General features: G+C 41.4%; 67 protein-coding genes and 3 pseudogenes. 34 read left to right on the top strand and 36 right to left on the bottom strand.

The features are described 5' to 3' along the window. Positions 1-174 precede the first annotated feature (174 nt). Complete coding sequence (locus tag ACKTT2_RS27440) at positions 175-879, top strand: cadmium resistance transporter (RefSeq protein WP_407892548.1); 705 nt, start codon at positions 175-177, stop codon at positions 877-879. 13 nt (positions 880-892) lie between these two features. Beyond that, positions 893-1195, top strand: coding sequence for a hypothetical protein (locus ACKTT2_RS27435; protein WP_407892546.1), 303 nt, complete (start codon positions 893-895; stop codon positions 1193-1195). An 8-nt stretch (positions 1196-1203) separates the two neighbouring features. Here ACKTT2_RS27435 and ACKTT2_RS27430 read toward each other — a convergent pair whose 3' ends face one another. Next, on the bottom strand, positions 1204-3132 hold the full coding sequence (locus tag ACKTT2_RS27430; RefSeq protein ID WP_407892544.1) for an ABC-F family ATP-binding cassette domain-containing protein: 1929 nt from the start codon (positions 3130-3132) through the stop codon (positions 1204-1206). 451 nt (positions 3133-3583) lie between these two features. Continuing rightward, complete coding sequence (locus ACKTT2_RS27425) at positions 3584-4267, bottom strand: Uma2 family endonuclease (protein WP_407892542.1); 684 nt, start codon at positions 4265-4267, stop codon at positions 3584-3586. A gap of 7 nt (positions 4268-4274) precedes the next feature. On the opposite strand from ACKTT2_RS27425, the gene ACKTT2_RS27420 reads away from it, so the two are divergent. Continuing rightward, complete coding sequence (locus ACKTT2_RS27420; RefSeq protein ID WP_407892540.1) at positions 4275-4400, top strand: hypothetical protein; 126 nt, start codon at positions 4275-4277, stop codon at positions 4398-4400. Here ACKTT2_RS27420 and ACKTT2_RS27415 read toward each other — a convergent pair. Then, positions 4397-4477: pseudogene (locus ACKTT2_RS27415) on the bottom strand (DUF1824 family protein); the annotation flags it as partial. The gene ACKTT2_RS27420 and the pseudogene ACKTT2_RS27415 sit on opposite strands and share 4 nt — an antisense overlap. A gap of 402 nt (positions 4478-4879) precedes the next feature. Here ACKTT2_RS27415 and ACKTT2_RS27410 point away from each other — a divergent pair. After that, positions 4880-7096 carry a tetratricopeptide repeat protein gene (locus ACKTT2_RS27410; RefSeq protein ID WP_407892538.1) on the top strand — a complete coding sequence of 739 codons (2217 nt, stop codon included), beginning with the start codon at positions 4880-4882 and terminating at the stop codon, positions 7094-7096. A gap of 32 nt (positions 7097-7128) precedes the next feature. After that, the gene (locus ACKTT2_RS27405) at positions 7129-8877 is read left to right on the top strand and encodes a 2'-5' RNA ligase family protein (protein ID WP_407892535.1); all 1749 of its coding nucleotides are present in this window, start codon (positions 7129-7131) and stop codon (positions 8875-8877) included. A 28-nt stretch (positions 8878-8905) separates the two neighbouring features. Here the strand turns inward: ACKTT2_RS27405 and ACKTT2_RS27400 are convergent, their stop codons facing one another. The 4 genes from ACKTT2_RS27400 to ACKTT2_RS27385 all read right to left on the bottom strand — a co-directional run bounded on the left by ACKTT2_RS27400 (position 8906) and on the right by ACKTT2_RS27385 (position 13368). Beyond that, positions 8906-10135 (bottom strand): hypothetical protein, encoded by a 1230-nt coding sequence (locus ACKTT2_RS27400; protein WP_407892533.1) that lies wholly within the window; start codon positions 10133-10135, stop codon positions 8906-8908. A gap of 97 nt (positions 10136-10232) precedes the next feature. After that, positions 10233-11246, bottom strand: coding sequence for a diguanylate cyclase (locus tag ACKTT2_RS27395; RefSeq protein ID WP_407892531.1), 1014 nt, complete (start codon positions 11244-11246; stop codon positions 10233-10235). 755 nt (positions 11247-12001) lie between these two features. Further along, on the bottom strand, positions 12002-12418 hold the full coding sequence (locus ACKTT2_RS27390; RefSeq protein ID WP_407892529.1) for a DUF1824 family protein: 417 nt from the start codon (positions 12416-12418) through the stop codon (positions 12002-12004). A gap of 98 nt (positions 12419-12516) precedes the next feature. Then, positions 12517-13368, bottom strand: coding sequence for a prohibitin family protein (locus tag ACKTT2_RS27385; protein ID WP_407892527.1), 852 nt, complete (start codon positions 13366-13368; stop codon positions 12517-12519). 292 nt (positions 13369-13660) lie between these two features. Here ACKTT2_RS27385 and ACKTT2_RS27380 point away from each other — a divergent pair, with 292 nt between their 5' ends. Next, entirely contained in the window at positions 13661-15469 is a 1809-nt protein-coding gene (locus ACKTT2_RS27380; protein ID WP_407892525.1) for an ABC transporter ATP-binding protein, read from the top strand. 128 nt (positions 15470-15597) lie between these two features. After that, positions 15598-16026 carry a beta-carboxysome assembly chaperone CcmS gene (ccmS, locus tag ACKTT2_RS27375; RefSeq protein WP_407892523.1) on the top strand — a complete coding sequence of 143 codons (429 nt, stop codon included), beginning with the start codon at positions 15598-15600 and terminating at the stop codon, positions 16024-16026. Positions 16027-16084: 58 nt separating this feature from the next. Here the strand turns inward: ccmS and ACKTT2_RS27370 are convergent, their stop codons facing one another. Continuing rightward, complete coding sequence (locus ACKTT2_RS27370; RefSeq protein ID WP_407892521.1) at positions 16085-16354, bottom strand: GlsB/YeaQ/YmgE family stress response membrane protein; 270 nt, start codon at positions 16352-16354, stop codon at positions 16085-16087. A 368-nt stretch (positions 16355-16722) separates the two neighbouring features. Here ACKTT2_RS27370 and ACKTT2_RS27365 point away from each other — a divergent pair, with 368 nt between their 5' ends. Both ACKTT2_RS27365 and ACKTT2_RS27360 read left to right on the top strand, forming a co-directional pair. Then, positions 16723-17232 (top strand): hypothetical protein, encoded by a 510-nt coding sequence (locus ACKTT2_RS27365; protein ID WP_407892519.1) that lies wholly within the window; start codon positions 16723-16725, stop codon positions 17230-17232. A gap of 361 nt (positions 17233-17593) precedes the next feature. Further along, positions 17594-18115, top strand: a complete 522-nt coding sequence (locus ACKTT2_RS27360; protein WP_407892517.1) for a DUF4168 domain-containing protein — start codon at positions 17594-17596, stop codon at positions 18113-18115. Between the two features lie 132 nt (positions 18116-18247). Here the strand turns inward: ACKTT2_RS27360 and ACKTT2_RS27355 are convergent, their stop codons facing one another. Beyond that, positions 18248-18568, bottom strand: coding sequence for an MGMT family protein (locus ACKTT2_RS27355; RefSeq protein WP_407892515.1), 321 nt, complete (start codon positions 18566-18568; stop codon positions 18248-18250). 265 nt (positions 18569-18833) lie between these two features. On the opposite strand from ACKTT2_RS27355, the gene ACKTT2_RS27350 reads away from it, so the two are divergent. After that, complete coding sequence (locus tag ACKTT2_RS27350; protein WP_407892513.1) at positions 18834-19427, top strand: hypothetical protein; 594 nt, start codon at positions 18834-18836, stop codon at positions 19425-19427. Positions 19428-19713: 286 nt separating this feature from the next. Next, entirely contained in the window at positions 19714-20022 is a 309-nt protein-coding gene (locus ACKTT2_RS27345) for a DUF4278 domain-containing protein (RefSeq protein ID WP_407892511.1), read from the top strand. Between the two features lie 150 nt (positions 20023-20172). On the opposite strand, the gene gcvP is transcribed toward ACKTT2_RS27345, so the two are convergent. The 7 genes from gcvP to ACKTT2_RS27310 form a co-directional block, all read right to left on the bottom strand. Continuing rightward, complete coding sequence (gene gcvP, locus ACKTT2_RS27340) at positions 20173-23097, bottom strand: aminomethyl-transferring glycine dehydrogenase (RefSeq protein ID WP_407892556.1); 2925 nt, start codon at positions 23095-23097, stop codon at positions 20173-20175. A 267-nt stretch (positions 23098-23364) separates the two neighbouring features. After that, positions 23365-23751 (bottom strand): glycine cleavage system protein GcvH, encoded by a 387-nt coding sequence (gene gcvH / locus ACKTT2_RS27335; RefSeq protein ID WP_407892509.1) that lies wholly within the window; start codon positions 23749-23751, stop codon positions 23365-23367. Positions 23752-23942: 191 nt separating this feature from the next. Further along, positions 23943-25070 (bottom strand): glycine cleavage system aminomethyltransferase GcvT, encoded by a 1128-nt coding sequence (gene gcvT / locus ACKTT2_RS27330; RefSeq protein ID WP_407892507.1) that lies wholly within the window; start codon positions 25068-25070, stop codon positions 23943-23945. A gap of 242 nt (positions 25071-25312) precedes the next feature. Continuing rightward, positions 25313-25633 (bottom strand): hypothetical protein, encoded by a 321-nt coding sequence (locus ACKTT2_RS27325; protein ID WP_407892505.1) that lies wholly within the window; start codon positions 25631-25633, stop codon positions 25313-25315. 178 nt (positions 25634-25811) lie between these two features. Then, complete coding sequence (locus ACKTT2_RS27320) at positions 25812-25973, bottom strand: hypothetical protein (protein ID WP_407892503.1); 162 nt, start codon at positions 25971-25973, stop codon at positions 25812-25814. 17 nt (positions 25974-25990) lie between these two features. Continuing rightward, positions 25991-27268, bottom strand: a complete 1278-nt coding sequence (locus tag ACKTT2_RS27315) for a cell envelope integrity TolA family protein (RefSeq protein WP_407892501.1) — start codon at positions 27266-27268, stop codon at positions 25991-25993. Between the two features lie 277 nt (positions 27269-27545). Beyond that, positions 27546-27773 (bottom strand): hypothetical protein, encoded by a 228-nt coding sequence (locus ACKTT2_RS27310; RefSeq protein WP_407892499.1) that lies wholly within the window; start codon positions 27771-27773, stop codon positions 27546-27548. 251 nt (positions 27774-28024) lie between these two features. On the opposite strand from ACKTT2_RS27310, the gene ACKTT2_RS27305 reads away from it, so the two are divergent. Then, positions 28025-28522, top strand: coding sequence for a pentapeptide repeat-containing protein (locus tag ACKTT2_RS27305; protein WP_407892497.1), 498 nt, complete (start codon positions 28025-28027; stop codon positions 28520-28522). Between the two features lie 18 nt (positions 28523-28540). On the opposite strand, the gene ACKTT2_RS27300 is transcribed toward ACKTT2_RS27305, so the two are convergent. From ACKTT2_RS27300 to ACKTT2_RS27280, 5 genes are all read right to left on the bottom strand, one after another. Then, positions 28541-29449 carry a phosphodiester glycosidase family protein gene (locus ACKTT2_RS27300; RefSeq protein WP_407892495.1) on the bottom strand — a complete coding sequence of 303 codons (909 nt, stop codon included), beginning with the start codon at positions 29447-29449 and terminating at the stop codon, positions 28541-28543. 110 nt (positions 29450-29559) lie between these two features. Further along, positions 29560-29709: a hypothetical protein gene (locus tag ACKTT2_RS27295; protein WP_407892493.1), complete on the bottom strand. Its 150-nt coding sequence runs from the start codon at positions 29707-29709 to the stop codon at positions 29560-29562. After that, the gene (locus tag ACKTT2_RS27290) at positions 29699-29929 is read right to left on the bottom strand and encodes an addiction module protein (RefSeq protein ID WP_407892491.1); all 231 of its coding nucleotides are present in this window, start codon (positions 29927-29929) and stop codon (positions 29699-29701) included. Before ACKTT2_RS27290 ends, ACKTT2_RS27295 begins: the two co-directional genes overlap by 11 nt. A 103-nt stretch (positions 29930-30032) precedes the next feature. Next, entirely contained in the window at positions 30033-30512 is a 480-nt protein-coding gene (locus ACKTT2_RS27285; protein WP_407892489.1) for an HIT family protein, read from the bottom strand. A gap of 80 nt (positions 30513-30592) precedes the next feature. Continuing rightward, on the bottom strand, positions 30593-30928 hold the full coding sequence (locus ACKTT2_RS27280; RefSeq protein ID WP_407892487.1) for a hypothetical protein: 336 nt from the start codon (positions 30926-30928) through the stop codon (positions 30593-30595). A gap of 76 nt (positions 30929-31004) precedes the next feature. On the opposite strand from ACKTT2_RS27280, the gene ACKTT2_RS27275 reads away from it, so the two are divergent. From ACKTT2_RS27275 to ACKTT2_RS27250, 6 genes and pseudogenes are all read left to right on the top strand, one after another. Next, the gene (locus ACKTT2_RS27275) at positions 31005-32639 is read left to right on the top strand and encodes a phytoene desaturase family protein (RefSeq protein ID WP_407892485.1); all 1635 of its coding nucleotides are present in this window, start codon (positions 31005-31007) and stop codon (positions 32637-32639) included. Positions 32640-32681: 42 nt separating this feature from the next. Beyond that, positions 32682-33146, top strand: a pseudogene (locus ACKTT2_RS27270) (hypothetical protein); the annotation flags it as partial. Between the two features lie 282 nt (positions 33147-33428). Continuing rightward, a complete protein-coding gene (locus ACKTT2_RS27265; RefSeq protein WP_407892483.1) occupies positions 33429-34088 on the top strand; it encodes a BamA/TamA family outer membrane protein in 660 nt (219 codons plus the stop codon). Between the two features lie 197 nt (positions 34089-34285). Next, complete coding sequence (locus tag ACKTT2_RS27260; protein WP_407892481.1) at positions 34286-34525, top strand: histidine kinase dimerization/phospho-acceptor domain-containing protein; 240 nt, start codon at positions 34286-34288, stop codon at positions 34523-34525. 130 nt (positions 34526-34655) lie between these two features. Next, positions 34656-36095: a response regulator gene (locus ACKTT2_RS27255; protein WP_407892479.1), complete on the top strand. Its 1440-nt coding sequence runs from the start codon at positions 34656-34658 to the stop codon at positions 36093-36095. A gap of 47 nt (positions 36096-36142) precedes the next feature. Beyond that, positions 36143-36787, top strand: coding sequence for a response regulator transcription factor (locus ACKTT2_RS27250; RefSeq protein ID WP_407892477.1), 645 nt, complete (start codon positions 36143-36145; stop codon positions 36785-36787). A 524-nt stretch (positions 36788-37311) separates the two neighbouring features. On the opposite strand, the gene ACKTT2_RS27245 is transcribed toward ACKTT2_RS27250, so the two are convergent. The 5 genes from ACKTT2_RS27245 to acpP form a co-directional block, all read right to left on the bottom strand. Next, positions 37312-37602: a response regulator gene (locus ACKTT2_RS27245; RefSeq protein ID WP_407892475.1), complete on the bottom strand. Its 291-nt coding sequence runs from the start codon at positions 37600-37602 to the stop codon at positions 37312-37314. After that, positions 37514-40198 (bottom strand): response regulator, encoded by a 2685-nt coding sequence (locus tag ACKTT2_RS27240; RefSeq protein ID WP_407892554.1) that lies wholly within the window; start codon positions 40196-40198, stop codon positions 37514-37516. Before ACKTT2_RS27240 ends, ACKTT2_RS27245 begins: the two co-directional genes overlap by 89 nt. Positions 40199-40551: 353 nt before the next feature. Next, a complete protein-coding gene (tkt, locus tag ACKTT2_RS27235) occupies positions 40552-42567 on the bottom strand; it encodes a transketolase (RefSeq protein WP_407892473.1) in 2016 nt (671 codons plus the stop codon). Positions 42568-43006: 439 nt separating this feature from the next. Beyond that, positions 43007-44257, bottom strand: a complete 1251-nt coding sequence (fabF, locus tag ACKTT2_RS27230) for a beta-ketoacyl-ACP synthase II (protein WP_407892471.1) — start codon at positions 44255-44257, stop codon at positions 43007-43009. Positions 44258-44512: 255 nt separating this feature from the next. After that, positions 44513-44764 carry an acyl carrier protein gene (acpP, locus tag ACKTT2_RS27225; RefSeq protein WP_407892468.1) on the bottom strand — a complete coding sequence of 84 codons (252 nt, stop codon included), beginning with the start codon at positions 44762-44764 and terminating at the stop codon, positions 44513-44515. Between the two features lie 254 nt (positions 44765-45018). Between acpP and ACKTT2_RS27220 the strand changes: the two genes are divergently transcribed. From ACKTT2_RS27220 to ACKTT2_RS27210, 3 genes are all read left to right on the top strand, one after another. After that, positions 45019-45927, top strand: a complete 909-nt coding sequence (locus ACKTT2_RS27220; protein WP_407892466.1) for a CoB--CoM heterodisulfide reductase iron-sulfur subunit B family protein — start codon at positions 45019-45021, stop codon at positions 45925-45927. A 450-nt stretch (positions 45928-46377) separates the two neighbouring features. After that, a complete protein-coding gene (locus ACKTT2_RS27215; RefSeq protein WP_407892464.1) occupies positions 46378-46626 on the top strand; it encodes a type II toxin-antitoxin system Phd/YefM family antitoxin in 249 nt (82 codons plus the stop codon). Continuing rightward, positions 46623-46889, top strand: coding sequence for a Txe/YoeB family addiction module toxin (locus ACKTT2_RS27210; protein WP_407892460.1), 267 nt, complete (start codon positions 46623-46625; stop codon positions 46887-46889). The genes ACKTT2_RS27215 and ACKTT2_RS27210 overlap by 4 nt, the downstream gene beginning before the upstream one ends. A gap of 61 nt (positions 46890-46950) precedes the next feature. On the opposite strand, the gene ACKTT2_RS27205 is transcribed toward ACKTT2_RS27210, so the two are convergent. The 3 genes from ACKTT2_RS27205 to ACKTT2_RS27195 all read right to left on the bottom strand — a co-directional run bounded on the left by ACKTT2_RS27205 (position 46951) and on the right by ACKTT2_RS27195 (position 49266). Continuing rightward, on the bottom strand, positions 46951-47286 hold the full coding sequence (locus ACKTT2_RS27205) for a XisI protein (protein ID WP_407892458.1): 336 nt from the start codon (positions 47284-47286) through the stop codon (positions 46951-46953). Beyond that, a complete protein-coding gene (locus tag ACKTT2_RS27200; protein ID WP_407892456.1) occupies positions 47256-47390 on the bottom strand; it encodes a PDDEXK family nuclease in 135 nt (44 codons plus the stop codon). The genes ACKTT2_RS27205 and ACKTT2_RS27200 overlap by 31 nt, the downstream gene beginning before the upstream one ends. 313 nt (positions 47391-47703) lie before the next feature. After that, on the bottom strand, positions 47704-49266 hold the full coding sequence (locus tag ACKTT2_RS27195) for a TonB family protein (protein ID WP_407892454.1): 1563 nt from the start codon (positions 49264-49266) through the stop codon (positions 47704-47706). A gap of 292 nt (positions 49267-49558) precedes the next feature. Here ACKTT2_RS27195 and ACKTT2_RS27190 point away from each other — a divergent pair, with 292 nt between their 5' ends. The 3 genes from ACKTT2_RS27190 (at position 49559) to cpdA (ending at position 52101) form a co-directional block, all read left to right on the top strand. Continuing rightward, positions 49559-50212 (top strand): MotA/TolQ/ExbB proton channel family protein, encoded by a 654-nt coding sequence (locus ACKTT2_RS27190; RefSeq protein WP_407892451.1) that lies wholly within the window; start codon positions 49559-49561, stop codon positions 50210-50212. Beyond that, positions 50196-50597 (top strand): ExbD/TolR family protein, encoded by a 402-nt coding sequence (locus ACKTT2_RS27185; protein WP_407892449.1) that lies wholly within the window; start codon positions 50196-50198, stop codon positions 50595-50597. The genes ACKTT2_RS27190 and ACKTT2_RS27185 overlap by 17 nt, the downstream gene beginning before the upstream one ends. A 706-nt stretch (positions 50598-51303) precedes the next feature. Further along, complete coding sequence (cpdA, locus tag ACKTT2_RS27180) at positions 51304-52101, top strand: 3',5'-cyclic-AMP phosphodiesterase (protein ID WP_407892447.1); 798 nt, start codon at positions 51304-51306, stop codon at positions 52099-52101. A gap of 314 nt (positions 52102-52415) precedes the next feature. Here the strand turns inward: cpdA and ACKTT2_RS27175 are convergent, their stop codons facing one another. Continuing rightward, positions 52416-53006: a chromophore lyase CpcT/CpeT gene (locus ACKTT2_RS27175; RefSeq protein WP_407892445.1), complete on the bottom strand. Its 591-nt coding sequence runs from the start codon at positions 53004-53006 to the stop codon at positions 52416-52418. A 205-nt stretch (positions 53007-53211) separates the two neighbouring features. On the opposite strand from ACKTT2_RS27175, the gene ACKTT2_RS27170 reads away from it, so the two are divergent. Further along, a complete protein-coding gene (locus ACKTT2_RS27170; RefSeq protein WP_407892552.1) occupies positions 53212-54444 on the top strand; it encodes a tetratricopeptide repeat protein in 1233 nt (410 codons plus the stop codon). Between the two features lie 101 nt (positions 54445-54545). On the opposite strand, the gene ACKTT2_RS27165 is transcribed toward ACKTT2_RS27170, so the two are convergent. Then, on the bottom strand, positions 54546-55811 hold the full coding sequence (locus tag ACKTT2_RS27165) for a glycosyltransferase (protein WP_407892443.1): 1266 nt from the start codon (positions 55809-55811) through the stop codon (positions 54546-54548). Positions 55812-56546: 735 nt separating this feature from the next. On the opposite strand from ACKTT2_RS27165, the pseudogene ACKTT2_RS27160 reads away from it, so the two are divergent. Continuing rightward, positions 56547-57314: pseudogene (locus ACKTT2_RS27160) on the top strand (GMC oxidoreductase); the annotation flags it as partial. A gap of 79 nt (positions 57315-57393) precedes the next feature. On the opposite strand, the gene ACKTT2_RS27155 reads toward ACKTT2_RS27160, so the two are convergent. From ACKTT2_RS27155 to ACKTT2_RS27135, 5 genes are all read right to left on the bottom strand, one after another. Further along, positions 57394-58653 (bottom strand): glycosyltransferase family 2 protein, encoded by a 1260-nt coding sequence (locus tag ACKTT2_RS27155; protein WP_407892550.1) that lies wholly within the window; start codon positions 58651-58653, stop codon positions 57394-57396. 203 nt (positions 58654-58856) lie between these two features. Continuing rightward, positions 58857-59327 carry a DUF2141 domain-containing protein gene (locus ACKTT2_RS27150; protein ID WP_407892441.1) on the bottom strand — a complete coding sequence of 157 codons (471 nt, stop codon included), beginning with the start codon at positions 59325-59327 and terminating at the stop codon, positions 58857-58859. Between the two features lie 10 nt (positions 59328-59337). Next, positions 59338-60348, bottom strand: a complete 1011-nt coding sequence (locus ACKTT2_RS27145; RefSeq protein ID WP_407892439.1) for an NAD-dependent epimerase/dehydratase family protein — start codon at positions 60346-60348, stop codon at positions 59338-59340. A 107-nt stretch (positions 60349-60455) separates the two neighbouring features. Then, the gene (gene devC, locus ACKTT2_RS27140; protein WP_407892436.1) at positions 60456-61634 is read right to left on the bottom strand and encodes an ABC transporter permease DevC; all 1179 of its coding nucleotides are present in this window, start codon (positions 61632-61634) and stop codon (positions 60456-60458) included. Between the two features lie 125 nt (positions 61635-61759). Further along, positions 61760-62959 (bottom strand): ABC exporter membrane fusion protein, encoded by a 1200-nt coding sequence (locus ACKTT2_RS27135; protein ID WP_407892434.1) that lies wholly within the window; start codon positions 62957-62959, stop codon positions 61760-61762. Positions 62960-63764: 805 nt separating this feature from the next. On the opposite strand from ACKTT2_RS27135, the gene ACKTT2_RS27130 reads away from it, so the two are divergent. The 8 genes from ACKTT2_RS27130 (at position 63765) to ACKTT2_RS27095 (ending at position 82893) form a co-directional block, all read left to right on the top strand. Further along, positions 63765-65150, top strand: a complete 1386-nt coding sequence (locus ACKTT2_RS27130) for a ParB/RepB/Spo0J family partition protein (protein WP_407892432.1) — start codon at positions 63765-63767, stop codon at positions 65148-65150. Positions 65151-65941: 791 nt separating this feature from the next. Then, positions 65942-66214, top strand: a complete 273-nt coding sequence (locus ACKTT2_RS27125) for a hypothetical protein (protein ID WP_407892430.1) — start codon at positions 65942-65944, stop codon at positions 66212-66214. A gap of 222 nt (positions 66215-66436) precedes the next feature. Then, positions 66437-71926: a beta-ketoacyl synthase N-terminal-like domain-containing protein gene (locus ACKTT2_RS27120; RefSeq protein WP_407892428.1), complete on the top strand. Its 5490-nt coding sequence runs from the start codon at positions 66437-66439 to the stop codon at positions 71924-71926. A gap of 96 nt (positions 71927-72022) precedes the next feature. Beyond that, positions 72023-72502, top strand: coding sequence for a peptidase associated/transthyretin-like domain-containing protein (locus ACKTT2_RS27115; protein WP_407892426.1), 480 nt, complete (start codon positions 72023-72025; stop codon positions 72500-72502). 82 nt (positions 72503-72584) lie between these two features. Continuing rightward, complete coding sequence (locus tag ACKTT2_RS27110; RefSeq protein WP_407892424.1) at positions 72585-74324, top strand: SDR family NAD(P)-dependent oxidoreductase; 1740 nt, start codon at positions 72585-72587, stop codon at positions 74322-74324. 47 nt (positions 74325-74371) lie between these two features. Further along, entirely contained in the window at positions 74372-79249 is a 4878-nt protein-coding gene (locus ACKTT2_RS27105) for a PfaB family protein (protein ID WP_407892422.1), read from the top strand. Between the two features lie 215 nt (positions 79250-79464). Next, a complete protein-coding gene (locus tag ACKTT2_RS27100; protein ID WP_407892420.1) occupies positions 79465-81105 on the top strand; it encodes a PfaD family polyunsaturated fatty acid/polyketide biosynthesis protein in 1641 nt (546 codons plus the stop codon). Positions 81106-81375: 270 nt separating this feature from the next. Further along, positions 81376-82893 carry a thioester reductase domain-containing protein gene (locus ACKTT2_RS27095; protein WP_407892418.1) on the top strand — a complete coding sequence of 506 codons (1518 nt, stop codon included), beginning with the start codon at positions 81376-81378 and terminating at the stop codon, positions 82891-82893. Positions 82894-83193: the final 300 nt, after the last annotated feature.

Raw genomic sequence — 83193 nt, 5'->3', positions numbered from 1 at the left:
CCTTACGGCGGGAAACCCGCCTGCAGGACTGGTCTCACCGCCTCATGCGCGCTGGACTCACCAGTTCCCTGCGGAGGCGACTGGCGAACCCCGAAGGGGCGCTGCTCTGGGTCCCACAAGATGGATAATTTATTTCTTGGAAATCCCTAGCAAGAAGATTAAGGAGAAATAAAAATGCAGTCATTTGTTACAGCTATCCCTACTGGAATAGCAGCTTTTGCAGCGACTAACTTAGACGATCTAGTTATCCTGACGCTGTTATTTTCACAGGTTAATGCAACTTTCCGTCATCGACACATCGTCATCGGTCAATACTTGGGCTTTTGTACTCTAGTCATTGCTAGCTTAGTTGGTTTTTTTGGAGGTTTAGTATTACCATCCCAATGGATTGGTTTGCTAGGTTTAGTGCCGATTTCTATTGGGCTAAGTCGTCTGCTCAATCCAGAAAACGATTCAACATCTCAAACCGAGTCAGAAACCGAGTTATCTGTTTCTTCTACCTTTGCTGGTTTCCTTTCTCCCCAAACTTATAGTGTGGCAGCTATTACCATTGCTAATGGCAGTGACAATGTAAGCATTTATATGCCTTTGTTTGCTCACTCTTCTTTTGTGGAGCTGTTAGTCATTATTGCAGTCTTCTTATTGCTCGTTGGAGTTTGGTGTACTCTCACCTATAAACTAACTTGTAAACCAGCGATCGCCAATCTCTTAAACCGTTATGGTAATAGTCTTGTACCGTTTGTCTTAATAGGCTTAGGTGTGTTTATTATTCTAGATAGTGCCTCCCTAACTCCAATTACTTTAATAGCGATTTCCCTAAGTTTAATAGGGCTTATCAAAACTATTCAAAATACCAAATTTAAAACTCAAAGTTTATAATTCTTAAAAAATTATGAAACTTCTCCAAGTCCTTTTAGTCATCTTAGTGCTTGTGCTGAACCTAGTCACTGCGTTTCCCTCTTGGGCAAAAACTCCTTCCCTAGCTAACAATCCTGATGATTTTCAAGTGGGACAGAAAGTCATTTGGCTTTACAAAGCTCGTGCCGACTTTGAGGAAGTTCATAAAATTCCTGCTGAAGTCGTAAAACTAAGCGACAAGCAGGTACAAATTAAAGTCCGTAAAAACAACGAATTCATCAACCGTTGGGTAAGTCCTAACAAGCTAAAGAAGTTTCACCCTATTCAAGAGAAATGAAAAATTAACTAAGACTCCCTTTCAGCCAATTCCAACCATCGCTCAGTTGCTGTATCAATTGCTTGCTTCAGATTTTCTACCTGTTCGTAAAGTTTCTGCACTTGGCTGTAGTTACCAGGAGGAACTTTTGTCATCGCTTTTTCTGCTTCTGTTTTTTCAGCTTCTAACTGAGCAATTTTCCCTTCTAATTGTTCAAATTCGCGCTTCTCCCAATTGGATAATCCTCGCTTTTTCTTTGTTCCATTGTCTTGAGATTGAGATGTTGCATTTATTGTCTCATTTTTTACTTTTTCTTTGGTAGGAGTGCTTTGTTGCTGCTTTTCTTCTTCTGCTTTCTTATAATCTAAATAAACAGAGTAATTGCCTGGGTATTGTCGAATATTTCCACCTTCTTCAAAAGCAAATATAGTGTCTACAGTCCTATCTAGAAAGTAGCGATCGTGAGAAACAGCGATCGCACAACCGGAAAAATCCTCTAAATACTCCTCTAGCACTGCCAAAGTCTGAACGTCCAAGTCGTTTGTTGGTTCGTCTAATATTAAAACGTTAGGCGCACCCATCAAAATACGTAGTAGAAATAACCGACGTTTTTCTCCTCCCGAAAGTTTGTGAATGGGAGCATATTGTTGGTTACCTGGAAATAAAAAGCGCTCTAACATTTGAGAAGCAGTGATTCTCGTGCCATCAGCTATACTGATAAATTCTCCTTCTTCTTTGATATAGTCAATGACTCGCTGATTTTCGTTCAATGCTAATAGCAATTCTTCAGAGTGCTGATCGAAATAACCAATGTGAATGGTAGAACCAATATCTACAACCCCAGTATCTGGAGCCGTGCGTTCCGTCATGATATTTAACAAAGTGGATTTACCCGAACCATTCCCACCAATGATACCAATTCGGTCTTCCGGGCTAAATTCGTAGGTAAAATCTTTGATTAATGTTCTTTCATTATAAGCCTTAGATACATGACTAATTTCAATAACTTTTTTGCCAATACGACGACTCGCTGTCGCAATATCAACTTTACCTTGAACTTGTTTAAACTCTGTTTCTCTCATTGCTTGAATGCGATCGATTCTGGCTTTTTGTTTCGTACTCCGGGCTTTTGGTCCCCGTTTGAGCCATTCCAGTTCGCGCCGCAAGACTCCTTGGTGTTTTCTTTGACTGCTCACAGCAGATTCTTCTGCTAATGCTTTCTTTTCTAAGTAATAAGAGTAGTTACCAGCGTAGGTGTAAATGTCTCCTCGGTCAATCTCAATAATCCGATTGGTGACTTTATCCAAAAAGTAGCGATCGTGAGTTATTAATAAGAGTGCGCCACGATAACGATTTAAGTAACTTTGCAACCACTCTACAGAATTGGCATCCAAATGGTTTGTTGGTTCGTCCATGAGCAACAAATCGGGTTCTGATAGCAAAGCTGTAGCCAAAGCGATGCGTTTGCGATAACCACCAGATAAAGTGCCAACAAGAGCGTTAAAGTCTGTGATGCCTAATTTTGAAAGAATGATTTTGGCATTTGTTTCTAGTTCCCAAGCATTAATTGAGTCCATCCGTTGCATGACGGAGGATAAACGCGATAGCAACTGTTTATCTTCTGGTGCGTGGGCTAATTTGTCGGAAAGTTCTTCATACTCTCGCACTAAAGTCATTTGTTCGCCACTGTCAGCGAAAACTTGTTCTAAAACTGTGTGATTCTCATCGACTTCTGGCTGTTGGGGCAGATAGATAATTTTAGCTCCAGAATTGGTTATAATTTGACCGCTATCAATTGGTTCTAATCCCGCAATCATTTTTAGTAATGTGGATTTGCCAGAACCATTGGTTCCAATTAGTCCGACTTTATCGTTTGTATCTAGGCTAAAACTTGCTTCTTTTAGAATTTCTTTGATACCAAAATCTTTTTTTACTGATTGTAGGGTGATAATACTCATAATATTTGGTTAGTGTTTGTGGTTAGTAGGGGTGTGATGCTTTGCTCCCGATATTTAGTTTTAGGAACCGCACCCTGTAGCAGATGCACGCAGACGGTTGATTGCTCTTCCGAATGATTAATGTTATCAATACCTCTTTTTAGTTTGGTTAAGATTTATTGTATGTTTCTACAGATTTTTAGAGGCGGTGTTGAGAAAACTTCACTGGCAATTGAGGTGGCTTATCAGTGTATGGAGCAAAACTTTTTTGCTGCGATCGCATAAGTAAACTCATGAGAAGCAGTTGTTGCAGCTGCTAAGAAAGTTGAGAAATTTCAAAATTAGGCGTTAGCTCGCTCATGATTTGCCTTCCTTATCTGGAAGTTAGAATTTATTCAGATCTCACCACCAACTCAGGAAAGATCCGAGAGACAATCTGTTGGTTTGCCGCGATCTTTACATAGCATACATCTTACGATCGCCCTGCCAACTCCCGAACAAACGCTTGATGTTTCGGATCGCTAATCCCTGCTTGCAACACATTTAGGACGAACATCATATTGCCCTCTAATAATGCCGACACCGCTAGCCACAAACCTGGAAACACGCTACTGCAAATTATGCCATCAGCATCAGGTTCAACTGATACAAATTCCTCAGCTTGTAACCGAAACCAATTGAAGCGATTTTCAAAGGTTTGCCACACCAAATATTCCTGCACGCCATTGCGGCGGTAGACGTTTCGCTTGGTTCCTAAATCAATTGCTGCACTGCTAGTTGCAATTTCCGCGACTAATTCCGGTGGTCCTTCGATATAACCATCTTCACTGATTGTCGAGTTACCACCAATTTCAATCCGCAGTAGCGCATCTGGTTGTGGTTCATTGTCCAAATCCAGTCTGGTTGTGGCGTTATCCGATCCGCTTACACCTGGAGTAGCCGTACTGTATACTCCTAGCCAGGTAATTAAATTAAAATGAGGATTGCCATGAAAGACTCGTACAGGCGATGCCACGTAAACCACTCCTTCGATCAATTCCGCTTTGAATTTTTCTGGGGTTGCTTCATAGCGGCGCTCAAACTCAGCACGAGTTAAGCGATCGCCACTCTCTAAGGGTGGAATAGGGATAGAACGGGCAGGCTGCTGCAACACCATAATCAATATGAGCGAGAATGAAAGAGATAAAGTTATTTTAGCAATAGACCGTTACAAAAATTGGAAAAGCAGCTTGACACCGAAGTTACTGAGAACTTTACGCAAATACTTACATCCTTTAACCACTAACTAAACAAACAAATCTAAAGGTAAATACCCGAACATTTCATTAACTCCGCCCTAAGAATAAGATTGACAGCTAACAAGTACTCATTTAGGGTTTTAGGAACCGCACCCTGTAGCAGATGCACGCAGACGGGCGATTGCTCTTCTGAATGTTATGTGTTGTCGTGCCTCTTTTTAGTTTGGTTAAGATTTATTGTAGGTCGGGTTGCGGGAAGTGCGAAATCACGGAGTCTCTTCACTGATTTTGGTTATGAAATGGAGTATTTTTTGAATTAAACAGTATATTTTCTGACTAAGTACTTGCGGAAATCTATCCTAAGTTATAATATAGTGGACAATGGAAAACTACAACTAAATTACTTATAACTCCTTTTGAGAAATACAAAAGAGTTTTTATTATAGAAAAATTTTTTATTTAGTGAATGGCGGTAGAACAAGAAAAGATTTCTCATTGACTCTCTTATCAACTTTTCACAAATTCTATTTATGGAAAGAGAAGAAGAAATTCTAAAGATTCGCGGGTTGATCGCCGTACATCAGAAGAATCTTTATGCTATCGAGGAGATTCTTGCTACTTATGGAGTCGATAGACCCATTCACTTGTTGAATAGTTTGACTTTTGAACAAGAAGAAATTAAGAAATTACATTCAAGATTAAATGCGTTGGAACTTCCTGCCGAGCAGCAAAGATTGAATGGCAAAAAATGTTTGCAAAATCTACCCAGACGACCTTTTTTTGTTGGGCGAGAACAAGAAATTGAAACTATTCTTGGTTCTTTAGACCCTACAAGTCGTACTTTTATTGTTGCTATTGAGGGTTTGGGTGGGGTTGGGAAGACTTCCCTGGCAATTGAGGTGGCTTATCAATGTGTGGAGCGCGACCTTTTTGCTGCGATCGTTTGGGTAACAGCTAAAGAACTTATTCTGACACCTTCTGGTGTGGAGACGCAAACTCCTGATATTCAAGCATTAAAGGATATATTTTCTACTATTGGTGAGGTTCTGAATTATTCTACCATCAGAAATAATCCATTAGAAGAACAAAATAAAATTTCCTACAGCTTGTTAAGTAAACAAACAACGCTTTTATTAATTGATAATTTTGAAACTTTATCTTTATCAGAAAGAGAAGAAATTATTGCATTTTTAAGAAAAACACCTGTCACAGTTAAATCAATAATTACATCTCGTGAAAGAATTTCTGAAGGGCATCGCATTCAATTGAAAGGTCTTTTAAATGAGGAAAGTAAGACCTTATTGGAGTGGGTTGCTTCGCAACACGCTAATCGCCTAACAAATGAACAAATTGACAAAATTATTAAAGTGACTGGTGGTCTTCCACTTGCTATGCTCTGGGTTGAGGCACAAGTTTCTACTTCGGGAGCGTCAGTCAATCAAGTGATAGAGCGGTTGGAATTTGGCTCGGATTTACCCATATTACAATTTTGCTTTGAAAAAAGTTGGGGGCTACTAGAAACCAAAGCGCAGCAAATCCTAATTGCTCTGGCTTTACATATAGATCCTGCTACTAGGACTGCCTTGACTTACATTGTTAAAGTACGAGAATCCGATGAGTGCGACTCTGCTATTACTTCTATTTTGCAACTCTCTCTAGTTATTCATAATCAAGAATTAGACCGATTGTGTTTGCATCCTTTAACTCGCAGGTTTGTGCTGACAAAAGCAAAACAAAACAAAGCTTTTGTGAGAAAAGCAAATCAACAAATGGCTCAGTACTATCTTGATTTAGTTCAAAAGCAGGGTAAGTTTGAACTTTGGCGAGATTACGATCGCCTTTTACTAGACAGAGATAATATTCTCGCAGCTTCGCAACTGTGTTACAGAGCGATGAAGCAAAAAAACGCTAGAACTGCCAAGCTTCTGCCAGCACAAAGAAAACAAGCAGAGATGATGATTGCGTTTGCTCAAGCGTTTGGCAGTGTTCTTTGGCAATGTGGTTTCTGGCTCGATCGCTTATCCTTAACTCACGCAGCATTAGAAGCAGCACAACTGCTCGAAGATTGGAAATCCGTAGGAAATTTCTCTCGTAACATTACATGGATCTACTTTTACCAAGGCGACTATATACGAGCACAGCGTTGGGCAGAAGCATCCTTACAAGCAATGCTGCAAACAGGTGATGACATACAAATTGCCACCGCCAAACGAGCTTTGGGTACAGTTGTCACTCACTTAAGTGAGTTTGACAGGGCAAAGCAACTTCTTTTAGAAGCGATCGAAGTTTACGAACAGCATAACCACGACGATTATGCTCTCTACGGTTTGGGTTTTGCTCAGAATGATATGGGAGATTTAGCGTATGAAATGCATGACTATGATGAAGCAGCCAGATGGTATGAAACTGCGATTGAAACATGGCAATCGCCGGAGCGACAAGATCCCAATCGGCACATATCTATAGGTTTGAATGGTTTGGGATTTGTTGCTTTACGACAAGGGCAATTCAGTGAAGCAGAGCAATTCTTTCATCAAAGTATGGATGCAGCAGGAGAGTCTTCTATTCGTCAGGAGGAAAAAGCACGAGCTAAACTTGGGCTTGCAGAAATTGCTATAGAACAAAGTGCTATAGAGCAAGCAGTCATGCTTGCTCGAGAAGCGCTAGAAACATTCAAACAGGTAGGAATGCAACATGAAATCCATTTAGCACAACAATTGATCGAACGTTTTTCCCATACACAATAACTCGATATTCAGTAAGCATTGGAGGCTCCTTTGTGAAATCTTTAGATGATTTCAGAAAACCTTTTCAGATATTAAAACAAAAACTGACTGCGCTTACTATTCCTCTCCAATTTCAATCCCACCTAATAGATTTGATAGTGCAACTGCAAAACCAAGCAGAAAGATTTGCAACTCAAGATGAAGTCACCCATGCTTTGAATCGCCGTGGAGAAGAATGGTTTGTTCCTATCAATCAAATCCGTAGTGTAGCCAAAATAGACTTATATGATATGCGTCAAGCAAACAGAGTTTATGGTGTATCTGCGGTAGATAAAGAACTTCGCAGGCTATCTTACAGTCTGAAAACGTTATTCAAGTTCGATTTGGGTAACTACGTGCGGAGATCGGGTGGAAGTGATGAATTTATAGTGCTCTCAACTAACAAAACAGTCCCTCAACTTCATCGTATTCTGCATAAATTTCACTCTCAAGACAAATTTGAAGCTTTAATTCCTTGGGATTTTGGAGTCGGAATTTCAGAACAGGAAGCAGAACAAAAATTACAAAAAAGTCGGAAGAAACTTCGACCAATGGTTCTTCGACCAATCGTTATGGACAATCACTCTGAAATTCAACGCACGTATCAATACGACAGCGATGTACCATCATGGGAAGAATTTTATCGCTCCTACTGCGATCTCATTGTGTGTCTTCGCCAACTCAAATTACATTCTCATGTAGAACAAGAACTCTTTGAGAGTATAAATCTACTACAAACCCATGCCGAGTCTGAAATTACTATTGATAGAATGACTGGCGCATTAAATGCGATTGGTAGAAGATGGTACTTGACATCAAGCCAGAAATTCATTAAAAGTATAGCATTGACCGATATGCGGGACATGCATGGTGGTAATCTACGCTACGGATCGCAAGCAGTCGATCGCGACTTACAGAGGTTTGCATCAGTTCTTCTAGAAGAGTTTAAGCGTGAAGATGGCTTTTTTGTACTTCGCTCGGCAAAAGCGGGTGATGAATTTGAAGTCATATCTTGCAAAGTTGGTTTTGATGAGCTACAACAGCGGTTTATTAAACTGCACGAGCAAGACACAAAGCGTGGGTTACTCCCTTGGAACTACGGTATTGGTAAAGATGAAATAGAAGCCTATAACGACCTTTACAAAAACATTGTTCAGTATAAAATGAGTGTTCCCCCAGAATCACAACAGCCCACAATTTCAGGATCTGTAAATAATAATGACGTAAAACCCTCAACGTATTATTTGGTTGCTAAACCTGAAGAGCAAGAGTATTGCCAAATTTATAATCTCATCAAAAAGATTGCTGAAACTTGTGGTGGTTCGCCTATTGAGGATTTACATTTTACGATTCAATCAGTACGCGATGTTTCTGATATAACAGCTTTAATTAACTCCATCCAAGAATGCTGTAGTCAACTAAACTCTTTTGAGGTTAAATTTGCAGGCATGGCTCGCATGAGTGCTGCTTCTATTGACCGAATTTGGTTGTTAGTAGAAAACAACCCGCACATCACAGCACTTTATCAAAACATTGCTACTATGTCACAGAAGTTAAACTTAAAGAGTTATCCGTATCCTGTCAATGAATGGAAACCACACGTGAAAGCGGTGCTACTCCCTAATAATACTGCTCCTATTGAAGATAACACTCTCTTTAAAAGAGCAGAAAATTTGAATTTCCGATTGAAAAACTTGCAATTAACTCGTCAAGTTGATGAAAATAAATGGGAAACTGTCTGTAACTTCACAATTACTACCTGAAGTTGCAAAATGAGCGATAAATTACAGCTTACTCCATTGGAAAAATCCCTCTACTTCGTATTTCTTTAATATCAATTAACCGTGCAAATCCTTGAGAATCAAAAAATGGTCGCTCTAGTAGCGATGAAACTCTCTTAAACTGTTCCATCCCTCTCTTAAATGCTTCTTCAAAGGAATGATTTCTCGTCATTGTAGTTTCTAAAAACTCATATTGCTTGCTTCCTGGTGAAATTTCCCATCCTACAAATGCGTGACCTCTTGTAAGAACGATCGCTGGATTCATTGCTGCACGTTCCAATAAACTAGCATAAAGAACAGCACCATCAATACAGTTGGCTTGGCGATTGAGCAAACTATCTTTTGGTAAATTTACCCGTTGCTGAACTTCATCCGCTTGTTTGCCAAAGCTAATAGATGCACTAATATAGGTGATTTCTGCCTTTAACTTGAGCGCTTGAAAAATCGCTTCTACTTGCGATCGCACTCTTGAAGCTTTCTCTTCAACGTTACCTCCACCTTGGTATCCCCGCAATACTCCCGTAGGACTATAATCAGCAGCATACCTCAGCATTTCCACAACAGCGCGATCGTTAGGCGTTACCCAAGCTGCAATGTGGTAAGACAAATCCCGTACTGTATTTTCATCATCAACAATAGCCCAGGTGATGACATCACGAGCCAAAAACTGGACATCATAATCTTGAAGAGACAATAAAGACTCTTGCCCATTTTCAATACAGCTTACACGAGTATGTAAGATGGCTCTGCGAACTTCATATAGAGATGCAATTTCATCTTGTTTAAGAATAGGAAGCTGAGTCAAACTTTTGCTTTGTGCGGGTGCTATCTGAACGGTATCACTTCGGATATAAGAAAATTGCTCGATCCCCGAAGAAAGAACAACAGTTTTGGCTGTGTTGGTAGGATTAACAATATAAAATTTTACTATAGGCAAATCCTCCTGAGAATAGAGGTGTAAAATACCTGTAGGAAGAAACTTGTAAAGACTTTGAATATCTACCTCTATTTGTCTATCAGAGTCATTCCCTCTGTGCTGTTCTAATTCTTGGATTTTCTTTAAAATTTTGGTTCTCTCGGTTTCAATAAACTCTTGTTGATTTAATAAATGAATCGGTATCATATTGAATGCAAAACTTGCCATGTGAGTTTCTATCATGCGTAAGTTTTGCGTTTGTTGACGTAGAAGATTGCGTAAGTGATGTATTTGCTCGTCAATTTCTTGTGAAGTCTGAAACATTTCAAATCACTTCCTATGCAAAATCTGTTTGGTTACCCATACTTATTGTTGGAAAAAGAGCAAAACATTAAGTTCTGAGAACCAAACAGCTTGTTATTCACCTCTCAAATATAGCAATTGCTCGAGCTTTTTCATGATATGAGCAACCACTACAACCCACAACGTTATTACCTCCAGCTTTTTTCACCTCATACATATACTCATCAGCTCGCTTCAACAGGCTTTCTCCTTGAGGATCGTCTTCCGGGTGCAAACAAGTCACTCCTATGCTAAGAGTGAGTTTAACAGTTAAAACATCATCAGCGCGATCGACTAAGAAGAGTTCTTCCCCAATCTTGCTACGGAGATGACGCGCTACATCCAGTGTTGCTTCACAAGTTCGATTGCTCGCAATGATTATGAACTCATCCCCGCCATAACGATATATAGTCATACCGTCCGATTCTAGATGAGATCGTAGACGACAAGACAACTGTTGCAATACGCGATCGCCAACTGGATGCCCATAATTATCATTGACTTGTTTAAAGCGATCGAGTTCCAGCATAATGACGGATAAAGGAGTTCCGTCACAACGGCGGGCTATCTTAATTTGTTCGGGCAAATCTCTCTCCAATGCAGCACGGTTATCTAACTTTGTCAACCGATCTGTGTACGCTATAGTAAATAACGATCGCGTATATTCCGTCTTACTTACACCTCGATTGAATTCCTCAATCAGCAATTGTTTGGTATCTTCCTCTTTTGAAGTAGAACCTACTTCTTCAGTAAGATAATGCCAAAAAATATACGCATCAGCCCCTTGCTCTTTTGCTGCGAGTTCGGCAACAGTCATTTGTTGGGCGCTAAGAGCAAGTAATTCAGGGCGATCTTCCAGAATTATAACGTGTATCCAGAGTAAATCTGGATTATTTTTCAACCAACGACAGAGTTCCTCTCTTCCACTGAAACCAGCCTGTATAACTATAACATCAGGTGGTACTTTTTGAATACGTAGTGTTGCTTCATTCAAACTCTCAGTTCTATATATCCTATCGGAGGATGCACTAAGTATTTGCGGCGGAAGTGTACCAAAAAAGTCATAGCTTCCATAAACAATAACGCTACACATTAGACATTCGCACAATGATTAATAAAGCCCCTAGTACATTCTCAAAGATGTACGATGCATTCACTCTTAAGCCTCAGTAGTAAGACATATCTTTATTCATCTCACGGCTGAATCGTAAGTAGTCAGACATAATTCCTATCCCGTTCACGATTGAATCGTAAAAAATTAGGAAGAAAGTCACGGGTTGAGATAACTAAAGTTATGATTCTACTTCATCCAAAATTCACACATTGACAAAATCGAATCTCTGTATAATGAACACTTCATACCCTTTGCCCCCTATATCCTTCCACGACTACAGGCTTTCTTAGTTATCTGCCCATATCCAATATACTATCTTTGAAATTACTACCCTGCCACTATAAAATTGCAAACCTTCAACCTCTCTTGATTCTCTGTATTCTTTGTGACTCGTGGTTTTTAAAATTGAATATTTTTATTCTAAAAACAAAAAATAAAGACTGCTCACTCTACTATTTAAACAAACAAATCTAAGGGGAAATACCCAAATCTTTCGTTAACTCTGCCTTGGAAAAAATTAACTAAAATTCCTTAGAGAACGAGATATTTGTAATATGTGCTAAGGTGGGATTATGATGATTAAAAATGACCAACAGTTACACCATACAAAGGAATGGTTACATGAAGTAATGCTTGTTGCTCTAGCTCTACAGGTTTTTCCATTGTATTAAAAAGGTGAGCAATGCCCGTCTTTTTAATACGAGCACCACTAACAAAAGGTAACAAACTACTAACTAAATAAACAAATCCAAAGGTAAATGTCCAAACATTTCATTAACTCCGCCCTGAGAATAAGATTGACAGCTGACAAGTACTCCTCGGTGGTGTCCTGAATAAGAGTCGAGGTAGCACAAACCGTTTTTTCCATTTAATTTGATATAAACTGGACCATCCATCATAGGTAAATCGCTGGGTGCTTCATAACCAAAGGCATGGGAATAAGTTTTCATTGCTAACATTCCTTCTTCGGCAGTATCAGCACAGATCCCTAAAATTTGATAGTCAGAAAGACTAGTAAATAGAATTAACGCTTCACGAACTGCTTCCTTTTCTGATGACTTGATATTGGGAGCAATGTCTACACAGTTAAATTTAGTAAGGATTTTTTTAGCTTCTTGTATGCTCAAATCGTTTTGTTTTTGATTGGTCATATATGGTTTTATTATCCTTGGTTTGTTATTCGTCATTGGCGATTGAGAATTGGGGATTGGGGGTAGGTATTATTGGTCAGGTGGTCACTGGTCACTGTTCACTGTTCACTGTTTACTGCATTGCCTAAGTTGAAAAGAAATGGCACAGTACTCTTAGAATTGCTATCCATAACTAGAACTTTCGGCATTTGAGCGCCACCACTTTTCCAAGCTTCAATAGCTTCTTTCTGCAAAACTAACTGTCCTCCTTGAGCCTTTAAAGTTTCTGCTAAAAGTCTTTGAGCTTCTGCTTTCCCCTTAGCACGATTGATTTCTGCTTGCGCTTCTTGTTCGGCTTCTCGTGCCACATAAACTGCTCTTTGTGCTCTTTGTTCGGCAATTTGCTTTTCTTCTACTGCTCTGGCAAACTCTGGGGAAAACGTTAAGTCTACTACACTAGTATCTAATACTATTATTCCATATTTATCTAGCCGTTGCTCTAAGGCTGTGTCAAAGTCTTCTTTTAATTCGCTTCTTTTAGTAATGGCTTCTTCTACCGTTCTTCTGGCAGCTGCAATTTTGAAGGATTCTTGTGTTTGTGGGGCAATAATTTTGGCAACAATATTTTCGAGTGTTCCTTGTTTTCTTCTAATTTCCACAACCTGGATGGGGTCGATGCGAAAGTTAATTGCAAATCTTGCTGTTAAAGTTTGCAAATCCTTTGTCGAACTTTCTGCAGGAACTTCAAACTTTTGTACTGTTAAATCATACACATCTACTACTGATATAAATGGTGGGATGAGGTGAATGCCTTCTATTAAAGCACCATCTCTAGCTTTACCTAAAATACTCAGTACCCCTGCTTGTCCGGGATTGATGATAATGAAGGAATTTAGGCTTAAAGCAACAAGTATTGCTGCTGCAATTCCCAAAACTGCGCTCTGCCAATTTGCCAACTGCTGATTTTTCAATTGCTTCTCTCCTCCGATTTTAGATTCACCGATTTTGGATTGACTAGCTCAAAACTACTCCCTTTGCGCTCTAAAATTCCACTCACTTTGTAGGGTGGGCTATGCCGCACATTCGCCGTTGTAGGGCATAGCCCCACTACCTGTAATGGTAGTCTTCTGGCACCGAAGGGAGTAGTACAACCTTTTATTCTTCTGCTGCCCAATCCCCAATTCCCGATGCCCTCTGCCCATTGCCCAATTCCCAATCCCTGTTATCGTGCTACCATTCAGATCCACGCATCTACTTACGACAGTGGCTAAGGTACTTAAGTCTTATCAAAAATCGAGAAGGCGATCGCCTTCAACCCATCCCCTTAAGCGATTGCTGAATTACGGACACCGATATCGCAAACAAATTTGGCTGGCTACAGCTTGTTCAGTCCTCAATAAGCTTTTTGACTTGGCACCTCCCGGTTTAATTGGCATCGCGGTAGATGTGGTAGTGAAGCAGCAAGATTCTATCATTGCTCAATTGGGTGTAAAGGATATCTTTTGGCAATTCTTAATTCTTTCATTGTTGACTGTCATTATCTGGATACTGGAATCTATTTTTGAATACGCTTATGCCAGACTTTGGCGCAATTTAGCGCAAGATATCCAGCACGATCTTCGTCTAGATGCTTACAAACATTTGCAAGAGTTGGAACTGGCATATTTTGAAGAACGTAGTACAGGTGGTTTGATGTCCATACTTAGCGATGATATCAATCAACTGGAACGTTTTTTGGATGTGGGAGCAAATGATATTCTCCAAGTTGCTACTACCGTTGTAATTATTGGTGGTACTTTCTTTATTTTGGCTCCTAGTGTTGCTTGGATGTCAATGCTACCAATACCATTTATTCTCTGGGGTTCTTTTGCTTATCAGGATTTACTTGCTCCTCGTTATGCTGATATTCGGGAAAAGGTGGGGCTGCTGAATTCTCGTTTGGTAAACAATTTGGGTGGCATCACAACTATTAAGAGTTTTACGTCAGAAGATTACGAAGTTTCACGCTTGGCAGAGGAAAGCGAGGCATATCGTCGCAGTAATAATAAAGCCATTAAGTTATCGGCGGCATTTATTCCTTTGATTCGGATGCTGATTTTAGGTGGGTACACGGCATTGCTGTTGTTTGGCGGTATTGCTGCTGTTAATGGCAAAATGTCTGTTGGTACTTATAGCGTTCTCGTTTTCTTAATTCAACGCTTGCTTTGGCCTCTTACGAGATTGGGTGAAACTTTTGACCAATACCAACGTGCAATGGCTTCCACAAATCGAGTTATGGATTTGTTGGATACTCCTATAGCTATTCCTACAGGAGATATTGCGCTACCTATCGATAAAGTTCGTGGTGAGTTGGTATTAAAGGAGGTGACGTTTAGTTATAAGGATCGATTACCTGTTGTTAGGAATTTATCTTTACATATTCCGGCGGGTAAAACAATTGCTATTGTTGGTTCTACTGGTTCGGGTAAAAGTACTCTGATTAAACTTTTATTACGCTTGTATGAAGTCCAATCGGGACAAATTATCCTCGATGGCATTGATATCCAAGATTTAAATTTGCGGGATTTACGTCGTTGTATTGGTTTGGTTAGTCAGGATGTCTTCTTATTTCATGGCAGTGTTGCAGAAAATATATCTTACGGTAGATTTGATGCAAACAATTATGAAATCATTGAGGCAGCTAAGGTGGCTGAAGCACACGATTTTATTATGCAGTTACCTCAAGGCTACGAAACAATTGTTGGCGAACGGGGTCAAAAGTTATCTGGGGGACAACGACAGCGAATTGCGATCGCACGTGCTGTCTTAAAAAATCCGCCCATTCTGATTCTAGACGAGGCCACCTCAGCTGTCGATAATGAGACAGAAGCCGCAATTCAACGCTCCTTGGAACATATTACCGTCAACAGAACAACCATCGCGATCGCACACCGTCTTTCCACTATTCGCAACGCCGACCGCATTTATGTCATGGAATACGGACGATTTGTAGAATCTGGAACTCACGAACAACTCCTCAACCAAAACGGAGTTTATGCAAGTCTTTGGCGCGTACAATCCGGTCTAAAATAAGGATCGCGCACTTGTCACAAGTGCGCGATATTCTTCATTACGGACTTCCAAATAAAAAAATCTCCCAAAATTTTTTGTAGTGCGGGCGTCCCCCTAACTCCTTTATCCTAAATCCAAAATTTAAAATTATGTTCTTTGGTCATACCCAACCCGAATCGGCAGATAATAAGTGGCGGCATCAGCTAGATAGCTTTGTCAAAGCTCATAAACAAGAATTAGCAGCCCTATCCTGGGGTTTGTGGTTAGAAAATGGTAGCGACCAAGGCACTGTGGGCATAGATCTACAACCAAGACCTCATTTTGTTTACTGTCCCAAAGAAGCAGTAGACAAGCTTAACAGTAGCGTTGACAACAGACTTCAGGAAATTATAGGAATTGTAGAGCATTATAATCCTGAAGTTGAAGTTTTGATGATAGGAATTGGCAAAGAGCAAATTAAGTTAATTCATTTTCAACCAGAAACCTCACCACCTGTCTGCTACGAACAAGTGGGTAAAGATGTTAACACTTTGTTAGAACAGTTGGAAGAAGAATTAAGTAAACAATTAGTTATGTAGGGTAGGTATTGCCCACCACATTCACCTTTTGGTGAGCAATACCTACCCTACTTACAAATTAGAGCGCTCTGTGAGAAAAACGATAGTACAAGAAGATAGCAATAATCGCACCTAAAACAGCAACAAACAAACCAGGAATACTCAGAGTTGCAGAAGTCAGCGTGAAAGTTCCTGTTTGCAGTAAGTTAACTAATGTTCCGCCAACTAAAGCACCAATAATTCCTAAAACCAAAGTACCTAAAATCCCACCACCTTGGTAACCCGGATAAATAGCTTTTGCGATCGCACCTGCAAGAAGACCCAAAACAACCCAAGCAATAAGATTCATTTTTTCACTTCCTTTTCGTTCTGCACCGAATACTTTCTATTTAATATCATGTAGTCCTTTTATTCATCTTTCATCAGAAACAATTCTAACTTTTCTCAAGAAAGAGGTAATGGTGCTATGACTTACACTTGATTAAGTCTTGAGAAAGCATAGCTCGCTCTAAAGTTATAACTATTGTGGATTTTAGATGCGTGGATGCGTGGATTGAGTACTGTGGATAGTGCTCTACCGCACAAGAGTTTCATATGGTGGGCTTTAGCTCTACCTACACTACTCGCACCCACCAAAAATTTTGGAAATTTTTTAAAATTGGAAGTCACGAGTAACTGTTATTATCCTTTTTAGCAGTCAAGATATGTATTGTAAAAATGTATTTAGAAACTGAAAACTCCCAGGAAATTACTCAATTAAAAACAGAAGTGATAACCAAACGCAATCAAGGAGAAGTAGTATTTGAAATCAAAAAAATTGTACGCGATAACTTGAGCGAACGTTCTGTAACGTCTGGTTCTCTCGAACCTTCTTATGAGGTTCTAGAACTCATCGATTCATTTGTCACTCAACAAGGATATCACAATTTAGGCGATCGTTGGAGAGAAATTAGTCGAGAAGAAGCTGAAAAAATTATAAATTTCATTATGACGAAAGATTTAGCTTATTCTGCAGAGCTTATGTCTCCAGAAGAAGCACAGCAAATTTCCTCCAAGGTATCAACTCTGTTTGCAGGAGATTGCAAATACTTTACCAATGCATCGTTTGTGAATAATTTTTCGGGCATGAGTGAATGGAATTCAATTACAGAATCAACCTTTGACACGGGAGTGATTGTTGTTAGCGGCGATCGCATTGGTATGCTATGGGTGCAAGATGAAGATTAAAAATAGCGCTATCCGGACATTTTTCCCCGATGCTACTCCCGATAACAATAACCCCAAGTGCGTACAGTAATGGCTTCAACAATTGTAAAATCTTACAAACGGCTCTTAGCGGTTGTTACCAGTGCAGTCAAATTGTGAAGTGCCACTTTGCACAGTCAATATTAACTCTATTTCGTTAATATGTATGAAGCCGTACCACGATAGGGTATATCCGGAGTCGCGAGTTAGCTACAGCAGTCAATAGACCTGTTGCTGTCTGAGTGCTACCTATAAAATATGCCTGATACATCGATGGAACTTAACGAACCAGTCCAACACCTTCTCTATTATAGGGTAGGCGATCTCTAAGGAGGAACTCAACGTGTTCAAGCAACTTCTGACAGGTAGCTGTATTTTTCTTTTCTTGCTTGTCGGCAACCTGTCGGTTCAAGCACAACAAAAACCAGTCTCCCCAGCCCCATCCTCAGCCCCTCAATCTCAGCCTCCAGCATCCAATACTCCAACGAACACTCAAGTTAGTTCAGAAGAACTTCAAAAATTTGCACGCACAATCAAAAAGTTAATAGGCATTGAGCAGAATGCAAATCAGGAAATGACACAAACCATCAGCAAATCTGGTTTAAGTCAACAACGATTTATGGCTATTCATCAATCGCAGAAAACTCCTTCTGCCCAGCCAACACCAGCAGTAACCTCTCAAGAAAAGCAGCAATATGAGAAGGCATTTGCTAGTTTGAGGCAGATTCAACAACAAGCTGAGACTAAAATGAGACAGGTGTTGCAGACTGAGGGACTACAGCCTGACCGCTTTAATCAAATTGAAGCAGCCGTCAGACAAGATCCAGCACTTCAGAAAAAAGTGCGCGAGATGATTAAGGGATAATCTTTCAGAATTGTGTAATCGGTGCATTCTAACTTTCTCATACACCTTATACAATGGGGAATTGCTTTTGATTCTAAGCATTACAGAACAAAGGCAATTGTCCCTTTTTATGTATTATTTTATGTAATTTTACTATACTTCTCCTGTCTCCCAAAGATACTCTCGCAAATTAATTTTTCCATCAGAGGTAAATTTTATTCCCTCTTCTTCTAGTAGTAATTTTTGCCTGCAATCATTTCCATTTCGTAAAGGGGAATAAGATATTTCACCTTTAGCATTCACGACTCGATGCCAGGGAACATTTGATGAACTCATATCGATTCGGTAAAGAGCATATCCAACCAAACGGGCTTTACCGTATAAATGAGCTAAGTCTGCCACTTGACCGTAAGTAGCTACCCGACCTCTAGGAATCTGACGGACAATTGCGTAGATATTTTCGTAAGTAGGCACTGATTTTTCCTCTTCTTTGCACAAATCAAAAACCGAACATTCATTGTCAGTATATTTATGTAAGTATATTTCTAGATTTTTTAAGACAACTTGATAGAGAATTTTTACTTTAGTACTGAAACTTTACTATCATTTTATAAAATCTATGACAAACTTACGTCAGTATATACCAAACAGAAATTACGCCCACCAGATGGAACTTTCAGTGGGTATTTCCCACCCCTCTACCTCGTCAACTTAAAAAATGACATAAATAAGGAAAATAATGATGAAATTGCTGAAAAAACTTAACTCGTTAATAACAGGTTTTAATAGAAACTTCAAAACCGAAATACTGCAAACATCTTCATCAAAAGCTTTGACCATCAACTTTTCAGGTCGGTTAACGGGCTCTGGGATTTCCGTTTTCGGCGCTCGATTTTCTGGAAAATTACAATTACCTATAACTTTAGATGAACTTTATCAGCAAAGTCAATTCCATAGTATTCTAGAGACTACAAGTATAACGAGCGATCGCGGAATTATTCTACCAGTCGATATCAGACTATCCGTATTTAAGCTCAATTCCAATTATAGTTACAGTTTGTTTATTTCTAGTGGTTTGACTGGTATTTCTGCTTACTATGACATCAACCAAAAGAAAGATGTTATCAAGGATTTCAAAATTCCTTCTTGGGTAGTACAAGAACATCATTTTTTATGTTCTGGCTTTGATTCTGTCTCAGGAAACCTCCAAGAATCAGAAATTGACTTTCACAATGTCTTAATACAAGTTCAGAAAAAATCAACTGTACTAGTTTCCAAAAATTTCAAGATTCAAGACAATTCTGCTGATTCACGTATTGTTGCACGCACATAACAAGCGTTTTTGGTAAGTAGGTAGGTGAAAATAACAGACCTACGTTACAAAATGTAAACATACCAGAAACAAGCGCGATCGCTCCTTGTGAAGTACGATTTGCTTAAGCAGAGGGCAGTTTTGCAGTAGGCATTTACAAAATTTTTGCTCCTGCTCCGCCGCAAAATTCTTTTAAAAGTGCATAAGTTGATTTCAATTTACCCATTAAAGATATAGAAGACATTGAACTGCTGATAGAACGCACTTCAGTCTGCTAGAAACTATACATCTAATTGACGAGGTAAATATGAAACTTTACTATCGTGGCGTTAGCTATGAGTACAATCCTTCACAGGTAACAAGCAGAAAAACAGGACAACCATTTCAACCACCAGTGCGTGAGTCTAAAAAAGCCTATAACCTCATTTACCGTGGCAACGTTTATCGAGTCGATCCCAACGCTAAAAAAACTGAGGTTTCTACATCGCAAGCAACTTATCTATTAATTTACCGAGGAATTTCTTACTTGTTAAGTAAAACTTTACAAGGAAATGTAACTGTAGCTTCTCAATTAGTCAACATTACAGGCAAAGCACGTAGCACATGGGATTTTTGATTATGTGTGTAGAGAAGTTTGAAGTTGCACAAAAAGGCGGGCGAGGACGCCCCGCAGTCGCCTCAACGGGGGAAACCCCCGCACGGCGCTGCTCTCCACCCCACAAGAATTGAGTTTTGCTAAGACCGTGCAAGTTATAAAACAATCGGCTTAATAGACGTCCATTGGCAGACAAGAACAAACAAAATTCCTGTCACCAAAAGCAGCGTCAATGCGACCTACACTAGGCCAGAATTTGTGTTCGCGAGTCCAGGGTGCGGGGTAGGCAGCTTGTTCTCGCGAGTAGGGATGCTTCCATTCGTCAACAATCAAACTCTCTGCTGTATGAGGAGCATTTTTCAAGACATTATCTCGAATATCCATCTTGCCAGATTCAATTTCAGCAATTTCTTGACGAATAGCAATCAGTGCATCACAAAAACGATCTAACTCTTCTTTAGATTCGCTTTCTGTTGGTTCTACCATGATTGTGCCCGCTACAGGCCAAGAAACAGTGGGTGCGTGAAACCCGTAGTCCATCAAACGCTTGGCAATATCATCAATTTCTATGGAAGCAGATTTTTTGAGCGATCGCAAATCCAAAATGCACTCATGAGCAACTAGATTGTTCTTCCCTTTATAGAGAACAGGATAGTAACCTTCCAGCTTGCGAGCAATATAGTTAGCATTCAGAATTGCCACCTTAGTTGCTTCCGTCAAACCATCTGCACCCATCATAGCGATATACATCCAAGAAATAACCAGGATGCTAGCACTACCCCAAGGTGCAGCAGAAACAGCACCCAAGCGTTGGGAAATTTCCTTCTTATTCCCAATCCCCAATTCCCAATCCCCAGTCCCCAGCACAACGTGTCCCGGAAGAAAAGGCACTAAATGAGAAGCAACACCAATAGGTCCCATACCAGGACCGCCGCCGCCATGAGGAATACAGAAAGTTTTGTGTAAGTTGAGGTGACAAACATCCGCGCCAATATCTCCGGGACGGCAAAGTCCCACCTGGGCATTCATATTTGCCCCATCCATGTAAACTTGAGCGCCGTTAGCGTGAATCACAGCGCAAATTTCCTGGATTTGTTCCTCAAACACACCATGAGTTGAGGGATATGTCACCATCAAAGCAGAAAGTTCCTTACCGTGCTTTTCTGCTTTCGCTTTCAAATTATCTAGATCGATATTTCCTTCAGAGTCACAAGCAACACCAACCACTTTCATCCCGCACATGACAGCACTTGCCGGATTTGTACCATGTGCAGATTGGGGAATTAAACAGACATCCCGATGCCCTTCCCCACGACTTTCATGATAGCGACGGATCGCTAACAATCCCGCATACTCGCCTTGAGAACCAGCATTTGGTTGCAAAGAAATTCCTGCAAACCCAGTAATTTCAGCTAACCATTCCTCAAGCTGCTGAAACAGAATTTTATAACCTCTAGTTTGAGACTGAGGTGCAAAAGGATGTATCTTGGCAAATTCAGCCCACGACACAGGCATCAATTCAGATGTTGCATTGAGTTTCATCGTACACGAACCCAAAGGAATCATCGAAGTTGTCAAAGACAAGTCTTTAGTTTCCAGTCTGTGCAGGTAACGTAGCAACTCAGTTTCTGAGTGATAGTTGTTAAAGATGGGATGAGTGAGGTAGCTAGTAGTACGGATGAGGGGAAGAAAAGGGGAGGGGGAGAGGGGAGGCTGAGAAACTAATTCTTCAAGTGTGAAAGGTAAATCATTCTTACCTGAAAAAATTTTCCAGAGGTCAATTAAATCTTTTTCTGTGGTAGTTTCGTCTAAAGATATACCAATACTGCTTGAGTTAAAAATACGTATGTTAATACGTTGTGCTTCACAAGCGGCTTTAATCTCTTCTAAACTACGTTCTCCTAAATTGACGTGCAGAGTATCAAAGAAAGACTCGTTTAAAATGCTATAACCCAACTGCTTCAAACCTTCCGCCAGTCTCACAGTCATTTGATGGATGTTCTCAGCGATTTTTCGTAACCCACTCGAACCGTGATACACAGCATACATACCTGCCATGACTGCTAGCAACACTTGTGCCGTACAGATATTACTAGTTGCTTTTTCGCGACGGATGTGCTGTTCTCTAGTTTGTAAAGCAAGACGCAATGCGGGCTTACCCCGAACATCTTTTGATACACCAACAATTCTTCCTGGAACTTGCCGCTTGTATTCTTCCTTAGTAGCAAAGTAAGCAGCATGGGGTCCGCCATAGCCCAGAGGAATACCAAAGCGTTGGGTACTACCTATAGCAATATCAGCACCAAATTCGCCTGGGGGCGTCAGTAAAGTTAGGCTCAATGGATCTGCGGCTACCGTCACCAATGCTCCCTCAGCATGGGCTTTTTCTACAAAAGCACGGTAGTCATGGATTGTACCATCAGTTGCAGGATATTGAAGAATTGCTCCAAAGATGGGTTCAGAAAAATCAAAGGTTTGATGGTCTCCTACAACAATCTTGATTCCCAGAGGATTTGCCCGTGTTTGCAACACATCTATAGTTTGGGGATGGCAGTCCTGAGAAACAAAATAGCTATTTGCTTTACTTTTGCAAACACCATAGCTCATACTCATAGCTTCTGCTGCTGCCGTTGCTTCATCAAGCAATGAAGCATTAGCAATTTCCAAACCTGTTAGATCGATAATCATTGTTTGGAAATTCAGCAGTGCTTCTAACCGTCCTTGAGCAATTTCAGGTTGATAGGGAGTGTATGCAGTATACCAACCGGGATTTTCTAAGATATTGCGTTGAATGACCGGAGGTGTAATACAGTCATAGTACCCCATACCGATGAACGAACGGAAAACTTGATTTTTTGAGGCTATTTCTTTTAACGTAGCAAGGGCTGCATACTCAGTTTTTGCTTCTGGCAACTTTAACGAACCAGATAACCGGATTCCTTGTGGAACGGTTTTGTTAATTAGCTCGTCGAGGGTACTACAGCCCAAGAATTCAAGCATTTGCTGAATTTCATTGGATGACGGACCAATGTGTCTTGCTTGAAAGCTCAATTGCTCACTTTTGTTCTCCAACGGTTGTTGAAGAGTCAACTCAATACGAGACTCGGAGTTTATCACAAATTTCTCTCTATACGCGATACTTAATATTTTGCAACAAGTATATTTGAGGCGTCAGGTATATGTGATTAGTTTATCTAATTTATTTGGGGATTGGGGAACTCGGGGTCTGCTCTGGGGATAAGGGGCGATGGGGATTGGGGATTAAGTTATTCTTCCTTGTTTTCCTAGTCCCTAATCCCTAATCCTTAGTCCCCGAGCGGTCAGGTGGTCAGGTGGTCAGGTGGTCAGGTGGTCACTGACTTCCTACCCTTCCACTTGGGCGCTATATTCCTCTGCAGTCAATGCATCTTCAATATCTTCAGGATCGTCAGCACGGACTTTTAACAACCAACCATCTCCATAAGGGTCATCTGCCACTTGTTCGGGAGAATCAATTAAAGCGTCATTGCGTTCTACCACTGTACCAGTCACTGGTGAATTTAGGGATTCAACAGCTTTCACTGATTCGATTGAGCCAAAGCTTTCTCCTTTGGTCACAACATCACCAATTTCTGGGAGTTCTAAAAACACAACGTCACCTAATTGCTCAACAGCAAAGGCACTAATGCCAATGGTGGCAATGTCTCCATCGAGACGCACGTATTCATGGGTATCTAGGTATCTTAAATTATCGGGAAATTCCAAAGACATATCACTTCCTCATCCACATCAAAAAAATTAACACAGCTAGTAGCTAATTGCTAATTGCTAATTGCTAATAGTACTGTAGGTAGGGAAGACAGCGCACCATATAAGCTTTTGTGCGGCATAGCCCTACCTACAATACTTAAATTTTTTTCACAAATCAGATAGGATTGCTATAGTAAAGACACAATTAGCCATTAGCGATTTTTTCTCCGGTAAAAAGGTTTCTTAACGACGACTCCAGGGTAGGCTTTGCCTCGAATTTCTACTTCTAGTTGCTGACCCACTGTTGCAAGTTCAGTAGGAACATAGGCAAGAGCAATAGGATATCCAAGGGTAGGTGATAGTGTACCACTTGTAACTTCCCCAACGACTGTGCCTTGAGAGAGGACTTGATATCCGTGACGGGCTATATTGCGTCCTTGCATTTGCAAACCAACTAATCGGCGTTGCACTCCGCTAGCTTTTTGCTGTTCTAAAACTGAGCGACCAATAAAGTCTTCTTTTTTATCGAGATGTACCAACCATCCCAAACCAGCTTCTAAAGGGGTGGTAGTGTCATCAATATCTTGTCCGTAAAGTGCCATTGCAGCCTCAAGGCGAAGGGTGTCTCTCGCACCCAACCCGCAAGGAAGAACACCAGCATTCAGCAAACTGCGCCACAACTCTACTCCAGCATCTGGATCTACCATAATTTCAAATCCATCTTCCCCCGTGTATCCAGTACGGGCTAGAAATGCAGTTTTACCGAAGACTGTTGCCTCTAAGTGTCCAAATGCCTTAACCTGGGCAATATCTTTATCAACAAATGACTGTAGCAAACTTACAGCTTGCGGTCCTTGTAAAGCAATTAGGACTTTTTCGGGTGAAATGTCTTGAAAAACAAGCTCATCTGAGTTCAGGTGTTGCAAGAGCCATGTTTTATCTTTGTTAGCCGTGGCAGCATTGACAATAATAACTCCTCGCTGTCCGACCGTGGGCTCTTCTCCTTGGTAGTAAACAATAATGTCGTCGATGATACCGCCTTGAGGGTTTAGCAAGACGGTGTATTGTGCTTGACCGGGTTGTAATCGGTTTAAGTCTGAAGGAACTAAATACTGGAGTTGCGCGATAAGGTTTTTGCCTTGCAGGATAAACTTACCCATATGGGAAATGTCAAACATTCCTGCTACTTTTCTAACGGCTTCATGTTCTTTACTAATACCAGCAAACTGTACGGGCATTTCCCAACCACCAAAGCTAGTGAGTCGTGCTTTGAGTTCTTGGGCAATAACAAATAGAGGTGTTCTTGCTAAAGACAGGGCGATTTCTTCTTGATTAGCCACAGGTTGTTTCAGTAGAGTGAGTCAACATATATATCCTACTTGCCATAGCAAATCCTTTTAATTTTAGTATAGATTATTACTTAATTTTATGTATTGTACTCAATTGAAAACCGCTATAGCAATCCTATTTGATTTGCAAAATACAAGTAGGTAGGGCTTTAGCCCACCAAGAGCGAATGTGCGGCATAGCCCTACATACAGTACCTAAAATTGTTTATAAATGATTTAGGACTGCTATATAATTACAAGTGTTTTTTGAAATTTCGAGATAAATATTTAGCTCGACTCTTAGCAAATTTTGCTTGGCTTTTAGCAAACATATCTTTCACTTCAGCACCTCTATCTTGAGTCCATTTCCGCTCGTCTTCGCTCGCGGTATCGAAATTGTTCTCTATCAAATTATCTAGGTTACTGACTGCTATTGCTGTAACATCTACAACTTTTAGATTTAAGCCACTGCTTGATTTTTCAATGTCTAGCGCGGTTTCAACAGTACTCAATAATTCGTTCATTTTTTGCAATTGTACTTCTATTAAATACCAATTTCCCAAGTCTTCAGTCATGTTGGTACTATTACTCTATTAATACTGAGATTAGATAAAGTTAAATTTAACAAATTGTCACTTTATTTGTCTGTACAGTTACGTACATTGCTTCACATTGCTTTCAGAACTTATGTAACATCAACGGTATTTTGGGAATTTCATATGCTGTAGATCTCCCTGCACCTCAGACATTCAGTCATACAAGACGATGAAAGAAGTGCCAAATGTACCTACATTGAGAAATAACACCATTTTGGATTTTAGATTTTGGATTGAGTAGATTTGATTGAGTCAGCGTAGTAGAGTACCATTGCCACACCAAGATTGAATGGTGGGCAATGCCCACCCTACTGGTCACTGGTCACTGGTCACTGGTCACTGGTCACTGGTTTGTTGTGGCTTGGGCTTGGGCTTGGGCTTTGGTAAATCCTTTGGTTTTCCTTCAGAACTACCCTGTGGACTGCCTTGAGGTTTGCTCTGTGGAGTATCGTCAGGACTACCTTCGGGACTGCTCTGAGGTTTGCTCGGAAACTTCCCTTTGGGTTTGCCTTTGAAAGGTGGTTTTCCTTTTGGTGGGGCGGTATCTTTACCGGCTGCTTTCAGCGCTGCTCGTTTTTCTGCGATCGCTGTTGCTTTATCATCTTTACTAGCTTTAAGGAACTTCGGTGGTCTCTCCAAAGGTAATCCCAGTAATGAATCAAATTCAAAAGCGTCCCGATGGGGTACAAACCTTGCCTTAATTTGTACAAACACTGGCTTACCCTGCTCTTCTTTTGATGCTTTGGGATTAAACCTAAACGGTGGAACCAATGCGTCTCGCCAGAACAAAGGTAAGTGACTGGCTTTCATGTATTTTACTTTTTTGGATGGTTCAGATTGTTTAATATGCTCCAATCGTTCCTTAGTAAAATTCTTGAAAACAGAGATACAAGGTGTGCGACACACAGGAATAAACTGCCACAATCCGCAAAGTTTAAACTCCATGTCAGCGAGTTCTTCCGAAATCACCTCTTCATGACGTCCTTTGTCAAAGCCGACGAGTTGGAAGCCAACATTAGGCGCTACATCCCTACCGGGAAAATGAGTAAACCTTGGATAAACAACAACCCGTTGAGTAGATTCGCCAGATGATTCTACTTCTTTCTTGAGAGCATCAAAAGCTTTTTGTTTGCGAGGGGCATAGAAAAGCGGATATTCTTTGTTACCAATAGTAATGGTATTGTTGTTGGCTTCTCCAAATTTAACCTTGCCTGTAATGACGCCAACTGCTTGAAAAATGGCACCTGGCTCCTCTGGAGTGGGCTTTTGCTCTTCCTCTGGAGTGCGCTTCTGCTCTTCCTCTGAAGTTGGCTTTTGCTTTTCCTCTGGAGTTGGCTTTTGCGCTGCCTCTAGAGTTGGCTTTTGCGCTGCCTCTGGAGTTGGCTTTTGCTTTTCCTCTGAAGTTGGCTTTTGTGCTGCCTCTGGAGTTGGCTTCTGCTTTTTCTCTAGAGTTGGCTTTTGCTCTACTTCTGGAGTGGGCTTCTGCTCTTCCTCTGAGGCTTTTGAGGCTGTAGGTTTTTCAGGCGCGGGGTCTTGTGTTTGTTCGATGGTGGTTTCTGGTTCAGCAGAAGAATTTTCAACTTTTTTGTCGCTGTTAGCTTCTTTTGATGTCATAACTATAAGTAAGCACGTTTTTTTTAATGATAAACTTGGGATTGCTTCCCAAGTTTTGTTTTGCTTGTAAAAGTGTTTGAAGAAGTTGTATTGGTAGCATAAACGACTTACCAGTATCCCTGTAACACTAGGAGACTCAGACACAGAAGTCGTAGCGTGGGGATGCGATCGCTTACTGCCATCCAAAAATCACTCATACACTGCAAGCAGCGATCTGAATTATACATTGACAAAGCGTATTTGCTCGTTTTGTTACAGGACTCCGGTTATACCGTTGTCATACCGCACCTCTGCGGAGCATCTCAAAACCATATACATAAATATCCGCAAATTTATAACGTTGCTCCTTTTCACGCCATTCCGCAAGACCAATTTCGCTGAAAAAATCTGCGAAATCGTCAAATTCTAAAATATCATCCCCTGCGGATTCCTGCCATATAGTTTGCAATTCTTCTTTTGATAATAAAGCTGAGATATTTTTGGGAGAGTCAAAAAATCTACTCAAGTTAGGATATTCTTCTCTAATAGCATTACAGCGTTCTTCTGATGCCTTCTTGAGTCCAATTTCTAGAGATTTTCCAAGGAAGCACTTTTAATCAAGAGGAAGCTTTTCGGATTTTACCTAGAAGCAAGAGATTGCTAGTGTGCTAAAAAGAGTTTTGGGGATAAAACGACTGGCAAAAAATCCGGTTTTTTCAAAAATTTTGGCTCTTAATATAGTTTAATAGAGATGTTGCGATTTATGAAGTCAGCATTATGAGGTATTGGCAAGCACTAGCTGGGTTAGTCTTGGCTATGGTTCTTTTTTTATCTCCCCTATCAGCATATGCAGCAAGTTCTTCCAGTATCAGTCGTGCTGCAAGCAATCAGCTCAGTGGTAAAGATTTCTCAAACCAAAGCTTGATTGGGCAAGAGTATACTAGTCTCAAACTGGAAAATGCTAATTTTAGCAATGCCGATCTTCGTGGTGGAGTTTTTAATTCATCATTGTTGCGAGGCGCGAATCTCCACGGTGTTGATTTTACTGATGGCATATCTTATCTATCAGACTTTAAAGGTGCTGATTTAAGTGATGGAGTTTTTACAAACGCAATGATGTTGCGTTCAAGTTTTAATAATGTTGATGTCACAGGTGCTGATTTTAGTAATGCAGTTTTAGACCGTTTGGAAGTGAAGAAGCTTTGTGAGAATGCTACTGGTGTCAATTCTAAAACGGGTGTTTCCACTCGTGAATCTTTAGGTTGCGATTCTTGAACCCGTCCTAACTCCTCTCTACTTGGGAGAGGAGTTTTTTATCGGGAGGGCGTAGAATCCCAGGTGATTGGCAATTGGACGTTCGCGCATCGGTATTCTCGTATGAATGGGAGCGTTTAAAACTTTCGGTTTTCGCTCTTTTGCCATCACTAGTGTTGTTGAACCGCCCCCATCTATATTGAGTGCAGTGTAAGCACCTAAATCTAGAATAATCTTTGTTAGCTCCGCGATCGCAACCCCTTCGCTGTAGTATGGTTGTTTGCCATCAACAGCAATTAACCAAAGTTTAGTTCCTTCTCGATTCACAGCAACTGCAACTCGCGGATAAGGTTTATCATCTCCTAAGTCAGAAATAGCTGACCGACCGCGATCGACTAAAAGTTGATTGCCTGCAATACCTTGTTCTGTTCCTTCAGGACACTTTTCACTTTCCAAAATCTGAGCGCGGTTGGTAGGTGAGATGCACAACACAAACCAATTTTTTTCTGGTTGGGAATAACGGTATCCATTAGAAATAGTATCACCGATGGGATTCACAATATCTCCGCTATGTGGATAGTAATCCCAAGGAGTGTTTTCATAGAAATCTTGAAAGTAACTGGCATTAATTGCTAATTGCAGCTTAAACTGGTTGAGAAATTTTGAAGTTGTTTGTGCTCTATTTTCACCATCATTGACAGTTTTTACTCCGGGTGTGACAAGTGCTTTAATTCCCGGTTTTGTTAAGTCAATGGTGACGATGTGAGTCATGACTGGACGTGGTTTGTAACGAGCGATTCGTTTGTAAACTATTCCATCAAAAAGGGCTTGTTCTAAATCTGTCTGAGGTGGACGTTTAAGACACAACCAGACATAGACTATCAGTGGCAATAGTATTAGAAAACTCGTTCCTAGTAGTAAAAATCGTCGTAAGTAAACTAACACCATTTTGGATTTTAGGCGAATACCGAAATGCAAGAGAATTAAATTGAATTGCTATTCAAGTCTCTGCTGCCAAATTTCAGGGCTTCGACGAATGTGCAGAACTGCTATAACGGTTATACACCTATCACTAAATTAAATACGGTATCAACTACCTCTAGAAACTCTATAGCAAGCTCCCATTTCTGATTTGCATACCATTGAGCCGCTCGATCGATATCTTCTTCAACCCTTGAATCAAGTACTAGAGATAAGTTACTGCTCATGATACTTGTTCAACAGCCTTTGCTTAACTTCACTCCATGTCTTGAACTGTGCTGTGCCTTGTGAGGAAATGCGATTTTGCACAATTTCGAGATGCCAATCAGGCATAGAAACTTCATCAGGTGCAGCAACAATCAAGTTCCAAAGTTCCTGAACGTAATCAATTTGTTGCTCTTTACTTAATTGCTCAAATCCAGGTGGAAGAGTCAAGTGTTGAGGCATAAACAATGATACCACATAAATGAACTTTAGATTTTGTACTAAAGGTCTCTATTATATCACAGTAAATAAAAGGGCAGCATATCTTAGTATTTCTATTTACCTTTCAATTTACTCGCTCGTCTAATCGAGCAAGGAGATATTCTCTAATTTTTAATACTAATGGAGTCAAAACCTCACTGGGTAACGGATATTCTACCTGACTACCAAGACCGGAAAAAACTAGAGGTCCTCTAACAGTAGCAGACCATTCCGGTAAACAAGCAATGACATGAAAATGAACGTGGTTAAATCCTTCTCCTTCAGCAAACTGGGCTATATATTCTTTATCTGTATTAAGAATTTCGTGGAGTGCTTGGCATAAAAAAGTCATCAATTGGGAAAATTCTGTAAACTCATCTTGAGTGAGTTGGTGCAATGCATGGCAATGACGCTTCAAGACAACCACTAACCATCCTTTGATAGAAGTGGGATGAGTATGTTCGACAATCCAATAATTTGTCTCAACAATTCGAGGTGCGTTACTCAGAGAGATAAAACCTTGAATTGCTTGACAAGAAAGACAATTGCCATCAAATTTTTGCATGACTAAAAATTAACTAATCGCCAATCCCCAATCGCTAATCCCCAATATTTACAGGGTGGGCGAGTTGCCCGCCCCTTCAATTATCTTTTTGGTAGAGCATTTTCTGGAACGTGTTGAGTTCCACCTGAAACTGTTGCGTCATTTGTTCCCTTACCATCTGCCATTGCAGGGCGAACAGCATCATAAATCTCAGGGTATTTTGCCTGTAGTTGAGTATCATTCAGTTGTGCATCCAGTATGGTACCGTTTGAAGATCTCACTGTATATGCAAATCCATTAGGAGTACTATTGATGGTAATTTTGTGGTCGCGCAGAACCAAAGTGGTCAGGGGGAGCTTTTCAGAAGCCCGTGTTGTAGTAGCAAAAAATACGCCAAACCCCAGGATGAGGAGAAGAGTTACTGACAGTTTACGCACGAGCTGTCCTCAAAACAACTAGCAATAATTTAACCGTACTTAATGTAATTTTGCAAACTTTTTTAAGGTAACATTAATGACTAGCGATCGCGTGACGGATGTAATTGTTATTGGTAGCGGAATCGGGGGCTTAAGCTGTGCTGCTCTCCTGGCTAAGTACGGCTTTGATGTTGTGGTTTGTGAAAGCCACTCCATTCCCGGAGGAGCCGCACATAGTTTTGAACGAAATGGTTACAAGTTTGACTCAGGACCTTCTCTGTATTCCGGATTGTCTTACACCCCTTCATCCAACCCTCTCAGACAAGTACTGAACGCAATTGGTGAAAATTTAGATTTTGTAACATACGATACTTGGGGATGTTGCCTGCCAGAAGGAGATTTTGACACCTCGGTAGGAGGTGACCAATTTTGTGAAGTTTTATTAAGATTGCGTGGAGAGAAAGCTGTAGCTGAATGGCGGGAGTTACAGCGAGTCATGGCACCACTCGGACGTGCTGCGACTGCAATGTCACCAGCCGCCCTCCGCTTAGATATCGGTGCAGTGTTGACTGTAGGTTCCTTTGCTCCGTCTTTGTTTCAGCATATTGCTAGTTTCCCCAAGCTGATGGGAGCTTTTAGTCCGATTATGGACAGTGTTATTAAAGATTCCTTTACGCGCAATTGGCTAGATTTGCTTTGTTTTCTTCTCTCAGGACTGCCAGCTAGCGGTACCAGTGCAGCTGAGGTGGCATTTATGTTTGCTGATTGGTATCGACCGGGTGTCATGCTGGATTACCCAGTAGGTGGCAGTGGTGCTTTGGTGGATGCACTTGTCAGAGGACTGGAACGGCACGGGGGGCAGCTAATGTTAAACACTCATGTTGAGGAAATTCTTGTAGAGACGAGAGGTGGTGCGTTTTTGGGTACGTCCTCGCAACGTGCTGTAGGCGTGCGCTCGCGCTCAGCGCAAGCCGTACCCGGCTTATCGCGTGATGGTAAAAAGATTATGGCACGTCGGGCAGTGGTTTCAAATGCATCCATTTGGGATACACTCAAGTTGCTTCCCACCGGAGCAGTACCAAAACAGTTTCAGGAACAACGAGCAAGTACACCAGAATGTGAAAGCTTTATGCATCTGCACTTAGGTATAGATGCACGAGGATTGCGTTCTGACCTTGCCTGTCACTACTTATTTGTTAAAGATTGGAATCTTGGTGTCACTGCGCCTCAAAACGTTGTACTAATATCAATTCCATCAGTGTTAGACCCATCACTCGCACCACCAGGCAAGCACGTTATTCACGCTTATACTCCCGGTAGCGAACCCTATTCTGTTTGGCAGGGAATGGACAGAAGGAGTGAGGAATATGCCAAGCAAAAACAAGTACGTGCAGAAGTTATGTGGCAAGCATTGGAACGAGTTATTCCAGATGTGCGTTCGCGCTCAGCGCAAGCCGTACCCGGCTTATCGCGTCTTGAAGTGACACTTGTTGGTACGCCCATAACTCACGAACGCTATCTACGCCGTCACAAAGGTTCTTACGGTCCGGCAATTTCAGCAGGAAAAGGGTTCTTTCCCGGCTCGGGTACACCTCTTGCAGGATTACTGTGTTGTGGAGACTCCACCTTTCCCGGTATCGGTTTACCTGCAGTGGCTGCAAGTGGAGCGATCGCAGCCAATACTCTTGCTCCCGTACACAAGCATTTAGAAATGCTCAAAGAGATAGTATAACTGTAAAGGATGAAGGATAAACGATAAAGGATGACCGATTCAATGCGATCGCTACTAGTTGGAATAACTCTCAGCTTGGGAATATCTTCACTGGTGATTCCAGAATCTTCTTTTGCTCAAGCAAAGCAACAAGTATCCAATGCCCAAGTTGCGGCGATGGTGGAAGCCTTGAGACTTGCTGCACCTAAAACTGGCAGTACAAATGATGGATATTACAGTGATTGGCAAGTTAAACCAGACACCCTCAAAGGTTGGTCAAAAAATTGTCTGAAAAAAGAAGTCACGCCGACACAGTTTGAGAATGATGCCAAGCTAGCACGTCAAGTTGTCTCGTGTATTACAACTCGCGAACTGAACAAGCAATATTCCGCCACTGGCAATGAAACTGCTGCTGTGCGTGGCGTGGCCTGTTGGTGGATGACTGGTAACTATACGGGATGCAATAGTGGATTTACTGCTGATTACGTTAAAAAGGTGACAAGTTACTATCAGCAGCAACGCTCAAAATCAAGTTCTACCAACTCTAAACCACCAACTAATTCATCTTCATCATCTCCCAAAAAACCAACATCGCGATCGACTTCCACCACCCCCGCACCTACAGAAAGTGCATCTCCATTGCCAACAACATCGCCGAGTGCTACACCAACAAGCAGTCCATCTCCATCACCCACAACCTCCCCAACACCTTAGGTAAACAGGTTGATAAACCACAGATGCGAGAGGCGTAGTATTATATCATCCCCCAAACAATGGCAAAAATGTGGGCTCGAAGGGATTTGTTTTGGGTTGAGCCTCAACTTCCTCCTCACAACTACTCCAAGCTGGTGCGAAACTCCTTCAAAAGCTGCCCGAGATTTAGATATAAACCCAGAAATTATTAATAATAGCCCAGTTCTACAACGTTGGCAGCGTCAAGTCCCCAATGTGTTGGAGGAAATTAAAAACGATCCCAGTTTTCCCACTAGAATCAGGCTGGGCTTATCTTACTTTCCTTCCACAGAGGAAGCATTTGGGATAAATCTTGGTGTTGAAGATGCCTTGATTGGTAGCAGTCGCTTAACGGTGAGTGGAGAGTACCAAGCAATATTTAACGGTCAGCGAGAGACTTACGGAGGAGATTTACGTTACTACCTGCGTCCTTTAGGAAGCTATATCAATATTGCCACCGTTGCAGGTTACCGACACTTAGAAACAGATAGCTACTTAAGAAATGGCGTGAATTTAGGAGTCAAGCTGCTTTTCGTGTTATCTCGTGGTGGTGCAGCAGATATTTCTTTAACCCAAAGTTGGGTCGCCCCGCGCACAAGTGAAGAAGTTGGCTTAACAACTTTGTCAGTCAGTTACGCTGTGACTCGCGACATAAGGCTATCTACAGATATTCAGTTTCAAAATTCTAAAGAGGAGAAAGACAGCCGCGTCGGTGTTGTTTTGGAATGGCTACCGTAAGTAAAATACGTAAAATTTGTACCTAGCTTTAAGTTCAGGTTTGAACTGCCAAAAGAGCCAGCTCTGACCTAGCCAAAAGTGCATAAGCTCATGTTGCTTGCAACAACTTAAGATTAGGGGCTATGTCTTTTGACTGAGCTTCGCTGCGATCGCTGCGGAATTCATTTTAATGCATACAATCTGATTTTTGTCAATCGATGTCAACATTATTAATTCATCAAAATAAATTGGTAGGAATTATGTATTTAGAAAATAATTTCAGTATGCAAGCAACACAATGTACTTTGACACTACAGCAAGAAATTGTAGAATGCAGAGGTGCTGAGGAAGCAGCACAACCAGCAAACTTCACTAGAAGTACGTTTTTGGCAAATATGAGCCACGAATTGCGATCGCCACTCAACGCTATTCATCAAATGACAGTATTTTTCATATAAAGGAACCATAACCTTTATAAAGGGTAAATTTTTTACACCTCTATGACTAGGTTAGATTTAACAAAAAAATTCTGTAAAGTATCTAAATCAAAAATATGGAAATCATTTTTTTAAATATATGTATAAAATCATGAGCGGAATCGAAAAAAACTTAGTTAGAGGAACTATTTTAATCGTTGATGATACACCAGATAACTTAAACCTCTTAAGTAGTATTTTATTAAAAGCAGGATATAAAGTGCATCCAGCCCCGAGTAGTAAATTAGCTTTAAGGTTTATTCAATCGAATTTACCCGATCTAATTCTATTAGATATTATGATGTCTGGAATGGATGGATATGAAGTATGTAGACTAGTTAAATCATCTCTTAAAACTCAAGACATTCCCATTATTTTTATTAGTGCTTTACACGAAGTTTTGGACAAGGTAAAAGCTTTTTCTTTGGGTGGAGTCGATTATATTATTAAGCCTTTTGAATCTCAAGAAGTTTTAGCTAGGGTAGAAAATCAGTTACGACTTAGAAGGCTTTCTAAAGAACTTTTAGAGCAAAATTTAAGGTTAACAGCAGAACTTGAAGAACGTAAGCGTGTAGAAGAAGCTTTGCGGCAACAAAAAGAACTTTTACAAACTATTTTTGACCATATTCCTGTCATGTTAACTCTTTACGATAATGAAGGTCGAATTCATTTAGTGAATCGAGAGTTCAAACGTCTTTTAGGTATATATCGAGAAGAAATTCATCAAATTGACATATTAGAAGACCTCTTTCCCGACCCTAAAATTCGTGCTCTGGTTTTAGAGCACATGATAGCCGCGACTGGAAGGTGGCAAGACTTTAAAATTAGAACGGGACTGGGACATTATATCGATACTTCTTGGGCAAACATTCGATTAAATAATGATACGATTATAGGTATCGGGCAAGATATTACCGAGCGCAAACAAGCAGAAGAAGCATCTGTGCTTGAAGAACGTAACCGCATGGCAAGAGAAATACATGATACCCTGGCACAAGCTTTTACAGGTATTATCGTTCATTTGGGTGCAGCTTCACGAGTTATAGAGGAAGCTTCAGAGGATGCAAGAGAACATATTCAAATAGTCCGCGACCTTGCACGTAGAGGTTTGACAGAAGCACGTCGTTCAGTAGAGGCACTGCGTCCGCAGTTATTGGAGAATGGGGACTTATGTAGTGCTCTTAAGCGTCTAACAATGCAGATGCAATCTTATTCTCAGGCTCGGATTATTTGTGAAGTGACAGGTGAGGTTTACCCCCTAGGCTCAGACATAGAAACTAATTTGTTGCGAATTGGACAAGAAGCATTGACAAATGCTGTTAAATATGCTGATGCTAGTGAAATTCGAGTTGAAATGATATACGAACAAACACGGTGTCTTTTAAGAATTAAAGATGATGGACAGGGATTTGATGCAGAAAGCCCTTCTATCAGTAATGGTTATGGTCTTTTAGGAATAAGAGAACGAGCTCGACACATTGAGGCAGAACTAACCATAAGAACTCATCCGGGAGAGGGTACAGAAGTTGTGGTATTAATCAGTGACCAGTGACCAGTGACCAGTGACCAGTGACCAGTGACCAGTGACCACTAGTATAAATGAGTAACAGCGTAGTTCAATCAAATCTTATTCGCGTCCTAATTGCTGATGACCATCCTGTGGTACGTCAGGGTTTGGCAGCGATGATTGAGCGAGAGCCAGATATGATCGTGATAGCACAAGCTAGCGATGGGCGTTCTGCTATAGAAATGTTTCGCGAGTATCAACCTGACGTCACTCTTATGGATTTACGCATGCCGAAAATGGGTGGTGTTGGTGCTATTGATGCGATTTGTAGTGAGTTTGATGATGCCAGAATTATTGTACTGACAACTTTTGATGGCGATGAAGATATTTATCGCGGCTTGCAGGCGGGTGCAAAGGGTTATTTGCTTAAAGATGCTGAACCTGATGAACTTTTAACGGCTATTCGCACCGTTGCTAGCAACCAAAAGTACCTTCAGCCTACGGTGGGAGCTAAACTGGCAGAACGGATGAGTTATCCAAAACTGAGCGATCGCGAGAAGCAAGTCCTTCGCTTAATGGCAGTTGGTAAGAGCAATCAAGAGATCAGTTCTGCCTTGCGTATTTCCGAAAGTACTGTTAAATTCCACATTAATAATATTTTGAGCAAATTGGGTGTCCATGACAGAACCCAAGCCGTTCTTGTTGCTCTCAAACGCGGATTTGTGAGTCTTTCTTAAGATTAGGATTGAATTAAAAAGATAATCACTTTGATTTGCAGATTATAAATTATGTATGTAAGATTTTGCTCAGAGATTACTCCCTTTGGGCTCTAAAATTCCACTCACTTTGTAGGTGGGGCTATGCCCTACAATGGCGAATGTGCGGCATAGCCCTACCTACCTGTAATGGTAATCTTCTGGCACCGAAGGGAGTAATTCCAGATCTGAGTAACCTAAGTAATGCCTCAAATCCTTGTGTATTAAGAACACCTAGCCAAAAGTTCAGGTAACAACCCAACACTTAGTACAGGTAAAAACTCAACTGTAGGAGAGCGACATGGCAAGGCAAAGTGTCGTATATTATGGCTCTGTAAACAATACGCAGCCCGATAACATCCACTCACTATCCGGACTGGATGTCCTTCGGCGAGTGCTGTAGTTTACTGCTCTTTATCTGCCCATGTAAGAGAGGGAATCTTGGAGAGGTGGGAGATGAGGGAATGGCTTGCACGGGGCTATATTCCCTTGTCCCCCTTTATTTTTCAGCGATCGCTGACCAGGCTGGCGATCGCGGATGCTAGTTCTGTTGGGTCTATGGGCTTGGAAAGATGTTTCTGAAAACCCGCAGCAAGTGCTTTATCTCGATCTTCATCTTTCGCATATGCTGTTAGTGCAATCGCTGGAATTCTACCTCTTTGTTCTGGAGGAAGTTCTCTGATTTTACGAATTAAGGTGTACCCATCTTCACCTGGCATACCAATATCGCTCACCACTACATCTGGCTGAAATTGTTGCAGAGCTTCTAGAGCTTCTTGTGCTGATGCAGTTTCCATCGCGATCGCTCCATACGGTGCTGCCTACTATACGGATTGGCTGTCCGCTAGCATCTCTTGCAGCCACAATTCCGTGGTCTATTACATACTTATACTTGTTCTCTTTGTTACGAACTCGATATTCAGCAGTATAGCGATCGCTTTTTGCAAAGGCAATTTTTGCTTCTTCTTGTACCCTCTGCAAATCCTCTGGATGGACAAGTTCGCACCACCACTTAGCACTTGGTTCGGTTTCTCCTAGCGAATAACCCAAAATTCTGGTTAACCCCTCTGTCCTTTCAACAGTATCTCGCTCAATATCCCAGTCATAAATAAGACAGTTAACCGCCGCCGCCGCTAACTCAAATCGCTCGTTCGCTAATTCAATTTCTAAGCCTAATGTCTGCTCGCATTGAGCAACTTCTCGTCGCATTTGAGCCATCTTGAGGTTCGCCTCAACGCGAGCTAATAATTCGCGAGCCGAGAAGGGCTTAATGAGATAATCGTCTGCACCTGCTTCTAATCCTTCTACACTGGATTCTTTTCCTGCACGAGCAGATAGCAGAATGATGGGCAATGCTTTTGTGTCTGGGTTAGCCCGTAACTCGCGTAACAAACCAAAACCGTCTAGTTGCGGCATCATAACGTCTGTAATAACGAGATCGGGGAGTTGCTGACGAACAGCCGCTAAAGCAGCTACCCCATCTGCTACAGCTTGTACCTGATAATGTTGGCTCAACAAACGCTTCATGTAGTCTCGCATATCAGCGTTATCATCTACTAACAAGATCCGCGCCGCAAAGGATGGGGGGGTAGACTCTCTGTCTATCCCAATTTCCCAATCTCCCAATCTCCTACTCTCTTCCGGTAACCAGGGAAATACTGTTTCAACATAGGAAGCCGTTCCTATTGCTGTTGATGCTGAGGTTGATGCAGCTTTAATGCGTTCTTGCGGCAAGTGAGCGCATCCTGTAGGAATTGATACAATAAAGCTCGTTCCTTCATGAACAACGCTTCTCGCCTCAATCGTACCGCCATGCAGGTGTACGAGTTCTCGAACTAATGACAAACCAATACCCGAACCCTCATAAGTCCGTCCTCTAACTCCTTGCACTCGATGAAATCGCTCAAAGATTTTAGGGAGTTCTGCGGCGGGAATACCTATACCAGTGTCCCGCACGTCTAACTCAACGCGAGCGCTACAATAGCGTAGGGCAATGACAATTTTGCCCTCAAAAGTGAATTTGAAGGCATTGGAGAGCAAGTTAAATACAATCTTCTCCCACATTTCCCGGTCAACATACACTTTTTCAGGAAGGGGAGGGCAATTTACTAACAACTGCATTCCCGCGTTTTCAATGGCTGACCGGAAAACACCTGCCAAATCCGTAGTGAGTATTGCTAAATCGGTTGGTTCATAAACTGCTTCTATGCGCCCTGCTTCAATGCGAGAGAAATCTAGCAAGGTGTTAGCCAGTTTCAGCAAGCGCAGGGAATTTCGATGAGCAATTTCTAGTTTAGGGCGATCGCTAGGATTTGGTCCTGTTGGATTTGTTAAAGTTTCTTCTAAAGGACTCAGCATGAGTGTGAGTGGCGTGCGAAACTCATGGCTGATATTGCTGAAGAATACTGTCTTTGCTCGGTCTAACTCTGCCAATGCTTCGGCGCGTTTGCGTTCTGCTTCATAAGCATCGGCATTGGCAATTGCGGTAACAATATTACTGACAACTAAATCAAAAAATCCTTGGTACTCATCATCAAATGACCGTCGGGAACTAATACCTAACACTAGCAAGCCAGCTAGTTGTTGCTTTCCTGACTGAGCGATGGGCATTACGATTGCTTTGGATGAATCTTTTCCAAGAAGCCCACCAAATCGTTCTTTTAAATCATGAATAACTTTTACCGTATTTATACGGTTGACTTCTCTTAAATTCCATGTTTCTTCTTGAGTCAAGTCAACGCAATCGGGACTTGCGGGAGTTCCCGCCTCTATACCTATAGTTCTTACCAACCTTGCTTGTTTGCCTTCTGCTTCTACCTGATACAGCAAGGCAAAAGGAATATCAGCTGAATTTTTGCACAGCGTTTCTGCTGCGATATTGTAGGCGTCAATAACAGTCTTTGCTTGTGCTGCATTCGATGCTAGTTCTCGTAACGTTCGCAAACGACGCTCGCCGATAACTCGCGCTGTTGTTTCAATGACAGCACAAAAGACTCCGCCCACTCCACCACTTTCATCTCGAATTGGACTGTAGGAGAAGGTGAAATATGTTTCCTCTAAATAGCCATAGCGATCCATTAACAGCAGCAAATCGTCTGACCAAGTAGGTTCACCTGTGGTTAAAACACTCTCAGCTAACGGACCAATAACATCCCAGACTTCCGCCCAACAAGCTTTGGCAGAGTGTCCCAAAAATTGGGGGTGCTTGCTTGCACCAAGCATTGGACGGTAAGCATCGTTGTAGAGGTTAGCGTACTCTGCTCCCCACCAAATAAACATAGGGTAGCGAGAGTTTAATATAATACTGACAGCAGTTTTTAAACTTTGCGCCCACTGAGATAGTGGACCTAAAAGTGTTTGCGACCAATCAAGCGATCGCATCACTTGCCCCATTTCTCCACCGCCTGCAAAGATTTCCTCAGAAATAGTCAATTTCACTCTATTGCTGTGTCTTAACTCATATTAATAATTTCTGCTTTGTATGCCTATATGGGTAGGCGCATAGAATAAAGGTGGTAAATTCTACTTAATATTCTATCAATTTCCTCAGAGCCTTCTCTACCTAAAGATTTAATTTGGAACTGGTAGGGTGGGCAATGCCCACCCTACATAACCATATATCTTGTGGTGGGCAATGCCCACCCTACATAACCATATATATTAATGGTGGGCATTGCCCACCCTACATAAAAAAGGGCAGGCAATGCCCACCCTGGAAGAAATTGAGAAAATAACTCTGTTGCAAATTAACCCAACAATTCTTTTGCTTTAGCTAACACGTTATCAACTGTATAGCCAAACTTCTCCATAGCAACATTACCAGGAGCGGAAACACCAAAACGATCGACACTAACGATCGCGCCTTCACTACCATAGTAGCGCTGCCAACCAAAGCTAGAAGCTGCTTCTACAACTAACCGCTTGGTAACAGCTTTGGGTAGTACGGATTCGCGGTAATCGGCTGGTTGCTCTTCAAATATTTCCCAGGAAGGTAGGGAAACAACACGAACTTTTTTACCTGCTTCTCTCAGTTTCTGAGCCGCTTCGACACAAAGGTGTACTTCACTACCAGTAGCAATGAGGATAATATCGGGTGTTTCGTTCTCATCTCCATCAACGATGTAACCACCCTTTGCTGCTTTTTCAATACTGCTTCCTGGCAATTGAGGCAAGTTTTGCCGGGAGAAAGCCATTAGGGTGGGACGGTGTTGATTTGCTTGTTCAACTGCTACTTTGTAAGCACCGGAGGTTTCGTTTCCATCTGCAGGACGGTAAACGATCAGATTGGGAATTGCTCGCAAGGAAGCTAGGGTTTCTACTGGTTGGTGGGTAGGACCATCTTCTCCTAAAGCTAAGGAGTCGTGAGTCATAACGTAAATGACCCCAGCCTGTGACAGTGCTGACAAGCGAATTGCTGCTCGCATATAGTCGGCAAAGACGAGGAATGTCGCACAGTAAGGAATCAGTCCTGAACCGTGGAGGGCAATACCGTTACAAATCGAGCCCATACCATGCTCGCGCACTCCAAAACGGAGGTTGCGGTTGTGGTATTGACCTTTTTGGAAGTCACCGGATACTTTTAAATAGGTTAAGTTGGAGTGGGTGAGGTCAGCAGAACCACCAATTAATTCTGGTAAAGCGGGTGCAAGGGCATTGAGGGTAACTTCAGAAGTTTTACGGGTAGCGATTGCTTTATCTTCAGCTTTGTAGACAGGCAGTGTTTTTTCCCAACCTTCTGGAAGTTTGTTACTTAACAACCGCTCAAATTCGGCAGCGTCTTCAGCGTATTTGGCTTTATAGTCTGCCCAGATTTTGTTCCAATCTGTTTCTAGTTGAGCGCCACGCTCAACTGCTTTGCGGAAGTGCTTGAGGGCATCTTCTGGAACGACAAAGGGTTCGTTTTCCCAACCTAAGTTTTCACGGGTGAGTTTAACTTCGTCACCACCAAGGGCTGCACCATGGACGCCTGCTGTGTTTTGCTTGTTAGGCGAACCGTAACCGATGGTGGTGGTAACTTTAATGAAAGAGGGTTTATCGGTAACAGCTTTAGCTGCTTCAATTGCTTTGGCAATTGCTTCGAGGTCGCTGTTACCGTCTTGAACGTGCTGCACATGCCAACCGTAAGCTTCAAAGCGCTTACCTACATCTTCTGTAAAAGAAACGTCAGTTGAACCGTCGATGGAGATGTGATTGTCGTCGTACAGAGCAATCAACTTGCCCAATGCTAAGTGTCCGGCTAGGGAACAAGCTTCACCTGAAACTCCTTCCATGTTACAACCATCACCTAGAATTACATAGGTGTAGTGGTCAACAAGTGTGGTATCGGGTTTGTTGAATTTTCCGGCAAGATGTGCTTCGGCGATCGCCAATCCAACTGCATTGGCAATTCCCTGTCCCAAGGGTCCGGTGGTGACTTCCACCCCTTCTGTTTCAAAGTTTTCTGGGTGACCGGGAGTTTTAGAACCCCACTGGCGGAACTGTTTGATGTCGTCGATGGTTACGCTGTCGTAGCCGGTCAAATGGAGTAGGGCATACTGCAACATACAGCCGTGACCTGCCGATAGGACAAAGCGATCGCGATTAAACCATTTGGGATTTTTGGGATTAAACCGCATAAAGCGGTCCCACAGAACAAATGCCATTGGCGCTGCGCCCATTGGCAGCCCTGGGTGACCGGACTTTGCCTTTTCGACAGCATCAATTGCCAGAAAGCGGATTGAGTTAATACAAAGTTCTTCGAGGGTTTGGGTTGCAACAGCCATAATCTCTGGTTTTTACGACGGGTTAGCACTCTTTCAATCAGTGAGCAGTGACCAGTTACCAGTGACCCAACGGGAGAGCCAGTCGCCTACGGCGCTGGACTCACCAGCGATCGGTTACCAATGGAACTGGTCTCTATTGACTGGTAACTGTATCATCCCATTGGTGCTTGTTTAGGGACAAGCGTCAGATTTTGGGATTTTTGATATGGATTTTGAATTAATTTTACGGGGTATTCCCATTCTTATCGGTTGCTGAACCGACGAAATTAGGATTTTGAGTAGGGGGACAGGGCATCGGGCATTGGGATAAAATTAATTTCATGCCCGGTTAGCGAGCAAATGCTCGGAGAATTTTTGAATATGTTACCCTATTCTCAAAGTAAGTTACTATCGAGCTGTTTGCAGTATGACTTAACTCCCAAATTTCAAATTTCCCACTTTAGTGGTATTTTTTAAAGGCTAATGTCACATTATGACCGCCAAAACCAAAGGAATTGGAGAGTGCCACCTCGACATTTGCGGCGCGGCTTGTGTTGGGAACATAATCTAGATCGCATCCTTCGTCTGGATTTTCCAGATTGATTGTTGGTGGGATTCTGTTGTTAGCGATCGCCAAAACTGTTGCTACTGCTTCAATACCACCCGATCCACCCAATAGATGACCTGTCATTGACTTCGTAGAACTGACTGCTACTTTGTAGGCATGGTCGCCTAAAGCCCGTTTCATAGCGGCTGTTTCCGTTGGATCGTTCATTGGAGTGCTCGTACCATGAGCGTTGATATAGCTTACGAGTTCTGGGGTAAGCCCTCCATCCTTCAGTGCCAGTTGAATCGCTCTTGCAGCTCCTTCTCCACCAGGTACTGGAGAGGTCATATGATATGCGTCACAGGTCATGCCATAGCCAACCATTTCTGCGTAAATACGAGCGCCACGACTTAAAGCGTGGTGCAATTCTTCTAGTATCAGAATGCCCGCACCTTCGCCCATCACAAACCCATCGCGATCCTTATCAAAAGGACGGCTAGCGCGAGAGGGGTCGTCATTGCGCGTAGACAAAGTTCTTGCTGAGGTAAAACCCGCCATAGATAAGGGTGTAACAGCTGCTTCACATCCCCCACAAATCATGGCTTGGGCGTATCCCCCTTGAACCAAACGAAAAGCATCGCCAATAGCATTTGAGCCAGCCGCACAGGCTGTGACGGAACAGGAGTTAGGACCTTTAGCACCAGTGTGTATTGCTGTCAATCCTGCTGCCATATTAGCGATCATCATCGGCACCATAAATGGGCTACAGCGATCTGGTCCTCGGTTCAGGTAGATTGTTTGCTGCTCTTCCATTACTTTGATACCGCCAATGCCAGAACCGATGATGATGCCTACCTGTTCTGCATTCAAGTCATTAATTACAAATTTCGCATCGGCAAGAGCCTGTTTTGAAGCTGCTACACCCAATTGCGAAAAGCGCTCCATGCGCTTAGCTTCCTTACGATCCATGTAGTCATGGGGGTCAAAATTCTTGACCTCACCAGCAATGCGACAATCATGGCGAGATGCGTCAAACAGGGTAATTTCACCAATACCGTTACGTCCGGTTATTAATCCTTCCCAATATTCAGCTGGTGTATTACCAATCGGTGTAATCGCGCCAACACCAGTTACAACAACGCGCTTACGTAGAAAATCAGTCATGTCAGTAGTTAGATGGCTCTCGATGGGGACTAGGGATTGGGGAACTCGCGGTCCCCTCTGGGGATAAGGGGCAATGGGGAACTCGGGGCCCCCTCTGGGGATAAGGGGCAATGGGGAACTCGGGGCCCCCTCTGGGGATAAGGGGCAATGGGGATTGGAGATGAGGGATTAGGATTTTTAGTTGTTAGTCAGTTTTTTTCTAACAACTTCCCCCTATCAGCCTACCAATCGCCAGTCCCCAGTCCCCAATCACTCTTAGGCTGATGCAGCAACTTTGTTGTTGATGTATTCCACTGCCTCTTGAACGGTTGTAATCTTTTCGGCAGCTTCGTCTGGAATTTCGATATCGAACTCTTCTTCCAAAGCCATGACTAGTTCAACAGTATCAAGGGAATCAGCACCTAAATCGTTGGCAAAATTAGATTGTGGTGAAATGGTTTCGATTTCAACACTCAACTGATCCGCAACGATTTTCTTGACCTTTTCAAAAGTTTCCGTTTGACTCATAGATAAAATTCCTCAACCAAGTTGCTATAATCCAATCTTTTAGGGGATGTGATTTTGAGCATATTTATATTATCTGAAAGTGTGGGCGCATAGACCTCGTAAAAAACTCTGTTTTGTAATTCTTACAAAATCTTGTTGAAGTATGTGCATTTTTTTATCTATGTACGTAGAAATTTGCGACCAACACTAAAAGCGATGATAAAACAGTTATGGATTCTTGACGAGGGTAAATTCCTCTTTGTTACCAAGATACTATGCTAACCTATACTTTGAGATACGCTTACTACCCCGGATGTGTTGCCCAAGGCGCTTGCCGCGAGCTTCACCAGTCTACAGTTGCCCTTAGTAAAGCACTGGATATTGAACTTGTAGAACTAAAAAAAGCTTCCTGCTGTGGGTCTGGAACCTTTAAGGAAGATTCCCAATTACTCGAAGATACGGTAAATGCCCGAAATATTGCTCTTGCAGAAGAATTAAACTTACCACTATTAACCCATTGCAGCACTTGCCAGGGTGTCATCGGTCACGTAGACGAACGTTTGAAAGAACGCCAAGGAACAGATCCGGCATACGTAGAAAAAGTGAATGGCTTGCTTTGTAAAGAAGGCTGTTCCCCATACCGTGGTTCCACGGAAGTGAAACATCTCCTTTATGCCCTAATTAAAGATTACGGTTTAGAGGAAATTCAAAAACGAGTGACTCGCAAGTTAACAGGACTGAAGTGTGCTGCTTTTTATGGCTGTTACCTTCTCCGCGCTCAAAAGTCAATGCCCTACGATGACCCCTTCCAACCAGAGGGAATGGAAAATGTGTTCCGTGCGCTACAGGCTACGCCAGTATACTACAAAGGGCGAACTCAATGTTGCGGTTGGCCGCTTGCAAGTTATGCCACAGAACAATCTTTTAAAATGGCAGGGATGCACATCCAAGAAGCCATAGACGCTGGTGCTGATTGTATGGTGACACCTTGTCCTTTGTGTCACCTTAACTTGGATTCCCGTCAACCAGAAGTGGAAAAGGTCATTGGACAAAAGCTAGGTTTACCTGTTCTGCATTTGCCTCAGTTAATTGCTTTAGCTGTTGGGGTAAGTCCTAAAGAACTAGGTTTACAAAGACATATTGTTTCGACTAAACCCGTGTTGGAAAAGTTGGGAATTTCATAGAAGGCAGGGGACAAGAGGCAATACTGCAAGACAGGGCTAGGATGTCTAAGAAATAAATTATCCATCTTGTGGTACGGGATTGGCGCTCGTTCTTTATTAGTGACGGGCTAGAAGCTCCGCAGTCGCCTCAACTCTTGGAACCCCCGCACGGTGAGCCAGCGCCTTCGGAGGGTTTCCCTCCGAAGGCGACTGGCGAACCCCGAACGCGAGTGCGTCTCCGCGCTTGAGATAGGGGCGCTGCTCTCCGTACCACAAGAGAAAGGTGGTTATTTTTTTATTTGGAAGTGTTTTTTTGTGCCTTTCTACTTAATTTAAGAATTTCTTCAATTTATACGATTGCTATGGGATGACATTAGGAATCACTGGGCAAATTATTCTTGAATAGGGGCTACTTGCCATTATGTACGTAATTACGTACAATGGAATACGTTAGTTTTATTAACTGTGTCAATGAATGTCATCTCCGCCACGCAAGCCCGCTCGAACCTCTATAACCTCATTGACGAGGCGGCTACAGCTCATGAACCGATTCTGATTACTGGAAAGCGGAACAACGCGGTACTTGTGTCAGAGGAGGACTGGAACGCAATCCAAGAAACGCTCTTTCTTGTTTCAATTCCTGGAATGCGCTCCTCGATACTTGAAGGGGGGCTTGAACCAGTCGCAGAATGCACACCGCTTGAGGATATAGATTGGTGAGTACTTGGCAGATTGTACTTACAAAACAGGCAGAAAAAGACGCGCTTGAACTTGCCTCGGTTGGGTTAAAAGAAAAAGCTTTTACTCTTCTGTGCGTGCTTAAAAACAACCCATTTCAAACTCCTCCCCCTTACGAAAAACTAATTGGTGATTTACAAGGCTACTACTCGCGCAGAATTAATATTCAACACCGACTGGTGTACCAAGTCATTGAAGAAGAACAAACAGTGAAAGTTATTCGGATGTGGACACATTACGAGTAACTTTGGCTCGAAGTTTTTGATAGCGCTGAGCGCTAGATAACTGCTTAGCATGAGGTCATTATTACCCCACTGCGAATTCACCGTACTGTCGCATAAATGGGGCATGATATGCTAAGACAATGTCCTGTTTGGGTATTCCTTGTTCCACCAATTCATTCGCTACGCCTACTTCTGTACCGTCGTACTGAATCCAAATCTTATCTCCCTTTAAGTCAATGTGAATGAGGGAACCATACACGCGACGGCTTTTATTCCAACCAGAACGTACTACCTGATAGCGATCGCCTTCACTATCAAACACAGTATAGACTTCTACATCACCATAAACTAGTTGAATTTGACTGTGTTCTGTCAGTACCTGCTTGATTATTTGGCGGTACTGCTCAATTTTATCCATTGTGCGATCGCCTCCTGCTCTACATTATAAATTAATAGATTAAGCCGATGTTCTTGAGTCACTTCTTGTATAAACCGGAGTTCAGCGCCCAGATCGATCTGCATCTGCACGTCCCCATAATCTATTGGAAATAACTCATGAGTAATAGTCCATCCTGAATGAGCGCCGCCTTAACTAAATTGTGAAACCTATCCTTCGCTGACACCTATTCCTCCACCATAGCACAATAGATTTGTTGACCAAATCTAAGATTTATGGTATTAATCTCTACGATCTGATGCCAAGGCTTGTGAATGCAGACAGTCTCGTAAAGTTCGAGAAACGTCCCCGCCCGCTACTAAGACAAAACGGGCGAGGACGCCCGTTCCACAAGATGGATAAATTCCACAAGATGGATAATTGATTTTTTGGGAATCTCTAAGGTTGCTCTTGAGAACGACGCAAACTATCGCGTAGATCGTTCTCATTACCAGGTGTTGTTTGCTCCAAACTGCTTGGGCTTGGGCTAGCAGGAGATTGTTCTAGAGGCTGAGGTGTACTTTCAGGTTGTTGAGAGGGTAAAACAGGAGTTGTTGGTGTTACCGTATTTTCAGGCTTTTGAGAGGGTAAAACAGGAGTTGTTGGGGCGGCGGGAGAATCTGGTATCGTTCTTTGCCGCCTGCGTCCGGGAGTTACCTCAGCCTCATTTGCTGCTGTAGCTCCGGCTTCGCGTTTCTTCTCGGCTTCCGCTTGTTGTTGCCGTCTGCGTTCTGTTCTGTCTCTTTGACGCTGTAAGGCTTCTCGATTTTCCCGCGTTCCTGACTTTGTAAAATTAGCTACCAACTGTACGTTTTGTTTTCCAGCCGCAGCAGAATTTAATTTAAATTTTCTGGCTTGACTTACCAATGCTTCATCAAGTTCTTTGTGTCCGCTAGGACGGGTGAGGTTGATATTGATGACATTGCCATTGTTATCGACATCAAAAGTGATACCTGGTTTACCTTGTATACCTTGACGTTCTGCTCTTTCTGGATATTTCAGCTCGCATTTTAAACAATCTACAAAATCAAATTTTGTAACTGCTGGTCTTGGTCTTCTTGGGGCTGTCGCTACTTGTGTTTTACTGCCCGTCCCCGAACCAATACCACTGCCCGTCCCCGAACCAATACCACTGCCAGTTCCCGAACCAATACCACTACCAGTTCCCGAACCAATGCCACTACCAGTTCCCGAACCAATGCCACTGCCCGTCCCCGAACCAATGCCACTGCCCGTTCCTGTACCTCTACCAGTACCAGTACCACCACCACTACCAGTAGCTACCACACCGCTTCCCGAACCTGTGGCAATAGGGAGACCACCGCCACCGCCGCCCCCGCCACCGCCACCTTGTGTTGGTTTCACATTCCTCAACTCCCGCAATTTTTGTGTCAAATCGTCATCAGGTTGCTGAGTTGGAGCAAGGTTAGGTTGGTTTTGTGTATTTGTTGGTTCGATAACTTTTGGTTGCGGCTTTGGAATTGGCTTTTCCACTGGTGTGGTGACAGTTCGTGTAATCTTTTGAGGCTTTAGTTGTAGCTTTCGTGGTACGAGCGCAGTTTCTTTTTGCCGCAGTGGTTTGGGTTCTACAGGTTTGATTGGTTCAACCACTGGTTTGGGTTCTACAGGTTTAATTGGTTCAACTATTGGAGTTTTGATTGTCTTAACAACTTCTTGCTTTGGTGGTTGTGGAACTTTTGGTAACTGTTCTACACGAGGATTTACTGGTTTTATCGGCTCTGGGACAGGCTTGGTTTTTTCTATAGCTAGTGCTTTCTCAACAACTACAACCTCTATAGGTTCTTCTTTGATTTCAGGTACTCTTGCCAACAAATTGATTACACCAGAAGCTAACACACTGATGTGCAGCCCTAACGATCCAACTAGACTAAAAGTTAGAAAAGTCCTAAGAGCCTTTAATTCTCTTTCCCTGTGCTCTAGAGCCGTACCAGAAAAGCTCATAGTTATTGCCACCCGTTATCAGTAACTCTAGAAGATTAAGTTATTTAGAAACAAAAGTCAATCAAGAAATAAAGATAATGAGTTACGTTAAATAAAGCAAAATGTGTCTATAATCAAGTCCTTATAAGGCTTTTAACCAAAATCCTCGATAAAAAATTATGAATCCCATACTATATGACCAATTGTCGTTTGACATAAATTCTCGTTTCTTTTAATTTATATTGAGAACTTCTATCAGCTTTTTCCTCTAATCTGATAGTCTAACAAAATCTAGAGGCTTGAGAGATAGCACATGGGAATTCAAAATCTGTTTGCGGCTGGTGGTGTGGTGATGTGGCCCCTGCTAGCGTTTTCTGTGTTAGGAGTGGCTTTAATTATCGAGCGGGTACGATTTTGGGTAAAGGTCAATACCCGTCAAAACCGCGTGGTAAGGGAAGTTCTGAACCTTTACCGTCTTGATAATGTCGTTGGTGCAATCGATAAACTGCGGAAAAATGCAGATTTACCAATGTCACGCATTTTTCTAACTGCCTTGGAATTGGAGGAACCAACTCCTGAGGAATTTCGTTTGGCTCTAGAAAGTGAAGCACAAGCTGAAATTCCTTTACTTAAGCGCTTTCAGAATCTCTTTGATACTATCATCTCTCTGGCTCCTCTTTTGGGGCTTTTGGGAACTGTGTTGGGACTTATTGTTTCTTTTGCTTCTCTCAACATTGGTGATGTGGGAGGTTCAAAAACTGCAGGTGTAACGGCTGGTATTAGTGAAGCGTTGATTTCTACTGCATCAGGCTTGGTTGTTGCTATTTTCACGCTTCTGTTTGCCAATACTTTCCGAGGTCTTTACCAAAGAGAAATTGCACGAATTCAGGAGTACGGTGGAGAATTAGAACTACTTTATCGCCATCGTTACGAACGTGGAGGGAAGACTTATGCGTCTGCAAGATGAACCTGATATCCCGTCGCAAATTAATATCGTTCCTATGATAGATGTTATATTTGCGATTCTGACTTTCTTTATTATGTCAACACTGTTTTTAACCAGATCGGAGGGTTTACCTGTAAATCTACCTAAAGCAGCATCCGGACAAACAGATCGTCCCGCACAAGTGACAGTGACAATCAATAAAACGGGACAGATATTTTTCAATAAAAAGCCGATTGTTTTGGAACAGTTGGAAAATGAGGTACGCCAACAAGTCCAGCCACAACAGCAGGTTATGGTTGTGATTAATGCGGATGAAGGAGTCAATCACGGTCAAGTTGTAGGCGTGATGGATAAAGTCCGGCAAATCGAAGGAGCAAAATTAGCGATCGCAACTCAAAAACCATAGAAAATTCGTAATACCATTTTGGATGCGTGGATTTTAGATTTTGGATTGAGTAAAGTCCTCTATAGACTTAATGACCATCGACTATCTGTTGCGTTCTTTGTTCAAATTAGTATAATAAATAATTCGTAATTCGTAGTTTAATGAGTTACGAATTATTTATTATGAGAGCTTTACAACTGGAATTGTGTTAATAACCAAGCTAAAACTTGGCTCTGTTAGTTTGACGAGTGCGTCGAAAAGCTTCATTGAGGAGAGAAATTTCTAATTGTAGCTTTTTGCTTTTTCATGAGCGGAGTTTTCCAGAATTTGGATATATTCATCCCAAGTTGCTGCTACCCAAGTATTAGTTTCTATCTTTGCTTGCAAGCCACTCATAATGTTACTGAAGAAACTTTGTTTCTGGCTTTTACCTCTTGCATACAAAAATTATAAATGATTTATAGGAATTTTTAAGTACTGTAGTACTGTAGAGCTTTAGAAAGCTTTGTAATAAAATATAGTTTAATAAATATACACTTCCTGTGGAATTTACGGATAAAAAAAGACGACATCAGTGGCAAAAAACTTATAAAATAGTTAACGGATTGCTCTTTGGAGTATATAGTACATATGTATAATATCTCTATGAAGTGCAACTTTAGTTACAATTTGTTATCTTCGTAGAGATTTGAATATTAAAACGCTTAAATTGATATCGCTAGTAGAGATGAATCAAGTTTTTCCTTTGTCAATCGCACAAGTGTCAGATATGCACTTGTTTGCGGATGAGAACGCACAATTGCTTGGTGTGCCAACAAATATGTCTTTTCAAGCGACAGTTGAGCAGTTGAAAAAATTGCGTTCCGAGCTAGATTTATTATTGCTGACAGGAGATGTATCGGGTGATGGCAGCCTGGAATCATATGACATGGTGCAAAATCTGCTGCGCCCACTGAAAATACCCACTTACTGGTTGCCTGGAAATCACGATCGCGCGATCGCAATGGAACAAGTTCTCAATTTGAGACTAGTTTCTCGCCGGAAGTCTTTTGAACGTGGGGGCTGGCATTTTATATTACTTGACTCAACATTACCGGGATGCGTACACGGTCATCTTTCGGCAAAAACTTTGCATTGGTTAGATTTTCAGTTATCAATGGGAGGTAATAAGCCCACACTATTAGCCTTACATCATCCACCTTTTAAGATAGACTCGAAGTGGCTTGACAGCAGCACCCTTCAAAATTCACAAGATTTATTTACGATAATCGATCGCTATCCACAAGTCAAACTAGTTTTATTTGGTCACATACATCAGGAATTCCACCGTCAGCGTCACTCTGTGGATTATCTTGGTACCCCATCAACCTGCATACAGTTTGCGCCCCTGAGCTCCAACTTTTCTCTTGACCAAAAATCACCAGGATTTCGTTTGCTGAATCTTTATCCCAATGGAACTTGGGAGTCCTCGGTTGAAAGAGTTCCTTTTTCCTACACACTGGACTTAGCAGCAACAGGATATTGAATTATAAATTATGAATTATGAAAAGTTAAGTCTATATCATTACCTCTAGTATTTCTCGGTGAACGATAGAATAATAAGCAATTCTGGTATCAGCAACTCGAAGTACCTTACCCATTCGTTTCGCTTTGTCCGGCTTCGGCAATAGCGTCTTGAGAAACGCACCCACGAAATCCCTGCACAATCGCATCAACACTCTTGTCAGCAGCTAGTCGCTCAAGTACTAGGATATTTATTTTTTACCGCGAATAGAGTAGAGCGAGGCAAATTGAATGATGAATGAAGTCAAACGTTTCATCATTCATCATTCATCATTTCTATAGCTTGACTTCGTCTGCAAAACTAGCCCAGCGAACAAAATAAAATGGTCCAGCGACAGACCCCCAAACGTGCTCGTCAGTTTCTGGATCGCGTCCGCGATCGCGACTGATGAATTGATGTTCGTCTATTTCAAAATCACTATCAAGGTAAGTTTTTTGTCCTTTACGATAAACAAAGCAGCTTTTTCCCGGTTCTACTTTGCCTTGAAAACCTTTACCTGTCCATTCTACAATCATATTGCATCCGGGCAGTTTTTCTAAATCATCTGCTGTTAAGGTTTTAAGGCGTTCGAGATTGCGGGATGCTCCATAGAATTTTTGTTCTTCTTTAACACTGTAGTTCTCGATTTCAATGTGGTCTCCCGCTTGAATCAACTTTAACACCCGCAGGCGGTAAGGATCGTTGAGGAGATAATCGTAGGCTTGCTCGACAAAAAAACTAACTCCTGATAGTAAGGATAAAGGGAGAGGGCGCATACACACGCGAATATGAGCGAAAAAGGGAGGGTTTTCAAAAGCTTGTTCTTGGTTGCTGAAGTCAGCTGCCATCAAACGGGCTAAAGTGGCAATATCTGTAGAATTTGTCATTATGCGATCTTGGATTTTGGATTTGGGATTTTGGATTAGGAAAGCCGAAATCCTATAAAAATATTGTAAAACTTAGAGTTACTCGTTTTTCAGGATAATTTTTTGCTGTTTATCGTCAGATAGTCAAATGACCACCTGACCAGTGACCAGTGACCAAATCCAAAATCTAGAATCCACCCATCCCCTACTCAAAGGTAAAACAGTCATGTTTCCGCGATTATGTGTTACAATTATTACAAATACTACATTGTTACTTCTCTCTAGCTCGCTAACATTTGCGGCTACTAAAAAACCTCAACCGCCAGATAAATTCCCTCCTAATCCCTTGGAAATTACTGTACCAGATCCATTGAATCCGCGTTCGCCAAAAGATACTCGACCCTTAACTTCCGAAGAACGACAAACGTTGGAAGTTGCTCTTGAGGAATTGAACCAACAAGCAGCAGCTAAACTAGCAGCAGGAGACAAGATATCAGCTTTTGAAATCTGGAATCGTGAATTGCGCTTGCGTCGCTTTTTAGGACAATTGGCTGAGGTGCAAGCACTATCACGAGTAGGTGCGATCGCATGGAATGCAAATGACCGCCAAGAAGTTCAGTATATTACACAGCGCTTGCAAACTGTTCAAAAGCAGTCACAAACTCAAAAAACGGCAGATTTAGAATTTTTACAAGCTTTAGGTCAAGCCTACCAACAAGTCCGCTCTTCAAAATTAGCATTGGTAGTTTACGACCAAATTTTAGCATCAGTCCGACAGCAGGGAGATGCAGTTGCAGAAGTTAATACCTTAAAAACAATTGGATCGATTCATTTGGGCTGGTTTGATTATCCATCAGCCGCCGCAATCTATGAGAAATTACTCGCTATGGCTACTAGTCAAGGCGATCGCGCAAACGAGTTATTATATTTGCAACAGCTAGCATATATCTACGAGCAAGCAAAACAACCAGAAAACTCGCTAAAAGCACGCAATCAACTAGCGAAAATTTATCAAAATGAAAAGAATTTTACTCAGATACCAGATTTGAAGCAGGAAATTGCTACAGATTACGAAGCTTTAGCAAAAGAAAACCCCAGTTTACTCCAACAAGCATTCAGAAACTATCAAGCGGCTTATATGACTGCATGGGATTTGCAGCAGTATGTTCGTGCAGGAGAAATTTTGCGGAAATTAATTGCGCTTTATCGTTCTCAAGGACAAGTAGAAGAAGCTTTACAAGCAAGCCAAATTTTGCTGCAAGCCGAACAATTATCTTCTAATTCTTATGGTTTGATGACAGCTTACGACGAAATCGGGCAAATTTACATCCAACGTAAAGATTACCCACAAGCACTCCAAGCCTTTAAGAAGGGGTTAGAAATTGCTCAACAACTTCAGTATAATGAAGAGTACTTTACCCAGCAGATTCAAAAAGTCTCTGGGCAAAGTGTTAAGTAAGGGTTAGTTGTTGGTTGATAGTTGTTAGTTGTTACTAATAACTACTAACCACTCACAATGACAGGCGAGACACCTGTCCTACACCACTAATTACTAACCAATCACAATGACAGGCGAGATGCCTGTCCTACACCACTAACTACTTCATAAAGTTTTTTCTCGAATCTTTCCATACATACCGACCAGTCGAACTCTAGTATGGAGAGGCGAGCATTTTGTGACATTTGTTCTTTGAGAGTAGGATTTTCAAGAATTGTAATGACCTGATGTGCTAGATCCGTTGGGTTGTTTGCTTCAGCTAACAACCCATTATGACCGGGTATGATTTGCTCGGATGCGGAGGTGGCCATAGCCGCTACAACGGGAGTTCCAGAAGCGAGTGCTTCGTTGTTTGCAGTACAAAAGTTTTCGGTAATTGAGGGATTGACGTATACATCTGCACGGGCGTATAACCCTAAAAGTTCCTGACCGTGGGATTCTCCCCACACGGTGACACCAGATTTAAATTTTTCGGCTGAGGTGCGAAATTCTTCTTCTTGGGGTCCTCTACCTACAACAATTAAATGAACATCTGGAATTTTAGCAGCGATGAGCGGATATGCTTCTAGAAGTTGGAAAACGTTTTTTTCTGTAGTGATGCGTCCTACAAAAAGGATAATTGGTCGGCGGTCTTCGGGAATAGGGTCGTAACAAATGTTTGTTGGGTGAAATTTTTGGCAATCAATTCCTTGAAAGGAAAGGTATTCACTTCGTTGAGATTTGAAACTTTGATACTTTGCAAGCTGTTCGCGAGAAGGAAATAAATTGAGGTCGTACACTTCACTAAACTGCTTGACTAAGAAAGGTAGAATAGGACGAATCAAATTGAATCCGCGATCGCCTAAATAATACCGTATATAAGCAATAATATCAGTATGAAAAAGAGATACTAAGGGCGTACCTGTTCGTTTTGCATATTCAGATCCAACGGGGCGACCGTAACCTTGTATATAAAGTGAGTAGAAACCTCTCAATTGTGGGGCTTCTTCAACCACTATAATATCTGGCTGAAACTCTTCTAATAATTTTGTGTCGCTCCAATGACGATAGTGCAATGGTTGGGGAAGTGATTTGTAAAATATCAATGGTTGTGTTGGAAATGCATAAGACGAAAAATTGGGAAAAGGTTCTAACTCATCTAATCCCGGCATAGGGCGATTGCCAATATATTTGGGATACTTGTCGTTAATTTGAGGGTGGATGAGAAAAACTTTATGTCCTTGCTGTAATAACCAACGCACTCTTTGGTGTACTGCAATAGATACTCCTGTTAAGTATGGTGCATATAAACTTGTAAAAATCGCTATACGGAGAGGTTGGTTGTTCATAATTTATGTACTGTCTTGTATATTTCCTTTACTAAAAACAGGTCTTTTTTAGATAAGAAATACCTGTTATACCAATTTACGAAATGCATGATACATATACATTGGTCGTAGGGGCGCAATGCCTTGCGCCCCTACAGGGTATTTGTATCACCAAAAAAGTGAAATGGTATTAATGCTGATACATTTGAATGTCTTGTTATTTTATATTTCAAAGTCAAAGATAACTGAATCACTCGTAACTAAATGACTGTAGGAATCATATTACTTTTTTTCAATACACGTAGTAGGGTGGGCAATGCCCACCACATAATCTTAATTGGTGGGCATTGCCCACCCTACAGTGCTTAAAAATTTTTATAAATTATTTATGATTTTCATCAACTATAGTTACACGAAGAACTAACCGATAAACAAATAAATTTTAAAATAGTTTCACATTTACCAAAAATATTATTCAATTAAGTTACTCTTGCAATTAATTTCTAACTCCCTCCAGCACTGCAAGATTTGTAGAGATGTTTCATTCAATACGTCTTTATAAAAGTGCTATTTTGAACAGAAAAATGCTATCGACCAATACAGCGGTTTTCAATTGGATACAATACATAAAAAAGTTATGGAACCGCAGCCTGTAGCGGATGAACGCGGATAAATCTGTACTTCATTCAAGAGAAAACCGTTATACAAGCATTTGTTAGGAAATTAAGAAAATACAGGTAGGTATTTATGGACACAATAGCAGGTAAGACAGTTGTTTTGACTGGAGCCTCTGGTGCAGTTAACTCAGCAGCATTGTTATTGCGATCGCCTAATGACAGACATCCAAATGGTCTAGCCAACAGTTCTCGTCTTGTCGGACGTAATTATATGGCTCATAAATTTGCGATCGCTTTGGCTTTGTCTACAAAACAAAACACTACAGTTTATCAAAAGACACTTGCTAGCAACGATTTTTATTGGGGAGAGAAAGATTTTCCTTACCCGATGGGTAGCATACAATTGCTAGGTAATCTCAATAAAGATAGAATTGCGACTGATGCACCTCTTGTACCGGGTGTTTGATCGGAGGCTGTCGCGAATCATTCTGTTGCTTGGTTGCTCGTTACTGAAGACTTACCAAATCCTAACAATCGCGTGCGTATTGAGGGAGAGAAAATCTTTCTTGAGTATACAAAGAATAATGAACGAGCTTTCAATCGATTAATAAAACCCTGGAATCAATTTTTAAAATCAATTGGGAAAGACTGTCAATCGGGAGCCTTTTCATCGTATTTTTCTATGAAAATGTCACTGAAAGAAGTTACTCATCAGTGCAGTACTTGTCGTTTTGGAGAAGACCCTAAAACTTCAGTTCTCGATCTAAATTGCCGCACTCACGATATTAATAATCTTTATGTTGTTGATAGTAGCTTTTTTCCATCCAGTACCGCAGTGAATCCAACGCTAACGATTGTGGCAAATGCATCGCGTGTTGGAGAACATTTACTGACAAGACTGAATTGAGATGAGTATGAGTACGGGCGGGGACGCCCGTACCACAAGAGTATGGTGTGACTTTAGATCTTGAAAGCTGCTGTAATTCTCAAATTGAGACTTTACTATCATCCAATTTGTCGTGCAACTGATATGGGTGATATTCAAGTAAACGAATATTCCATGGTCCTTTGACATGATATGTCACGCCGCGCCAATTGACTCTTCGCATCCCAAAGGCGATGGCCATTGCTAATCCAGACACCCATTGTGTTAATGGAATAGCGACTAACATTTTTAGAACTGTAGCAGTAGATAACTCTGTTGTCACTGGATTGTAGTGGCGAAGAATTTGCTGTGCTTCTTTTTCTAATGCGATCGCAAGTAGTAATAATGTAACTGTATAGATACTAAAACTAGCAAGGCAAAAAGCAGCAGTACTCCATTGTTTCGTCAAAAATGCTGCAAAAAATATGACCAAGAGCGCATTAGGTACTAAGATGGTCGAAATGGAATCAGCAACGACAGCCCACCACCAAGGGTGATAGAGACGAGAAGCGAGTAACTGACGTTTCAGCCATCCAAATAATCTTGGTAAATCGCACTCTTCGCGATTAAGAATCAGCAAAGAGGGTACAAATTTAACCTGCTTTCCATGTTTAGCGAGGACTTTACGAATCATTGTATCCTCACCGTAGGCGTGACCCCATTTCTCCAACAGCCCAGTTTTATGAATCAGTTCTGTCTTTATAGCTAAACTTCCACCCCAAGCAATTCTATAAAGAGACATTTGCAGAACTGCAGAGATATTCCAAACGTAACGCACTAGTGACCCCCAGTATCTACCAGTAGGTACGTACCAGCGATTACCTGTTGTTGCACCAATTTTAGGATCGGACAAAGGACTCACTAATTGACGCAACCAGTTTGGATGAACAACTGCATCCGCATCTACAAAAGCAACGACTTTGTAAGAATCATTTAAATCCAAGACAGCTTGTATTAAAGAACTGCATTTAAGACTGCAATTGTGTCGTGGCACTCTTAAAGGGCTAATTTGAACTCTGTTTGCAGCTTGCAAGTAAATTGAATCGGTTACTATGTTCCAAGCTGGATCTTCCGGACTATCAATAACAATTTTTATGTCATAATGTGGATAGTTCTGGTTCAATAGCGCTTGCAAACAGTTTGGCAAAAAAGGATCGGCTCCGCGCAAGCAGAGAACTACTGCTGTTTTTGGTAGCTGTTCGTCTGGTAATGAATCTTTGCGGGATGAGCGGAGGTACGATATAAAGAGCAGTGTAAAAAACGTTTGAACAGCTGCCCAGCCCAGTAAATTTCTTGACAGTAAAATTGCCAGTTCTTTCATGTTTAGCCAATAAGGATTGGGGACTAGTGATTGGCGATTGGGGACTAGCGATTGGGGATTAGAACTTTGGTTAGTAGGGTGGGCAGTGCCCACCGTTTGCTGTTAGTGGGCGATGCCCACCCTACGTCTTTAGGTAATTAAATGGCACTCCCAGGGAGTAATTTCTCAGTCCCCAGTCCCCAGTCCCCAGTCCCCAATCCCTCTTAAGGATCGAGAGAATATTTCATTTTGATGTTGATAGTTGTGTTCTTACTTAATGGAAAACTGGCATCACTAAACTTTGGTGTACCCGTTAGGATTGAAACAGTTGGATTTTTAGAAATCCCAAAACCTTCTTTGGGAATACCTAAAAAGTCTTTGTTGAGTTTGTTGTCTCCATTTTGATCGTCAACTACAGCAACAGCATACTTTCCTGGTTTTAAACCAGAGAATTGTTTTTTAACAGATTTACCCTTAATCTGAGTACAACCACTTTGCACTTCACTAGTATTGTTAAAAGGAAACCCTCGTTCACCTGAGAAAATTCTTAGACAAACTTGACCTTTGTTGTGGCGTATTCCATCGATTACAACTGTGAGTGTGGCTGTGGACTCTGCTTTTACCATTCTCACTAGGGTTACACTGACTAAAGCCGCAAACAATAAAGAAGTGTATTTTGCTATTTTCACTTTCATCTTTTATCCTTCATACTTCTAAAGACTGTTTAACCAATTGTTGAATATCGGTTTTTTTCAACCACTCCTGAGTGCGGCGCATTCCTTCTTCTAAATTAATGATTGGCTTGTAACTTAATAACTTTTGTGCTTTGTCAATAGAATATGCATGAGGACGTGTCATAAAATCAACCGCTTCTGGAAGAATATCGGCTTGTTTGCGGAAAAGTTTTTGTCCTTGGTAGCGTAGTTTGAGAAACAATTTTAGTTCATCTTTTGGTAAAGAAAAGGGTGCAGGTAGTCCTGCAACATCAGCCAATTGAGTAAAATAGTCTTTCCATGAAGTCTCTTCTCCGTCTGTAACGTTAAAGATTTCTCCGTAGGTTTCTTTTTGTATAGCAAGAAAAATGGCATCAATTAAGTTATCAATATATACATGATTGATAACTCCTCGACCATCGTTCGCGTATGCAAATAATCTTTGACGCATCATCAAAAGTGGTCGAACTATCCAAGGTATACTTCCCGGTCCGTATACATCTCCCGGTCTAATTACGATGACTCCAAAATTCTCTGGCTCGTTAAGTTCTAAAAGCGCTTTTTCAGCTTCTATTTTGGTTTCACAATAGGGATTATTTTCTCCACAAAGCGGTCCATCTTCTGCTATGCGATCGGGATAGTTGAAACCATAAACCAAGACACTGGAGAGATGAATGAAAGTTTTTACACCTGCACTCTTAGCAGCTTTTGCCATGTTGATTGTTCCATCAACATTTATCTTACGAAATTGGTCTAATGCACCACCTTCTTTTGAGAGTTCGGCTGTGTGTAAAACTACATCTACTCCTTGGCAAGCAGTTTGGGCAATGGCTGGATCGGTTATATTACCATAAGTAACTTTAACGCCTAAATTTTGTGCCTTTTTGGTTTTATCAGAAGCATCTTGGAGACCACAGACTTTTATTCCTTGAGCTATGGCTAGTTCTGCAGCACGTAAGCCAATAAATCCACTGATTCCAGTAATGAGGAGAGTTTTGGTCATAGATAGTTGTTAGTTGTTGGTTGTTAGTTGTTGGTTGTTAGTTGTTAGTTGTTAGTTGTTAGTTGCTGACTACCACTAACCACTAACCACTAACCACTAACCATTAGCTAAAATATATCTGCTGGATCTGTAGAGCGTAGTTTGTTAATAGCTAATGCTCCAGAAATCATACACATCAATATATTTGATATTAAGACAAGCACTCCATTATGAAAGCTCATCATAATTGGTAATTTAGTCGCTTTCATGGCAAAATCATATAACCACCAAGAAAGAATACATCCGGGTAGATAACTAAGAACTGCTAAAATTAATGCTTGTTGAAAAACGACAATTAGTAAATAATTATTGGTATAACCTATAGCTTTTAAAGTTGCATAAGCTGTGAGTTGACTGGAAATATTACTGTAAAGAATTTGATAGACAATGACTATACCAACAACTGAAGCCATTGATAACATGAGGTTAAGTATAAAACCTATAGGTGTTCTATTAGCCCAGTATTCTTTTTCAAAGTCAATAAATCCTTGACGGGTGAATACTAAAACATCGTTTGGTAAATTTTTCTGTAAATCTTTCATTACTTTTTGCGGATTGGCTCCTGGCTTGAGAGCGATCGCGCCTATGTCTATCATTTCTGCCGGACGGCTGTTGGGAAATATCTTTAAGAAAGTTGAGTCACTGACAATTAAATTCCCATCTACGCCAAAGGAAGGACCTAAACTAAATAATCCTCTGACTCTTACTGTAGTACCGGCAATGGAATTGTAAGGATAAATTTCAACTATCTGTTCTGTTTTATCTTTGTTAAATCTTTCTGCAATATTTCCAAACTCCGCTCGGGAATTGCGATCGAAAAGGACAACGGTAGGAATTTTTATTTTATCTAAATTCTTTTCGATTTCCGGTAAGTTCAAAGCAGGCTTTCCAGGTTCAAAACCAATGACGTATATTGAATACTTTTGACCTGTATCTGGATTTTTAAACTTAGCAAATCCTATATACATGGGGCTAACTGATTCTACACCATCAAACCCCAAGGACTGGTATAAACGAGTCCGAAAAAAACTTTGATTGGCTGTTAAAGATTTATATTGAGAACTGATGAGAAATAAATCTCCTTTCAAATGATGATGGACTTGAGTTGCACTGGAATAAAGGGCATCTTGAAAACCAAGTTGCATGAACATTAAAATAACGATAAAGGCAATACCAGCAACAGCTACTAAGGAACGAATTTTATTTCGGGCAAGTTGTAGCCATGCCAAAGGAATTTTGACAATCATGGTTCAAGTTTTGAATATAGTTATTGGTTACTGGTCATTTGTCACTGGTCATTTGTCATTTGTTATTTGTCATTTGTCACTGGTCACTGTTCACTGGTCACTGGTCACTCGTCACTGGTCACTGGTCACTGAACTTTGATGGCAACATCTACTTGTAAGCCAGTTAGACCTGCTACTTTTTGGCTGTCTTTTGGATTATTGATACGGATTTTGACCAAAACGACTCTGCGGTCTGTTTCGGAGGCTGGATTGACGCTGAGAATATTTTGTCTGTCAACTTGCAAACCAATACTGCTGACAGTTCCTTGTATAACACCGGGAAAAGCTGTGCTGGTGATGGTAGCTTTTTGACCTACGCGCACTTTACTAATATCGGTCTGATAAACTTCTGCTTCCACGTACATTTGAGATGTTTTTCCAATCTCAACGATTCCGTCACTGCTGTTGACTTCTCCTGTTTTGGCATAAACTTTTAAAACTTGACCGTTTATTGGAGAGACAAGTTTTGTTAAATCTAGGTCTGCTTTTGATTGTAGAACGGTTGTACGCGCACTCTTGACTTGGGCTTCTGCTAGCTGAACGTCAACTCCACGCACTTCTTGAACGCTGTTCAACTTAGCTTTTGCCTCTTTGATTTGGTCTTTTAAGGTGTTGACAGTACTATCAAGGTTGGCTTTAGCTTCTCTGAGCTGTTGTTGTACTGTATCTTGCTGCAAGCGCTTGGTATCTGCTGTAGAAGCAGAAATTGCTCCTTCTTTATAAAGCTGTTGATAGCGATTATTCTCAGTTTCAGCATTGTCTAATTGCGCTTGCAAACGAGCAATAGTTGCTTGTTGTGAGGAAATATCTCCTTTTAATTGCGATTCTAGGCGCGTAACGGTTGCTTTTTGCGCTTCAATATCTCCTGTTTTAGCCCCGGCTTTGATTTGTGCTAGTTCGGCTTGAGCAACTTGCACTTTATCTAAAGATTGTTGTAAAGCTGCTTTTGCACGACCGAAGCCTTCTAGCAAGGCTACCACTTGTCCCGCTTGAACGCGATCGCTTTCCTCGACTAGCAGTTTTTCTACTCGAACACCACTGAGAGAACTTGGAGGAAACAATTTGGTGATTTTTCCTTGAGGCTGTAAACGTCCTAAAGCAGTTACCTCAATTTTAGGAGGAACAACCTTGACTGTTTTGGGTGCTTGAGTCGTCTGGGTATTCTCTCGCCGTGCAAAACTGTTATAGAATACTAATCCGGTGGCTGAAGCGACGAGAGCTGCTAGTATGAATCGCCAACGATATGGGGGTTTGGTGTACAATCGGCTTTCTTTATCTGCTGCCATATTTTTATCTCTAGGTACGCTGGTCTACATTCAGTCATTGGCGAACAGTTATCGTGACTTAATATTAATAAGTAGCTGTTCTTTATCAAATTCCATCAGTTATTACTTAACTGGAGCGACTGATAAAAATTGACCTATCACTGTAACTTGATAACTGTTGTATAAAATAGAAACCCGATCGCGAGTAACGACTCTCAAGCAAAACGAAGGGCTGCTGGAGATAAATTGCAAAAACTTGTTCACCATATTCTCAAAAAACTTTTCTTTTGTCAATCGAAATTATTTGGTTGTTGGTTGTTAGTGGTTGGTAGGGACACAATTTTATACTTATTTTTTCCATAAAGAAAATGTTTCCTAAACTACAGAAAGTTTTTCAAAACCCTTTATGACAGTAAATAACCATTTTTTTATCCTTTTACTTGCTAAATTGGGGAACTTTCTGGCGAGCAGTGTCTTCATTGACTCTAAGTCAACTGACGTTAAGAGCAGTGGATAGTATGAAGCATAAATCCTCAAAAATAAAGAGAGGCAAATTATACAGAACAAGTTCAAAATTTTAAATCTTTAAACTTGTATACTGATTTAATAGCTTCATTCTATGGTTTTCAAAGAATTTGTAAAGTTCATTTTGCACTTTACAATCTAAACTTCACATTGAGTCTGGCTCTTAGTACCGATCGCAATTCATAAGACATTTTCATCAGACTTATCACAAAATTCATGTTTCCAAACGTACTGATGAAATATATTAGGGATGTCTTATTGTTGGTACTTTCACTACTAACAATACTTAAGAACAGCGCTTATGCCTATAAAGTCAGTATCCATAGACAAGATCAAATATGGCTCTAACCGCCGTCCGGTAAATGACGAAAAAGTGAAGGAACTAAAGGATTCCATTCAAGCTAACGGTCTATTAAACCCAATCACAGTCGATAGCAAATTCAACTTAATTGCTGGGCTGCACCGTCTGACGGCGTGCAAGCAATTAGGGCTTGAGACAATCGAGTGTAATGTTGTGGATTACGATGATGTCGATCAAAGCCGCTTGGCGGAGATTGACGAGAATTTTATCCGTAATGAACTAGACATTCTAGAGCGTGCGGAACTGTTATTGGAGCGCGAACGTATTTTAGACCGACTGGGGTTAAGGGCTAAACCGGGCGACAATCAATACACTTACAAGGGACGCGAAACAGTTTCGCAAGTACCGAAAACAACTACAGATTTAGCAAGAGAAATTGGATACAGCGAACGGAGTTTGCAGCATGATAAGCAAATTGCGCGAGATATTCACTCCTGTGTTAAAGAACAAATTAAGGGAACGCCTCTTTCTAACATGAAGACAGAGTTACTCAAAATAGCTCGAACTGCAGGTCAAGAACGAGCCTTTGCAAAACAAGCCGAAGTTGCTTTAGAAGCTGCTAAAGCAAAGGGAGATGAAGAAGAAGCACTCCGACAAGCCAGAAATGCCGCTCACTGGCGGTCGAGGCAACAAGAGATACAAGTACAAGCCATGAAAAGCTCGATGGCAAAGGCAAAGAGAGAGGCTAAGTTAGCTCTCAAGGAGGATGTCGTTCAACCCGAACAGCAAATCCAGAAAGTCACAATGATGACTAACCAAGTTTCCGTCAAAGCTGGCGAGGAATGGAAATTAGGTCAGCATACTGTTTGTTGCAGTCATACATTTGACGAACAATTTACAAATTTACTTCCCGATCGCTCGGCTCTTGCGATCGCAACTCTTTCGCCCACTTGGAACCACGATTATCTAATCGATAAAGCTAGAATTGTTGCCGTATTGCGATCGGAAGGTTACGTTTATGAATTTTACCGTCGTCAGAGAATGCCTTTTCAATATGAATTAATTCTCGGTAACCTATACGTAGGTCTTTTCTCTCGCGAATCGATACCAAAACCACAAGCACCAATCAATATTGACGGAGTAGAGGGAATTGTCAACTATTTGTTGCATTTGTACACCAATCCAACTAACTCTGTCATCGCCCCTTTTATGGGACAAGGTGAAATTCTCATTACCTGTGAAAGAATGGGACGTATCTGTTTTATAGGAGATGAAAATCCTGAAATGGTGAGTCGTGGAATCATACGGTGGCAAGCATGGACTGGAAAACAAGCTCAAAAAACAGAATCAAAGAAAATAGAGTCGCGAAGTTACGTGCATAACTAATTGTAAAGACGCGCAATCGCACGTCTTTGCAAAAATTGGTGACGCATTTCTTGTTAGGCACAATATCACTTCCTCTCAATTCACATTGATTTTTATGAACTTATAGAAGTTTTCTAGAAAGTTATTGAATTTACAAAGTCAGCATTGATTTTTGAAATCAAGATTTTAGCGTTGTTTTTACCCCACCCTAACCCTCCCCTTGGAAAGGGGAGGGAACTAGAAATCCCATCTCCCCCCTTTCGCAAAAAGAACTAGAAATCCCATCTCCCCCCTTTCGCAAAAAGAACTAGAAATCCCATCTCCCCCCCTTTCGCAAAAAGAACTAGAAATCCCATCTCCCCCCTTTCCAAGGGGGGACTAAGGGGGGTAATTCTTTTTCAAAGGTTGCAGGAATTGATATATAACAAAATTGATTAATAAACTGTCAATAATAATATTATTCAATTTATAATAATCGTAATAGACGATACTTTTACAAATTTACAAAAAGTTCATATCTGCAACAAATATATTTTTTATAAAAACATTTAAAAAAAACTATGCAATCTCTGCTGATTGTGCTAGTGTTTTTAGTAATTATCACGTTTCTAGCCAATTGGGTATTTTTTTTAGTTTATAGAGAGCGAAAAACTAAAATCAACCGAAATTGCTGAGACTCAGTAAGACTTCAATCAATGGTTTGAGTTATTTACTTGTGTGGAGAGAGAGGAGTGCGATTTGTGTAACGAGTTTGTCAAATATAATTTGTACAAATTCCATAGAATATGTTGTCTTAAACGTCTAAATCGTCTATGGCATTTATCAAAATACAAAACGTAATCATTAACACTAACTATGTGGTCGCTGTCAGGTTAAATAATCAAACTAGCATTGGAGAAAACAGCATTTCTGTTCTAATAAGTACTCCAAGGTTTTCGCTCTTGAGTCCGGAAACACTTGCTCAAGATTGTCAGGATTTGTGTCTAGACGAATGGGTTGAATTTACCGGAAAAGCTGCGATCGCACTACATGATTATTTTACGAGCTTTAACAATGTTATTGACCTGATGCCAAATTATGAATGATGAAACATTCCATTCATAATTCATAATTTAAAGTTCTCAGAGAACAGTCTTATAGTTATCTTGTCTTCATGTAAAAATCAAAATTCTCCTATGAATTCCCTAACTTAAGTTATGGGTATTACTGAATTGCGATCGCTATTAACTGTTAACTGTTAACTATTCATCCCGAACGAGAGAACGAGCAATCAATGACCCACGCTATCAACCATTACAATTCTTCCTATGTCTGCTCATTCAATTGATAATGCCTTGGCGGAGTTAGCAGCCGAAATAAGTCAGTTTGAAAAGGTTGTCAACAGGTGTATTGAGGAAAAAAAAATGATGCCAGAACAATCTATGTCAATCGATAAAATTAACAGAAAATTACAAAATAGCCCTATAGCCATCGTGGGTATGGCTTCTCTGTTTGCGAAATCCAGAAACCTACAAGAATACTGGCAAAACATTCTTAACAAACAAGACTGTATTACTGATGTTCCATCAACACATTGGAATATTGACGAGTACTACGATCCAAACCCTAGAACACCAGAAGAAAAAACATACTGTAAGCGAGGCGGGTTTATTCCTTACGTTGATTTCGATCCAATGGAGTTTGGAATACCACCCAGCATTTTAGAAGTCACTGACGTTGCACAACTTTTAAGTTTGGTTGTTGCAAAAGAAGCAATGGAAGATGCAGGCTACGATGCGTCGCGCGAGTTTAATCGTGAAACTGTCGGAGTCGTCTTAGGTGTAGCAGGAAGCCAATTGGGGTTACCACTTGCAGCACGTTTAGAGTATCCGGTTTGGGAAAAGGTTCTGAAGAGTAGCGGTTTATCTGATGAGGATACCCAAAAAATCATCAAGAAAATCAAAAGCGCTTACGTTAACTGGGATGAAAACGCCTTCCCTGGAATGCTAGGTAACGTAGTTGCAGGTAGAATTGCTAACCGTTTGAACTTAGGCGGTATCAATTGCGTTGTTGATGCGGCTTGTGCGAGTTCCTTTGGCGCTTTAAAAATGGCGATTAGCGAACTCATCGAACACCGTTGTGACATGATGCTGACGGGTGGAGTGGACACTGACAACACCATCATGGCGTATATGTGTTTCAGTAAAACACCAGCTGTTTCCCCTAGCGATAATGTCAAACCCTTTGATGCCAAATCAGATGGAATGATGCTGGGTGAAGGTGTTGGTATGGTTCTTCTCAAGCGTCTGGATGATGCAGTGCGAGACAGTGACAAAATTTATGCAGTCGTTAAAGGTATTGGCACTTCCAGTGATGGACGCTTTAAGAGTATTTACGCACCCCGACAAGAAGGACAAGTCAAAGCATTGCAGCGTGCTTATGAAGATGCTGGCTTTGCACCCGAGACTGTTTCCTTGATTGAAGCACACGGTACGGGAACTTTAGCTGGAGATCCTACCGAGTTTGCATCCATCAACCAGTTCTTCGGAGAAAAAACTTCTAAAAAGCAGTACATCGCACTCGGTACAGTTAAGTCTCAAATTGGTCATACCAAAGCTGCTGCTGGTGCTGCAAGTTTGATTAAGACTGCTTTAGCACTGCATCATAAAATCTTACCTCCTACAATCAACGTCACTCAACCCAACCCTAAACTCAACATTACAAACTCGCCCTTCTATTTAAATACAGAAACTAGACCTTGGATTCGCACCGAAGGAGAAGCGCCGAGACGTGCGGGTATCAGTTCTTTTGGCTTTGGCGGTACTAACTATCACGTTGTATTGGAAGAATACGAAGCACCACAAGAACAGACACGCCGAGTTCATAGCACTCCCAACGAGATTTTGTTGTTTGCTCAAACTCCCACACATTTATTAGCTAGCTGTGAAGAAATGCTTGCTAAACTGCAATCGGAAGCTGGGGCAAAAAATTATGCAGAACTTGTAGAGGTATCTAAATCCCAAGAAATTCCTCTCAGTGCGGCTAGAATTGGGTTTGTTGCAGAATCTTATGCTGAGGCTTGTAAGTTATTACAAATTGGTGTTGACTTAATTAAGAGTAAAGCTTCTGCTGCATCATGGGAACATCCTCAAGGTATATTTTACCGTCAAACAGGTATGGACCTTGGAGGGAAGGTTGTTGCTTTGTTCTCCGGTCAAGGTTCCCAGTACTTGAACATGGGTCGGGAATTAGTCATGAATTTCCCTGAAAGTCAACGTCTGTTTGGCTACATGGATAGCCTTTTGCTCAAAGATAATTTGCGAACCCTGTCGAGCATAGTTTTTCCCCATCCTGTCTTTGAAGAATCCGAAAAGAACGCTCAAGTCGCTATTTTACAAAGAACAGAATATGCTCAACCAGCAATTGGAATGCTGAGTGCTAGTCTGTACAAAATATTACAAAAATCTGGTTTTACAGCAGATTTTGCTGCAGGGCATAGCTTTGGTGAACTGACAGCTTTGTGGGCTGCGGGAGTCTTAAGCGAAGAAGATTACTGCTTCCTGGTGAAAGCTAGAGGACAAGCAATGGCAGCACCTCAAGACCCGGATTATGATGCAGGGGCGATGTTGGCTGTGAAGGAAGAAGTTGGCAAAATCGAAGGTCTGTTAAAACAGTATCCAAAGGTATCTATTGCCAATCTGAATTCTCCCCGTCAAGTTGTATTAGCAGGTCCGGCTGCAGAAATTGCCAAAGTACGTCTGGTGTTACAAGAACAAGGATTAACTGCTGTTCCTCTACCCGTGTCTGCAGCTTTCCACACTCCTTCAATCGCTTTTGCTCAAAAAGCTTTTGCGAATGCGATTAAGTCTGTTAAGTTCCAAAACGCCAAAATACCTGTTTACACTAACGTCACCGCCAAGCAATATCCTCAAGAAGCACAGGCTATTCAAACAATCCTCGAAAACCACCTGAGCAATCCAGTGCTGTTTAAGCAGGAAATAGAACATATTTATGCAGCAGGCGGTTATTGCTTTGTGGAATTTGGTCCGAGGAAAATACTCACAGGATTAGTGCAAGAAATTTTAGGCGATCGCCCTCATATTACCATAGCCTTAAATCCTAGCGCTCAAAAGAATAGCGATCGCTCCCTGAGAGAAGCAGTTGTGCAATTGCGCGTCGCTGGTATGCCATTACACAACCTTGACCCCCATCAATTGCCACCCACCGTACCTATAGCCAAGAAAACTAAAGGATTGACAGTACGTTTAAATGGCATTAACTACATGTCAGAAAAAACAAAGATGGCATTTCAAGAAGCTTTGCAAGACGGACATAAAGTTACACTACCTGCAAGCAAAGAAGTCATTGCCACCGAATCCAAGCAAATCACACCTCCTGCAACTTCACCAAAGTTAGAAAAGTTAGAGAAACAGCCATCTCTACCAACTTCAACAGAATCCAAACAAAGCACCCCACCCGTAACGGTACCCCAAGAAAGTCACGACAACACAGATTGTACAGATCGTAAAGAACAACTCGTCACAGATTTTATGGCAAAATTAGCCGAGAAAAAATCTGTCACTCCCCCTGTCTCCCCATCTCCCACTCTCCCCCTCCCCCCATCTCCCCATCTCCCCGTCTCCCCCTCTCTTCCTTCACCTCAACCAGTCCAAGAGGCGAAAATGCAAACCAACTCCAATCAACTCGTGAATCACCAACAAGTTTTAACAAGCTTAGAGTACGTCCTGACACAATTCCAGCAAAATCAGAGAGAGAATCTGCAAGTCCACGGACAATATCTCAACCATCAAGCGGAATACATCAAAACATTTTTCCAACTCATGCAGCAACAAAACAGTTTGTTAGCTAGCAACCCTTCTTCAACAGAAACAGCAAAGCTCAAGCCCTCTTTAATAGGGAGTTTAGAGCGTAGTATGATGCAATTCCACGACCAACAAGGCGATACTCTACGCATTCACGATCGATATCTTAAAGCACAAGTAGAAGTAACTCAAAACTTTTTCCAACTTCTACAGCAAGAGTATTCACAGTTGATTGGTGGTAAATTAGCAATTACTCAACCTGTCGTTCCTTCCGAGGTCACAAAACCTGTTGTCAATCAGGAACAGCAAAGCGAGATTGTTGTAGAGACAGCACCGAAAGAAGAAAACGTCAGCTTACCTACAACCACCGCACAAGTCCTTAAAGTCGAGCCACAGCCTACTGTTAAAATAGATGCCAAATTGCATTCAGTTGCAGAAACTTTCACTGTAGAGACAGTAGAAAAAGTTGCAGTGGCAACAGATATTGAAGCAGAGGCTGTCAAGGATAAGTTAGTTGTCAGTCTCACGCCCGAACCGTCTGCTATATCCGTTACTAACGTTGCTATAGTCGCTAACAACAATCTAGCTAACTTAGATAAGGAGTTGTTAGCAATTACAAGTGAAAAAACGGGCTATCCAGTCGAAATGCTCGATCTAGACATGGATATGGAGGCAGATTTGGGGATTGACTCCATCAAACGAGTGGAAATCTTGGGAGGACTGCAAGAACTCTACCCCGATTTACCTCAGCCTAACCTAGAAGAACTTGCAGAAAAACGCACCATTGGTCAAATTGTCGAGTATTTGCGATCCAATGCTTCTCAATCAACTCCTGCAACAATTGTATTGAGCGTAGATACAGGTACAAATACGGTGACTGCTTTAGTACCAGCAGAAATTACAACAGCGATTGTAGCGGAAGTTGTAGCAGATGATATAATCGTCAGACCCACAGAGAACTTAGTTGTTGCTGAGGGAACAGAATTGGGTGAAACTTTACTAGCAATTACTAGCGAAAAAACAGGTTACCCTGTTGAGATGCTCGATTTGGATATGGACATGGAGGCTGATTTGGGAATTGACTCCATCAAACGAGTGGAAATTTTAGGGGCGATGCAAGAAATGTATCCCAATTTGCCCCAACCTAATGTAGAAGAACTCGGAGAACTACGTACTATAGGTCAAATTGTCAGCTATCTGCAAACTCTGGTAGGTGACGAAAAAAAAAAGTCTCTGAATCCGTCTTATAACCAACCCCCTAGCTTAAACAGCAATCCTCTCCGACGTCAAGTCAAACTCAGAACACTCCCTCAACCAGATTTTTTGGATTTCACAATACCACAAGGGCATGTTTGTTTGCTAACACATGATGGTACCCTTACTACTTCCAAATTAGCTGACTCTCTTTTAGAGCGTGGTTGGAAAGTTGTTGTTCTGAGTTTTCCTCCATCACTCGTCTCGCAACCAATGCCTTTACCATCAAAAGCCCACTGCATCCAATTAGCAGATTTGAGCGAGGAACACCTGCAACAACAGTTGGCACATATCTCTACTCACTACGGACCAATTGGCAGTTTTATCCATCTCAATCCTCTTGTTGAGGTTGCTTACAATGGCAAGATGCCTTATCTCGACGAAGAAAAAGCGATCGTCAAGTATGTTTTCTTGATGGCAAAACACCTCAAAAAGTTCCTGAATGAAGCAGCAGAATACGGACGTAGTAGTTTTATAACTGTTGCTCGCTTAAATGGGGCTTTTGGCTTGGGACAGAATGTTAATTTTGGACCGATTGCAGCTGGTTTATTTGGATTGACCAAAACTCTTAATTGGGAATGGCAGAAGGTATTTTGCCGAGCTATAGATATCATTCCTCAGATAGATGACGAAAATTCGGCAAATTACATTATTGCTGAACTGCACGACCCAAATCTTTACATTACTGAAGTTGGTTACGGTTGCGAAGGGCGAGTCACTTTGATTAGTACCCCTGATTAAAGGGGACTGGGGATTGGCGATTAGGGACAAGGAAGAAAAATTTTTTTCCAATCCCCCCCCCAATCCCCAATCCCTAATCCCCAATCCCTACCCCATATGGCAAAAGTTACTTACATTGGTCGCATAGTAGATAGGGAGAAACATGCTCCTATCAGTGGCGCTAAAATCTCAATTGGTCTGCCCGGTAAAGAACTTATTGTTTACACTGATTTGGAAGGAATTTATAAATTTCCTCTTGATTTTGGTAATTACAGCGTGCTTGAGGGGGAAATTAAAGTAGAAGCAAAAAATTATAAAAACTCTAGCGCTTTTTTAAGGCTTTCTCCTCAGAACAAAGACCTTGGTGATATTCGACTCGTTTATCCCCATTATCAAGGAAGCGATCGCAATTTACAAACTTCTGTCAACTCGTCGGTTAGTTCAGAACATAACATTGCACTCCCGCTTGTGGCAGTTATTATGATCGTTTTTGCTCTTTTAGTGGCGGCAATGACTTTACCTTCTTCTCAAGATAATCAGCCTCAAGAAATTCCTGAGAATACTATTAATCTTCAAGCTCCTTTAAATATTGCTTGAATTTCGGCTTTTGAAGGTTATTTTGCTTAGTGTTAGCTTTCTTTTTGTGATTTACATGAAATTGAAACAATCGGAAGAATCTATGAACGTAGTTAGTACAATTCAGCCATCTTCAGTTTTTCTTGTTAGTGGTGGTGCAAAAGGCATCACAGCTAAATGTGTTGTTAAATTGGCACAAGAATATTCTTGTAAATTTATTCTTTTAGGTCGTTCGGAATTATTGGAAATTGAACCTGATTATGCTCGCGGTTGTTTTGAAGAACCGGTTTTAAAAAAGCGAATCATGGAGTATCTTCTCTCGCAAGGTGAGAAACCTACACCTATGAGTGTTCAGAAACTCTACAATCGAATTTCATCTAGCCGAGAAATCCAACAGACTTTGGAAACTATTAAACAAGCTGGAGGATATGCAGAATATGTGAGTGCTGATGTTACTGATAACCAGACACTTAAAGAAACACTCTTAGGCGTTACTGAAAAATTTGGTTCAATTAATGGAATCATTCATGGTGCGGGTAATTTAGCGGATAAATTGATTGAAAAGAAAACAGAACAGGATTTTGAAAAGGTTTATACAGCTAAAGTTAAAGGATTAGAAAATCTTTTATCTTGTGTCAAGGCTGACAAACTGGAATATTTGGTTTTATTTTCTTCTGTCACTGGTTTTTACGGTAATATAGGTCAAACTGATTATGCGATCGCAAATGAAATCTTGAATAAATCAGCCCATATTGTCAAGAAACGCTATCCTGACTGTCATGTAATTGCTATTAATTGGGGTGGTTGGGATAGCGGGATGGTGACACCAGAGTTAAAGAAAGAGTTTGCTCGTCGAGGTATTGATATCTTATCTGTTGAAGAAGGAACAGCAATGCTCGTTAACGAACTCCATCCGGCAAATCACGACACTGCACAAGTCGTTATCGGTAGCCCCTTAATTCCACCTCCCATCCCATTAAAACCCGAACTGCAAACACACAGACTCCGCCGCAAACTATCACTCGAAAACAATACCTTTTTACTCGATCACGTTATTGCAGGTAAAGCAGTTTTGCCAGCGACTTGTGCGGTATCGTGGATGGTGGACTCTTGCGAACAGCTATATCCGGGTTATAGATTTTTTAGTAACACTGATTTCAAAGTTTACAAAGGAATCACTTTTAATGAAACTTTAGCAAATGAATACATTTTAGATTTGCAAGAAATTTCTAAAATCGAATCTCAAGAAATTATTCTGCAAGCCAAAATTTGGAGCCAATCTCCTAATGGAAAACCTATCTATCATTTCAGTATAGATCGCGTTCAACTTGTGCGAGAACTACCTACCCGTCCTACATATGAATCTTTAAATCTCACAGAAGATAACATCATTACCATGACGGGTAAGGATTTCTATCAAGCAAAAACAGCATCTTTCTTCCCACTCTTTCATGGAGAGTCTTTCCAAGAACTGAGAAAAGTTTTAAATATTAGCCCTGAAAAAATTATAACCGAGTGTATTTGGCGCGAAATTTCACTAAAACAACAAGGACAATTTCCAGTAGGTTGGGTTAATCCTTTTTCTATCGATCTAAGCACTCATCCACTATGGATTTGGATGCAACATTTTCATCAAGAAATTTGCTTACCTGCTAGTCAGCAAAGGTATGAGCAATACACTCGAATTCCATGTAACGTACCTTTTTACGTATCTTGTGAAGTCACATCCAAGACAGCGACTAGTGTAGTTGCCAATTTTATCGTACATGATGAGCAAGGAAATATTTGCTCGCGTCTTTTAGGTGGTAAAGGGACTATTATTCCTACTCAGTCTTTACAGTGACCAGTGACCAGTGACCAGTGACCAGTGACCAATCCCCAATCTAAATTATGGAAAAAATAGCAATTGTTGGATTTTCATGCCTTTTTCCTGATGCTAAAAACCCTGAAGAGTTTTGGCAAAATCTTATTCAACAGAAAGATTCAACATCATTTGTTAGTACTCAAGAACTCGGAGTCGATCCTCAAGTTTTTTACGATCCTGCCAAAGGTCAACCTGATAAATTTTATTCTCTGCAAGGAGGATTCATTCGTAATTTTCAGTTTGACTCAACTGGATACAAACTACCTGGAGAATTTCTGCAAAGTTTGGATAATACTTTCAAGTGGTCTCTCGATACTGCAAAACAAGCTTTGCAACATAGCGGTTATCTGGGAAATGAAGCAGTTTTGGCAAAATGTGGGGTTATATTAGGCACACTTTCTTTGCCTACTCAATTCTCCAATAAAATATTTGCTCCTATATATCAGCAGGTATTATCACCTGCTATTAAAGAACTTTTGCAGTGTCAGGATTTTGATTTCACTTCTCCAAATGCTTCTGTACAAGTTCCTGCTCATAATGCAATGATATCTGGTTTGCCAGCTGCAATTATTGCTCGGGCTTTGGCTTTATCAAATATTCATTTGTGTATTGATGCTGCTTGTTCTTCACCGTTATATGCTGCTAAGCTAGCATCTCATTATTTGCAGACGCATAAAGCAGATTTGATGTTAGCGGGAGGTATCAGTTGTTCTGACCCTCTGTTTATTCGGATGTTGTTCTCTGGTATCCAGGGATATCCTGAAGACAATGACCTCAGCCGTCCTTTGGATAAGTCATCGCGAGGGCTGATTACTGCAGATGGCGTTGGGATGGTTGTCCTGAAACGATACAGCGATGCAGTTAGAGATGGCGATCGCATTTACGCTACTATCAGTGGTACGGGGCTTTCTAATGATGGTAGGGGCAAGCACTTACTTAGCCCTAATTCCAAAGGACAAATTCTCTCTTTTGAACGGGCTTACGAGGAAGCACAAATCAGCCCCAAAGATATCGACTATATGGAGTGCCATGCTACTGGTACGTTATTGGGAGATACTACCGAGTTTAATTCAGTAGAAACTTTCTTCGGTCAATATAGCGCAACTCCTCTAGTAGGTTCTGTCAAAGGAAATGTAGGGCATTTGCTAGTTGCGGCTGGTGCGGTTAGCTTGATTAAAGCCCTTTTAAGTATGTCCAAGGGTGTCATTCCACCTACGATTAACATCAGCGACCCCATAGGAACAGAGAACAACGTCATCGCACCTCCGAGAATTGTTACTAATACCACTGAGTGGCCTAACAAAACACCAGTTAAACGCGCAGCTATTAGTGCTTTTGGTTTTGGTGGAACCAACGCACATATGATTTTGGAACAAGGAGAAAATCCTCCCTTGTCTACCGTGGCTACCTTGTCCCCTTCCTCCTCAAAGCCACCAACTAAAGTCGCTATTGTGGGTATGGATGCGTTTTTCGGTTCATGCAATGGATTAGATGCTTTTGACCGTAGCATTTATGATGGAACACAAAATTTTATTCCGCTTCCCTCCAACAGATGGCACGGTATAGAAGATCGACAAGACCTACTTCAGCAGTACGGATTGCCAGAAGGTAAAGCACCTGTAGGGGCTTACATCCAAGATTTAGAAATAGATACCCTATCGTATAAAATCCCACCCAATGAGCTAGCAAAGCTTAACCCACAGCAATTGTTACTTTTGAAAGTTGCCGATCGCGCCCTAAAAGATGCAGGATTAAAACAGGGTGGAAATGTCGCCGTTTTGATTGCGGCGGAGACAGAATTCTCGGCACACCAGTTACAACAAAGGTGGAATTTGTCTTGGCAAATCAAAGAGGGATTGGCGAATAGTGGAGTTTCTTTACCGGAAGACAAACTTGCCGAACTTGAAAAGATTACCAAAGATGCTATACACCACCCTGTAGAGATTGGCGAATATCTCAGCTATATCTCTAACATCATGGCAAGTCGCATTTCCTCTCTTTGGGATTTTTCAGGTCCTGCTTTCACGATTACTGCAGGAGAAAACTCCACTTTCAAAGTCTTAGAGATAGCACAAATGCTACTCTCAGCCGGAGAAGTCGATGCGGTGTTAGTCGGTGCTGTTGATTTGGCTGGTGGTTTGGAAAATGTCTTGTTACGAAGCCAACTTGTACCAATAAATACAGGTACAAATACTTTAAGTTTCGACTCCAAAGCAAATGGTTGGATTGTTGGCGAAGGTGCGGGGGCTGTTGTTCTGAAGCGTCACGACACAGCGAAAAAAGATAATGACCGTATATACGCCGTTGTTGATGCTGTTGGTTTTGGAACCGCAGATGCACAGCAAAGCACGCAGATAGAAGAAAACAACATCAGCGTCCATCAGCTACAGGGTGCGGTTAAAATAACATCAATCAATGGAGAGACAGTTAGCCAAGCTTGTCAAGAAGCTTTCCAAGTGGCTGGTGTTAAACCCACAGACGTAGAATATTTAGAAGTTTACGGGAGTGGAATTTCCCAAGAAGATGAAGCCGAAATTGAGGGTTTAATCCAAGCATATCCCGCAAGTGAAAATAACTTAAGCTGTGCTATTGGTAGCGTCAAAGCCAATATCGGTCATACCTATGTTGCTTCGGGAATTGCTAGCTTGATAAAAACTGCACTGTGTCTCTATCATAGGTATATTCCTGCAACTCCTAAATGGTCGGGTGTAAAAAACCAAGAAGTTTGGCAAGGAAACCCTTTTTATGTGAGTACAGAATCCAGACCTTGGTTTTTAGGTAAGGAAGCGAAAAAGAGAGTCGCTGCAATTAACAGTATGGGAATGGATGGCACTTGCGCTCATGTCATTCTATCAGACGAACCGGAACAGCAACAGCATAACAGCAGGTATTTGCAGCAAATGCCTTATTATCTGTTTCCAATAGTGGGTCGCGATCGCACTGACTTACTCGAACAGGTGAAGGTTCTCCAAACAACCATAGATAATTGTGATTCTTTAGCAGCTGTAGCACGCCAAAGTTTTGTAGAATTCCAAAAACGTTCTCAAGCTAACTACACCCTCGCTATTCTGGGACGGAATAAAAATGAGTTAGCTAGAGAAATAGAATCTGCTTTCAAAGGAGTCAATAAGGCATTTGAGAGTGGGGAAGATTGGCAAACACCAGCAGGCAGTTATTTTACAGCAAAACCACTTGGTAAAAAGGGAGAAATTGCTTACGTCTATCCGGCTGCTGTCAATTCTTATCTTGGTATCGGTCGTATACTGTTCCGCTTGTTCCCACGAGTGTACGATGATGCAGTTATCAAGAGTCTTTTCAGCTTGTTTGCGGAAGTTTCTCAACTCGTCTTTCCTAGAAGCTTAGACAAATTATCAACCAAGCAGTTGGAAAGTCTCGAAAAGCAGTTACTGAATAATGCCCTGGCAATCTTTGAAACAGACATGGCATTTGCCAGACTCATTACAACGATTGTACGAGATGATTTCCGAGTTAAGCCAAAATACGTCTTTGGCTACAGCTTGGGCGAGACAAGCATGATGACTGCTATGGGAGTGTGGAGTAACTTTAGCGAAGGAATTAATGCCTTTCACTCTTCTTCCCTGTTTGCAGACAGAATCGCCGGACCCAAAAACGCCGTGCGCGAACATTGGGTATTGCCAAAAACGCGATCGTCGGACGATGATTTTTGGAGTACTTACCTTTTGATGGCAAACCCATCTCAAGTTCAAGAATACCTCAAGCACGAACATCGCGTTTACTTAACTCAAATCAACACGCCGGAAGAAGTCCTCATTGCAGGTGATTCCGAAGGTTGTCAGAGAGTTATTAAAGCTTTAGGTTGCAACGCTTTTCGCGCCCCCTTCAACCACGCCATCCATTGCGAACCAATGCGGTCTGAGTATGAAGAAGTTGTAAGAGTCAACACCTTACCCGCACGGGATATACCTGGAATCTCCTTTTACTCCTCAGCAGAATACCAACCAGTCTTACTTGAAAGTCATGCGATCGCACGTAGTTTAGCAAAAGGTTTGTGTCAACCGCTAGATTTCCCCCGACTCGTTAACCGAGTTTACAACGATGGGGCAAAAATCTTTATTGAAGCAGGGTCTGGTAACGTTTGTTCGCGATGGATAGATAAAATCCTAGAAAACAAAGAACACATTACCGTACCCCTCAATAGAAGAGGTATTGATGACCATGCTTCCATTATAAGAGCACTAGGAAAACTCCTCAGCCATCAAGTAGCTGTAGACTTATCACCCCTGTACAGTGAGATAACAGAAGCATCAAGCCAACGCAAACCAACAGTCAAAACACTGACCCTAGGACAAGCAACTTCAGTTGAAGAAACCTCACAGGAAAAACTTCCTCAAGGAAACCGAATTGTTGCCAGCATTGTGACAGACGAAAACCGAAAGCTTTTCCAAAATGCAGTCCGCAAACTACCCCCTCGCATTGATACCAAGCAACAACAAAATAAACCACAATCTACCGAATCAGAAACTCAAAATTCACCCAAAGTTACCATTTCCAAACAACCACCCGCAAGCAACATTCACAACATTATTACACCATCAATACTCCAGCTAGAGAAATTAAACATGAAAAATGCCCCTAATAACAGTTTTGAACCTAAAGAACGAGTAGAATCTGGTGAGCAAAAAACAACTCAAGAAATTGTTTCCTCCAGAACTTTGTCAACACCAAACGCCAACCAACAATTTAGTAACATCACCACCCACTTATACCCAAGCAAAAACCAATATGAAAAGTTAATCACTAACAATTTAATTGTTCATCAGACCCATGCTAACTTCTTAAAATCGAGACACAAATTTAGCCACCAAATGAGTGAAATCATTCATTTGCAATTAGCTTGTGTTGAGAATTTGCTGAATAGTTAGTGGTTAGTAATTATATTATGTCCGGTAACATATCCATAATAAAATTTTCCTAATTTCCTAGCGTCTTTGCGCCTTTGCGCCTTTGCGTGAGTTTTATTCAGGGTATATAAACGGACATGATATTAGTAGCTACCAACAAACAACAACTAACTACCGATCGCTGTACGGGCGCGGCGGCCTTGCGTCCATACCAACCAACAACTAACAAATAACCAATGACAGTTTTAACTAATTACGATAACGGTCTCAAATTCCACACCAATACATTCCATCAGAATCAAGTTTGGAAAGGCGCATTAGATTGCGTAGCCTTTGAACACTCAGCAATCAAAGAGAAATTACTGCAATTAGATAAACCATGCTACATCATTAGAGTCGCCGGACAAATTGGCGTTACCAACGACGGTTATCTCTCACCCGCAGACAATGGAAAAACAGGACAAGCCGAACTATTAGTTGCAACCCCACCCGTATCAACAGCAAATTTAGGAGACCCTAGTTTTTTATCATTTCACGACGTGAAATGTGCTTATTCTACTGGTGCAATGGCTGGTGGTATAGCTTCTGAAGAAATGGTTATTGCGCTAGGGAAAGAAAAACTCCTAGGTTCCTTCGGTGCGGGTGGATTGAGTCCGGATCGACTTAAAACAGCGATTCACCGAATTCAAGAAGCATTACCTCAAGGTCCCTATGCCTTTAATTTGATTCACAGCCCTAATGAACCATCGATTGAACGTCGTGCTGTAGATTTGTACCTCAAGTATGGGGTCAGAACCATAGAAGCATCTGCATTTTTAGATTTAACTCCTAATATTATTTATTATCGTGCAGCAGGGTTAGGCGTTAATGCAGCAAACCAAATTGAAATAAAAAACAAAGTCCTTGCCAAAATTTCTCGGCGAGAAGTGGCTAGCAAATTTCTCCAACCAGCACCACTGAAAATTTTAAAAGAACTCGTTCAACAAGGACTAATTACTGAACAACAGGCTAATTTAGCAGCACAATTACCCATAGCCGATGACATTACTGTAGAAGCAGATTCAGGCGGTCATACAGACAATCGCCCTCTAGTGTGTCTGTTACCTTCAATTCTAGCTTTAAAAAATGAAATTCAGGACAAATATCATTACTCAACACCCATTCGAGTTGGAGTTGCAGGAGGAATCGGTACGCCAGAATCAGCCTTAGCAGGATTTATGATGGGTGCTGCTTATGTAGTGACAGGATCGATCAATCAATCTTGTGTAGAAGCAGGAACAAGCGAATACACCAAGCAATTACTAGCGCAAGCCGATATGGCAGATGTTATGATGGCTCCGGCTGCAGATATGTTTGAAATGGGAGTCAAACTTCAAGTTCTCAAGAAAGGAACTATGTTTGCTTTAAGAGCGCAAAAATTATATGAGTTATACAGAACCTATAACTCAATTGATGATATTCCTATTGTAGAACGAGAGAAGTTAGAAAAACAGATTTTCCGCAAGACTTTAAACCAAGTTTGGGAAGAAACTGTCACTTATTTATCCCAGAGAAACCCAGAAAAACTCAACAAAGCATTAAGCAATCCCAAAATCAAAATGGCAGCCATTTTTAAATGGTATTTAGGATTATCTTCTCGTTGGTCTAGTGCTGGAGAAAAGGGAAGAGAAGTAGATTATCAAATTTGGTGCGGTCCCGCTATAGGAAGCTTTAATAACTGGGTTAATAGTTCTTATCTTGCCGAACCAAAGAATCGCAAAGTTGTTGATGTTGCTCATCATATTATGACTGGTACCGCATATTTACACCGCATTCAAAGTTTGAAAATTCAAGGTTTGTACGTGACTGATTACTATAGTCAATATCTCCCAATGTAGGGGATTTACCCCCCTTAATCCCCCCTTGTAAAGGGGGGAGATTAGAGCCTAGTCCCCTCCCCTTTATCTCGTTCCTAGGCTCTGCCTAGGAATGCATTACTTGAGGCTCTGCCTTAATAATAAAACAATGGAGGCTCCGCCTCCTACTATTCATTCCCAGGCTCAGCCTGGGAACGAGGAAATACCTAATCTCCAATCCCCATTGCCCCTCAACAAGGAGGGGGCCCCGAGTTCCCCAATCCCTAATTCCCAATTCCCAAAGAGGTAAACATGGTTTCCAATCAATCTCGCAATGCAGAAGAAATTCAAGCTTGGTTAGTCTCTAATCTTGCAAACGCATTAAAGATTTCACCACATGAAATCAATGTGAGAGAGCCTTTAGACAGTTACGGTTTGGATTCAGCCCAAGCTATGGTACTGATTAGCAATACAGAAAAGATGCTTGGATTTGAAGTTTCTCCAATGCTGTTATGGCATTATCCCAATATTGAGGCTCTTTCAGAACGTTTAGCTGAAGAATCGCAAGAGAAAAATTCGGGTGTTTCAAACGCTAAGAATGGATCTACAGGAAATTCTTCAACGAAAACTGCAACTCTAGATTTGAGTGCTGAAGTTGTTTTAGATCCGAGTATTCGTCCTGCAACTTCTTTTCAATTCACTTCTGAACTCAATAATGTCTTCTTGACAGGAGGAACGGGTTATTTAGGTGCTTTTATTATTTACGAACTTCTCCAATCAACCAATGCAGATATTTATTGCTTGGTGCGTGCATCTAATTCTCAAGAAGGCAAGCGCAAGCTGAAGCAAAACTTGCAACAGTACGCCATTTGGGAAGAAAAGTTTAGTTCTAGAATCATTGCTGTTCCTGGAGATTTGTCTCAGCCCCTTCTTGGTTTGAGCAAGGAAGGCTTTGATATGCTAGCAGCTAATCTTGATGCCGTTTATCACAGCGCTGCTATGTTGAATTACGTGTATCCTTACTCTGCACTTAAGACTGCTAATGTTTTAGGCACTCAAGAAGTGATTCGCTTGGCGTGCGATATCAAAACCAAGCCCCTGCATTACGTTTCTAGCGTGGCAATTTTTGAATCCCCTGTTTATGCGGGTCAAGTTGTCAGAGAACAAGATAGTTTTGACCATTGGGAAGGTATTTATTTAGGATACTCTCAAACAAAATGGGTTGCTGAAAAGCTAGTTAAATTAGCAGGGTCACGCGGACTACCCATTACAATCCACAGACCTCCATTAATTGGCGGACACAGCGAAACAGGGGTTTCCAATACGAATGACTTTATCTGCATGATGATAAAAGGCTGTTTGGAGATGGGATATTTTCCAGATGTAGATTACATGATGGATATGTCTCCTGTGGATTATGTGAGCAAAGCAGTTGTTTATTTATCACAGCAAAAAGAATCGATTGGAAAAGCATTCCACTTACAACATCCTCAACCCGTACCCTTGAAGGCGCTAGTAGATTGGATGCGTTCTTTTGGTTATCCTATCCAACTAATGCCTTATGACGCTTGGCAATCAGAATTGATGAAGAGTTTATCCTCTGGAGACAATTCTTTGCATACGCTACGACCTTTCTTGCTTGAAAAGTGGTCTCAAGAAGGGCTAACTATTCCAGATTTGTACCTGCAAGCAAAACGACCCATTATTAGCTGTCGGGAAACTCTTGATGCCCTAGCAGGAGGTTCTATTGTTTGCCCTCCGATTGATTCTAGGCTGTTTATGACTTACTCTGCTTATCTCATTGAAAGTGGTTTCTTGAACGTCGCGTAGTCGTCATCCCTCGTTCCTGGGCTTCAGCCTGGGAATGCCTTCCACGAGGCTCAGCCTCAAGTCACTTGGAAGTAACACGTCAAAAAGTTATGGAACCGCAGATGCACAGCAAAGCACGCAGATGAAGTTATAGCGCCACAGTTTATCGTTCCATTTTTTTAACTACAAAATCTCTGACTTTTTAATAAAGTCGGAGATTTGACTCTTTCTTATACCAATTTGGAAAAAGAAGTAGGTTGGGTTGAGGAACGAAACCCAACATTGAACCCTTATTGTTGGTTGAGGAACGAAACCCAACAT

Source organism: Scytonema hankhaensis NUACC26 (assembly GCF_045865695.1).
Taxonomy (GTDB): Bacteria; Cyanobacteriota; Cyanobacteriia; order Cyanobacteriales; family Nostocaceae; genus Scytonema.
This window is presented reverse-complemented; position numbering and strand designations above follow the sequence as displayed.

Coding starts and splice junctions, on each gene's coding strand:
- ACKTT2_RS27115 (WP_407892426.1), top strand. CDS start 72,023: ATGGCAAAAGTTACTTACATTGGTCGCATAGTAGATAGGGAGAAACAT.
- ACKTT2_RS27305 (WP_407892497.1), top strand. CDS start 28,025: ATGAGGTATTGGCAAGCACTAGCTGGGTTAGTCTTGGCTATGGTTCTT.
- gcvH (WP_407892509.1), bottom strand. CDS start 23,751: ATGTCTTTGGAATTTCCCGATAATTTAAGATACCTAGATACCCATGAA.
- ACKTT2_RS27195 (WP_407892454.1), bottom strand. CDS start 49,266: ATGAGCTTTTCTGGTACGGCTCTAGAGCACAGGGAAAGAGAATTAAAG.
- ACKTT2_RS27240 (WP_407892554.1), bottom strand. CDS start 40,198: ATGGGGCAAGTGATGCGATCGCTTGATTGGTCGCAAACACTTTTAGGT.
- ACKTT2_RS27130 (WP_407892432.1), top strand. CDS start 63,765: ATGCCTATAAAGTCAGTATCCATAGACAAGATCAAATATGGCTCTAAC.
- ACKTT2_RS27400 (WP_407892533.1), bottom strand. CDS start 10,135: ATGTTTCAGACTTCACAAGAAATTGACGAGCAAATACATCACTTACGC.
- ACKTT2_RS27095 (WP_407892418.1), top strand. CDS start 81,376: ATGGTTTCCAATCAATCTCGCAATGCAGAAGAAATTCAAGCTTGGTTA.
- ACKTT2_RS27120 (WP_407892428.1), top strand. CDS start 66,437: ATGTCTGCTCATTCAATTGATAATGCCTTGGCGGAGTTAGCAGCCGAA.
- ACKTT2_RS27410 (WP_407892538.1), top strand. CDS start 4,880: ATGGAAAGAGAAGAAGAAATTCTAAAGATTCGCGGGTTGATCGCCGTA.
- ACKTT2_RS27420 (WP_407892540.1), top strand. CDS start 4,275: ATGAGCGAGAATGAAAGAGATAAAGTTATTTTAGCAATAGACCGTTAC.
- ACKTT2_RS27315 (WP_407892501.1), bottom strand. CDS start 27,268: ATGACATCAAAAGAAGCTAACAGCGACAAAAAAGTTGAAAATTCTTCT.
- ACKTT2_RS27110 (WP_407892424.1), top strand. CDS start 72,585: ATGAACGTAGTTAGTACAATTCAGCCATCTTCAGTTTTTCTTGTTAGT.
- ACKTT2_RS27295 (WP_407892493.1), bottom strand. CDS start 29,709: ATGAGCAGTAACTTATCTCTAGTACTTGATTCAAGGGTTGAAGAAGAT.
- ACKTT2_RS27345 (WP_407892511.1), top strand. CDS start 19,714: ATGAAACTTTACTATCGTGGCGTTAGCTATGAGTACAATCCTTCACAG.
- ACKTT2_RS27390 (WP_407892529.1), bottom strand. CDS start 12,418: ATGACCAATCAAAAACAAAACGATTTGAGCATACAAGAAGCTAAAAAA.
- ACKTT2_RS27370 (WP_407892521.1), bottom strand. CDS start 16,354: ATGAATCTTATTGCTTGGGTTGTTTTGGGTCTTCTTGCAGGTGCGATC.
- ACKTT2_RS27365 (WP_407892519.1), top strand. CDS start 16,723: ATGTATTTAGAAACTGAAAACTCCCAGGAAATTACTCAATTAAAAACA.
- ACKTT2_RS27325 (WP_407892505.1), bottom strand. CDS start 25,633: ATGACTGAAGACTTGGGAAATTGGTATTTAATAGAAGTACAATTGCAA.
- ACKTT2_RS27245 (WP_407892475.1), bottom strand. CDS start 37,602: ATGGAAACTGCATCAGCACAAGAAGCTCTAGAAGCTCTGCAACAATTT.
- ACKTT2_RS27135 (WP_407892434.1), bottom strand. CDS start 62,959: ATGGCAGCAGATAAAGAAAGCCGATTGTACACCAAACCCCCATATCGT.
- ACKTT2_RS27425 (WP_407892542.1), bottom strand. CDS start 4,267: ATGGTGTTGCAGCAGCCTGCCCGTTCTATCCCTATTCCACCCTTAGAG.
- ACKTT2_RS27350 (WP_407892513.1), top strand. CDS start 18,834: ATGATGAAATTGCTGAAAAAACTTAACTCGTTAATAACAGGTTTTAAT.
- ACKTT2_RS27430 (WP_407892544.1), bottom strand. CDS start 3,132: ATGAGTATTATCACCCTACAATCAGTAAAAAAAGATTTTGGTATCAAA.
- ACKTT2_RS27260 (WP_407892481.1), top strand. CDS start 34,286: ATGTCAACATTATTAATTCATCAAAATAAATTGGTAGGAATTATGTAT.
- tkt (WP_407892473.1), bottom strand. CDS start 42,567: ATGGCTGTTGCAACCCAAACCCTCGAAGAACTTTGTATTAACTCAATC.
- ACKTT2_RS27290 (WP_407892491.1), bottom strand. CDS start 29,929: ATGCCTCAACACTTGACTCTTCCACCTGGATTTGAGCAATTAAGTAAA.
- ACKTT2_RS27215 (WP_407892464.1), top strand. CDS start 46,378: ATGAATGTCATCTCCGCCACGCAAGCCCGCTCGAACCTCTATAACCTC.
- ACKTT2_RS27275 (WP_407892485.1), top strand. CDS start 31,005: ATGACTAGCGATCGCGTGACGGATGTAATTGTTATTGGTAGCGGAATC.
- ACKTT2_RS27200 (WP_407892456.1), bottom strand. CDS start 47,390: ATGCAGATCGATCTGGGCGCTGAACTCCGGTTTATACAAGAAGTGACT.
- ACKTT2_RS27150 (WP_407892441.1), bottom strand. CDS start 59,327: ATGAAAGTGAAAATAGCAAAATACACTTCTTTATTGTTTGCGGCTTTA.
- fabF (WP_407892471.1), bottom strand. CDS start 44,257: ATGACTGATTTTCTACGTAAGCGCGTTGTTGTAACTGGTGTTGGCGCG.
- cpdA (WP_407892447.1), top strand. CDS start 51,304: ATGAATCAAGTTTTTCCTTTGTCAATCGCACAAGTGTCAGATATGCAC.
- ACKTT2_RS27435 (WP_407892546.1), top strand. CDS start 893: ATGAAACTTCTCCAAGTCCTTTTAGTCATCTTAGTGCTTGTGCTGAAC.
- ACKTT2_RS27105 (WP_407892422.1), top strand. CDS start 74,372: ATGGAAAAAATAGCAATTGTTGGATTTTCATGCCTTTTTCCTGATGCT.
- ACKTT2_RS27440 (WP_407892548.1), top strand. CDS start 175: ATGCAGTCATTTGTTACAGCTATCCCTACTGGAATAGCAGCTTTTGCA.
- ACKTT2_RS27175 (WP_407892445.1), bottom strand. CDS start 53,006: ATGACAAATTCTACAGATATTGCCACTTTAGCCCGTTTGATGGCAGCT.
- ACKTT2_RS27285 (WP_407892489.1), bottom strand. CDS start 30,512: ATGCAAAAATTTGATGGCAATTGTCTTTCTTGTCAAGCAATTCAAGGT.
- ACKTT2_RS27125 (WP_407892430.1), top strand. CDS start 65,942: ATGGCATTTATCAAAATACAAAACGTAATCATTAACACTAACTATGTG.
- ACKTT2_RS27190 (WP_407892451.1), top strand. CDS start 49,559: ATGGGAATTCAAAATCTGTTTGCGGCTGGTGGTGTGGTGATGTGGCCC.
- ACKTT2_RS27220 (WP_407892466.1), top strand. CDS start 45,019: ATGCTAACCTATACTTTGAGATACGCTTACTACCCCGGATGTGTTGCC.
- ACKTT2_RS27145 (WP_407892439.1), bottom strand. CDS start 60,348: ATGACCAAAACTCTCCTCATTACTGGAATCAGTGGATTTATTGGCTTA.
- ACKTT2_RS27100 (WP_407892420.1), top strand. CDS start 79,465: ATGACAGTTTTAACTAATTACGATAACGGTCTCAAATTCCACACCAAT.
- ccmS (WP_407892523.1), top strand. CDS start 15,598: ATGTTCTTTGGTCATACCCAACCCGAATCGGCAGATAATAAGTGGCGG.
- devC (WP_407892436.1), bottom strand. CDS start 61,634: ATGATTGTCAAAATTCCTTTGGCATGGCTACAACTTGCCCGAAATAAA.
- ACKTT2_RS27205 (WP_407892458.1), bottom strand. CDS start 47,286: ATGGATAAAATTGAGCAGTACCGCCAAATAATCAAGCAGGTACTGACA.
- ACKTT2_RS27185 (WP_407892449.1), top strand. CDS start 50,196: ATGCGTCTGCAAGATGAACCTGATATCCCGTCGCAAATTAATATCGTT.
- ACKTT2_RS27250 (WP_407892477.1), top strand. CDS start 36,143: ATGAGTAACAGCGTAGTTCAATCAAATCTTATTCGCGTCCTAATTGCT.
- ACKTT2_RS27395 (WP_407892531.1), bottom strand. CDS start 11,246: ATGTGTAGCGTTATTGTTTATGGAAGCTATGACTTTTTTGGTACACTT.
- ACKTT2_RS27165 (WP_407892443.1), bottom strand. CDS start 55,811: ATGAACAACCAACCTCTCCGTATAGCGATTTTTACAAGTTTATATGCA.
- ACKTT2_RS27155 (WP_407892550.1), bottom strand. CDS start 58,653: ATGAAAGAACTGGCAATTTTACTGTCAAGAAATTTACTGGGCTGGGCA.
- ACKTT2_RS27255 (WP_407892479.1), top strand. CDS start 34,656: ATGAGCGGAATCGAAAAAAACTTAGTTAGAGGAACTATTTTAATCGTT.
- acpP (WP_407892468.1), bottom strand. CDS start 44,764: ATGAGTCAAACGGAAACTTTTGAAAAGGTCAAGAAAATCGTTGCGGAT.
- ACKTT2_RS27170 (WP_407892552.1), top strand. CDS start 53,212: ATGTTTCCGCGATTATGTGTTACAATTATTACAAATACTACATTGTTA.
- ACKTT2_RS27300 (WP_407892495.1), bottom strand. CDS start 29,449: ATGGTGTTAGTTTACTTACGACGATTTTTACTACTAGGAACGAGTTTT.